95 protein-coding genes and 1 pseudogene (1 of these 96 only partly in view) are annotated in these 115343 nt (G+C 36.8%); 46 read left to right on the top strand and 50 right to left on the bottom strand.

All coding sequences use genetic code 11. From position 1 onward, the window contains the following. Positions 1-435: 435 nt before the first annotated feature. Entirely contained in the window at positions 436-1362 is a 927-nt protein-coding gene (locus KQI21_RS07460; RefSeq protein ID WP_216483587.1) for a DUF1002 domain-containing protein, read from the bottom strand. 938 nt (positions 1363-2300) lie between these two features. Between KQI21_RS07460 and KQI21_RS07455 the strand changes: the two genes are divergently transcribed. The 3 genes from KQI21_RS07455 (at position 2301) to KQI21_RS07445 (ending at position 5677) form a co-directional block, all read left to right on the top strand. Then, complete coding sequence (locus tag KQI21_RS07455) at positions 2301-3503, top strand: MFS transporter (protein ID WP_216483602.1); 1203 nt, start codon at positions 2301-2303, stop codon at positions 3501-3503. Between the two features lie 201 nt (positions 3504-3704). Continuing rightward, complete coding sequence (locus KQI21_RS07450; RefSeq protein WP_216483586.1) at positions 3705-5072, top strand: MATE family efflux transporter; 1368 nt, start codon at positions 3705-3707, stop codon at positions 5070-5072. A 359-nt stretch (positions 5073-5431) separates the two neighbouring features. Next, positions 5432-5677: a YuzB family protein gene (locus KQI21_RS07445; protein ID WP_216483585.1), complete on the top strand. Its 246-nt coding sequence runs from the start codon at positions 5432-5434 to the stop codon at positions 5675-5677. A gap of 410 nt (positions 5678-6087) precedes the next feature. On the opposite strand, the gene KQI21_RS07440 is transcribed toward KQI21_RS07445, so the two are convergent. From KQI21_RS07440 to KQI21_RS07405, 8 genes are all read right to left on the bottom strand, one after another. Next, a complete protein-coding gene (locus KQI21_RS07440) occupies positions 6088-6468 on the bottom strand; it encodes a RidA family protein (RefSeq protein ID WP_216483584.1) in 381 nt (126 codons plus the stop codon). 35 nt (positions 6469-6503) lie between these two features. After that, the gene (locus KQI21_RS07435; RefSeq protein ID WP_216483583.1) at positions 6504-7133 is read right to left on the bottom strand and encodes a lysozyme family protein; all 630 of its coding nucleotides are present in this window, start codon (positions 7131-7133) and stop codon (positions 6504-6506) included. A 459-nt stretch (positions 7134-7592) separates the two neighbouring features. Continuing rightward, positions 7593-8945 carry a D-arabinono-1,4-lactone oxidase gene (locus KQI21_RS07430; RefSeq protein WP_373687637.1) on the bottom strand — a complete coding sequence of 451 codons (1353 nt, stop codon included), beginning with the start codon at positions 8943-8945 and terminating at the stop codon, positions 7593-7595. After that, a complete protein-coding gene (locus KQI21_RS07425; protein WP_216483581.1) occupies positions 8933-10099 on the bottom strand; it encodes an alanine racemase in 1167 nt (388 codons plus the stop codon). Before KQI21_RS07425 ends, KQI21_RS07430 begins: the two co-directional genes overlap by 13 nt. Before the next feature lie 208 nt (positions 10100-10307). Continuing rightward, positions 10308-12314 carry a TRAP transporter permease gene (locus KQI21_RS07420; protein WP_216483580.1) on the bottom strand — a complete coding sequence of 669 codons (2007 nt, stop codon included), beginning with the start codon at positions 12312-12314 and terminating at the stop codon, positions 10308-10310. Further along, positions 12307-12843, bottom strand: a complete 537-nt coding sequence (locus KQI21_RS07415; protein ID WP_216483579.1) for a DUF1850 domain-containing protein — start codon at positions 12841-12843, stop codon at positions 12307-12309. The genes KQI21_RS07420 and KQI21_RS07415 overlap by 8 nt, the downstream gene beginning before the upstream one ends. 790 nt (positions 12844-13633) lie before the next feature. Then, a complete protein-coding gene (locus KQI21_RS07410) occupies positions 13634-14647 on the bottom strand; it encodes a TAXI family TRAP transporter solute-binding subunit (protein ID WP_216483578.1) in 1014 nt (337 codons plus the stop codon). Between the two features lie 746 nt (positions 14648-15393). Further along, positions 15394-16431 carry an NAD(P)H-dependent flavin oxidoreductase gene (locus KQI21_RS07405; protein WP_216483577.1) on the bottom strand — a complete coding sequence of 346 codons (1038 nt, stop codon included), beginning with the start codon at positions 16429-16431 and terminating at the stop codon, positions 15394-15396. Positions 16432-16754: 323 nt separating this feature from the next. Here KQI21_RS07405 and KQI21_RS07400 point away from each other — a divergent pair, with 323 nt between their 5' ends. After that, positions 16755-18029: a hypothetical protein gene (locus tag KQI21_RS07400; RefSeq protein ID WP_216483576.1), complete on the top strand. Its 1275-nt coding sequence runs from the start codon at positions 16755-16757 to the stop codon at positions 18027-18029. 745 nt (positions 18030-18774) lie between these two features. Here KQI21_RS07400 and KQI21_RS07395 read toward each other — a convergent pair. Further along, the gene (locus tag KQI21_RS07395) at positions 18775-21942 is read right to left on the bottom strand and encodes a DEAD/DEAH box helicase (RefSeq protein ID WP_216483601.1); all 3168 of its coding nucleotides are present in this window, start codon (positions 21940-21942) and stop codon (positions 18775-18777) included. Positions 21943-22129: 187 nt separating this feature from the next. Between KQI21_RS07395 and KQI21_RS07390 the strand changes: the two genes are divergently transcribed. The 3 genes from KQI21_RS07390 (at position 22130) to KQI21_RS07380 (ending at position 26554) form a co-directional block, all read left to right on the top strand. Then, positions 22130-22897 (top strand): ABC transporter ATP-binding protein, encoded by a 768-nt coding sequence (locus tag KQI21_RS07390; RefSeq protein WP_216483575.1) that lies wholly within the window; start codon positions 22130-22132, stop codon positions 22895-22897. 15 nt (positions 22898-22912) lie between these two features. Then, positions 22913-24778, top strand: coding sequence for an FtsX-like permease family protein (locus KQI21_RS07385; RefSeq protein ID WP_216483574.1), 1866 nt, complete (start codon positions 22913-22915; stop codon positions 24776-24778). Positions 24779-25420: 642 nt separating this feature from the next. Beyond that, positions 25421-26554 (top strand): C45 family autoproteolytic acyltransferase/hydrolase, encoded by a 1134-nt coding sequence (locus tag KQI21_RS07380; RefSeq protein ID WP_216483573.1) that lies wholly within the window; start codon positions 25421-25423, stop codon positions 26552-26554. A 1114-nt stretch (positions 26555-27668) separates the two neighbouring features. Here the strand turns inward: KQI21_RS07380 and KQI21_RS07375 are convergent. The 3 genes from KQI21_RS07375 to KQI21_RS07365 form a co-directional block, all read right to left on the bottom strand. Further along, positions 27669-28850: an MFS transporter gene (locus KQI21_RS07375; RefSeq protein ID WP_216483572.1), complete on the bottom strand. Its 1182-nt coding sequence runs from the start codon at positions 28848-28850 to the stop codon at positions 27669-27671. A gap of 846 nt (positions 28851-29696) precedes the next feature. After that, positions 29697-29987, bottom strand: coding sequence for an HAD family hydrolase (locus KQI21_RS16100; RefSeq protein ID WP_253291352.1), 291 nt, complete (start codon positions 29985-29987; stop codon positions 29697-29699). Between the two features lie 187 nt (positions 29988-30174). Further along, positions 30175-31029, bottom strand: a complete 855-nt coding sequence (locus KQI21_RS07365) for a MurR/RpiR family transcriptional regulator (protein WP_216483571.1) — start codon at positions 31027-31029, stop codon at positions 30175-30177. Between the two features lie 563 nt (positions 31030-31592). On the opposite strand from KQI21_RS07365, the gene gnd reads away from it, so the two are divergent. Beyond that, entirely contained in the window at positions 31593-32501 is a 909-nt protein-coding gene (gene gnd, locus KQI21_RS07360; RefSeq protein WP_216483570.1) for a phosphogluconate dehydrogenase (NAD(+)-dependent, decarboxylating), read from the top strand. 366 nt (positions 32502-32867) lie between these two features. On the opposite strand, the gene KQI21_RS07355 is transcribed toward gnd, so the two are convergent. Next, the gene (locus KQI21_RS07355; protein WP_216483569.1) at positions 32868-33482 is read right to left on the bottom strand and encodes a superoxide dismutase family protein; all 615 of its coding nucleotides are present in this window, start codon (positions 33480-33482) and stop codon (positions 32868-32870) included. Positions 33483-33984: 502 nt separating this feature from the next. Here KQI21_RS07355 and KQI21_RS07350 point away from each other — a divergent pair. From KQI21_RS07350 to KQI21_RS07325, 6 genes are all read left to right on the top strand, one after another. Then, positions 33985-34185 carry a PH domain-containing protein gene (locus KQI21_RS07350; protein ID WP_216483568.1) on the top strand — a complete coding sequence of 67 codons (201 nt, stop codon included), beginning with the start codon at positions 33985-33987 and terminating at the stop codon, positions 34183-34185. 1558 nt (positions 34186-35743) lie between these two features. Continuing rightward, the gene (locus KQI21_RS07345; RefSeq protein ID WP_216483567.1) at positions 35744-36469 is read left to right on the top strand and encodes a hypothetical protein; all 726 of its coding nucleotides are present in this window, start codon (positions 35744-35746) and stop codon (positions 36467-36469) included. 26 nt (positions 36470-36495) lie between these two features. Next, a complete protein-coding gene (locus KQI21_RS07340) occupies positions 36496-36885 on the top strand; it encodes a GntR family transcriptional regulator (RefSeq protein WP_216483566.1) in 390 nt (129 codons plus the stop codon). 2 nt (positions 36886-36887) lie between these two features. Next, positions 36888-37736, top strand: coding sequence for an ATP-binding cassette domain-containing protein (locus tag KQI21_RS07335; RefSeq protein WP_216483565.1), 849 nt, complete (start codon positions 36888-36890; stop codon positions 37734-37736). A gap of 20 nt (positions 37737-37756) precedes the next feature. After that, the gene (locus KQI21_RS07330) at positions 37757-38689 is read left to right on the top strand and encodes an ABC transporter ATP-binding protein (RefSeq protein ID WP_216483564.1); all 933 of its coding nucleotides are present in this window, start codon (positions 37757-37759) and stop codon (positions 38687-38689) included. Continuing rightward, complete coding sequence (locus tag KQI21_RS07325; RefSeq protein WP_216483563.1) at positions 38682-39920, top strand: ABC transporter permease; 1239 nt, start codon at positions 38682-38684, stop codon at positions 39918-39920. Before KQI21_RS07330 ends, KQI21_RS07325 begins: the two co-directional genes overlap by 8 nt. A 44-nt stretch (positions 39921-39964) precedes the next feature. Here KQI21_RS07325 and KQI21_RS07320 read toward each other — a convergent pair whose 3' ends face one another. Continuing rightward, positions 39965-40111, bottom strand: coding sequence for a hypothetical protein (locus KQI21_RS07320; protein ID WP_216483562.1), 147 nt, complete (start codon positions 40109-40111; stop codon positions 39965-39967). Between the two features lie 26 nt (positions 40112-40137). Next, positions 40138-40437, bottom strand: a complete 300-nt coding sequence (locus KQI21_RS07315; RefSeq protein ID WP_216483561.1) for a DUF4306 domain-containing protein — start codon at positions 40435-40437, stop codon at positions 40138-40140. A gap of 496 nt (positions 40438-40933) precedes the next feature. Here KQI21_RS07315 and KQI21_RS07310 point away from each other — a divergent pair, with 496 nt between their 5' ends. Together KQI21_RS07310 and KQI21_RS07305 are read left to right on the top strand one after the other, a co-directional pair. Beyond that, positions 40934-41473: a flavodoxin family protein gene (locus KQI21_RS07310; RefSeq protein ID WP_216483560.1), complete on the top strand. Its 540-nt coding sequence runs from the start codon at positions 40934-40936 to the stop codon at positions 41471-41473. Positions 41474-42146: 673 nt separating this feature from the next. Then, a complete protein-coding gene (locus KQI21_RS07305; RefSeq protein WP_216483559.1) occupies positions 42147-43052 on the top strand; it encodes an N-acetylmuramoyl-L-alanine amidase family protein in 906 nt (301 codons plus the stop codon). A 245-nt stretch (positions 43053-43297) separates the two neighbouring features. On the opposite strand, the gene KQI21_RS07300 is transcribed toward KQI21_RS07305, so the two are convergent. Beyond that, positions 43298-43564: a hypothetical protein gene (locus KQI21_RS07300; RefSeq protein ID WP_216483558.1), complete on the bottom strand. Its 267-nt coding sequence runs from the start codon at positions 43562-43564 to the stop codon at positions 43298-43300. Positions 43565-44053: 489 nt separating this feature from the next. On the opposite strand from KQI21_RS07300, the gene KQI21_RS07295 reads away from it, so the two are divergent. Beyond that, complete coding sequence (locus KQI21_RS07295; RefSeq protein WP_216483557.1) at positions 44054-44974, top strand: N-acetylmuramoyl-L-alanine amidase family protein; 921 nt, start codon at positions 44054-44056, stop codon at positions 44972-44974. A 54-nt stretch (positions 44975-45028) separates the two neighbouring features. On the opposite strand, the gene KQI21_RS07290 is transcribed toward KQI21_RS07295, so the two are convergent. Together KQI21_RS07290 and KQI21_RS07285 are read right to left on the bottom strand one after the other, a co-directional pair. Continuing rightward, positions 45029-45223: a hypothetical protein gene (locus tag KQI21_RS07290; protein WP_216483556.1), complete on the bottom strand. Its 195-nt coding sequence runs from the start codon at positions 45221-45223 to the stop codon at positions 45029-45031. 444 nt (positions 45224-45667) lie between these two features. After that, the gene (locus KQI21_RS07285) at positions 45668-46714 is read right to left on the bottom strand and encodes a MerR family transcriptional regulator (RefSeq protein WP_216483555.1); all 1047 of its coding nucleotides are present in this window, start codon (positions 46712-46714) and stop codon (positions 45668-45670) included. 329 nt (positions 46715-47043) lie between these two features. Between KQI21_RS07285 and KQI21_RS07280 the strand changes: the two genes are divergently transcribed. Next, a complete protein-coding gene (locus tag KQI21_RS07280) occupies positions 47044-48330 on the top strand; it encodes a hypothetical protein (protein ID WP_216483554.1) in 1287 nt (428 codons plus the stop codon). A gap of 195 nt (positions 48331-48525) precedes the next feature. On the opposite strand, the gene KQI21_RS07275 is transcribed toward KQI21_RS07280, so the two are convergent. The 3 genes from KQI21_RS07275 to KQI21_RS07265 are packed head-to-tail and all read right to left on the bottom strand — an operon-like array spanning position 48526 to position 52230. Beyond that, positions 48526-49569, bottom strand: a complete 1044-nt coding sequence (locus tag KQI21_RS07275; RefSeq protein WP_216483553.1) for a ribonucleotide-diphosphate reductase subunit beta — start codon at positions 49567-49569, stop codon at positions 48526-48528. Beyond that, entirely contained in the window at positions 49514-50002 is a 489-nt protein-coding gene (locus tag KQI21_RS07270) for a flavodoxin (protein ID WP_216483552.1), read from the bottom strand. The genes KQI21_RS07275 and KQI21_RS07270 overlap by 56 nt, the downstream gene beginning before the upstream one ends. Then, a complete protein-coding gene (locus KQI21_RS07265; RefSeq protein ID WP_373687639.1) occupies positions 49981-52230 on the bottom strand; it encodes a ribonucleoside-diphosphate reductase subunit alpha in 2250 nt (749 codons plus the stop codon). The genes KQI21_RS07270 and KQI21_RS07265 overlap by 22 nt, the downstream gene beginning before the upstream one ends. Before the next feature lie 1883 nt (positions 52231-54113). Here KQI21_RS07265 and KQI21_RS07260 point away from each other — a divergent pair. Both KQI21_RS07260 and fdhD read left to right on the top strand, forming a co-directional pair. Beyond that, positions 54114-54272 (top strand): hypothetical protein, encoded by a 159-nt coding sequence (locus KQI21_RS07260; protein WP_216483550.1) that lies wholly within the window; start codon positions 54114-54116, stop codon positions 54270-54272. Between the two features lie 70 nt (positions 54273-54342). Continuing rightward, positions 54343-55152: a formate dehydrogenase accessory sulfurtransferase FdhD gene (gene fdhD, locus KQI21_RS07255; RefSeq protein ID WP_216483549.1), complete on the top strand. Its 810-nt coding sequence runs from the start codon at positions 54343-54345 to the stop codon at positions 55150-55152. A gap of 572 nt (positions 55153-55724) precedes the next feature. Here the strand turns inward: fdhD and KQI21_RS07250 are convergent. Continuing rightward, a complete protein-coding gene (locus KQI21_RS07250; protein WP_216483548.1) occupies positions 55725-57767 on the bottom strand; it encodes a catalase in 2043 nt (680 codons plus the stop codon). A gap of 673 nt (positions 57768-58440) precedes the next feature. Between KQI21_RS07250 and KQI21_RS07245 the strand changes: the two genes are divergently transcribed. Further along, positions 58441-58833, top strand: a complete 393-nt coding sequence (locus tag KQI21_RS07245; RefSeq protein ID WP_216483547.1) for a thiol-disulfide oxidoreductase DCC family protein — start codon at positions 58441-58443, stop codon at positions 58831-58833. Positions 58834-59274: 441 nt separating this feature from the next. On the opposite strand, the gene rlmN is transcribed toward KQI21_RS07245, so the two are convergent. Further along, positions 59275-60363, bottom strand: a complete 1089-nt coding sequence (rlmN, locus tag KQI21_RS07240; protein WP_216483546.1) for a dual-specificity RNA methyltransferase RlmN — start codon at positions 60361-60363, stop codon at positions 59275-59277. A 369-nt stretch (positions 60364-60732) separates the two neighbouring features. On the opposite strand from rlmN, the gene KQI21_RS07235 reads away from it, so the two are divergent. The 4 genes and pseudogenes from KQI21_RS07235 to KQI21_RS07220 all read left to right on the top strand — a co-directional run. Then, positions 60733-60882: a hypothetical protein gene (locus KQI21_RS07235; RefSeq protein ID WP_216483545.1), complete on the top strand. Its 150-nt coding sequence runs from the start codon at positions 60733-60735 to the stop codon at positions 60880-60882. Between the two features lie 733 nt (positions 60883-61615). Beyond that, on the top strand, positions 61616-62050 hold the full coding sequence (locus KQI21_RS07230) for an NUDIX hydrolase (RefSeq protein ID WP_216483544.1): 435 nt from the start codon (positions 61616-61618) through the stop codon (positions 62048-62050). Between the two features lie 292 nt (positions 62051-62342). Further along, positions 62343-62492 (top strand): hypothetical protein, encoded by a 150-nt coding sequence (locus tag KQI21_RS07225; protein WP_216483543.1) that lies wholly within the window; start codon positions 62343-62345, stop codon positions 62490-62492. A gap of 61 nt (positions 62493-62553) precedes the next feature. Continuing rightward, positions 62554-62734 (top strand): annotated as a pseudogene (locus KQI21_RS07220) (transposase); the annotation flags it as partial. A gap of 165 nt (positions 62735-62899) precedes the next feature. Here the strand turns inward: KQI21_RS07220 and panC are convergent. The 3 genes from panC to wrbA all read right to left on the bottom strand — a co-directional run bounded on the left by panC (position 62900) and on the right by wrbA (position 65720). Then, positions 62900-63757, bottom strand: coding sequence for a pantoate--beta-alanine ligase (gene panC, locus KQI21_RS07215; protein ID WP_216483542.1), 858 nt, complete (start codon positions 63755-63757; stop codon positions 62900-62902). A gap of 1 nt (position 63758) precedes the next feature. Beyond that, entirely contained in the window at positions 63759-64595 is an 837-nt protein-coding gene (panB, locus tag KQI21_RS07210; RefSeq protein ID WP_216483541.1) for a 3-methyl-2-oxobutanoate hydroxymethyltransferase, read from the bottom strand. Positions 64596-65117: 522 nt separating this feature from the next. Next, positions 65118-65720 carry an NAD(P)H:quinone oxidoreductase gene (gene wrbA / locus KQI21_RS07205; protein ID WP_216483540.1) on the bottom strand — a complete coding sequence of 201 codons (603 nt, stop codon included), beginning with the start codon at positions 65718-65720 and terminating at the stop codon, positions 65118-65120. A 486-nt stretch (positions 65721-66206) separates the two neighbouring features. Between wrbA and htpX the strand changes: the two genes are divergently transcribed. Continuing rightward, entirely contained in the window at positions 66207-67082 is an 876-nt protein-coding gene (gene htpX, locus KQI21_RS07200; RefSeq protein ID WP_216483539.1) for a protease HtpX, read from the top strand. Between the two features lie 329 nt (positions 67083-67411). Here htpX and KQI21_RS07195 read toward each other — a convergent pair whose 3' ends face one another. The 4 genes from KQI21_RS07195 to KQI21_RS07180 all read right to left on the bottom strand — a co-directional run bounded on the left by KQI21_RS07195 (position 67412) and on the right by KQI21_RS07180 (position 71988). Then, a complete protein-coding gene (locus KQI21_RS07195) occupies positions 67412-67951 on the bottom strand; it encodes a D-glycero-alpha-D-manno-heptose-1,7-bisphosphate 7-phosphatase (protein ID WP_216483538.1) in 540 nt (179 codons plus the stop codon). A gap of 854 nt (positions 67952-68805) precedes the next feature. Next, the gene (gene scpC / locus KQI21_RS07190) at positions 68806-70329 is read right to left on the bottom strand and encodes a succinyl-CoA:acetate CoA-transferase ScpC (RefSeq protein ID WP_216483537.1); all 1524 of its coding nucleotides are present in this window, start codon (positions 70327-70329) and stop codon (positions 68806-68808) included. A gap of 471 nt (positions 70330-70800) precedes the next feature. Continuing rightward, entirely contained in the window at positions 70801-71445 is a 645-nt protein-coding gene (locus KQI21_RS07185; protein ID WP_216483536.1) for a LytTR family DNA-binding domain-containing protein, read from the bottom strand. A 69-nt stretch (positions 71446-71514) separates the two neighbouring features. Next, a complete protein-coding gene (locus tag KQI21_RS07180) occupies positions 71515-71988 on the bottom strand; it encodes a PaaI family thioesterase (RefSeq protein ID WP_216483535.1) in 474 nt (157 codons plus the stop codon). Between the two features lie 292 nt (positions 71989-72280). On the opposite strand from KQI21_RS07180, the gene KQI21_RS07175 reads away from it, so the two are divergent. Further along, positions 72281-73342: an NAD(P)/FAD-dependent oxidoreductase gene (locus KQI21_RS07175; protein WP_216483534.1), complete on the top strand. Its 1062-nt coding sequence runs from the start codon at positions 72281-72283 to the stop codon at positions 73340-73342. A gap of 60 nt (positions 73343-73402) precedes the next feature. On the opposite strand, the gene KQI21_RS07170 is transcribed toward KQI21_RS07175, so the two are convergent. From KQI21_RS07170 to KQI21_RS07155, 4 genes are all read right to left on the bottom strand, one after another. After that, positions 73403-74092 (bottom strand): LrgB family protein, encoded by a 690-nt coding sequence (locus KQI21_RS07170; protein WP_216483533.1) that lies wholly within the window; start codon positions 74090-74092, stop codon positions 73403-73405. After that, positions 74085-74456, bottom strand: a complete 372-nt coding sequence (locus KQI21_RS07165; RefSeq protein ID WP_309245519.1) for a CidA/LrgA family protein — start codon at positions 74454-74456, stop codon at positions 74085-74087. Before KQI21_RS07165 ends, KQI21_RS07170 begins: the two co-directional genes overlap by 8 nt. 567 nt (positions 74457-75023) lie before the next feature. Continuing rightward, entirely contained in the window at positions 75024-76289 is a 1266-nt protein-coding gene (locus KQI21_RS07160) for an argininosuccinate synthase (RefSeq protein ID WP_216483532.1), read from the bottom strand. A 307-nt stretch (positions 76290-76596) separates the two neighbouring features. Next, complete coding sequence (locus KQI21_RS07155; protein ID WP_216483531.1) at positions 76597-76815, bottom strand: hypothetical protein; 219 nt, start codon at positions 76813-76815, stop codon at positions 76597-76599. A gap of 1236 nt (positions 76816-78051) precedes the next feature. Between KQI21_RS07155 and KQI21_RS07150 the strand changes: the two genes are divergently transcribed. From KQI21_RS07150 to KQI21_RS07140, 3 genes are read left to right on the top strand one after another with little or no spacing between them, the layout of a single operon-like run. Beyond that, the gene (locus KQI21_RS07150; protein ID WP_216483530.1) at positions 78052-78744 is read left to right on the top strand and encodes a DUF1538 domain-containing protein; all 693 of its coding nucleotides are present in this window, start codon (positions 78052-78054) and stop codon (positions 78742-78744) included. Continuing rightward, positions 78741-79508, top strand: coding sequence for a DUF1538 domain-containing protein (locus KQI21_RS07145; protein WP_216483529.1), 768 nt, complete (start codon positions 78741-78743; stop codon positions 79506-79508). The genes KQI21_RS07150 and KQI21_RS07145 overlap by 4 nt, the downstream gene beginning before the upstream one ends. Beyond that, on the top strand, positions 79465-80190 hold the full coding sequence (locus KQI21_RS07140; RefSeq protein WP_216483528.1) for a P-II family nitrogen regulator: 726 nt from the start codon (positions 79465-79467) through the stop codon (positions 80188-80190). The genes KQI21_RS07145 and KQI21_RS07140 overlap by 44 nt, the downstream gene beginning before the upstream one ends. 116 nt (positions 80191-80306) lie before the next feature. Here the strand turns inward: KQI21_RS07140 and KQI21_RS07135 are convergent, their stop codons facing one another. The 3 genes from KQI21_RS07135 to KQI21_RS07125 all read right to left on the bottom strand — a co-directional run bounded on the left by KQI21_RS07135 (position 80307) and on the right by KQI21_RS07125 (position 82661). Further along, a complete protein-coding gene (locus KQI21_RS07135; RefSeq protein WP_216483527.1) occupies positions 80307-80630 on the bottom strand; it encodes a hypothetical protein in 324 nt (107 codons plus the stop codon). Positions 80631-81056: 426 nt separating this feature from the next. Beyond that, the gene (locus KQI21_RS07130) at positions 81057-81701 is read right to left on the bottom strand and encodes an SDR family oxidoreductase (RefSeq protein ID WP_216483526.1); all 645 of its coding nucleotides are present in this window, start codon (positions 81699-81701) and stop codon (positions 81057-81059) included. A gap of 321 nt (positions 81702-82022) precedes the next feature. Further along, positions 82023-82661: an endonuclease III domain-containing protein gene (locus KQI21_RS07125; RefSeq protein WP_216483525.1), complete on the bottom strand. Its 639-nt coding sequence runs from the start codon at positions 82659-82661 to the stop codon at positions 82023-82025. Between the two features lie 333 nt (positions 82662-82994). Between KQI21_RS07125 and KQI21_RS07120 the strand changes: the two genes are divergently transcribed. The 4 genes from KQI21_RS07120 (at position 82995) to pstB (ending at position 86943) form a co-directional block, all read left to right on the top strand. Beyond that, positions 82995-83984, top strand: coding sequence for a PstS family phosphate ABC transporter substrate-binding protein (locus KQI21_RS07120; RefSeq protein WP_216483524.1), 990 nt, complete (start codon positions 82995-82997; stop codon positions 83982-83984). Positions 83985-84293: 309 nt separating this feature from the next. Then, positions 84294-85199, top strand: a complete 906-nt coding sequence (gene pstC, locus KQI21_RS07115) for a phosphate ABC transporter permease subunit PstC (RefSeq protein WP_373687638.1) — start codon at positions 84294-84296, stop codon at positions 85197-85199. 2 nt (positions 85200-85201) lie between these two features. After that, complete coding sequence (gene pstA, locus KQI21_RS07110) at positions 85202-86086, top strand: phosphate ABC transporter permease PstA (RefSeq protein WP_216483522.1); 885 nt, start codon at positions 85202-85204, stop codon at positions 86084-86086. A 14-nt stretch (positions 86087-86100) separates the two neighbouring features. After that, positions 86101-86943, top strand: a complete 843-nt coding sequence (gene pstB, locus KQI21_RS07105; RefSeq protein ID WP_216483521.1) for a phosphate ABC transporter ATP-binding protein PstB — start codon at positions 86101-86103, stop codon at positions 86941-86943. Between the two features lie 845 nt (positions 86944-87788). Here pstB and KQI21_RS07100 read toward each other — a convergent pair. Beyond that, entirely contained in the window at positions 87789-88874 is a 1086-nt protein-coding gene (locus KQI21_RS07100) for a flagellin N-terminal helical domain-containing protein (protein WP_216483520.1), read from the bottom strand. A 721-nt stretch (positions 88875-89595) separates the two neighbouring features. Here KQI21_RS07100 and KQI21_RS07095 point away from each other — a divergent pair. Then, positions 89596-91068 (top strand): potassium/proton antiporter, encoded by a 1473-nt coding sequence (locus KQI21_RS07095; protein ID WP_216483519.1) that lies wholly within the window; start codon positions 89596-89598, stop codon positions 91066-91068. Between the two features lie 139 nt (positions 91069-91207). Here the strand turns inward: KQI21_RS07095 and KQI21_RS07090 are convergent, their stop codons facing one another. Beyond that, positions 91208-91579 carry a hypothetical protein gene (locus KQI21_RS07090; protein WP_216483518.1) on the bottom strand — a complete coding sequence of 124 codons (372 nt, stop codon included), beginning with the start codon at positions 91577-91579 and terminating at the stop codon, positions 91208-91210. Positions 91580-91764: 185 nt separating this feature from the next. Between KQI21_RS07090 and KQI21_RS07085 the strand changes: the two genes are divergently transcribed. Further along, positions 91765-92565: an N-acetylmuramoyl-L-alanine amidase gene (locus KQI21_RS07085; protein ID WP_216483599.1), complete on the top strand. Its 801-nt coding sequence runs from the start codon at positions 91765-91767 to the stop codon at positions 92563-92565. A 389-nt stretch (positions 92566-92954) separates the two neighbouring features. After that, a complete protein-coding gene (locus KQI21_RS07080) occupies positions 92955-93224 on the top strand; it encodes a YesK family protein (RefSeq protein ID WP_216483517.1) in 270 nt (89 codons plus the stop codon). A gap of 491 nt (positions 93225-93715) precedes the next feature. Here the strand turns inward: KQI21_RS07080 and KQI21_RS07075 are convergent, their stop codons facing one another. From KQI21_RS07075 to KQI21_RS07035, 9 genes are all read right to left on the bottom strand, one after another. Further along, positions 93716-94576: a Cof-type HAD-IIB family hydrolase gene (locus KQI21_RS07075; protein WP_216483516.1), complete on the bottom strand. Its 861-nt coding sequence runs from the start codon at positions 94574-94576 to the stop codon at positions 93716-93718. A 241-nt stretch (positions 94577-94817) separates the two neighbouring features. Next, entirely contained in the window at positions 94818-95690 is an 873-nt protein-coding gene (locus KQI21_RS07070; RefSeq protein WP_216483515.1) for a class II fructose-bisphosphate aldolase, read from the bottom strand. A gap of 1 nt (position 95691) precedes the next feature. After that, complete coding sequence (locus tag KQI21_RS07065; RefSeq protein WP_253291350.1) at positions 95692-96156, bottom strand: PTS sugar transporter subunit IIA; 465 nt, start codon at positions 96154-96156, stop codon at positions 95692-95694. A gap of 7 nt (positions 96157-96163) precedes the next feature. After that, positions 96164-97591, bottom strand: coding sequence for a PTS fructose transporter subunit IIC (locus KQI21_RS07060; protein WP_216483514.1), 1428 nt, complete (start codon positions 97589-97591; stop codon positions 96164-96166). A gap of 6 nt (positions 97592-97597) precedes the next feature. Next, on the bottom strand, positions 97598-98515 hold the full coding sequence (pfkB, locus tag KQI21_RS07055) for a 1-phosphofructokinase (protein ID WP_216483513.1): 918 nt from the start codon (positions 98513-98515) through the stop codon (positions 97598-97600). A gap of 385 nt (positions 98516-98900) precedes the next feature. Continuing rightward, positions 98901-99680: a MurR/RpiR family transcriptional regulator gene (locus tag KQI21_RS07050; protein WP_077318659.1), complete on the bottom strand. Its 780-nt coding sequence runs from the start codon at positions 99678-99680 to the stop codon at positions 98901-98903. 398 nt (positions 99681-100078) lie between these two features. Further along, positions 100079-101056 (bottom strand): ring-cleaving dioxygenase, encoded by a 978-nt coding sequence (locus tag KQI21_RS07045; RefSeq protein WP_216483512.1) that lies wholly within the window; start codon positions 101054-101056, stop codon positions 100079-100081. Positions 101057-101370: 314 nt separating this feature from the next. Beyond that, positions 101371-102036 (bottom strand): hypothetical protein, encoded by a 666-nt coding sequence (locus KQI21_RS07040; RefSeq protein WP_216483511.1) that lies wholly within the window; start codon positions 102034-102036, stop codon positions 101371-101373. Between the two features lie 369 nt (positions 102037-102405). Then, positions 102406-103119 (bottom strand): HAD family hydrolase, encoded by a 714-nt coding sequence (locus tag KQI21_RS07035; RefSeq protein WP_216483509.1) that lies wholly within the window; start codon positions 103117-103119, stop codon positions 102406-102408. Positions 103120-103489: 370 nt separating this feature from the next. Here KQI21_RS07035 and KQI21_RS16505 point away from each other — a divergent pair, with 370 nt between their 5' ends. The 8 genes from KQI21_RS16505 to KQI21_RS06995 all read left to right on the top strand — a co-directional run bounded on the left by KQI21_RS16505 (position 103490) and on the right by KQI21_RS06995 (position 113552). Beyond that, positions 103490-105433: a BglG family transcription antiterminator gene (locus KQI21_RS16505; protein WP_216483507.1), complete on the top strand. Its 1944-nt coding sequence runs from the start codon at positions 103490-103492 to the stop codon at positions 105431-105433. After that, positions 105430-105885: a PTS sugar transporter subunit IIA gene (locus tag KQI21_RS07025; RefSeq protein ID WP_216483506.1), complete on the top strand. Its 456-nt coding sequence runs from the start codon at positions 105430-105432 to the stop codon at positions 105883-105885. Before KQI21_RS16505 ends, KQI21_RS07025 begins: the two co-directional genes overlap by 4 nt. Positions 105886-105908: 23 nt before the next feature. Continuing rightward, complete coding sequence (locus KQI21_RS07020) at positions 105909-106223, top strand: PTS fructose transporter subunit IIB (RefSeq protein WP_216483504.1); 315 nt, start codon at positions 105909-105911, stop codon at positions 106221-106223. A 79-nt stretch (positions 106224-106302) separates the two neighbouring features. Next, on the top strand, positions 106303-107370 hold the full coding sequence (locus KQI21_RS07015) for a PTS fructose transporter subunit IIC (RefSeq protein WP_216483502.1): 1068 nt from the start codon (positions 106303-106305) through the stop codon (positions 107368-107370). Between the two features lie 213 nt (positions 107371-107583). Next, complete coding sequence (locus tag KQI21_RS07010; protein WP_216483501.1) at positions 107584-108849, top strand: class II D-tagatose-bisphosphate aldolase non-catalytic subunit; 1266 nt, start codon at positions 107584-107586, stop codon at positions 108847-108849. 197 nt (positions 108850-109046) lie between these two features. Beyond that, entirely contained in the window at positions 109047-111053 is a 2007-nt protein-coding gene (gene tkt, locus KQI21_RS07005; RefSeq protein ID WP_216483499.1) for a transketolase, read from the top strand. Between the two features lie 741 nt (positions 111054-111794). Beyond that, positions 111795-112862 carry an ABC transporter permease gene (locus KQI21_RS07000; RefSeq protein ID WP_216483498.1) on the top strand — a complete coding sequence of 356 codons (1068 nt, stop codon included), beginning with the start codon at positions 111795-111797 and terminating at the stop codon, positions 112860-112862. A 3-nt stretch (positions 112863-112865) separates the two neighbouring features. After that, on the top strand, positions 112866-113552 hold the full coding sequence (locus KQI21_RS06995; protein ID WP_216483496.1) for an ABC transporter ATP-binding protein: 687 nt from the start codon (positions 112866-112868) through the stop codon (positions 113550-113552). Between the two features lie 384 nt (positions 113553-113936). On the opposite strand, the gene KQI21_RS06990 is transcribed toward KQI21_RS06995, so the two are convergent. Beyond that, positions 113937-114365 (bottom strand): pyridoxamine 5'-phosphate oxidase family protein, encoded by a 429-nt coding sequence (locus KQI21_RS06990; RefSeq protein WP_216483494.1) that lies wholly within the window; start codon positions 114363-114365, stop codon positions 113937-113939. A 740-nt stretch (positions 114366-115105) separates the two neighbouring features. Between KQI21_RS06990 and KQI21_RS06985 the strand changes: the two genes are divergently transcribed. Further along, positions 115106-115343, top strand: the 5' end (the start) of a protein-coding gene (locus KQI21_RS06985) for an ABC transporter ATP-binding protein (protein WP_216483492.1). The gene runs 764 nt beyond the window's last position; the window shows 238 of its 1002 coding nt (coding positions 1-238); it begins with the start codon at positions 115106-115108; the stop codon falls past the right edge of the window.

Here is a 115343-nt window from a genome sequence, read left to right as displayed (position 1 = left end):
TGGTGGATGTTTTTATCCTTTTTTACACCTTTAAAACGTCTAAAGTGAAACTTCATTCAGTGGGGCTGTTCCTTTATACCCCATCAAGCATTCTAGGTCATATTCGGCAACTATCAAACTGGGAATCTTTCAGCACCTTAGACAGTATAAAGTTATTACAACGTCAGCACCATGATACATACTTTTATATCCTTTTTTTCAAATAATATTTGACCGCACTTACTTTTTTATTAGCTGTAAATTTAGCCATTAGAAAAACTTGGCTTGTCGCCAAGTCTTTATGGCGAAAGCTATCGTTTTTCTTATACTATAAAGCCTAAAGTTTTATATTTTCCTACAGTATAAAAAAACTGTACCACCACATGTTTTTTGAATGTTCAACATTTCGGGTACAGTTCCATTAAGGATATGTTTATTGTCTGTTCTATATAAATATTAGCTAAAAAGCCCTTTAAAAAAGTTAGCAATTGCTTGGAAAAGCTCACTGAAGAAGTTAGCTACTTTCTCCCAAAATCCTTCATCTAGACCAAGTTCTTCAGCTTTATCCTTGATCGCTGTCGAGATATCATCTAATTGACTTTTCACTTGGTCAAAATTTATATTTAAATCACGCATTTTATCAATTAAATTAATCAACATTTGTCGATCTGCTTCACTTAAAGATATTTCCAGCTTATCCAGTTGCTCTTGAACAATCCGTTCTACATCTTCTTTCGTAGCTGGATTCTGTTCGGCAATCGTCTTTTTGATCTCCGTAAGCAGTTGACTAGCCTTTTCTTCTCCAACACCTTCTTTTCCAGCTAGTTGTGTTGCTACTCCCAGTTCTTCATTAGCAAGCTCCATCCGCTCTTTATCAAGCTCTTGCCCGTCTACATCATACGCTTTATAAATCCCCGTTAATGCGGAATGACCACTAACTTTTACGGGAGAAGCTACATCAACCGTTGCATTTTCGACACCAGCTGTAAGCAACGCATTTGCGTACATTTCTTTCGTGACCTCTGTAATATTTTCTGGAGTTACAATATTAATAGTTAGTCCATTTCCTTCTTCTTGAAGCGCTATTTTAGCACTTGAATACATATTTGAATTTGGGTTTCCATTAATATACTTGGCTGCATCTTTTCCGGATACATCATATTCGTCAACAGCGTCTCCATCATTTACATTTAACAATTCACGAACTTTAGCACGTTGATCACTCGTTAATTGCGCCCCATATACAACAATTGGCTGTCCCAACTTTTCATTAATACTATCTGAATTACCAGCTCCACTATCAGCATGAACAGACAAGCTTGTCCCTAGTACTAGTAAAGCAATTAACATGATTAGTAGAAATTTACTTCCTTTTCTTATCATCCTTTATTTCTCCTTTATCAGTTCTTGCTTTATTTTATGCTTTCTTCAAGCTAAATATCATTATACCTGTTTTTTTTATTTATGAATACATTTTTGAAAAAAATTACAACCTGGGATGTATTTTGCTGCTAATGTATGCAACAGTTACTAGAGTGCGAATCTAAAAGAAGAACCAAGAAGTTCAAGGCCTCGCTGTTAGCGATAAGCAGAATAGATATTAGAAGCCAAAATAAGCCGTCTAATTTAGATTTTTAATCGACTTTTGAACAGCCCCTTATGTTCATAATATATTGGTTTAAACGAAACCATGCCCATTGAAACATAAAATTGTTTTTAGAAAGAGGCTGGGACATAAGCAAATACTAAATAGCAAAAACCGAACAATTCATTTATAATTGTTCGGTTTGTTTGTGTTAAAAAAATTCCTATCATCGCTACGTCAAAATATTTCGCTTTCCGCGGGCACGGCCTCAGCTTCCTCGGAAAGCAAAGATCGCTTTCCTGCGGGATCTTCAGCTCGAGCTATTCCCGAGAGGAGTCTACATATTTTGACTACGCTAAAAACTTGCGTATACACAAGGACGATTTATTGTTCGTTTTTTAATCAACTGTTTTAGTTTTGTCCCAGCCTCTTTATGGCGATAGCTATCGTTTTTCTTATACTATAAAGCCTAAAGTTTTATACTTTCCTATAGTGTAAAAAAACTCATAAATAACTATGAGACGAACCAATGAACATTTTCGTTGTATTCTTTAAAAGATTAACGTATCTTGATTGTTAAAATCGACAATAACTTTTTTGAATATTCCATGCTAAGCAGATAACTTTCCTTTCCTCCATAAATGCGATAATATTTAGGGTGACGAAATATCTTATCAGAAAGAAGGGTATTGCCATTATTGACGATTATCCGATCGTGAAGAGAAACTTAGCAATCATGTGGTTTGCTAACTTTTTTATTTCTGGAAGTATGACAATGGTACTTCCATTTATTTCTTTGTACATTGAGTCTATGGGTAATTTTTCCGACTCATATGTACAAAATTGGTCAGGTTGGATTTTTGCTATTACCTTTGTCACCGCATTTATTTTTTCACCTATTTGGGGAAGAATTGGTGACAAGTACGGACGGAAGAACATTCTTATATTTTCTGCAGTTGGAATTGGCTTGTCCATTTTCCTAATGGGCTTTGCCACTTCGGTTTGGCAATTATTTTTACTCCGCTTAATCATGGGGATTGCAACCGGATTTATCCCTATGTCCCAAGCTTTTATCTCAACACAAACACCAAAAAACATCGCCGGAAGAGTACTAGGTACACTACAGACAGGGAGTATTACTGGAGCGTTAATGGGGCCTCTATTAGGAGGAACGCTTGCTGATACATTTGGCTTTGCTAGTACATTCAAGTGGGTATCCGTTACGATTTTTCTTTCTGCTCTAATCGTTCTCTTTGGCGTTAAAGAAATAAGATTAAATGTTGACGATGAGAAGGAAAACAAACTATATACAAGCAAGCAAGTTATTCAGCATATTGTAGCTAATCCAATTTTATTAGCAGTTTTGCTAATGTCAACATTAGTTCAGATCGCTCACTTTAGCATTCAACCAATATTATCTCTATTTGTTGCTGATATTCACGGACCAGAAAATGTTGCCTTTTTCTCCGGTGTGGCTTTCTCCGCAGCGGGTCTTGGTAACTTACTCATGTCTAGAAGGCTCGGAAGACTTGGTGATAAAATTGGCTACATTAAAGTGATGACTGCACTACTATTCATGGCCGGGATTGTATACCTTCCGGGTGCTTTAGTTACAAATATTTGGCAGCTTGTCATCTTACGCTTCTTGTTGGGAATTTCAATTGGTGGTATTATTCCGGTTCGAATTGCCTATATCCGGCAAACAGCACCACTTTCTATGCAAGGTGAAGTGTTAGGATATAACACGAGCTTACGCTTCCTTGGAAATATTATTGGACCTGCCTTAGGTGGAGCGATAGCAGGTTTTTTCGGGTTTTCAGCAGTATTTGTTGTCACAGGTGTATTGCTTCTAACAGGTGGTATTACCATGCTCGTTTGTTGGTATAAGTACGAATACAATCATTCCCATTCCCGCTCATTATCTGCACGGAAAAGTTAAACCGAGGGCATTTTTGTTCTCGGTTTAACTTTTTCATATAGGTTTATATGTCAATTGTAGCAAGATCATTTATTTCACAAGGCAATTGGAAAAAAAAACGATTAAAAATGACAATAATTTTACCGTTTTCAAAATAAGCTTTCCATTTTCAGCAAATAAATATAAACTAGCTTTACTATTTGCTTGGAAAGTTGGGATGAAATGTCCTCTAACAAACTAAGAAAAATTACATTATTTGGCTTAACATGGCCAATATTCATTGAAATACTGCTTCATATGTTAATGGGTAATGCAGATACGTTAATGCTTAGCCAATATTCCGATAATGCAGTAGCTGCTGTTGGGGTATCTAACCAAGTTCTGTCTGTAGTCATTGTTATGTTTGGATTTGTAGCTCAAGGTGCAGCTATATTAATCGCTCAGCATCTTGGAGCAAATAATCGTAAGCAAGCTGGTGAAATAACAGTAACTGCTATTAGCTTAAATTTATTATTCGCCATCGTACTAAGTACTGTTTTGTTTCTAAGTACAAAGGAGATCCTTCAGTTAATGGATCTGCCATTAGAAATTATGGATGAAGCCTCTAGCTATATGCAAATTGTTGGCGGTCTAATCTTTATACAAGCATTAATCATGACAGTGGGAGCTATTTTGCGTAGCTACGGCTTCACCAAAGATACCATGTCTGTAACAATTGGAATGAATATTTTAAATGTGATTGGTAACTACATTGTTATCTTTGGTCCATTTGGATTACCTATTTTAGGAGTTGAAGGGGTAGCATACTCCACGGCTATAAGCCGCTTCATCGGATTTCTATTCATTTTCTATTTATTACTAAAGCGCAGTCAAGGAAAAATGGATTTCTCTAATTTTTTCCGATACCAAAAACAACATATTAAACAGCTGCTGCAAATTGGTATTCCCTCAGCAGGTGAACAATTATCGTATAACGCCAGTCAAATGATGATCACATACTTTGTTGCTCAATTGGGCGCAGTGGCAATAACGACAAAAGTATATACACAAAATTTAATCATGTTCATCTTTTTATTTTCGATTGCAATTGGACAAGGAACACAAATTTTAATTGGACATATGATCGGTGCTGGAAAAAAGGAAGAAGTTTATCAACGAGCAATAAAAAGCTTGAACATCTCCATCGTTATTTCCTTAAGCATTGCCACCATTGCTTATTTGCTTTCTGATTCATTATTGGGTATTTTCACCAATAATCCTTCGGTTATAGAAACAGGTGGTGCATTATTATTAATGACCATCATCCTTGAGCCCGGACGTGCGATAAATATTATTATGATTAGTTCCTTGCGCGCAGCTGGGGATGTGAAATTTCCGGTATATATTGGCGTTGCTGTAATGTGGGGAATTGGGGTTACCTTTGCTTGGTTTTTCAGTATCTATTTAAATCTCGGTCTTATAGGTATTTGGATTTCCTTTATTGCCGATGAATGGTTACGGGGTATATTCATGTTACGACGATGGAAGAAGCGGAATTGGGTTTCGATGAGCTTTGTAGATAGTGAGGAAAATAAACCTAGCACAGTTTAGATGATTGATTTCTTAGGGAATATATGCTACAACTAACAAAGCCCCTTATGATGTGTTCAAAACAGAAACCAGTAATTCTAGGCGAAGTTATTTTTTTACTAGATAAAGTCAAAATAACATAGAAATTCAACATGACATTTTATTAGATTTTTGAACATCCTATCCTATTAAAAGTTCAAAAAGAGGATAAAAAGGATCGAGAAGTTCAAGGCGGCGACGTTTCGAGCAGTGGAATGTATACAGTAATACATGAACAGCGCAGAAACAACACAACGCAGAAATTCGACGTGTCATTTTTATCGCGAGTTTTGAACATCCTATATAGGGTAACTTGAAATAGAAAGAAAGTGGTAGCACAAATGGGCATTGTTGTAGTTGAAGTCTGTGACGGAAATGCAATCACTTCTATTGATATAGAGGAAATTTTAGAACGGGAATTCCCCGAAGTAGCTGTGCTTATAAACGATTGTTTATCATTTTGCGGATTATGCCGGGTGAAACCATATGCAATCGTAAACAATAAACGCATTTTCGGAAACACACCGGAAGAATGCTTAGATAATATTAGAACAGCTATTAAAGAAGAACTGGCTAAATATGAATAAGAGCCCGTTCTTCTCTTTATATATTAGAAAAATTCGGCACATAAATTGATTAAGTGTGGTAAAATTTTTGAGTTTTATATGTGCAATTAACAGGTAACCTGCGTTAGCTGTTATAAGCCGCAGCTTATTTATTTTTGACAATTTCCCGGGAAATATGTCACAAATCGCATCAACATAAAGTAAATCTTATCAGTGGGGGATTTTCTTTTATCCCCCATTAAAATGAACAGATTTGGGCATTTGCTTGCAGCCGGATCCTCCACTTATTCTCCTAGGGTTCACCTCATAGCTAAAGCAGAAGTCTTTACAGCCAATTATTATACGGGATAATAAAATAGCTAATTTACCTTACCAAAGATTAATTTTGTTGGATTTTAATACGTAATGTAAAATTTTGTATCCTCGGTCTCCTAGGCGTCCATATTGATAATAACATCCATCTCTACTAAAGCATCTTTCGGTAGCTTACTCACCTCCATGGTAGATCTCGCAGGATACGGTTTTTGTAAAAAACCGCCATATATTTCATTAACAATTGCAAAATCATCCATCGAGCTTAAATAAATAGAAAACTTAACCGCTTTTGATAAATCCGCTCCTACCTGCTTTACAATTGCTTCAATGTTTTGTAAAACTTGCTTTGTTTGACTCTCAACCCCTTCTACCATCTGGCCAGTTTCTGGATTGATACCAATTTGACCAGATACAAACAACAAATTACCAGCCTGGATAGCCTGTGAATACGGGCCTAAAGCAGCTGGTGCTTGTTCTGTATGAATTGCTTTATTCATTCTATTTCCTCCTTTAAACGATTATGCTATTCCTATTACTTCTCTTGTTTCAACTCATCCCTATACGCCATTACGGATTTCACGTAGTATATATCTCCATAACAAGCATCAAGTTCTCTCGCACCATTACGCAAGCAACGATATTTCTCTTTATCGGGATCGTTAGCATACATTTCCTGCGAAAAACGGATCGCAGCTTCCTGTGAGAAGCCTTTTTTCTGCTCATTGAGATAGTTAATAAATCCTCTGCCAAAATTATAAGCCTGTACTGCTACTAATAAATCTTCGTCTGCATCATTTAACGTTTGAGAAAAATAATAAATACCTTGCTTAATGGATATCTCTGGATCTTTGATACAGTTTCTCTTTCCACAATAACTTTCAGATGCTTGCATCGGATCATCTCCTCGCCCGCCAGATTCTTGCATCATAATCGCAAGAATGGTGTCAACATGCTTTTCGATACCAAATTGTTTTGCATACTTTTCGACAAGCGGACGATAGGATTTTACTTTATCACTAATTAACGAATCCGTTTGCCCAGAAGATTGGTTGTGGTCTGTTTGATTAACCAATAGCGGAATCCCGGTAAACAAGACAATAAAAACGATAGCAATAAACATAGCTTTTTTAATTGATTTTGATAATCTCTTGTTGTGTTTCATCTTATCTAATCCTTTATCATGTAAGATACAAATGTGCCGACAATCCAGCCGAATAACCAAAAAAGAGAGGCTCGCCATCAGCAATATCTGGTGTCCGATCAGAAAAGCTTGTAGTAACATACAGAATCGCGCCAATTAAACCGTTAACCAATATGTATGCTAATACACTCTGCTCACGCCCTATTTGTCTCAAACTATAGTACAAAATAGGAACAAGTATGAGAAAAACCACCATATGCAGACCAAATTCGCCCAATTCGTAAGGACTATGCGTTTAAAACAGGGATATAGTCAACATTTAGTAATAAGGTGTATACATGTTTGGACGTAACTAGTTAAATAAGCTTTAAACAACCTCCTAATCCAAAACCCGCAAATAAGCCAATAGCTACTAGTTTACTAATTACCAACATTCCATACCCCTTTACTCTGTATCTATTATATTAAAGCAATTCTTCCTTATTTCAAAGTGGATGAATGAGAAACAGTTAACTTATCTTCTATATTCAGTTCGAATAGACTTGTAAAATATGAGTTTAAAAATACGCCTTCAGGGTCTACATGCTTACGAATATCTAAAAATTGATGAAGCTTTGGGAACGCTGAATGCAATTGTGATAATTTCATTTCATGCATTTTCCCCCAGTGTGGTCTAGCCTGATAAGCAGTTAGTACCTGATCCATATCATAAAAAAATTGTTTAAACGCCATTCCCTTATACATATGAATGGCGATGAATGCAGAGTTTCTCCCATATGCAGTACTAAGCCAAATATCATCTCCTTTTACTATTCTTACTTCTATTGGAAAATGCACATTGTATTTCATCTGCTCTATTTTTGCTTTCATAGCAGCCAGCGCTTCTATTAGATATTCCAGGGGGATACTATACTCCATTTCCCGAAACTTTACACGCCGCTGTGTTGCAAATAAATCATGACTTTTCGCATAAACGATAGATGAACCAATTGCTCGAGCAGATAACCGACTAATAGAACGACTGGTTTTTGGTATCATTCTAGCGGTCTCTGATAAAAACTTAAAAGCGTAGTTTTCCATCACTAAAGCAGAAAGACGGTGTTTTCTTAGCGAACGTGGCTTCTCTTCTGAAAGATTCATCGTCTTGACCTGAACCATATCGGAATAGGGGAACAGAAAGCATTCAAAATGCCTGTTTTCTTCTATTAAATCTGGCAAATCATTGAGTAAATCATCAAAACGATATTTATTACTTATATAGCAATACATTGGTGCAGGAACAATACGTATAGTAACTTTAACAACAACTCCCAATAACCCTAATGAAATAGCTGCAGCCTGTAAAGGCACTTCTTGATGATCTGGAGTTATCGTGAGTAGTTCTCCAGTTGCTTTAACAAGTGTTAAAGCAACCACTTGAGTGGCAATATTGCCAAACTTTACACCTGTACCATGTGTACCAGTTAAAATCGCTCCGGCGAGACTTTGTACGTTGATATCGCCTAAATTTTCTTGTGCAAATCCTTTTGCCGCGAGTTGTGTAGTAAGATCATACAGACGTGTTCCTGCCAATACTTCAGCTGTTTGGTTATGTTCATCTATAGAGAGTACACCAGCTAAGTAGTCCAAAGACATTAAGTAGCCTGTAGTAGCGGCAATGGGTGTAAACGAATGTCCTGCTCCAACCACACGTATTTTTTCTTGGTTATCACTAGCTCGTTTCACAATTTGACATACCTCATCAATAGATTTTGGATAAACGATTTTACTTGGCTGAGAATGTACCGTTTCTGACCAATTTGTCCATTGCTTCCCCTTTGTCAAAAGAAACACTCCCCTTCTCCTCGATATGTTGGGTAATAATCAACGATCTTTCCATTTGAAACACAAACTATTTCCGTAAATCGTTCACAAATCTCCCCTGCTTTTGCTGCTCGAAAAACAATAATATCTCCTATTTTTATATGTCGACTTCGAATATATACAGGGGTTTGAACTTCTCCTGCCCCTTCAACCGGAATCAGTTTACTCCCTTTGGGATAAACTGGCTGCGGAAGCTTACTGTTACCTGCACTGCCAGAGGCTATATATCCACCACCTAAACAGGTATAAATATTTTCTGCGGGCTTGCGGACAATTGGTAAGGTAAAGAAAAGGGAGGCATTGGTTTCAATTCGTTCTTGAAAGTAATCAAATAAGATTGGTGCATAAAATCCAGAACCTACCGTAATTTCCGTAATAACATCTTCTTTGGCAGTGGTCTGTAAACTCCCAGTCCCCCCGCCATTGACGAGTTCTAATGAATATCCAGCCGCTGTTAAAGCTTGGACGATATCATAACGTCGCTTCTTCACGATCGAAAGAGATCTTTTCTTTAACAATTGGACAACCTTATTTACACCTATTTTTTGTGGCAATTGATCAGGGACACCTGCTATTTGAGCTTCATAACCCATGACCCCTAACATCCGTAAATGAGATTGTTTTTTTACATATGCAGCAAGTGTTAATACCTCTTCTACATGCTTTAGAGGGGAACGACGAACACCAAAATGGAAACCAGCAATTTTTACACTCATGTCTATATCCAAACATGTATAAATAAGCCCGTCGTGTTCTTTAGCAATGGATTGCAGTGCCTCTAATTGCTGTATGTGATCAACCATATAAATTATTTTAGCGCCATTCTTATTCGCTCGAGCAATATTTATTATAGCTTCTTTATCTAGTGACGGATACCCTATCAAAATGTCATTAAATCCCTGCTTATGTAAAAATAATGCTTCTTGGGAGCAATAGCACATTAATCCTTGAAAAACAGGACTTGATGCCAAAATGCGCCTTAGTACAGGGATAGACCGAATGGATTTCGTCGCGAGTCGGATTGTTTTACCATTTGCATTTCCCGCTATTTTTTTACAGTTTTCATCTAAATTGTTTAAATGAAGGATTAATCTTGGCTTTACCTTTAAATCTACTTTTTTCATTCATAATGCCTCCATTCCCCTAAAAAACTAGATTATCTTCCTACTCTGGCTGAAACAAGCTGCAAATGCACTTAGAAATAAAATGGAAAAATTCTATAATTTACTTTATTTAAGTATAAAATAAGGGTGATCAGTTTATTTGATCACCTTCCAAGAGTACTATCTATTCATAATATTTGTTTTTTATAAACGTGATGTGGTTACTCCATTAACCACTGGCTGTTTTTTGTATTTCTTCTTCATCCGAACCTTTTGACCGCTTCAGATAGAATTGCCCAGCGATCATAATAATAAATGCCACAAGACCAAAAAGATCCGTATTACCTTCCGGATAGATTAATAATAAACCAACTGCTATTGCTAGCAAACGAGCTAACCAATGAAGCTTTATATACCAAAAACCAATTAACCCAGCACCAATAGCAATCATCCCAGTAATTGCCGTAATCAAAATCCAAGTAACCTCTAGAATCGTTGCATCAATCATCAATAGCTGCGGTTGTAATATAAACATGTATGGGATGATAAAGGCCGCAATTGCCAGTTTGGCAGCATTTGCCCCAGTACGAATTGGTTCCCCGCCGGAAATTCCTGTCGCTGCAAAAGCAGCCAACGCAACTGGAGGCGTAATATCTGCAACAATTCCAAAATAAAATACAAACATATGCCCCGCTAAAACCGGAATTGCGACCTCAAGTTGATTGTTTAGCGCTAAAATAGCTGGTAAAGCTATCGTCGAGGTAATAATATAATTTGCTGTTGTCGGTGAACCCATTCCTAAAACAATGGAAGTAATCATTGTAAAAAACAGAGTTAATAGTAATTGTATTTCTGCAGAGGTTGTAATAGCTTCTGCCATGCTTACTAAACTATTTCCTATTTTTAATCCAAGACCGGTTTTCGTTACTACACCTACAATAATTCCCGCACATGCTGTTGCTGCAGCGACGCCTAAAGCAGTTCTCGCTCCTGAGGTCAATGCCATAATAAACTTTTTCGGCGTAATCCTGGTATCTTTTCTAAACAGACTCACTAAAATCGTTATCCCAATACCATATAATGCTGTTCGTTCAATGCTAAATCCTTCAAATAACAACCAAACAATCGCTATAATAGGCAAAAGTAAATGAATCTTCTTTAAAACTTCCTTTTTTGGTGGAATTTGTTCCTTGGGTAAACCGTAAAGCCCGAGGCGTTTCGCTTCTAAATGTGTCATGATCCAAATCCCTGAAAAATATAAAATAGCTGGAATTAAAGCCGCTTTAGCAATCTCCCAATATCCTACACCCGCAAACTCAATCATCAAAAAAGCAGCAGCCCCCATTATCGGTGGCATAATTTGACCACCGGTTGACGAAGCTGCTTCAACTGCACCCGCAAAATTTGGTTTATACCCTAATCGCTTCATCATTGGTATCGTATACGAGCCAGTTGTAACCGTATTGGCAACAGAACTTCCAGAAATGGTTCCATTTAATGCACTGGAAAAAATCGCAACCTTTGCTGGTCCACCAGTTCGCCGTCCAGCAAGGGAAATAGCCAAATCATTAAAATAATTTCCGACGCCCGTTTGGACAAGAAATGCACCAAATAATAGAAAGAGGAAAATATAGGTAGAGGAAACTTGCAAAGGTGTGCCTAAGATACCTTCCGTTGTAAAAAACATGGAATTGATAAGCTGCTCTAAGCTTAATCCTCTATGCGCAAGCATGCCAGGCATTTGTCTACCAAAGAAAGCATAAATTAAAAATAGAGCTGCAATTACTGTTATTGGTAAACCGACAGCGCGCCTTGTTGCCTCTATGACCAATATTATCGCTAATCCCCCAATAACCATTTGTACTTGGGAGATACCGCCAACCTGCTGAACAATAGTATCATAATATAGTGGCCAGTATCCACATACGATGATCGATAAAATTACTAGAATATAGTCATACCACGCCACTTTATGCTTTATCCCTTGTTTTTTTCTAGCGGGAAATAACAGAAAAATTAATGATAGAGCAAACCCTAAGTGTATAGTTCTCTGAATATAAGCTGTCTTTTGTCCAAATGCACCCGTATATAATTGAAAAATAGAGAAGGATAGTAGACCTATAAACACGATGGCAGCAGCTGCACCGGCTAACTTTCGCGTGTTAGATTCTGCATCATACTTCTGCAGCAACTCTTCTTGCTCTTGTCTTGTAACCGCATCTTTTGCATCATTCATGTATCCTCATTCCTTTCAAGAATTGCCATAACGTTAGGTTCTCAATCTTCAACGTAAACCAATCACCAGGCTTAAAAAATTCATTTAAGTAAATCTGATTTTCCGCATGTTCTCCCCATACTAAACGATTTTCAGAAACAACTTTCCCATTTCGTAATTTAATTTGTTGAAATTGATTGTTCAAATTTTTAATATGGTACTTCCCATTCTCATAGGAGAACTCTTCTCCATCTTGTGCATTAGCAGGCATACCGATCCCAAATTCTTCAAAAATGATTTCCGTTTGCCGAATTGATTGTTGTTCATTAACAACATATTTTTCCGTCACATCTTTTAAATGAATAGAATGTTTGAAAATTAATTGAAATTCTTCGCCTTCTTTAATTGGCAAAAATGCAGCAACCTGCTCTGTATTCTCTTGATAGAATATTAATGCTGAACGAAAAGGTACAAATAGCACTATCCATCCGATTATGCAAAGGAGAAAAATAGTGATGAGAAGATATTTTTTTCTGTATATGCCCTTCATATTCATCTCACCTTAGATTTAACAGATTAAAGAGGATGGTCAAAAGATATGTCGAAATTCCTCGTCATTAGAATGTATAAAACATTACTGCTAACGTTAAAATGATGCGAGTATAAATTTTAAAATTAAAAATAAAAGCGCAACCAGAGGATCGCCAGCAGCTAGGTTTTCTATACTAACCTATTTCTTCGCTATCTCGTGTATTTAAATACATTCGAAACTGCTTCGCTTCAAACTTTGATGCATAGACGTGAGTTAACATTGATTCGAATCTAAAAGGAAGGCCGACGAAAAGCGGGCTTGCCGCCCACCGTCGGCATACCCCCTGTTTTAGAGGCATGTTTTCTTTCTCGTAAGAAGTTCTCCAGTTTGTACATCGCTAACCGTCCGCTTCTAGCTTTTGTTCTCCTTGAAAAAGAAGGACACTTTTTCTATATGGGATGTACTAATACGGAGCTTCCCTTATCCTGTTACAATGCTGACACTATCGTAGGAAGTAGGAAGTTTATTACAGCTTGAGCGCACACACTAGAAGAAGCTAGTTGCAAAAAACAATATCCATTATGCTAAAACGGATATTGTTTCTAGACAATAATGAAAACGTTGACAGAAATACATTGCTTTTTTTCAAGGACGTTTCTGATCCTAAGCTTTTTATCCCTTTTTGAACACGAACTTAAAGCATGGATAGGATGTAATTTCCCTAGACTTGAAATTCCGTTCGAGTTAAACACAAAAGAGCCGGCAGCAAATTGCTCATTATAGATTTACAGCCGGCCACGAAATAACATTACTCCGCTGAAGATATTCCTTCTTCATCAAAGTATTTTTTAGCACCTGGATGTAAGTCAACCCCGATACCCTCGAGGGCAGATTCCTTCGTTATATACTCACTTTTATCATGGGAAATTTTATCTGTATTATCATATATTGCTTTCGTAATATCATAAACAACATCTTCCGAAAGGTCTGTTGTAACAGCTAACATGGCTAAAACGGCCACTGTCGGTACGTCCTTCTTCATATCATACGTTCCTGCTTTTACTGTATCACTCGCATAATATGGATACTTTTCTATTAAGGCGTCCACTTTATCCTGTTCAATTGGCACAATGCTAACATCTACTTGTGCTGCTAATCCTTCGACTGCTCCAGTTGGTGTCCCTGCAGTAATAAATGCTGCATCAATGTTTCCGTCTTGGATACCACCAGTGGATTCACCAAAATCAAGGTTTTGTGCTTTAATGTCGGCCATAGACATATCGTGAATTTCTAGAATTTGTTCAGCATTGACATACGTTCCAGAACCAGGGGCTCCTACTGAAACGGATTTTCCAGCTAAATCTTTCACAGAATTAATGCCAGAATCCTTTGTTGTAACAATTTGAATGGTTTCTGGATAAAGCGAACCTAATGCTACAACATTATCAACAGGATCACCTTCAAATGTATTAATACCTTCAACAGCATTCGACATGACGTCTGTTTGTACAAATGCTATTTGTGCATCCCCATCCCTTAGGGCAACAACATTGTCCGCAGAAGCATTGGATGATTGTGCATCTGTTTGAATACCTGTTTCTTCACTAATAATGTTGGCCATCTCACCACCCAGTGGGTAATAGGTGCCACTTGTACCACCCGTCAACATGCTTAAGAATTCCGGTTTTTCAGCTGTTTCTTCACCGTCTTCTTTATTATTTGCATTAGCTTTTTCTCCCTCATCATTTCCACCACAGGCAGTTAAAAATAATGTAAATCCAAATAGAATTGATATCAACAATAGCCATTTCTTCTGTTTCATAAAAATTCTCCCCCTTTTAAAGCATAATATCGAATATATTTTACCCTGTTTAGTATTTTATTGTCAAACTATTAGAAACAGAACAAATAGGTTAAATATTAGCAACCGTAAGCGATAACAACATTATTTAGGAGGTTTCATTTAGAAATATGTACTAAACAATGGCGATCAACTAACCAAATTAAAAGAAACTCTCTTTAATTAAGTCGTTTCTGATAGCTAATGTTTTTTCCAAATGCAATTATTTCACCCGATGAAAACTCCGCTGTTTCGGACTTCTTTAATCCTTTTTCATCAAGTAACTTATACGTAAAAGCTAGATATGCTTTTTCCTCCCAATTAAACTTCTCAGGATCCTTATAGCTCTTGAAACGGCGGTCTTTACGGCATCTACACTTATCCAGGGAAGAAAATTGAGATTTGCTATCCCGGTCTAGCGTATACGCTAGACGAAGCTATTTTAGAAACAAGATATCCAACCATGTAGAAACGGATATAGGATCCTCATCAACAAGTGAAACTTCATCCAGTAGGAGTTTTCTTCCATCTCCTACTGAATGTTAGTACCACAAGGGTATGACCTAAAGGCCTCCCGAACGAATCGGGCATTTAGGTGCCGTTTTCTCCCACTTAGACCCTTTTGTACCAACTCAGGCTCTTAAAGTGGGAGTCTTACGGCACCTTACATGTGGGATAAATAGAAAAACAGATTAGCTCCCCATAACTAATCTGTTTTCTGTCATCTATTATTTACTTAATGATTGAATTATTTCGCTTACTGTTTCCTCTCTTGTTATACTACCGACCCGCTGCCCTGCCCATAATGATTGATATTGTGGATTAGCTTGTTGTTGAGCTACTTTTCGGATATCCTTTGTTAAATCATTCTGGATCGGAAATGGCATCGCTGGTACCTGTTTTTGTTCCAATTCTTTTATAAATGTATTTACGATTCCTCTTGCAGGACGACCGGAAAAATATTTAGTAATCACTGTATCCTCATCATTTGCTTTGATTAATGCAGCCTTATAAGAATCAGCTGTACCTGCTTCCTTTGCTGCAAGAAAACGTGTACCAAGCTGTACTGCTTCTGCTCCCATCGCTAATAAGCCTTCTAGCTGTTCTTTGCTACAGACTCCTCCGGTAGCAATAACAGGAGCCTCTACTGCTTCGATTACAGAAGCAAGTAAGGAAATTAATCCTATATCACAGCCGTTCGGATATTTATTTATATCAAAAGTTCCACGATGTCCGCCTGCTTCATAGCCCTGAGCAACGATCATATCATAACCTGCTGCTTCAAGCTGTTTTGCTTCCTCAACATTTGTTGCCATGCCAATCAGAATCACCTGATTTGCTTTCAGCTTTAGAATATGCTCCTTTGAAAGCAGTCCAAATGCAGTACTAACCATTGGCACTTTTTCTTCTAAAATAACCTCCATATTTTTATGCAAATAGTCAATTGTCTGTACGTGATCAATGCCACTGGTAATTCCTAACTCTTCACGGAATTTGTTTAATTCCGCTTGCATGGCCGAGACATCATCTGAAAAGGCCTGTAGATTAGTGGCAAAAACATTCACCGCAAATGGCTTTTTTGTTCGTTGCTTTACTTGCCGAATAGTTGTTCGCAGTGACTCCGGGGTCATATAACCTGCCCCAATTGTCCCCAATGCCCCTTCATTTGCCACTGCTGCTACTAATTCAGGCGTAGTAATCCCCCCAGCCATTCCTGCTTGAATAATTGGTAAGTTGACACTTGTAAGTTGTAAAAAACGGTTCATTCCATTTTCCCCTCCTTCTTTTTCCCAGATAATCTGATCATACCATGAAAACTTTAATAGATTAGCATTTTCCCCCAATTCTTAAAAATCTGCTTTTATATAGAAACTATTTTCTCATTAGGGTGATATTACAGAATAGACACAAAAGATATATTCAAATATAATCTTGACAATTATCAGAAGATTGGCTACCATATTGCTAATCTAATAGGACTACAACTTTCTTACTTGTATACATTACGCTAATACTTTAACACATTAGCGCGTTTTCTTGTTAATCAAGTTATCAATTACTAAAAAATATAATTTATAGGGGCGATAGGATGAGGATGAAAGTGGCCATATTCGGCAGAAAAACAATGGTCAATCACACGGATAAAGTTTTGCATAGTTACAAGGATATGGAATTTAATTTTTTTTCGTATTCTAAAATGGAAGAGATAAGACTATTAATCGATAAAGCGTACCTATGCGATATATACCTGTTTACGGAACAGCTTCCTTACTTATTTATCAAGAAGAAATTAATTCGAAAAAAACTTCCCTGTATTCATGTTTCGTTTGATGAATACATGTTATTAACTGCATTACATCAGCTGCAAACAGAAAAAACGCAAGCACACAAGCGATTTTCCATCGATGCTTGCGACGACAGACCGGTTAAAAATGTCCTGTCTGAATTAGGCATTCAAGAGAATGAAGTTCACATCTTAAAAATGGATGAAACGATGTTTATGAATTATCACCAAGTTACAAACTATCATCAGCGTTTATGGGAGCAAGGAAAAATTGACTTCGTATTGACCTCCTTAGAAGAGGTAAAACATACGCTAAAACAAAAAAACATTCCCGTTAGTTGTATGTCAGTCCCAAAAGTAAATCTGACAGCTGCAATTAATGAAGCAAGGAAAATCGGGCAATTATACAATTACCAAAAAAACACCGCTCAAGTTGTAATAGGGTACCTAGAATTGAAAGGAGTAAAACAACCAGGCAAAGAAGCTTGCTATACATTACATCAGCTTATTGCCGATTTTGTTCAGCAAACGAATGCAACGGTTGTTACCAATCATAATAAACAACTTGTACTTTTCGGCACAAACCCTGTCTTAGAGAAAATAAAACAGCATTATCGTGACTTTTCATTATTACACATTATTGAGCGACAACTAGAAACTCCTGTTGCCATGGGATTTGGTGTAGCTTTAAACGCCAATGAAGCAGAAAAAAATGCCCGACTAGCATTAAAATCCGCTCAAGCGACAAATGATAGTAAGTGCTACCTTGTTAATCAGTGCCAAGATATCATTGGTCCAATTGGTGTTCCGAAAACCTTTGACACTTCGAAACTATACCATGCACTAATTCATAAAGCACGTTTAAACAATGATTTATCTTATAACTTTATCCAGTTTATTACGAAACGAAATAACGAACCTTTCTCCTCCCATGATTTCGCCTTATATTATAAAGTGACTAAGCGTAGCGCCGAACGTACTATTAATAAGCTGTTATCAGGCAAGGTTATTAAAATAGCCGGCGAAGAGAAGCCTTACGTAAAAGGAAGACCGAGAAAGCTGTTTAATTTAAATTTATAATCAGCCGTTTGCAAACAGCTTCCTAGGTGTTCAGAAAGGAGAAAATGATTCATTACATTTATAGGAACAAAAGCTAGAAGCCTCGGTTAGCATCGTACAAACTGGAAAGCTTCTGACGAGATAAAGTGAAACTTCATTCAAGGAGTGCTTTTCTCCTTGAATGTTAGTTAAACGAATCGGGGATTTAGGAGCCGTTTTCCTTATCATGTTCGCAAAATAATAAGCAGATTTTCAAAGAAATTCGGCTCCCTACATGCAGGATAAAGAAAACATTCCTCTATAACAAGGGTGTGCCAACGCTTCACGGCAAACCCATTTTTAGTCAGCCTTCCTTTAGATTTGAGCCGATGTTAAATTATCATAGGAAAAAGATCGAAGTTTGCTAGATGCATGAGCCCTTAAACCAGACGATAAAGTTACTTTCAAAACATGATATCCACAATGTAAAAACAGATATCGTTTCCTGATAGTGAAAAAATAAGGCGTGTTAGAAAAACTTGGCTTGTCGCCAAGTCTTTAGCGAAAGCTGTAGTTTTTCTTATACTATAAACCCTAAAATTTTTACTTTCCTATAGTGTAAAAAATTCCTGTTTCCATTTTTTACATGCCTTTACAACAAAACTATGTCTTTTGATCAATTTACATCAGATATTCTTATAGGAGATTTAATCATTTCTACCATGATTCATTTCCCTTCATGATTTTAAAAAAAGATTTTCGTACAACTAATAACCTGTTAAATGTTCTAGATATTTAACAACTCGCGAATATCATCTTCACTTAAGGAAGAAAGCATTGCCTCTCCTGGTTGGATAACTTGATCAATCAATTCACGTTTTTTTTGTTGTAACTCATAAATTTTTTCTTCAATCGTTCCTTCCGTTATTAAACGAATCACTTGAACGACATTTTTTTGTCCGAATCGGTGAGCTCGCCCTGTCGCTTGGTCCTCAACAGCAGGATTCCACCATAAGTCATATAAAATAACGGTATCTGCACCTGTCAAATTTAGTCCCGTACCACCAGCCTTAAGAGAGATTAAAAATACATCATTTTCACCATTATTAAATCGTTCACTCATCTCTAAGCGTTCCTGTGATGATGTTTTACCATGTAAGTAGAAATAGCCAATTCCTTCATTTTCTAACCGATGTTTAATAATTTCATGCATGGATGTAAATTGTGAGAAGATTAACATACGCTTTCCATTTCTTCTAGCATTGCGAATAGTTTCCATGAGCTGGATAAGCTTTCCAGATTCTCCTTGATAATTTTTAATAAACAAGGAAGGGTGGCAGCAAATCTGTCTAAGTCGGGTTAACCCCGCTAAAATTTTCATTCGATTTTTCTGGAAGCTGCTTTCGCTTATCGTCTGTTGAGCTTCCTGCTGTAATTCTCGATGATATCCAATATACAACTCTTTCTGAGCTTTGGTTAGTTCAGATATATGGACAGTTTCGATTTTCTCCGGTAGTTCACTCAACACATCCTGCTTTAGCCGGCGCAAAATAAAGGGCCTTGTCATCATTGCAATTTTGTCATAAGATATTTGTTTAAACGTTCTTTGGTTCGGCATGAGACCGGGAAGGATGACTTGAAATATAGCCCATAGCTCATCAATCGAGTTCTCAATCGGTGTACCACTTAGGGCAAATCGACGTAATGCATTTATTTTCCGGACTGCTCTTGAGGTTTTAGTTGCATAATTTTTAATAAATTGAGCTTCATCAAGAATTAACGTTTGAAATGCTAGCTCCTTGTATATATCAATATCTTGTCGTACTGTTGCATAAGAAGTAATCCACACATCCATCGTCTGGGAACTGGCAATTTTCTCTTTTCGTTCCTGTGGTGTTCCTGTTAAAACAGCTACTTCTAAATGTGGGGTAAACTTTGCCAACTCATTTTTCCAATTATAAACAACGGAAGATGGTGCCACAATTAAATGTGGATAATCTCCATTTTCCGAAGCAAGATAACAAATACTTTGTAATGTTTTTCCAAGGCCCATATCATCTGCCAAAATCCCGCCTAAGTTATACTCACTTAACGACTTAAACCACTGAAACCCTGTTTCCTGATAACTGCGTAAGGTAGCATTTATCCCTTCCGGAAGCGGATATACCTGCTCCTCAGGTGACCTTAGATGATGCAAGAGTTTGCGAAATGATACATCATAATTCTTATCTGTTTTTAGTAATTCATCCACCTGCGTTCCTCGATAAACAGGCACTTTAATGTTATTTTCGGCAATATCCTTTGCATCGATATCCATATCAACAAAAAATTGCCTTACAGATGAAAACGAGTCGCTTTCGAGTGACATGAAAGCCCCACTATCTAACCGGTAATAACGTTTTTTCTCAATCACTGCTTCTAAAATTCTGCTAATATCAGCTTCACTAACTCCATCAATATTAAATCCAATCTCTAGTAAATTAGAGGAACGTTCTACCTGTACCTGTGTATGAGCAATTGGCTCCCTCTCTACTAAAAGATTGCGGATTTCTGCTGTTAAAAACAGTTCTACATAATCATCCAGCTTCGGCAATGTATAGTAAACAAATTCATACATATCCTCTTCGTTTTCCATATGAATATATAGTTCTTTTCCATTATAATGAAAATCAGCATATTCAATCAGGTGCATAATTTGCTGTTCTTTTTCAATATCCCGAATAATAATAACATCATTTTTTTCCCTACCATTAAATGGGTCTATTATCTCTTCTCCATAATGATATTTCAGTTGACCAACGATCCATGAATCCTTAAATTCTAAATACAACTCAGCTTTAAGCGGGAGCTGAACAATTTCTTGAGCTACTTTTTCTGTAATTTTTACATCGCCCACCTTTTTCAACGAAGGAATAACCGTTGAAACAAACTCATCAGCCTGATGTTTCGCTATAGGCAACTCTAAGTCATAACGTTGAAATTGACTTAACTCCTTTACAATAGGCACTTGTTGTTGTCCGGGAAAATAAAAAATGCCGTCAGCAAATAACAGCTCATAATTGGTTAAGTAGAGCAGATCGTTTACTTGGTTCATCTCGAGGATTAATCCTTCCTTATCGGTTGCCGATAAAGAAAAAGCAAACGGCATTTGCCCCTTTTGAATAGAGACAGCTGAATAGTTTTGTTCACGTGTGATCACCGTAAGTGACCGCTTAGCCATTTGTTCTAATAACGGCTTTGCTTCAAGGGGAGGTATAATAATAGAACGTTTGCTTTCTTGATTTTTTATAAAGGAATAATCAAAGTGGTAAACACGCTCACTTTGTAAAATGGCATATAACTTTTCAAGAATATGCATATCTTCACTGGAAAATGTATGGAACTCCGGGCTATAAGTAAACAACTTTGTCAGTGGATATTCCCTTCCCTCTATAATATGTGTAAGAAGTGCTTCGGCGTCTTTGACAACATAACACCGCTTCTCGCCAACTTTTATCTCTACTTGGATTTGCTTTTGAATCTCCAACTTACAAATGAACTCTACCTTTAGCTCTGTTTGCTTCATTATCTGCGAATGTTTTCTCTCTAATTGCGGTACATTATTTAATGCATTCATAAAGTTTTGCGTCAAATCATAGTCATAAGATGAAAAATCCGGTCGTGCTTGATTATCTTGATTCACTAGTTTAATAAGCACGGCAGCAATATGTTTACACGTTCCAAACGTATCAAATGCTGGACAGTCACAAAACGTATCGATCGAACCTTGTGTTAAATCTTTTACATTTATTTCAACATAATAATCCTCAGATCCATATACCGTCGCTGACCATTCCTGAAAATTAATATCGTATAAAAGATCACTAACTCTATCTTGCAAATAGTATTTTAATCCACGTTTATAAATCACCGAAGGAAATAGCTTTTCCACATTAATATGTTTCATACTTTTCAAAATAGAATTACCTTCCTTTACTAATTCATATGTTTCTATTGTAAACAAGTTTCTCCTGTTTTTAAACCAATCTTAACTTAACTGCTAAAGGCTTACAAAACTGTAAGCTTGTTGAAAGGAAAATCCATACCTTCATTTTCCAGTTAGCGATAAGCTATTAATAGCAATTAACGTTGGAGGTATGATCATGAGTCAATACGTATTAGAAGTAAATCACCTAAATAAATGTTATGGAAAAAATAAAGAGAATCAATTTCACGTTTTAAAAGACGTCGCTTTCCATATAGAAGCAGGCGAATTTGTTGGGATTATGGGACCTTCTGGTGCAGGGAAAACAACCTTACTAAATGTTATCTCAACCTTAGATCAGCCAACAAGCGGCACCATTGAAATTGCCGGTACCAATATAACCACAATGAAACAAAATCAATTGGCCGATTTTCGTTCCCAACAGCTTGGGTTTATTTTTCAAGACTTTAATCTATTAGAAAACCTTACTGTCTATGAAAACATCGCCTTGCCTTTATCTTTACAGGGAGTTGCAACAAAGCAGATTAAACCAAGTGTATTAAAAGTCGCAAATAATCTTGGTATCCAGGACATCCTTACAAAATATCCAGCGGAAATATCAGGTGGACAAAAGCAAAGAGTTGCTGCTGCACGTGCCCTTATCCACGAACCTGCCATGATACTGGCTGATGAGCCAACGGGTTCACTGGATTCCAAAAATGCGAAAAGCTTAATGGAAACATTGGTGCATATGAACGAAAACCTCGGTACATCCATTATGCTTGTGACACATGACCCGCTTAGTGCCAGTTATTGCAAGCGTATTTTATTTATTCAAGATGGACAACTGTATAAAGAAATCTATCGGAATCATACACGAAACGAGTTTCATCAAAACATACTGGATGTGCTTGCTGAATTTAACACACTAAGCGAATTGAATTAGAAGGTAGGTCATACAATGTTATTAAAGCTGTCTTTAACGAGTATGCGGAAAATGTTCAAAGATTATTTAGTTTTATTATTTGGGCTAACGATTTCGATCGCCATTTTCTATATGTTCCAAACACTGGCACAAAATGAAGCCTTTGTTAAAGCAAATTCTATGATTAGTGCAACGATGTTTGTTTTTCATGTAGGAACATTTATTCTCGGGTTTATTACCATTTTTTATATTTTTTATGCCACTTCGTTTATCCAAACATTACGGCAAAAGGAAATGGCTATGTATATGACACTGGGGGCTAAAAAAAGCAAAATTACCCAACTGATGTTTATGGAAACACTATTTATTGGACTGATCTCCCTTGTGATCGGCATTATAATCGGGATTGGATTAACGACAGTTATCGCTGATTTATTAATGGAAAAGCTTGACTTTTCAGCAGAAGCTACTGGATTTAAAGCTATTTATACCGGATCGATTTTGACAACAATCATTTTCTATGTTGCCCTGTTTCTATTAACCTCGATGGTTAATGCATGGCAAATTGGCAAGAAAAAAGTTCTTGATTTGTTACAAGCCAATAAAAAACAAGACTTTATTAAAACAAGTGGAGTAAAAACATTTTTCGGCGTGCTTTTTTCCATCATTCTAATCGTCATTGGGTATTATATAATGATTGACATGGCTAAGTTTAAACATTTCGGAGTTATCTTAGCATCCATTACCATCGTTCCAGGAACATATTTGATTTTTATTTCGTTTTTGCCGTTCTTTGTTAAAAAGCTGAAACAAAACCGTACTTTAAATGAAACTGGTATCAACTCATTTACACTAGGACAATTACGCTTCCGAATGCTTAACTTAACAAAAGTACTAGGAACAGTAGCTATGTTAATTGCACTTGGATTAGGTGCGATGACAGCAGGAATTTCGTTTTACCATAATGTTGAAATTCAAGCATCTAAACTCCAAGCGAATGATGCTGCTATTTATCAACCAACAACAGAAGATTTAAATACAATGGAAAAGATGAAACTAACTGAAAAACATACGTATGTATATAAAGTAAGCGATGATGGGGTATTTTTTCTTAAAGAGAGTCTATTAAAGCAGCCACCTTTAATTCCTAATATGGAAAAAGGAATAGAAAAGCTGGCAGATGTAAAAATAAAACGGATAGAAGACAAGCTCCCTGCTCCTGTATATTCGATGGATGGGACAAAAGGAGAGGGGCTTCCTGATAAATGGTTGACTGCCATGTCTCTTGAATTAAATGCTAGCTATAATATGTTTGGCGAAAGAATGATCCATGTTGTTGATAAGAGTCATTATCAACAAGTAAAAGCCGAAGAAAAACAAGTCATTTTAGTTAAGGCGGACGACTTTTCAAATTATTTGCCGGAATTTAAACAATTGGAAGAAAGGCAAAGAAAGGTTGCTGAAAGTTATGTTGGTAAACCTGTAGAAAACGCAGGAGGAAAATACAATAATTACGTTAGTTTAAAGAGTTTTTCCAGTGGTACGATCTTTATGGGTATTTTCTTAGGCATTGCCTTCTTAATGATGATGGCTAGTGTGCTGATGTTTAAATTATTATCAAATGCCGGAGCAGACATTCAACGCTATCAAATGTTACGAAAAATTGGCGTACGTAAATCGCTATTGAACCGTTCGATTTACCGAGAACTGTTCCTGTTATTCTTATTCCCTGCAATTGTCGGTTTAGTACATGTCTTGGTTGGCATGCAAATGTTCTCTTTCATCTTGATTGAGCCTTATACAAAAATATGGCTGCCAATTAGCCTTTTCTTATTGATCTACGGTTCATATTATATTATTACTGTCCAATTGTACAAGCGAATTGTACTGCCTAAACATTAACCCTTTCGAGAACCAAGCAGGTAAAATTGCTTGGTTCTTTATTATTATAAAATCTTTATGTAAGAGTTTTCATAAATAATATTCTAATTAACTATACATGAGAACGAACAGAGAACCTATTACAGGCTACTTAACTAGGCAAATATTCCTAACGATCGGAAAGCTTATGAACCTACTTCTTCCTATATGCTATTAAAATATAATATAGAGATAAAGGACGTAGAAGCAACACATAATGAAATAGAAAACCGATCTGCTCAAATATAAATTCTCCAGACCTATCATCTAAATCAGAAAACGAAAAAATATAACATTTTATCCCTTCAAGTTGACCGGGAAAAGAGTAAGCTTTTATCCCGCATGTAAGGTGCCGTAAGACTCCCACTTCAAGAGCCTGAGTTGGTACAAAAGGGTTTAAGTGGAAGGAAACTCCTACTGAATGAAGTTTCACTTTATCTTTTTCTACGTTCTTAACTAATTTATTTAGGAAAAAACAAAAATAAATTGTTTTTGGTTATTGTGTATTGTATGCTAGTTTATCATTTTCCTTATAGACCTAATTTTTTTATTATGTTAGGATGGCAGTAACTTTTAAAGACAACAAAGACAACGTAAAATTAATTTCAGAAAGGATTAATGAATATGGCAAATACAGAAAAGAAAGAACCAATGATATTTGACATCCATGTGGCTGAAGGAAGCAATTATGAGGTGGGGAAACAGCGAGCCGAGGCTTTAAAAGAACACTACCCGGATGACATTCCCTATTATACCAGTCCCATGGAAGGACAGGGTTATATATCTGCAGCGACTGCCCACAAGAGGATGATGTTAATTGATAAAATATGTCCCGGCTTTACAGATGAAATACAGGGATTTGCAGATGAAGTAGGAGTAGAATCGGAAAAAATAATTTGCTATGCAAATTCATATCACAATGCTCCTAATTGTTGTCAATTTGCAGTACTCCCTTCAAATACGAGCGATGGACATTTTTATGTTGGAAGAAGCTATGAATATTTTGTAAGGGACGAAAGAAGTTTATGTATTACCCGTGTAACAGGAAAACCAAAGCATATTGGTTTTTCTCTCCAAAACGCGGGAAGAATGGATGGCATGAATGAACACGGATTAGTTGTTTCCATGTCAAGTACAGCCTACTTGAAACCTCTCGATGGGAATGGATGTGAATTTTGGGTTGCCATTCGTGCTATTTTAGACCGCTGTAAAGATGTTTATGAAGCGAAATGTTTACTTGAAGAAATACCATTGTGCACAAATACGAATTTCTTAGTAGCAGACGCTTCTAATCATGCTGCTATATTTGAGGTGGCAAGCTTTTCAACCGACAAAAAAAGAATTTTCGAACGGAAACCATTTGGCGATTTATTAGTCGCTACCAATCACTATGTGAGCCATGAAATGAACGAATTTGATGAACATCATTTTTGGAATTCTGAATTGCGGTACACCTCTGTATGGAACTCGTTATTAAGAGATACACCTAATATCAATGATGAAAAAATAAGGAAACTACTTTCCACTCCGTATCCATATGGTCCATGCTGCCATTTCTATTCAAGTGGAATGGGCACGCTTAGAAGTATGGTATTTGATATATCAGAGAAGAATTTAAAGGTTAGTTTTGGTCCACCAGACATGAACCCATGGTATGAAATTGATATTGACACTCCGATGGGACTTGAAGAGATTATATGTAAATATGATAATATAAAAATAGAGAATCCAGAACATTTCTGGAGAGAAATGTATTGAGGGTTTGGTGGCACTCAACAATTAGATCAAGAGATAGAGATAGGCAATTATCTCCTTTCGTCTTCTGCTTACGACATAATAGCAACATACTTATAGCAGATGTTTAGCGTTTCTTGAAATACTGGATACATGAAACAATTGGTATATACCAAATCTGTAATCCTATAAAATTTTAGTTACTATTCGATTCCAATGAGTTCTTATTATGCTATTTTACAAGAACAAATAAAAAAATTAAGAGCTTTGTCATTGATCATTTAATCGAGGATCGATCGTAAACAAATTTACGAATGTAAGCTTTTTAAACATGAAGGCAGTGTTTGAGCACTACATTGAATAAAGTTTTTAAGCAAAAGTCAACCGAAATAATTATGTCAACATTCCAAAAAATGTAAATTTTTATTATAAAGCAAAAAAACCTTATAATTAGGGTATGGTAGTCTGTCCAAATCTCTAATTATAAGGAGAATACATTTATGGACAATAATACCATAAAAACTCTATTAAAAGAATATATAAAACTATTCAATTCAAAAGTTTTTCAAAAAATGAAATGATTGATCATGCCGAGGTTGATAAATATGTTAAAAAATTAGATGTACTAACGTTTACAAAGCTTTTCTGTCTGGGATGTTTGCTGTCGCAGCTGTTCTTGTCCTTGAAAAACGATGTTGTATTGCTGCTGAAGATTCCCCTGTCCTAAAAAATGGAAGATCATTTTCTCGTCGTGGGATGTATTGCTGCTTCTCTGTCCTGCCTGAGACCCGAACGAATCAAGAATTTAGAAACCGTTTTTCTCATAAAGATTACAAAATAATAAGCGGATTTTTCAAATGAGAGAAATAAGGCACCCTTACATTCCGGATAAAGAAAACATGCCCCTGTAACAGGGGTATGCCGACGCCTGAGCGGCAAGCCCGCCTTTAGTCAGCCTTCCGATAGATTCGAGCCGATGTTGGTTTAGCTTAGTAGGAAGAAGAGTGAGATTTACTAGGCGTTCGAACACATACTTAGACAACAAAGCTAGTTTCAAAAAGGTATCATGAAAAAAATCGCTTCCTAGACAGCTAAACACCTGCATTAGTAATGAAACCAGTAGAAAGTTTAATCAAATCTACTTACGCACAGCGAGAAACACTAAATAGAGGTAGAGTCCAATAGAAACAAGTACAGCACCTGCTGCAGTTACATAAATCACCGCATAATTAAATAGAAAAGCAATCTGCCCAAATATAATTGCCCCAAGTCCAACACCTAAATCAAAAAAGGAAAAAAAGGTAGCATTTGCCATCCCTTTTCTGTTTCCCGGTGCCTTCTCAACCGCCCAAGCTTGTAACGCCGGCTGAATGGTTCCAAAGCCAAGTCCATACATAGCAGCTGCCACTAACAAAATAACAGTACTTGGGAGCCAAGCCAGCAACAGCATCGCAATAAAAATAAGTATCGTTCCAGGTAAGAAAACATATAAATGACCTTTTTGATCATATATTTTTCCTGCAAAGGTTCGAGAAACCATCAGAAATAGAGCATACATAAAAAAATACCCTTCTATACCTGCAATACTTTTCTCTGCAGCATGAAGCGGCAAAAATGTAGCAATCCCTCCAAAAGTAAACGTAATAAAAAATAATAATAGCGATGGCTGTATAGCAGTCTTTTCGAAAATATCAAACTTTAAAGCTACTGTCTTATGCGGTGATTCTTCTACTTTCTTATATTTAATTTTACTAGATAAAATAAATGCTACTATTCCACCAGCAGCACAGATGAGAAAAAAGTGGGAAAAGCTCATTACATCTACTAACGTTAAACCTAGCGAAGGCCCAATTGCCAGTGCAATATTACCTGCGAGCCCAAAATAGCCCATTCCCTCTCCACGACGTGAAGGCGGGATTAAATCCGTTGCAATCGTACCTGTTGCTGTCGTTGAAAATCCCCAACCAATACCTTGAATAATTCGTAATACAAGTAAGAAGAAAATAGTAGAAACGACAGCAAATGAGCCAACAGATAAAACAAAGATTAGCAAACCGAGCATATAGACAAAGCGTCTTCCTTTCGTTTCTAAAGCATATCCAGCATATGGGCGCATGATCAGTGCAGAAAATGTGAATATTCCAACAATAACACCAATTAATTGATCGCTTCCTCCCAACTCCTTAACAAATAATGGCAAGGTCGGTAAAGTCATTTGGAAGCCTAAAAAAATAAAGAAATTAGCTAAACAAATAAAAACAAAGTCCCGTGTCCAAATTTTCTCAGCTTTTTTATCAATCATTGCAGATTGTGCATCCATTAATCGCCCTCCTTTATTAGAAAAATTTTTGCTTGTCGCCAAGTCTTTATGGCGAAAGCTATCGTTTTTCTTATACTATAAAGCATAAAGTTATACTTTCCTATAGTATAAAAAATGGTTCAGCACTTTGATTCGACACTCGAAATATATTATACAGTAATGGAGGGAGAAAGCAATTATTCCATCCACCCTACGAGTTAACTGCTCCTTTCATTTATTTCTTTAAATGAGCTAATTCTGATTAGAAAAACTTGGCTTATCGCCAAGTCTTTACGGCGAAAGCTATCGTTTTTCTTATACTATAAACCATAAAGTTTTATACTTTCCTATAGTTAGCCAGAGTCAGGTCTCTGAGTAGCCTATTTCTTGACCAATCCTACGGTAAAAGATGCCAAATCAACCCATATTTACCACAAGAATTTCACACCCTCTTACGATAAATTTTTACCAAATATAGTAAGTAGCTCTTCCATTAAAAATGTTTATTTTCCTTCCGACTAACAACCATTTTATAAACATAAAACACTGCTGTATTCCCAATACAGCAGCGTAATGAATCCTAATTACTTATCTATTTGCTTTTCACATAATTGACAAACTCAATAATACGATCAAAATACGCATCAGGCTGCTTCGAGAATGTTAAAGTTTGTACGGTAAAACCATTTTACCCCAATCGTATGAACATTCGCTTCTAGTCCTGCTTGAATATCAGCATCACTGTCCCCCGATAAACATTGCTTCATTATTACTTATTTTTATTTTTGTTAATCTTTATAAATGCCTTCAGGATGGGGCTAAGGTTGCTCCACACCGTCTCCTGTAATGATCTCATCAAAGTAAATTTTACATTCGCAACACCTGTAGAGATATATCTAGACTTCTTCTCGCTTTCTCCGTAACAATCCCTAGCGTCATCCCAGCGTTTTTTAAAAAGAAGAGCATGTCATCTATCTCCTGATAATGATCAACTAACTCCGCATGATGCTTCATATACTGTTCATAGAAATACTCAATAGCGTCATCCAAATCTTTACTGTTTAAATTTTCTTTAATGATATCTAATTCAGAAGGACCAAACATATTATCATTGAGCGTTTTCGTATCATAGTTCTTAAAAAACTTCTTGAAATGCATGCTAGCAGTTTGGCAACGTATCTGCTAATGTTCCATCAATCAAAATCAAACAAAATTGCTTTCACCCACCTCCCTTTGTATTTACGAATTACCCGGTATAATAACTATTTTCCCACTTACTATTTTACTAGTTGTCAAGTTTATTCTACTCAATTATTTTTAATGGAAATTTCACTATACTGCTTCTTTATAGCCGTTTTAGAGCTATCGCTTTTCGCATATATTGTAATGCTTCTTGAGCCGACTCTCCTTTTTCAAGCATTACATTCGTATACAATACATCAATTAGACTAAGCTCAGCTAGCCTTGAGGATAACGCTTCTGAACGAAATTCAGTTTCCTCTGCAACTGTATATAGTAAAATATCGGCATTCTTTGTCAAAGGAGATTTGGCAAAATTTGTGATCGCGATTGTCGTCACCTGTTTCTCCTTTAATATTTGAAGCAAATCAATCATATCCTTTGTAGAACCGGAGTGAGAGATAATTACAGCAACATCCTGTTTTCCTAATTGTGAAGCTGACATTAATTGCATATGAGCATCAAAATTGGAATACACATTTATCCCGCTACGAATAAATTTGTGATACGCATCAAGGGAAACAATTGCCGATCCACCGATCCCAAAAAACTCCACTTTTTCTGCTCGAACAAGTGCTTGAACTGCTGTTTTCAGAGCCTCTTCATCGATAATTTTCAATGTATCCTCTAATGTTTTGATATTTGAACGAAATACTTTTTCTCCAACTGTAACCACATCATCGCCAGCTTGTATATCTTCATGTATATCGGCGATTGGTGTAACAATCTCTGCAGCCAGCGCAATCTTTAAAGCTTGGTATCCTTTAAAGCCAATTCGCTGACAAAAGCGAAAAATCGTTGACTCCGCAACTTCTAAGTTATCAGCAAGCTGATTAATCGTATAATGAATAATTTCTTTCGGATGCTGTAAGATATAATCGGCTATCTTTTTTTCTTTCTCGCTAAGCCTGCTGTAATTACTGCGGATACGTGCTAAGCCGTGTTGAGTTTCTTGTTCCATATTAACTTACTCCTTTTTTAATAGAGTGAAACTTCATTCAAGGAGCGCTTTTCTCCTTGAAGTAGTACAAAGGCCATAATCTCGGAAGCCCTTCGATAGATTACTACCAAAGCTTTCCTTGAAAAATAAAACTGCTTTTCTTACATGCGGTATGTGCTTACTGAGCCTCTCCATCCTTAAAATAGAAAAGCACTTTTTCTGCTGTGCGATGTCTAATTCAAGGAGCTTTTCTTATCCTGTTGCCCGTACGAATTGGGTATTTGGATACCAATCTCCCCCGTTTAGGCTTCTGCGTATTCTCTATAACTCTTGAAGTGAAAGTCTTATAGCATCTTGGATAGGATTAAACAGAAAAATATTCCTATGTCATCTCTTACCTTTCAAATATAATGAATCGTATTTTTCCACTCTAAACACTTAAATCTAATTGTTTAAAGAATAGAATGAATCTATATCATCTTCATTCTATTATACACGAAAAAAATTTCTTTTATATAAATTGAAAATGGAAAAATATTTGATATAATGAATATGGATTGTAAATAAAACATGAGGTGAAAATAATGGAAATCGGTATTATCGGACTTGGAAAGATGGGCTATCATTTAGCGCTAAACTTACTAGATCATCATCATAATGTACGTGGCTTTGACAAAATCGGAAAACAGGCAGAAGGAATAACACATGACAACTTTCAGTTCCACACTTCGATTAAAACATTAGTGAAAAGTATGCCAGCTCCCCGTATTATTTGGTTAATGGTTCCCGCAGGTGATATCACAGAACGAGTCATTCAGGAAATTGCACCTCTCCTCGATAAAGAAGATATTATTATCGACGGAGGTAATTCAAATTATAAAGACACGATAAAACGAAATGAATTTTTAGCTAATAGAGGCATATACTTTTTTGATTGTGGTACAAGCGGTGGCATCGATGGTGCTCGCCATGGGGTTTGTACAATGATTGGTGGAGATGAAGCTAAATTTAAAGAGATCGAGCCGCTTTTTAAAGATATCGCTGTGAAAAGTGGCTATTTATATACTGGAAAATCAGGCAGTGGTCATTTTTTAAAGATGATTCATAATGGTATTGAATATGGAATGATGCAAGCAATCGCTGAAGGTTTTGATATTCTCCATAAAAGTGAATTCGATTATGATTATGAACAGGTAGCAACTGTATTTAATAATGGCTCTGTGATTCGTTCATGGCTTATGGAATTGATGGTACAGGCTTTTAGAAAAGATGCTAAGTTGGACAACATTCGCGGAATTATGCATTCTTCTGGCGAAGGAAAATGGACGGTCGAAACGGCTTTAGACTACCAAGTCGCTGCACCAGTCATTGCTTTATCACTCATGATGCGTTATCGTTCGCTAGAAGAAGATACATTTACTGGTAAGATTGTGGCAGCATTACGAAATGAGTTTGGTGGTCACGCAGTCGTAAATAATAATACGCAATCTTAATCAGGTATTTTTCTGTACAGCAATTTGGTTTTTATGGTTGACCTCACAATTGATCCATAACTTAATCACGGATAGCATGAGACCTTCCCAGCTTTTCAGGGTTAGAATACTTGAATTTTTCTCTTGACTAAAATGAAAAGAGGGTAGGATGTAAATAGTGTGTCATTTTTAACCGTGTTTTTGAAGAATTGTTACCAATTTTCATTCGTTTACCTGTCTTATAAAAGAGGAATACAAAAACATTAGCGATTTTCAGTACAAACATGTAAACCATATACCGTAAAAATTAATAAAGCGAGCCGTGCATTCGACTCGCTTTATGGTGTGAATTTTACATAGTGTAAAGCTGTACAGTAACCATGCTCTTTATTCAATCTCTCCACAAGCAATTCGCTCCCCCGCATTACCTGCAGGTTGGGACTTATAATCATCTTCTTTCGCATGGATAACTAACGCTGTCCCGCCCTTTTTAAACAGCGAATGGCTTTCTCCCTGTTCCAACGTCACCAAGTTTGCAATTACTTCGGTTTGTACTGTTCCATCTTGATTCACTTCAATATTGGGAAGGTCTCCAGCATGGGGCCCTCCTGATATTTTCTTTCCATGTTTCGCATGATTAGGGTTATAGTGTCCACCTGCCGAAGAAAAATCAGGTGCTTCGCAAGAACCTGTCTCATGAATATGAAATCCGTGTTTCCCTGGGGGTAATTTTTCTCCCTTCAGTTTAATTTGAACACCATCGTTATTTTCCGTTAATGTTGCAGTCGCTACTATCTGTTGACTCTGATTTTTTAGAGAAACAAACACCTCTTTTGCTGCTTCATCTATTGTAGCTGTTGTTTCCTCTGCTTTCCTTGTTTCTTCGTTCTTTTTATGTCCATCATCTCGATGTTGCTCGTCATTATCTACATTACAAGCTGCCAAGCTCAATAGGACAAGGAAAGTTACCGCAAGAAATAAACGTACCTGTTTTAGCCTCATCGTTTTTGCTCCTTTCAATCGTTTTTTAAAAGAAGGTAAGGTAAAACTTCCATTCACTAGGGCTTTCTTCGCTAGAAAAGAGTAGATCAAAGACTTAAATCGCGATACACCTGAAAACTCATGATGTATCTGTCGAAGCTTTCCTTGTCTTTGAAAAATCGCAGTATATTCCTACTGAAGCTATTTCATCCTGCCCCCGAACAAATCGGGCATTTAGGTGCCTTTATCTCCCATTTAGACTTATTTCTTGAGCAGAAGTCTTATGACACCTTATATCCGGGATAAAAAGGATTAGAAAGTTCAAGTATTCCTTCCCAGCATCTTAATAGTTGTTTATAATACTTGACCAATGTTACAAGTTTTGCCGGTCTTGTTACACCTTCTTTTTTCAAAAACATTTATTACCAGTCTCTACATTACTTCAGTGAATTAAACATCGGACGACTTCGCAGAAAGTTTCCAATAGCGTATAATAAGAATATAGTAGAAGGGAGAGATTTTAATGGGCTTATTTGATGGATTGATGGGAAATGCTTCCGAGATGAATGCCAAAAAAGCAGAGCAAGAAGTGTCTGATTTATTATCAAATGCAGAGTTAAAGTTGTGGGTTTCTGGAAGTTCCGAACCAATTGAAAAGACCTTCAACAAACAATTAAACATATATAAAGTTCAGGCAGTTTTAGCTAATTATATTTGCGGATAAGATTAGAAAAACTTGGCCTGTCGCCAAGTCTTTATGGCGAAAGCTATCGTTTTTCTTATACTATAAACCATAAAGTTTTATACTTTCCTATAGTAGAACAAAAGCTAGAAGCGCTCGGTTTGTGACGTACAAACTGGAGACCCTCTGACGTGATAAAAAAAACATGCCTCTAAAACAGGGGTATGCCGACGCTTTACAGCAAGCCCGGTCTTCCTTTAGATTAGAGCCAATGTTAACTTATCGTAGGAAGAAGGTCGAAGTTTGCTACAGAAGATTGACGAAGCTACGTTCAAAAAATATCGCCATATTAAAACAGATATCATTTCCTTCCTGTTATTTAACAAGAGTTTTCTGTTTAATATTCTGCATAGCTATTCAGTGGACTCATAAAAACTTGATTTACACAGCTGTTTATTTACCCTTCATTTATACATGTAAATTAAAATTTTACTATATTGTAATAATTTCAGAAAAAATTTCATACTAAGCTAACGGAATAAATAAGCAAAGTTCGCGCAAACATCTATTCCAAAAGCTTAGCATTTGGTGTTACTGCATTTTCTTACATCATCACAATGAGATCTCAGATTCGTACCTAAAAATAATTCGTATCAACCTGAAACATTCTTCTTAAAATGACCTCGATATTTTTAAATAGTTTGGCTAAAATTGTATGTAACAATAATCTATTTATTTGCCAAGCCCCCTTTTAAAGTTATCCGCAAAAGTACTTTAAAGGTGGGAAGTAGTATTAATTTTAAAAATTCTATGTAACTTTTATTTCTTTTGTTCACAAAAACTCTTTTAAAGCGGAATAACCCATCTATCTAATCCAATTTTTCCAGCATTAGTAAAACTACCGTTAATAAAACCAGTCGCTTATTCGTACTAACAGCTCCACTAAATAAGTATGCAAAGATCAGCATAATTCCTACAAGGCTGAAATTGGTGAAAATCCCCAAATTAATGCCATCCCAAACAAGTAATTTTACCCATATGATGATAAAAGTAAAAAGATCAGCATAATGCTATGTTTCTAAAAATGCTTCTACCAGCCTTAAATTGCCGAATGTTCGCCCTTGTACTAGTCATTCCCCCTTATCAATAGCCAGTTACATCGAATTCTCCACCAGCAACAAAGCCATCCATCCCCCCTATAAAATGCGAATCAATGCTAGTAACGTGCTGCCACCCTAGTTTTACGAATAAAATCCATTAACATATTAACACTCTCCCCTTATTCATGTTCATTCATAGCAAATATTCCTTTACTGTAAAAACATAGAAAGATGATCTATTTATCTTAAAATCTCGATATTTCACCATATAAAGCTAATACAATTTGTATTAAATACTGTTAATATATTTCTTTGAATTTAAGACCTTGTTTTATTTAGCCGTAAATATAACTTTCTCTAAAGTTATATTCTCTTTATTAACAGACTGTCTTATGCTGCACTATGAATTATTTCAATTAAAAAGCTATTGACATTTCATAAATAATACATTACTGTATATATACATATACACAGCATAACAGTTTTTGGAGGGATTTATTATGCAAAAATGGAAGCAGGCTTTTCAAGTTGCTAAGCTGGAGTTAAGCCATTCATGGCAAGGCTTTGTTCTTTGTCTAATCTTAACTGTTTTCTTAAGCTTTCTGTTTATTTATAATTTAGACGCTTATTTAAATACCCAAGTTATGGGCTACGATTTCTTCTTTATCACATTTTTCTTTCTAGGATTTGTTTGGGCCAAACCAAATTATTTCCAACTTCAAAATCAATCTAGCGGCTTTATTGCTGCTCCTGTTTTTCTTATGCAGCTACAATTGCCGATTGAACAAGATATTCTAATTAAAAGCAGATTTATCGTTTACTTTTTCTATTCCCTGCCTTGGCAAATTTGCTTTCTAATTTTATTCTATGCTTCATCAATCAATGAAGTCTTGTCCGTCACGGCATATCTCACTTTTTCAATTATGTGGCTTTCTGTCACTCTTTATGCTGGAACGCTTATCCCCATCAGTGATGCCGGTGAACAAGGTTTCTTTACTACTAAAATAGGAGGAATAGTGGGAGCATTATTATATTTTTCTATCGTTTTTATGTTTATGTTTCCTATTTATATCCTTACCAACCACGGAATTGTCTACTGGTCCATTATACTAGCTCAAAAATGGCCATGGTTAGCTGCCGCTATTTCATTAATCATCGGCTTTACAGCAGTGAACATACATCAAGTCTATATGAAAAAGAAAATAAATAAGCTGAATTATTTATAGATTAAAATTAGAAAGGGAGAGCAGCCATGGAACTGCCAATACGTCTTTCAAAAACGTCACGCGAACCAATCTATCATCAAATTGAAAATCAACTAAAGACGTTGATCGCAAGTGGACAGCTGGCGGAAGGCGATGCTTTGCCATCCATTCGAGCACTGGCAAAGGATTTAGAAACAAGCGTCATTACTATTCGCCGAACTTATCAAAATTTGGAGTATCAAGGCTTTATCCGAACAACTCAAGGAAAAGGAACCTTTGTGGCGGCAGTAGACGATACAATGAAGCAACAAATTAAGGTTTCTGAAGTATATCAAGCGATTGAACATGCCGTTGACATTGCCATTAGCTATGAATATACAACCGAACAAATTAAAGAAATCTTTACAGAAGTAATACAGGAAAAGGGAGAACGATAACGATGGAAACATTGCTTGAGATAACCAATTTAGAAAAGCAGTTGGAGAGCTTGCATATCGGACCGATTGAATTAACAGTTGAATGTGGAACTATCACAACTCTTGTCGGCAGAAATGGTTCCGGAAAAAGTACCTTACTCAAGCTGATAATGAATCTAGTAAAGCCGGATCAAGGGAACATTAAACTGCTGAATATATTTACACATGGGCCAGATGAGAGCTGGAAGCAGTTTATTGCCTACCAACCACAAACTGTTATTGGCTGGGACACCTTTACAGGACAAACATTAAAAGAATTTATTGCTCCATTATATCGTGACTGGGACGAAGAACTGTTTCAAAAAATGGTCTCCTTATTCGAAATCCCGCTAAATCGCCGGTTTCATAGGCTATCACAGGGAATGCAACAAAAACTTACTATCGCTCTTACGATACCAAAAAATACACCATTACTACTGCTTGATGAACCGACTTCATTTATGGATATACCAGCAAAGCAACTACTGATGGATCTGCTTGTAGACTGGATAGATCAAGGAGACCGAGCAATTATCATGACAAGCCACCAATCCTCAGATATTATGAAACTTTCTGATTATATTAACGTACTAAAGAATGGGAAATTAATTGCTAATTTTGAAAAAGAAACTTTATTTGCAACTTATCAGCGTTATTGGCTAACGGAAAATCCTCCAGCAATTACAATTCCTGGGGAAGTGAAGCGAACTGCCAATTATCTTATCTCTAGTTCTCCTGAACAAACAGAAAGATTTCTTAGTACACAGCAAATCAAATGGACGACACAGGAAGCTTTGAAGATTGAAGAAATTATTACACTGCTCACAGTGTGAAATGAAAGGTATGGGTTCCGTTGAATACAATTCTTACGGTTGAAAACTTAGGAAAGTCATTTAAGGACAAACAAATTATTTCAAATATTTCATTTGAAGTAAAACAGGGAGAGATTATGGCTATTCTTGGACCAAACGGTGCAGGAAAATCAACAACTATTCGTAACATCATGGGAATTATGTATCCAGACGAAGGAAAAGTTATGTTCCCAAACGCTTATAATCACAGTATTCCTAAAAATAAAATTGGTTATTTACCAGAAGAACGAGGACTATATAAAAATGTAAAGGTGATGGATATTCTCCTCTATTTAGCAGAGTTAAAAGATTATCCGCTCGACCGAGCAAAACAACGAGCACTTGATTATTTAAAGAAATTTGATTTGGAAGGAAAGGAAAAAGTGAGTGTTGAGGAACTTTCTAAAGGAATGGGGCAAAAAGTTCAGTTTATAGCTTCTATTATTCATGAACCGGAGCTATTAATTCTGGATGAGCCATTCTCAGGTCTTGACCCTGTTAGCCAAGAGTTGTTTAAACAGGAGATTCGACAGCTGGCTCAACATGGAACGGCTATTCTCCTTTCCTCCCATCAGATGAACCTGGTTGAAGAAATGGCAGATCGTTTATTTATGATCCACCATGGGAAAAAAGTGATTTACGGAGATATGGATACCGTAAAAACAGAATATGCTAATTTTAAATGTACCATCCATGGAAAAAATGACCGGTATGAATTAGAAGGATTGCCCTATGTACAGCGGGTAGAACAAGTGAATAACCAACATATTCTCTATCTAGACAAAGAAGTTGACCCAGTTAAATGGTTAAAACAATTACCCGACCATTTAGACGTTCAGGAACTTACATTAGATCGTATTTCCTTACATGAAATCTTTATTGATATTGCGACAGATAAACAGGTACTTCAGAGAGCAGGTGAGAAGCATGCGTAACTCCATAAAGGTTGCTAAATGGGAAGTAAAACGAAATATGAAAAATAAATCTTTTATTATTGGTATCTTTTTAACCCCATTATTAATCGTTGGCTTTATGCTACTTGGTGAATTATTCGGTGACAGCTCAGGGGAAGAAACAGGAGCTACTACCGTATATATTAATGATGAGGTAAATTTATTTTCTACGGTTGAAAAAGTGGTGAAAGCAAATGATTTATCCTGGGAAGTAAAGCAAACGGATATTAGTGAGGAAGAAGTAAGGAAAAAACTACAAGATACAGAAAATACCGCCTATCTTTTTATTAATAAGGAAGCCATAGATGACGGGAAAATCCCTGCATATACATCTGAAGAGATAGATCCTTATTTTATGGATCAAGCACATTTAATAACAGCACCCATTCAAGCACTGCAAATGAAAGAACTCGGATTATCAGATCAACAGCTAGCTGTAATTACTCGTGGCATTACTATACAAGAGACGGCTGTAGGAGAACCTGAATCTCCTGCCGAAGAAGCAAGCGGTTCTCGCAACAGTGATCGATTTAAACGAATTATACCGGGGGCATTTGCCGGATTTATTATGCTCTCCATCGTGTTTACCGGTATGGCTATCTTCCAAAGTGCATCACAAGAGAAAAAAGATAAAATTGCTGAAATTATTTTATCTTCCCTAACACCAGCAGAACTAATGCAAGGAAAAATTATCGGTTATTTTGCATTAGGTATTCTGCAATCCATCATCTCGCTTGTTATTTTATTACCAGTTATCTCATGGCGGTTTGACCTTGAGATTGTAAAGTATTTATTTGTACCAGAGCTCGCTTTATATATAGCGATTGCTATTTTAGGCTACTTACTATTTGCTGCTATTTTTGTAGGAATTGGAGCAACGATGTCCGATATGACTACTGCAGGAAATTTTCAAGGTATGGTGATGATGCTGCCATTTTTACCATTTCTCTTTATAAGTCCAGTTATTAGTGATCCGAGTGGGTTAATGGCTAAAATCGGTACTTATATTCCTTTCACATCACCAGGTGTCCTGTTATTACGGCTCACACTTTTAGAAGAGTGGCCGTGGTTGGAAATAGCAATATCGCTTACTGTTCTACTGATAAGTGTGTTAGTCTTTATCATGCTTGCTGGAAAGATATTCAAAGTGGGAATATTGATGTACGGGAAAAATGCATCACCTGCAGAAATTTGGAAATGGATTAGAGCTTAAAGCGGGTTCATACAAGCGGGGATTTCAACAGAATCTCCGCTTCATTAATTCCATGATCTAAAAATCGATGTGATCATCTTGCCAAGCATTCTACCGATAAAAAGAAGGATATCCAAGGCATCCGTTAGTATATCGAATAACATAAAACGGTTATGATTATCTTCTTTATCTCTTTTTTTCTTAAGCTTCATGAACGAACAACCTCCAGTTTAGCTATTTAAATTTCCTTTTTTTGGTTTTGTTTTTCTCTAAACTTTCGATAAAAATAAATACAAAAACTAATAACAGCGATTCCTGATAAAAGAAAGGTGATACTAGCTAATGGCTGTGCCTTAAATGCAAAAATCCACTTATCAAGCAGATAAATATCCCTGCGATCCGTTACCGTTTCCGGCGTAAATACGACGATATCCTTCCAATTCGGTTCCAACATTAAATAAGAACCGGTCCAGTAACTTAAGAAAAACGTATATATAAAGATGCCGATTAGTAAAATAAAGATAGCTATTTTTTTCATTGTGTGTCACCTTGACTTTTTTCTTTATATTAACATTAATTATAGCTTGACTTTAGGATTGCTTTTCACGTCTTATCTATTTATACGGAAACTACTACCAAAAAGTTTCCTGATTTCTTCTTTCTAAAATGGTAAAGAACCGGCATGGCTAGCGCAACGAAGACATGCTTTTTTTATCGGATAGCCCTACGTTAAAATTTTATCTGCTCCTAAAATATAAAGGGGATATTTACCACCCGGTTATTTCCTAAAGTTTTACCGAACTTTTTGAACAACCTCTTAAAGCAAATATCCATTCTTCCATTTACTTTACTTTATTTAGGATACACTTCTAATTTTTCTATGTATGCATACAATTTTAAAAGAGAAAGCTTACAGTCTAGCACTTTTATCTCGTGAAAAAATTGGCAATCGTGTATCATTAAAATAGAAAAACCTTTAAACTATTTAATTAAGTATTACAGTACTTTCTTAAAGAAAAAAAGGAGGATATACAATGAATACAGTAGTCTTTCACGGTTCTACAAGAATTAATGGAAATACGGAATACTTAGCACACCAAGCAGTACCTAAGGAATTAGCAACACATATTTATTTAAGAGATTATCATATCCAGCCGATTGTAGATGAACGACATTCTGAAAGAGGGTTTCCCAACATTGAGGATGATCATAATCACCTTATTGAACAGCTGCTAAATCACGACATCATCGTCTTTGCCACCCCAATCTACTGGTATGGAATGTCGGGACCGATGAAACGCTTTATTGATCGCTGGTCGCAAACATTAAGGGATCCAAAATACCCTGATTTTCGTCAAGCACTAAAAGGAAAACAAGTATATCTTGTACTTGTAGGAGGAGACAACCCGCATATAAAAGGACTTCCACTTGTCCAGCAATTCCGTTATATATGCCAGTTTTTTGATATGGAACTAATTGATTATGTGATTGGGCAAGCTCGAAAACCAGGTGACATTATCGCCAATGAAAAAGCAATTCGATCTGCCAAGCATCTCATTAGCGACAATTTGTAAATAATCTTCTAGTTGATACTATTAGCTTACTCTTCTTAATTTCTCTGTACCTTTAAAGCTATATGCAAGAGATGTCTATTTTTTTGACATCTCCTTTTCTATATCTTCTTAATGTTGTATCCCGCATCTAAAATCTCTGCTGAATGATGTTTCTTTACAAAAATGCCTTCTGTTTTTCAAAATACTACTAGCGGTAATTTATTCTCCTATCCCCCCTAAAACCAGTTTACCAATACGAGCAAATCAAGAAATAAGAATCCTTACTATAAATATGTAGTAGCTTTATAGAATTTTTACATGCTTAAAGAGAATTCTTTGTCTTTAGCTGTTCAAACATAGCCTTTCTGAATAGTTATACTAACAATGTATTCATAAACATAATTTACCGGCTGCTATGTTAAATATAAAAATTATTATAGTTCTCTTAAAATATGCACGTATTGTACCGATACTATAAAAGTACTAGATATTATTTTTAGTTGGGTTTAAAAACCTATTATAAGGAGTAGGTAATACCTACACTTATATATAAAAAAAAGAGAAAAGACCTATCAAATTCAAGGTTACATCGTTTGATCGAAATTTACTGCAACGAGAATATCCAGGAAAAACATAGGTATAAAGCACAACTAGAATAACTTACTAAATTAAACGTTAAGGAGGATTGCTTATTTTGAAAAAAATCTATCTTATCATCACAAGCTTAATCATTATGTTAACCTCCCTTTTTCTCATTCCTAAACAAAGCCATGCTGCCGAAGGTGAAGTATATCAAGTTGGACAAGCTATTCTAAATGTAAGAGATGAGCCCTCTATCCATGCTGAAATTATTGGAAAACTTCATACAGGTGACCAAGTGGTAGAATTCCAGGAAAAATATGGATGGATTCAAACCTATTATGGAGGAAAGGAAGCTTGGGTAGCTAAACATCATTTAATTCCTCTTCAACAAGATAAACAAACAAATATAAAGTCAATAGCTCACAAGCCAGTGACTGCACTACAGAAAAAACGTGAAGTGTCAACAAGAGGAAATGCTTCGCTTAAAGGATATAATATTATGTTAGACCCAGGCCACGGAGGCCATGATCCTGGATCTATCGGGATTGGTGGATTGCAAGAGAAAGCTATAACACTTGCAACAACCAGACAGATAGCTGAACAACTACGTGATGCTGGAGCAAGTGTTTTATTAACTAGATCAGGTGATGAATATGTTTCTTTACGTGATAGAGTAGAAATTAGTCGAGCTTATTACACGCATGCTTTTATTAGTATACATTATAATGCTTTTTTTAACTCTGGTGCACATGGTCTAAACATATTTTATTATTCCTCAGCAGATCAAAAGCTGGCAGCTAATGTTCATGCTAGCCTGGCTTCGTCTGTTTACCTGCAAGACAGAGGGATGAAGCAAGGAAATTATTACGTACTGCGAAATAACTATGCGCCCTCTATATTATTAGAACTTGGGTTTATTACGAATTACTCCGATTTAGCTATGATCCAAACGAACCAGTTCCAAATACAAGTAGCAGAAGCTATTACAAATGGTTTACGAAATTATTTTTCACATTAATTAACATATAACTTATAATCTTCCAGTTAACCTAAACTGTCCTCTCAAACGTTGAACACTTAAAAACATGTAGAGGTGCAATTTTTAATAGAAAACCAGTCGTTTATGTCATTGAGTAAACCAGACGATATAACAAAGAACAAAAGGTGTACGGTCAGTTCGAAACGTACAAACCAGAACTCTAACAAGATAAAGTGAGATTTCATTATAAAGAGCGCTTTTTTCCTTAAAACAATAGACAATAACTAAGTTCGCAACATACTTGAAAAAGAAATATACTCTTTATGTATGCGATGTGTCGCTGACGAAGCTTTTCTTGTCCTTGAAAAAGAAATACGCTTTTTCTGCGTGCGATGTGTCGCTGTCGTAGCTTTTCTTGTCCTGGAAAAAGAAATACGCTTTTTCTGCGTGCGATGTATCGCTGTCGTAGCTTTTCTTGTCCTTGAAAAAGAAATACGCTTTTTCTGCGTGCGATGTGTCGCTGTCGTAGCTTTTCTTGTCCTGTCAATCAATGAATCGAGATTTTAGATGCCGTCATCTCCCGCTTAGACTTCTTCCTATTCTCGTTCACTTTTGAAGTCGTAATTTTACATACCTTCGATAGCGTATAAGGAAACATGGGGACGAAAGAAGCCAATGTTGACATATCAGAGGTAAAAACAACTGCAAAACTTGCGGTTGTTTTTTTTTGCCTACTCCTGGTTGCCTATTAATCTACTAAACTTTTTAGTACTTTTACATAATTTTTTCACGTTATTTGTTTAAATCATAGATTTATTGGAGAAAATTTCTATTAACGGCTGCTTTCATTTTAATGCTTTTAACAATACACAATATTTTCTAGTTTTCTCTATACTATTGTCTCCTGCATAAAAAGGTTCTCAAGCGCCTAAGCTGGACGAAGCTACTTTTAAAAAGTTATCTACTTTATAGAAACAGATAATAGACAATAAAAAGAGCGCAAAACAATTAGTTATCTTACAAAGGAGGAATTTATTATTTTGAAAAAACTCTATATTTTGTTAACCTGCTGTACAATTATTCTAGCAATCTTGTTACTTTTTCCAAATCAAACATATGCCGCAAACGGTGATATCTATGACGTTGGACAAGCCAACTTAAATGTAAGAAGTGAGCCATCCATCGATGCAGAAATTATCGGAAAACTGCAAGTTGGTAACCAGGTAGTAGAATTTCAGGAAAAACACGGCTGGGTCCAAACATATTACGGAGGAAAAGAAGCTTGGGTCGCTAAACAATACTTATTAAAAACCACACAAATGAATCACGTTCAACCTAAAACACGAAAGAAGTCAACCACTGCAATTACCAAATCAGAGCAACCACAGGTAGCTAATTCGCACACTACAGAGAATTCAGCTCTAAACGGTTATAATATTATGCTAGATCCTGGTCACGGTGGAAATGATCCTGGATCGATCGGAGTAGATGGTTATGAAGAAAAAATTTTAACATTAGCTACGACACACGAGATAGCTAAGCAGCTAGAATCAATTGGCGCAAATGTATTACTAACTAGATCGAAGGACGAATATGTGTCGTTAGAAGATCGAGTAGCTATTAGTAAAGCTTATTTGACGCATGTGTTTATTAGTGTGCATTATAATGCATTTGCAGATGCTTCAGCACAAGGGATGAATACGTTTTATTATTCTAATGCCGACAAAGAACTTGCTGAAAATGTCCATCATAATTTAGTTCCAAAGGTAAACTTACAAGACCGCGGAGTGGTACAAAAAAACTATTATGTACTACGGAATAATACTGCACCTGCTATCTTATTAGAACTCGGGTTTATTACCAACCCTGATGATGTAAGCATCATTCAAACAAATCAATTTAAACGCCAAGTAGCAGAAGGAATTACCAATGGTTTACAAGATTATTTTCAATCAAATTAACTAGTATTTACAAAAGTTAGAAGCACGCTTAACGAAAGACAAATTGGTGAACTTCTAATGAGATAAAGCGAATGAAACCTCAATCAAGGAGTGTATTTCTGCTTGAAACAATAGATCAAAGGCTAAGTTCGCAGGCTTCTTTAAAGAACCGCGATGTGATCGCTGCTGAAGTTGTCCTTGTCCTGAAAAATTGCGATGTACCGCTGACGTATATTTCCTTATCCTTGTCGATCCAAATGAATTGGACATTTAGGTGTACACATACGTTAATCTGCACCTTACATGCGGGATAAAGAAAACTAAATGAAGGAGGAACCAATGTTGGCTTATCGCAGGAAGAAAATTCGAAGTTTGCTATAGTTTGAGCACTTAAGCTAGACGATGGAGCTACTTTTCAAAAAAGTTATCCATAATATAGAAACGGGTAAAATATCCATGGTAATAATTAAACAAGCTGCCTTTTTTATTAAGACAGCTTGTTTTAAGATAAAGAGGGTAACTTTTATATGCATAACTAATTGCACCCGATACTTTTTCTAATTTCCTATAAAGAGGATGTATGAAAAGTCCGATAACCATGACACATCTAGTTTCATCGTACATTCGAACGGATAATATTTTGCACTGAAAATTAAATAACGCAGTGAAACTTTTAATATTGTTCAAAGACTTCAAACGAGCATACACGAAAATTCATAGGATATCATTACCTTTTTTTGCATAAATCATACTTAAAAAAGGATGAAAAGAATACGTCGTCACTTCATAATGATGCGAATGAAACCAGTTCACCAACAGCGAACGATCTGCATAAAATTCATCTTCAATTGCCTCAACAGCTTCTATATTTCCTGCCTTTCTATAACGACAAATTACTTCTTGACGATGTGTCTCATTATGAAACATTAGATCAGCAATACAGATTTCCCCGTTCGAATAGAGCACTCGATCCATTTCTTCTAAGGCCAGTAACTTTTGTTCGTCATTGATGTGATGTAGAGCGTAACTGGATACAATAGCGTTCACCTGCTGATCCAAAATCGGCAAAGCCAGAAAATGGCCTTTACGTATATCAATTTCCGGATGCTTTCGTTTACATTCCTCAAGCATCTTTTCGGATTGGTCAACTCCAATTACCTTAATTCCTTTTGGAAGCAATCTTGAGCTTAAATTTCCCGTACCTATTCCTATATCTAAACATGTATCACCAGCCTTTAATTGTATAGTGCTGATAACTTTTTCTAAAGCGACCTCATAATCCTGATGTACATTAAAGCGATACCCAGTCAATTTAAGACTTTTATCATATTCAGCTGCTTGTTTATCAAAATTCCAGCGATCACTCCAAGATTTTCGCATTGTTTTTAAGTTTTTTAAATGCTTCGATAAAGCAACTACGTCTTCCACTGATATACCATCATCTGTATGCTGTTCCAGGATACGATCAATGGTGAGAATCATATCCTTCATTTCCAGCCATCTCTCAAACATACGCTCGCGCTGAATATTTAAATAATCATACATACTATACGCATCACCATCAATCAGCTGCTTAATTGCTTTAATTTCTAAACCTAATTCTCGTAAAGCTAATATGGTACTTAATCGCATTACCTCTTCATCGGTAAATGTCCGATAGTCATTTTCCCGCTTCGTTGGTTGTATTAATCCTTTTTCTTCGTAGAAACGAATCGTTCTTGTTGTTGTATTTAATCGTTTAGCAACTTCTTTAATAAGCATGACTTTCATACCTCCTTTATCCTCACTGTACACATTAACGTAACGTTAATGTAAAGTGTTTTTTAAACTTACTTAACTGGAATTAGTTAAACTTTGGATATTAAAAATTAACTCGTTGTCTTAGCTCCTGAACTAACATTTGATACTCCCCCCATCCAATAATCGTTAACGATAAATTTGTTTTCGGATAAAGCAAAGCTTTAATCATGCTGTTTCGGACGTTATAGTATTTATTTCTCCATCATCTTGATTTACGCTGGAAAAATCGTTCTGTAAGTTAAGGAAAAAATGGTATACTTTAAGAAAACTAAGATAAGCGAGGGTATTATATGCATGAAAGAATCCAACAAATTATAGACAATACAGCAAATTGGCTTGGACTAGATGCGTATTATTTGAAGCGACATAGCTTTTCTAAAAATATCGAGGGAAAAATATGCTACGTGGTAACAATGGAATGGTTTCCAAATGGAAAAGCAGAAACCGATGACGGGTTAAATCCCCCAGGAACAGCAGTTGTTGATGTTGAAGTAGAAAGTGAGCAAATAAAAAGCATCCTTTTTGTTGAGGATATTTCCTATGCTAAGAGAGAAGAGTTAAGCAATCTTTACCAAAACAGTGAGAAGATAATTGAATGGATTGAGGAATTGACCGGCTTAGAGTTTGGCAAACAATTTCAGCTTATTCATGAAACTGCTGATACGATGCGTTTTCGTGCAGCGATTGATAATATCCCGATTTACCCAGAAGGAACAATTGAGGTTTCCTTTAATCAAAACGGGCAATTAACAACGTTTTATATAGACGGAGTTTTTCCAAAACAGGAAGAGGTTGAATGGGAACCTTTTTCACTAACTCCTGCTAATTATAAACCAATAGCGAAGCAGCAATGCAAGCTATTAGAAATTCCTATGGAGGATTTACAAGCATGGAAGAAGATATTTGGGATAGCAACAGTTTTTATTATGAACAGGAATCAGGAGGTCCTACCATACGAAATCGTAGAGGATTATTATCCTTGTACTACTCTCAATAAGATTCTAACTTGGCAGGGAGAAACAGAACAGCCTATTTCTCTTACACCGATTGGCGTAACTATGGAGATTACCGAGACGGAAGCTTTAACAGCTGAAGCTATTAGCGAGTTAGAACCGATTTCTAAACCAATCATATCTAAAGCGAGTCAAGAGATTAAGTTACTTTTACAGCAGGAATTACCCGACGAAAGTGGTAAATGGAAAATAACATCGATAAAACGCGAGCCATACTTCCTAATTGCAACATTAAATTTGGTTGAGTCATCTAATCGTTTTATCCAGCCTCGATTAAAAGTTATCTTAGATGTCAATACCATTAAAGTACTTAATTACGTTGATAATCGCTTTTTACTTACGATTTTTGAAGATTTCTCTGCTGCAAAACCGCCAATTATTTCACGGGATATAGCTTTTGAAAAGCTCTCCAACCAGATAGAAGTCACTCCTGTTTACGTTTATCATCAAGAATTGGAACGATATTTACTTTGTGGTAAGGTAGCATGTCGATACGGAGTAGATGCAGTATCTGAGAAGATGATTGATTTGGGTGAGCCGTTATACAGTTTTGGCAACACTTAACAACAATCAAGTGCAACACCTCTTGCCATGCTTTCCTTCCATATCCAATGGCAGCAAAATGCCAAGTATACATAATTCCTGGAAAAAAAGCAGGCATTTATGAGAGCTAGTTATGCTCCTTATAAACTACCTGCTTCTTCTCGATTACCATTCGCTAATTGAATGGTACGTTTACAATAAGATTGTCATCGAAACTTACAGATCGTCAAAACCGTTCAAATCACTTGTTTTTGTATATTGACGTGATTTCTGTTCAAAGAAATCCGTTTTCGTTCCGTCAAAATTATCTACATAGGCACGAATCCATTTCATCGGGTTGTCCGTATAATCCGGATAAACATCATGCAATCCCATCATGCGCAACATCTTATTAGCGCGGTACTTAACATATCCTGCCATTTCATCCAAATCAATACCTTCCACATTTCCGAGAACATAATTGGACCATTCGATTTCTAATTCCACGGATTCTTTAAAATGATCGTAAACCCATTGGATAAATGTTTCGTTATTATATTCCGGATTTTCTGCTAATGTAGCCCGGAACAGCTCGGAAATAAACCGGCCATGTTCCAACTCATCACGATTAATATAGCTAATCATCGTTGAGGTTCCGACCATTTTATTATGCCGAGCTAAATTATAGAAAAACGCAAAACCAGAATAGAAAAACATTCCTTCCAGTAGGGCTGTGTACACTAATGTTTTCAAAGTATTTTCAATTGTTGGCTCTTCGACAAATGTATTATATTGCTTGGTTAAATTTTTATTACGCTTCAATAGAACAGGATCCGTTCTTCCTAACTGGAATGATTTATTCTGTTCATCCAAAGATACGACAGAGGACAGTACGTAAGAATAACTTTCATTATGCACTGCCTCCTGTTGAGCAATAACCGCCATAATAGATTGAACAGAAGGATCTGTTGCATATAATGAAATTAATAACGCTGTTCTTGTTTGTGGTGCATCCAATGTCGATAATAAGCCGATTATCTTCAGATACGCATCTTGTTCTTCTTCTGTAAGTGTTGGAAACTGCTTAATATCACTTTGCATATTGACTTCGTCTGCTTGCCAATAATTCCCTACCAGCCGTTTATACATTTTATACCAATGTGGATAAGCAATATCATTCCAATTCAATATTCCGCTTGATTTACCACCGAATACTCCTGTTGACTTATTTGGATTTAATGGTTCCAGTGTCTTCGCTTTTTCCAGCAATACTTTTGCCATGATATAATACCCCTTCCACCCATTCTTTCACTTTCTGTTCCTGTTTTCCTCTTGGTGATTGTTCAACCTTTAATCCAGACCATGGACTTTCATAAAATTTAACCAGCTTATCGACAGCTTTACAGAATAGCTCATCTCCACCAAATTGTGTATCTCCAGTACCAAATACGGCGACATTGTTTGGCTTATAACCTACTTCAAGAATAAAATCTTTTACTTCTTCAGGAGTACTTCCCCGATCCCAGGTGAAAGTACCAATGAAGATAACGTCATAACTAGAGGGATTGACCGGTGGATCAATCCCAATTCGGTGAACCACCGTGTCTATCCCTTTTGCTTGTAATTCATTATCGATTAGTCTCGCAACTTCCTGTGTATTACCGCTATAGGTTAAATAAGCAATGAGTGCCTTCAACTTTGACACCACTCGCATTCTTCCACATCATTAGAAGTAGAACGAACGTAGTACGTTGTTTTTAATCCTTCTTTCCATGCCTGTAAATGAAGATCCAATAAGATGGAAGCTCTAATGGTGTTTGGTACATATAGATTAAACGAAATACTCTGGTCAATATGTCTTTGTCTAGCCGCATTCTGTTTTACGGACCAGCGCTGATCCACGATATAGGCAGAACGACGGTAAACATCATAGGTGCGATGTGTTAAATCAGGCGCCGTTACAGGGATTTTAAAATCTTTCTTTTCTTCATAGTAAAACGGCTTAAAGATCGGATCGATACTAGCAGTTGAACCTGCGATCATTGCTGTTGTTGAGTTTGGTGCAACAGCCATTAAATATCCGTTTCTTATTCCATGTTGTTTCACATCGTCTTTTAAAGCAAGCCATTCATCTTTTGTATATCCCTTAAGCTCGAAATATTCTCCGGTACTCCACTTACTGCCTGAAAATGCAGGATAGCTTCCTTTCTCTTCACTTAGTTCCATGCTGGATTTAATCGTAAGGAAAGCAATCTTTTCGTATAATTCATCTGCATAAGCAACCGCTTCTTCTGTTTCCCACTTCATATTGTTACGAGCGAGCAAATGATGCCAACCAAATGTCCCTAGCCCGATTGCCCGATACTTTTTATTTGTCAATTGCGCCTGCATAATTGGTAAACGATTGATATCAATGACATTATCCAGCATGCGTACTTGAATCTTAATCAGACGCTCCAACACTTGATCTGGTACAGCTTTTCCAAGGTTAATGGAACTTAAGTTACAAACGACGTAGTCCCCGGATTTATATTTCTTTACAATGGTATTCTCACCTTCTAGAAATTCTTCGATAAACTCCGTAGGGGACTGATTTTGGGTAATTTCCGTACATAGATTGGAACAATAAATGATTCCTTCATGACTATTGCTATTCTGGCGATTCACTTCATCGCGATAGAACATAAATGGCGTGCCCGATTCTAATTGCGACTTCATAATTCGTTTCATAATATCAATTGCCGGGATTTTACGCTTCGTTATCTGCTCATTGTTCATACACTCTTGATACTTTTCCCTAAAACTTCCACTGCCTTTTTGCTCATCATAAAAATCCTCTAGCGAATAGCCCATCACTTGGCGAACTTCATGCGGATCAAACAAGTACCAATCACCACGTTTTTCCACTTGCTCCATAAACAAGTCCGGAAGCGTCACGCCGGTGAAGATATCATGTGCTCGCATTCGTTCATCACCATTGTTAAGCTTTAAATCAAGAAATGCCTCAATATCACGGTGCCAAACATCTAAATAAACAGCAATCGCACCTTTTCTTGTTCCTAATTGATCCACGCTTACCGCAGTATTATTCAACTGTTTAATCCACGGAACAACACCGCTTGACATTCCTTTAAAACCTTTAATGGAGCTTCCGCGACTACGGATTTTCCCCATGTAAACGCCAATTCCGCCGCCATTTTTAGAGAGCTTAGCAATGTCAGTATTGCTGTCGTAAATGGATTGCAAGCTATCATCAACCGTATCGATAAAACAGCTGGACAATTGCCCGTGCGTCTTTCCGGCATTGGCTAATGTCGGTGTTGCTACTGTCATATATAGATTGCTTAATGCCCAATAAGCTTCTAAAACATGTTCTGTTCGCTTTTCTTTATCCTCATCTTGCATTAATGTCATCGCAATAATCATCCAGCGCTCTTGCGGCAATTCATAGACGTTTTTATCATGGTCTGTTGCAAGATAACGTGTCGCCAGTGTGTACAATCCTAAATAAGTAAATAATAAATCTCTTGATGGGTCGATATGCTTAGCGAAGTAGTCAATCTCTTCTTTGGTATACTCTTCTAAAATCGTAGCTTGATAAATATTGTCTTCCGTAAGCATCGTAATTAATTGATAAAAGTCACCATATCTATCTGCTTCATACTTCCGATTCTGACGTGCCTCATGATAGAGCAGCTGTAAATAAACCCGGCTAGCTAAATATGACCAATCCGGCGCGGATTCATCAATATTTTCCAATGCGTTTTGCACAAGCGTGTCAAGTGCCTTATCAAATGGTGTATCTTCCTCAATAGTTTTAAATGATTTCTGTTTGTAGGCATCTGTTTCAATAGACAGCCCCTGTTGTGCTTGATCAATGATTTCTACAAGTTTATCCCTTGTAGATACGATATCGGTGATCATTCCTAATCCTCCCTTTATATGGTAAAAACATTTTGATTACATGAGTTTATTTCCCTCAAAATCGAAATTCTATAAATAGTTGATAATAGTCCAAAGTAGTAGCAAGTTTAATCGTATATTGTATGTATATTGTTTGGTGTGAATCTGAAAAACGTAGAGGCATATCGCCCATCATCTTCTAGGGGATGGTAGTACTTAATCTTAATTTTCTAATAAGTAAATACTGATTCATACATTCAAAACACAATATATAGTAGGTTAGTATGGTTCCACCAACAATATATTGTGTTAAAAGCTTAGCATATAAGTTCTATTATTGCAATCTATTAAAGCTGGAGAATGAAGAGAATGTTTCTATAAGATGATATGAGAACAACGTTATATGTTAGAAAAACTTGGCTTGTCGCTAAGTCTTTAGCGAAAGCTGTAGTTTTTCTTATACTATAAACCCTAAAATTTTATACTTTCCTATAGTGCTAGAAAAAATAATTTTCCTCTTCGTTCAGCCAAAAAACAAGCCTTCCAAAACAGCTTAGTGTATGATTTTATATCTAGCCGTAAATTTCACATCTTATCTGTAAATCGAACTCTTTCTGTAAACACACAAACTCTATTATATACTTTTTTCTCCACTTTTAAAATGGTAGTTGAGAACAATTTTTCAAAATGCTGATTTTCCTCATACCATCCATGATATGAATCGTTCTTATAGTATGTACGTTCCCTTTGCAGGCATTTTTTAATCCTTTCTTTATTTAATAGTTTATATGTTTCAAGTGGTGTTCAAAAAGAGGATATAGACCTGAGACTAAGATCACAACGTCCTTCGAAAAAATCGCGATGTATGATTGCCGAAATTCCTCTTGTCCTGTTGTAATGTTGATAGTCTTGTACATGGAAGTTTGTGAGCGGTATGATTTCGAGTAGTGTAAACAGTTAGAAAATAGAGTTGTCAGAAACAAGCCATGGGAAATTGAATCCTCTTTTAGTCTTCAGTGAAATAAATCTAATTGAGAAAGGTGGAGTTGGCCGATCATTATGCTGTTTACTTGTTACTTCCTGAAACAAATTTGCTTGACTTGGTAATGAAGAATTATTCGTAACGTTATTCAAGTATATTGAAAGTGTTCCTGTAATTACAATGGATATAGCTTTTAAAAACTCAAAGCTATATCCATTGAAGTTTTCACTCCTTCTTTTAACCTTCCTTCATTGAAACTAACCATTGCCGATTTATACGTAGAATAAGCTCAGGTAAAGCCTCCCTGATAGGTCTTTAATCTCTATAAATAGCTACATCCTCTTTAGCTCATTAGAAAAACTTGGCTTGTCGCCAAGTCTTTAGCGAAAGCCATAGTTTTTCTTATACTATAAACCATAAAAATTTTATACTTTCCTATAGTGTAAACAAATAAAAGCAAATTGAAATGTATCCGTCTTCATGGTAGGATAAGAACAATTAACGTACTTGTATCTTGTAGGGAGAGAATTACGGGAAAAACCAAACATACCGATCCCAAGAAAACCTGGAACTCTCACTTTGGGTGAGCAAAGTTCCATTCGGGATTGGTAAAGTTATCATGAACGAAAAGAAGCCCCTTGATCGTAACTTCGCAGGTTAACTGAGCAATATTCCTATCTAGTAAGAACCCAAATCAATGCTACATTACGAAAAAAGCCATTACTATGAATGAAAAATATGTAGGTTTAGACGTCTCAAAGGAAAAAATTGCTGTTGTGATTGCAGATGCTGAAGAGAACAACTAGGATTTTTAGGAATGATAGAAAATAAACCGGAAGAATTAGAAAGTTGGTAAAAAAACTAGGAAAACCAGGCTCTATTATTTATCAGGAGGTAATTTTTAGAAACGATACCAAATTGTGATTATGACAAACCATGTTTGAAAAGTATTGATGTTCGTGTTCACCAAGATATTATTTTAACTGCATTAACGTTAGTTGATGTGAAAGAAGCTGTTATCATATTGCCGACAATGGCGGAATACCAGAATATAATACAACCGTTTTATGAAAAAGGCTATCACTTACTATGCGCATAAGATAAAAAGTATGCTAAAAAAAAACGAATGGAGGAATTGGAGATGGATACTTACGATATGGAGGGATCGTATGGCGGATAATTTAACCGATTGGGAGGTTGCTCATTTTCTTAACGGAACAATGGTAAAACAAACAACTTCGATTGCTGTTGAACATCCGATTACGATTATTGTAAATGGTGAAGAATTTGCTACATTGGTTTGCTCACCGGAATATGCTAAAGAACTGGTCGTCGGCTTTCTTGCTTCAGAAGGAATCATTTACCGTTATCAAGCAATTCAATCTCTTAACATGGATGAAGAAACAGGATTTGCCTATGTTGAAATTGACAAGCTGCCTGACGAATATGCCCAAGACTACTCGAAGCGCTTTATTGGCTCCTGTTGTGGAAAAAGTCGCCAGTTTTATTTAAGGAATGACGCAAAAACAACACGGACGGTGATGTCAAAACTAACTATTTCTGCTAGCAATTGTTTATATTTAATGGAACAGCTGCAACAAGTATCGGATCAATATCGCCAAACAGGAGACGTACACAATGCCGCATTAGCTAAAACAAGAGGACTACAGCTGATTCGTACAGATATTGGTAGACATAATGCTTTAGATAAGCTGTTTGGCAGTGTCCTAATTAATCACATCCCGGTGCAAGATAAAATTATCGCTTTTAGCGGAAGAGTTTCCTCTGAAGTATTGTTAAAAATAGCTAAAATGCGGATCCCTATTCTCATTTCCAAATCTGCGCCAACCAATTTAGCATTACATCTAGCTGATGAACTTGGTATTACTGTCATCGGTTTTGCAAGAAAAGATCGACTTAATGTCTATACCCACCCCTCTAGAATACAGGAACTAGCTTACGCAGAAGATCCCGATTAGAACAAAGCGTCCTTGAAAAACCGCGATATTTATTCAAGAGGCTTTCTCTGTCCTTGAAAAACCGCGATGTATCGCTGATGTAGCTTTCTCTATCCTTGAAAGGAAAGCACTTTTTCTGCGTGCGAAGTATCGCTGTCGTGGTTGTTTCTTGTCCTTGAAAAAGAAAAGCGCTTTTTCTGCGTGCGATGTCTATTCAAGAAACCTTTCTTGTCCTGTCGACTCCAATGAATCGTAAATTTAAGAGTCGTTTTTCTTGTAAAGTTCACAAAATATTAAGCAGATTTTTTAAATGAGAGAAATACAGCACCTTCCATTCAAGATAAGGAAACATGTCTCTAAAACAGGGGTATGTCGACGCCTGAGCGACAAGCCCGCTTTTAGTCGGCTTTCCTTTAGATTTAAGCCGATGTTGACTTATCGTAGAAGAAGATCGAAATTGCAACAGCTTAATCACATATGCTAAACGATGCCACTTTTCAAAAAAGTTATCCGCCATGTAGAAATGGATGTAATTTCCTAGCTAAAATAACGAGTGCTGTCGTACAGCACTCGTTCGCACCAATCATAAATAATTAGTCTTTTTTTCGCTCCCAAAACCGATGAACAGAAATGGCCTCTGTAAATCGTTGAATCAATCGCTCCAAGGATGAATCCGTAATTACGCCTAAATCACTTCTGATACCTATTTCATCTAAGACTTTCTTTCCTTCATTCATCGCACCAATAGGCTTGTAATGTTGGAATGCTTCATTTACAAAATAGCGTGCTTTATTATGAAATTCTATGCTCTTTCGCTTTCCACCAGCAATATATACAGCGTCAAACAATACTGAATCAGCTGTTAAAAAGCTATTATTAACATTTAGTGTTTGCCCGTCTGAGCCAGTTACGTGTCCAAGTTTATTGCTGACTAATATCGGATGGACTCCATTTTTAGCTAAACGATTTAAAATAACAACGACTTTATCGGTAAGAAACTCGTCATCTATGAGTACAGCGACTTTCCTTGTTGCAGCTTTTTTAGTAGTATTTTCTTGGCTAAGCGCTGGTGACCGCTTTGTAATCGAAGAACCCCCTTTTTCTGGAGGTGTAACCCCAATATTTGTTGCAATTTCCTGCACCATTTTTAAATCTACATGACTAAACATATCCACTACTTGCTGTTTAACAGTTTGATTTTTTACTTTACCTAACTCAAAGCTAAAAGCATCAATAATATGCTGCTTCTCTATTTTACTCATACTGTTCCAAAATAAGGTTGCCTGTGAAAAATGATCTTTAAAACTATCACTGCGGGCACGAATCTTCCGTCCTTCTACTTTTTCCTGATAATGCTCATCCCCCCCTTCTACAACAGTTGCTGGCTTAGGAGTATTATTAGCTAGTGAATTTTTGTAATAACTGACCTGTCCAACGTTTATTGTGTGTCTGGCATAGCCATCACGTTGGTTATTATGAAACGGACAAACAGGTCGATTAATTGGTAGCTCATGAAAGTTAGGACCACCGAGTCTGATCAATTGTGTATCTGTATAAGAAAATAAACGGCCCTGTAATAATGGGTCATTTGTAAAATCAATGCCAGGAACCACATGACCCGGATGAAAAGCTACCTGTTCCGTTTCAGCGAACACATTATCGATATTTCGATTTAATGTCATTTTTCCAATTATTTTTACTGGTATATCTTCTTCTGGCCATAATTTTGTAGGGTCTAATAGATCAAAACTAAACAAATCTTCATCCTCTTCAGAGATTAACTGAACGCCTAGTTCAAATTCTGGATAATCCCCGTTTTCAATCGATTCGTACAAGTCTTGGCGATGAAAATCAGGATTCTTCCCGTTAATCTTTTGTGCTTCATCCCACACGGTTGAATGAACGCCTAATTTTGGCTTCCAATGAAATTTTACAAACGTACCTTTTCCTTGGTCATTGACTAGTCGAAACGTGTGCACACCAAAGCCTTCCATCATTCGATAGCTGCGTGGAATAGCCCGATCGGACATTTGCCACATAACCATATGAGCTGTTTCCTGATTATTTGCAACAAAATCCCAAAAAGTATCATGTGCAGAAGCAGCCTGAGGAATACCGTTATGAGGTTCAGGCTTTACTGCATGGATAAAATCCGGAAATTTAATGGCATCCTGAATAAAAAAGACGGGAATATTATTACCAACAAGATCATAATTTCCTTCTTCTGTATAAAATTTAGTAGCAAAACCCCTTACATCCCGTGCAAGATCACCAGACCCCTTTGAACCAGCAACGGTTGAAAACCGGACAAACACAGGTGTTTTTTTACCTGGGGTTTGTAAAAACTTTGCTTTTGTATAAGGTTTCATCGATTCATAAAGTTCAAATTCCCCGTGCGCTGCAGATCCACGAGCGTGAACTACTCTTTCCGGGATCCGCTCATGATCAAAATGCGTCATTTTTTCACGGAAATGAAAATCCTCCATTAATGTTGGTCCTCTTTCTCCAACTTTTAAGGAGAATTCATCTGCCGAAATCTTTAAACCTTGATTCGTTGTCATTTTTTTACCCTTATCATCGATACGGAAATTGTCTAACTGTCTTTGCTTTCTATTTCCTTTCTGTCCATCAGCCATGACCAGTTTCCTCCTTACAATTTTAAGAATAACGAATTCTACACTTTGCTGGATTACTATTTGCTTTCCTTAACCAAGTTCCCGAATGACTGAACAGTTAAACTAATCTGCCTGTTTAAACCGAAACTTTTATCACTGTATTCAAGTTGACGTTTTATCTCTCCGCTATTACTTCCGGTTCTTAAGGATAGGAGGAACTTTTTTGTTATTTATGAAACATTGAATAATTTGACTGCTAGTTAGAACTGTTTTAATGTCTACCATCATGAATGCTAATCAAAGGCTAAAAAAAGAGGCAAATCTTTTTGGAACTACATGCACAAGGAAATGGATAATTTGTTTTGATGTTTCATATCGTGCAGCAAGTGAAACAGAATATTAGTGGGTGTTATAATTTGAACTAGATTACCTTTCAAAAAAGCATTAAAGCTGGGTAAGATCGTACCATTCTTGAAAAAACGCGATGTATCGTTGCCTGAGTTTTTCTTGTCCGTGAAAAAACGTCGTGTATGTTGCCAAGCTTTCCTTGCATGTTGGACGCCGAGACAGCATGTCCTGTGCGTCAAAGTTCAAGGCGACGTAATTTCAGCGAGGGGAAAGCCTGTCAATTAGAAACATGAATCGTTAGAAATAAGCCTTCGGTGGATTTTTTAAGCATAAGGAGTGAGCAGTGATGGATAAAATAATACTCTTTGATGGGATATGTAACTTTTGTGATCGGAGTGTCCAATTTATTTTAAAACGTGATAAACAAGAACAGTTTTTGTTTGCCTCACTACAAGGAGATGTCGGGCAACAACAACTATTAAAAAAATACCAAATCCCTACGAACATGAATAGCTTTGTTCTGCTTGACGGAGAAAAATACTATGTTAAATCAACCGCTGCACTTCGCATTTGTAAAGAGCTTGTAGGGGCATGGAAGCTATTATACGGTCTAATCATCATTCCCAGACCAATTCGCGACTTTGTTTATCAATTTATTGCCAAACATCGTTATCAATGGTTTGGGCAAAAGAAAAGTTGCCGGTTACCATCTGCCATGACGAGAAAGCGATTTTTATAATTCCATAGTTAACGTTCCTGAACTAAACTTAGAACAAATGAAGGGCAATCCTGGCAAAACCATCGAACTTTCAAGAGTCGATCTTAAACCTAAAACAGACTCATCATTTGCCTCAGATAATAAGGGTAACTTTATATAATAATTCATATTCTGCAACTTTCAAAAGAAGAGCAAACTTATTTATATAAATATGCCTCGTAATTTTATATGGAATTAGAGGTAAAAACGCAATATTAATAATTAACAGAATATATTTTAAACATCTCTTCTTAATTAGTGGGGTACCCCCTTCTATCTAGGTTAAAATGTAATTCAGCGGGGGCTTTCTTTTCAAGCCTCCACTGAATCTTATTTTCCCTAATTAAATATTGTTATCTATACCAAGCTTCCCCTACAATACGTATAGATGGAGAAAGACTTTTTTATTTGTTTTATAAAAAACTATTTATTTAGGCTTTTTGATCTTTTTGGTTTCATTTTCTTGATTTGTTTACTACGCAACTGACCACAAGCTGCATCGATATCTGAGCCATTTTCCCAACGCACACCACAATTAATTTCTTGCTCTTTCAATGTTTCAAAAAAAGCTTGAATGGTGGCAGAATCACTGCGTTGATATTGACTGTGCTCATCAACGGTATTATATGGGATCAAATTGACATAAGCGAGCTTGCGATGGTTCTTTAATAGCTCAGCTAATTGAAGTGCTTCTTCTTGATGGTCATTTACATCTTTTAACATGATGTACTCATAAGTAATGCGCCGGTTTGTCTTTTGTAAATAGTAATGAATGGCATCCATTAATTTTTCAATTGGAAAGGCCTTATTTATTTTCATAATATTTCTGCGCAATTCATTATTTGGTGCATGAATAGAAACAGCTAAGTTCACTTGAACCCCGGTATCTGCAAACTTATAAATTTTATGAGCAAGACCACTTGTCGACACAGTAATATGTCTAGCACCAATATTTAACCCACGATCATCATTAACGATATAGATGAAATCCATTAGATTAACAAAGTTATCTAATGGTTCACCAATTCCCATAACAACAATATGACTCACTCGCTCGTCTTTTCCTTTTAAATCGAGATTTTTTTGTACCATCATTATTTGTTCAACAATTTCACCACTCGTTAAGTCACGACTTTTATTTAATAAGCCGCTGGCACAAAAACTGCAACCAATATTACACCCTACTTGGGTTGTAACACAAACAGATAGACCATAATTAAAACGCATTAATACGGTTTCAATTAAATTTCCATCTGCCAGGCGGAACAAATACTTAATCGTACCATCTTTTGATTCTTGCTTTACTTCTTCTGCAAGCGTGCCAAGGACAAAATGTTCTTCCAGTAAGACAATCGTTTCCTTATTGACATTCTTCATCTCAGAAAAATGATTAATTCTTTTCTTATATAACCAATTCCACACCTGATCCGCACGAAACCGCTTTTGTCCATGGTCGATAAGCCAATCCTTTAATTGTTCATATGTCATTCCATAAATGGATGGTTTACTCATGATTAACCCTCATTTCTAGAAAATCTAGTCTACAGAGTGATGTAAAAACATTAGATATCTATTGTTTAAATTATGATTCACCATATTATCTTACTTCATGAAGGAGCTTGTTGCAAATACCGATGTTTTCATATCTTATATTTTTAACGATGACAGCTAAAATATAACTACTAAACAAAAGCTAAAAGTTCTCTGGTTAGTAACATACAGCCTGAAGAGCTTCTAACGAGATAAAGGGAATCAATGGGGGTTTTCTTTTATCCCCCACTAATTGTTAGAATGAACAGAATCGGACATTTGACTTGTAGTTCGATTTCACGCTTTTCCTCCTCCAGGTTTCACCTGTAGTATGGAAGGGCAGGTCTTACTATGATTGGAATAAATGTTATTGCGACAGATACTGGTGAGAAAGCAAATTATGTAGCTAGTTCATTACAGCAGCAATTTTTAAACATGCGCCGCGGACAGCCTACAAAATTAATGGAGCCAATGGAAAATATAAAAGCTCATTATTGTTAGAATCTGTTGAGCAAACATTAGATCCACGTACAACCGTTATTGGCAGTAAACAAACCGTTAAGACTTAGTGGTTAACGGTTGGGGATTTATAGTTTTAGACAAATTTTAACCTCCTGTAAAGATTAATTATATATCAAAAATTTTCCCACTATTTATATTATATAAAATGTTGACATTTTTGGAACGATGCATTATTATTTCTAGTTGAATTTTAATTTTTCTATTATATATAAGGGGGATACAAAGTGGGTAAAAGTGTATTGAAAACAGAAAGTTTCAATCTTGAAAAACATTACTTGGATGCTTTAGAAAGTCATTGGTACAGCCAATTATGTATTCTTTAATGAAATTACACAATCAACTTTTAGATTTTTTAGGCAGAAAGGGATTAGGAGTGTATCTTTGCCAATTACTACGGGTTCTATAACAAGTCCTATGGGGTTGGGAAGTGACTTTTACCCGTTAAGGTTAATTTGGAGGGTATTGATACTTATTTGTCTGACTCAATGTTTTTCATTTGGAGTACAGCCTAAGGTTATTTAATCAGGGAACATATTATATTATGCCTTCCTTCCGAGGGGAAAGGCAGACAAGAGATATTTATGTCAGTTTTACCATAGTGAGGCGGAATTTATGGGGAGACTAGACGATGTTATAAATATGGATATGATATTAACTAGAATTTCTATAATAACAATATTAATTTAAATTATTTATAAAGGAGATGATCGGAATGTTTACAGTTAATGTAGAAGGCGCAGTAATTAAAGATGATAAATGGTTAATATGTAGGAGAAGTAATAAAGAAGAACATGCAGGAGGAAAATTATCTTTAGTGGGAGGGACAGTAGAACTTGAAGGATTTACAAGAGATATATTGGAGAGAACGGTGAAAAGAGAGATAATGGAAGAAACAGGAGTAGAAATAACCGAAGAAGTTTATTATGTACATAATACTTCCTTTGTTACGGATGATAACGTGCATGTTATAAATATTGTTTTCTTATGTATATGGGAAAAAGGGGTAGGAAAAGTAAAAGATCTAGATGAACTTAGTGAAATATATTGGATGACTACAGATGAAATATTAAAAAATGACAAGGCACCAGATTATTTAAAGGATGGTATAAATCGTGCTGCCAAAATAAAAGAAAGAGTTTATATTTAGTTAAATGAAGGATAGAAGCTCTTACTCGGGTAACAAACATCCAAATATATATAGAGGATACTTGTTTAATGAAAAGTAAAAGTATGAGAATTGCAAAGAAAATTCTAGAACCTAGCAATTCTAATAAGTGATTTTTACGAAGTACAAAATTTAAACAAAGGAATGAATTTCATAATTCTTATTCTTTGTGTCCCAAGGGGTTTTAAACACAAAAAAAGAAGTACCTCCCCCAAATCTTGTATAATGGTAGTTGACTAAAACTTCCGAAGAATGACACTTGAAGAAGGTTTTAATGAAATGGAAGCCATTTGAACAAAGGGGTGTAGGTATCAAAAGGGCGACGAAACTGGTAGAAACGGCAAAGAAGAGTATTAGTATTCAAATTGGTCTTCGGTTTGCCAAGTGTGAAATGGATTATTTACTCGGCCAATATGCTTTATAAAAAGAAATTAGCGCAGTTAGACCACAAACTTGAGGCATTTGTAGAAATGATACCAAGCGCAAGGAAAATGATGTATACCACTAACGCCGTTGAAAGCATCCACTCCAGCTTCAGGAAAGTGACCAAAAAAGGAGCATTCCCTCATGAGAATGCCCTTTAAAAATACTATATTTGCGTATTAAAGAACTGGAAACAAAGTGGGATGGCGGTCATATCAAAACTGGGTCATGGTCAGGAACTAGCTGCTCTTTCATGATGAGCTAAAAGATAGGGTTTTAAAATACCTTGAATAAAGTGGACTTACACACTTTTTTTTGACAAACCCATGCCGTGAACATTGCTTTTTCCTACGGCATATCATGCAACACTTGTAATAAGATTCTGATTACAATTAACTTCTTGTTTTGCTAAGAGCAAAGGCTAACTCTCAATATTATATTGTCAATAAGCCTTACCGCTGAAAATTGAATCGCTACTGCAAGAATCATTTTTCCACTGGCTACAGATATTGTTTCCAATTCAGGAAAGCTTAATAGCTCTACATAATCAATTTTGGCGGTCAGCTGTTGATGGAGATAGTCACTAACAGTATTAGTAATAACGGTGACGTCGGTCTCTCCCTCTTCGATCAGTTTTTTCCCTAGCAATAAGCTATGATACAAAGCAGCAGCTTTTTCTCTTTCCTCATCCGTCAAGTAGACATTTCTAGAGCTAATTGCTAGTCCAGAAGGTTCTCTTACAGTATTAACCGGAATAACTTCCACAGGAAAATCTAAATCATCGACAAGTGCTGATACAATTGCAAACTGCTGTGCATCTTTTAAGCCAAAATAAGCACGATCGGGTACGGTGAGATGAAATAGTTTAGTTAGAACCATGACCACACCGTCAAAATGCCTTGGTCGCTTAGCTCCGCATAGCCTATTTGTCCGTTCTGTTACCATCATCTTTACGGACTGTTTCTTCTTATACATCTCATCTACACTTGGCATAAATAATATATCAACACCCGCTTCCTTAGCCAGTTTTTTATCACGCTCTGCATCTCGGGGATACATATCATAATCCTCGCTTGGTCCAAACTGAAGCGGATTAACAAAAATGCTCATAATTACGCAATCATTTTCTTGTCTAGCTTCTTTTACAAGCGCTAGATGTCCCTCATGCAAAAATCCCATTGTCGGAACAAACCCAATTGATTTACCATTTACCTTTGATTGCCTTGCCCATTGGTTTATTTCGCGCTTTGATGAAATAATTTTCAATTTATTTCCCTCCATACAAGGAAGCCAATTCTTCCTGTTCCATTTTAAATGTATGCTTGTTTATTTCGGGAAATGTACCTGTTTTTACCTCTCGAACATAGTCACTTATCCCCTGAGAAATTTCATGATTTACATCAGCAAACTTTTTAACAAATTTAGGAATACGATCTACTCCAAATGTAACCACATCATGAAATACAAGCACCTGTCCATCGGTTTGAGGACCTGCACCAATCCCAATGACGGGAATGTTTAGCTGGGAAGAAACTTCTTTCGCAAGCTGATGGGGAATACACTCCAACACAAGTGCAAAAGCTCCTGCTGCTTCACATCTTTTGGCATCTTTAATCAGACTTGTCGCTTGTTTAGCAGTTTTCGCCTGTACTTTATACCCGCCAAGCACCCCAGCTGTTTGTGGTGTTAATCCAAGATGTCCCACCACCGGAACACCGGCATTGGTTAGAGCTTTGATTGTTTCTATTACTTCTCCTCCACCTTCCAACTTGACTGCATGTGCTCCACCCACCTGCATGATTTTACCCGCAGCTCGAAGCGCTTCTTCTTTACTTATATGAAAGGACATAAAAGGTAAGTCTGTTACAATGAATGTATCTAGTGCTCCCCGTTTAACCGCTTTAGTATGATGAATCATATCACTTATAGTAACAGGAACGGTTGAATCATAGCCAAGAACAACCATTCCTAATGAATCGCCGACTAAAATCACATCTATACCTGCTTGTTCTGCAAGCTTCGCCTGCGGATAATCATAGGCAGTCAGCATGGTAATTTTTTCTCCTGCTTGTTTCATTTGCCGAAAATCGGTTGTTGACTTCATTTATATCCTCCTGTCTTGTTAGAAAGTAGAGCAAATCTTCAAACGTTCTCTATAGCTACTTTTTTTATAGATAATCAGCCGCCGAATGGATCCCTTTTTTAAAAAATTGTATCTTAAAAATTATAGCAAATTTTCTGTTATTTTTCTATTTTCCTTTATTTATTATGAATAGGTACCGTCTACTTCGGAGATTAAAGAAACTGAAATTTGCTACAGCTTGGGCGCCATAGAAATACACGTTCGATTTGGACGTAAAAATTGGAGAGGTTCTAAGGAGATAAGTTAGATGAAGATCCTTTTAAAAAGATAGCTACCATGTAAAAACGGATATCGTTTCCTAGACAATAAGAAAAAGCTTCGGTACTGATACATAGACCTTAACCTTACTCTTTCGTAGACGAAAAAAGCCTCACTAAATAAAGTTTCATTTAATTATCACTACCAGTTTTTAAGCTATCACTTCACGATTGAAATAGGCTAAACAAGCTGATCGATTAGCCAATCAGCTTGTTTTTAAAAGAGTTATGCTTTTATTTTCTTCGCAACTTCAATCGTCCGTTTTGCTTGATGTTTTACTGCTGCTTCTACATCTTCTACCATCTTACCATTTTGGTCTTGTGTCACACTCACACCATAAGGATTTCCACCTGAAACAAACGCACTATCATCCGTGTATCCAGGAGGTACAATGATTGCTCCCCAATGCATCATGGAAGTATATAATGATAAAACAGTAGCTTCTTGTCCACCATGTGGATTGGATGCTGAGGACATCGCACTAACTACTTTGTTGGTTGTTTTCCCGGCACTCCAAAGCCCGCCTTGCATATCAATAAATTGCTTCATTTGAGAAGCAACATTCCCAAAACGTGTCGGCGTCGAAAAGATAATAGCATCTGCCCATTCAATATCATCAGATGTAGCTTCTTTTACATTTTTTGTTGCTTCATAGTGAGCTTTCCATGCTGGATTTTGTACAATTGCTGATTCTGGTGCAAGTTCTGGAACCTTTACTAGACGGACTTCCGCACCTGCTTCTGTAGCTGCTTCTTTTGCCCACGTACTTAATTGATAGTTAATTCCGGTTGAGCTGTAGTAAATAATAGATAATTTTACTTTTTCCATTATATCGTCTCCTTTATGCCTTGCAGTTGATGTTTATGAAATGCTGTTACATAAATTTCCCTTACTGCACTGAATTATTCATAAAAGCAACATTAATATCGTTTGATAAACTAGTTACTTTACGTAACTATAATAATCAACATAATATGTTCTGTCAACTAACTAACTCATACAAAAAATTAGTATGTTGCTCAAAATCAGCTAGTCGTTTTTATAGCATGTGCGAAAGATTCGCGGAAAAGCTACCGAGAATCAAGATAATTTTATTTTAGGAAGCTGAATTATTTCAGTTAGAACCAGAGTCGCCAAACATATTGGATGGTTCAATTTTGCCACCCGCACTTTGGATATTCGCTTTTAGTTTCATCATATATAAAGCTAATTTATAAATTTTCTGTAACTTTTTATATCTTATTGTTGTTAGTTGATTAATAACATCATATAATTAATACTAGTTTAGAGGGGAAAAAAGAAAGGATTGAAACAATGGGAAAACGAATTTTATATTTTTTGTTAACAAACATCCTTGTACTGTTAACCATTTCCATTATTTTTACACTGATTCCCGGAACCTGGAAGTATATTGGAGAAGATGGTCAATTACAGTTGGGAACACTATTAATCTTTAGCGCCATTATCGGTTTTACCGGTTCATTTATCTCATTAGCCATGTCTCGTTGGATGGCAAAAAGAATCATGGGTGTTCGAATTATCGAACCAAATGATCATTTAACAGAGCAAGAAAAAGAAGTAGTGGAAAAAGTTCACCGTCTGGCAAGAGCTGCTGGATTAATGCATATGCCTGAGGTAGGCATTTATCAGGGAAAAGAAGTGAATGCTTTTGCAACAGGTCCATCAAAGAAACACTCCTTGGTAGCTGTTTCAAGTGGGCTATTAAATGAAATGGACGACGATGCAATTGAAGGAGTCATTGCTCATGAGGTTGCTCATATTGCCAATGGTGACATGGTAACCATGACATTATTACAAGGTATCGTCAATACATTTGTTGTTTTCCTCGCTCGAATTGCCGCGTTTATTGTGTCACGTTTTGTAAAAGAAGAGCTTGCTCCTATTATTCATTTTATAGCGATTATCTTCTTCCAGCTCATCTTTTCCGTACTTGGCAGTCTCGTTGTTTTTGCTTACTCACGGCACCGCGAGTTTCATGCAGATCGTGGCGGAGTAGACTTGGCCGGAAAGGATAAAATGAGACATGCTTTAGAATCACTAAAGCTTTATTCAAATCGCGTCCGTGAAGAAGAAACTGCGATTGCCACCTTAAAAATAAATGGCACGAAAAAGTCCTCCTTCTTCTCAACACATCCAAGCTTGGATGAGAGAATTAGTCGCTTAAGATAAAGTTCTACTTCTATCAGTAGGACTTTTCTTTCATCCTCTACTACTAATAGAAGTGGAACAAGGGCTAAAATCTTGAGCGGTCTTATAAAGGAAAAGCACTTTTTTCTGCGAGCAATGTATGCTGCCTTTTTTCCTTATGGTTGAACACTAACTCTCTACATCCTGCCCTCAAGTTCTAGAGTGGAACGGTTTCCAGAAACGAAATGGTTTTATATAGAGACATAAGTGACTGCGTTTATTTTTATGTAACTTTTTGAACACGCCTACTACATATTAAAATGTTTCGCGATCACTAGACAAAAGACCTAAACGGAGGATTATTATTTTACTTACCTGTGTTCTTGATTGGTCAAATAATAGGCTACATCTGTTAAATTTAAAAAATTTAAATCTGCCTTCTTATTCGTTTTGTCACGTTTCCCAATCAAAATGGTAGTTAACCCAGCATTTTTCCCCGCTGTTATATCCACATCACGATCCCCTACCATATAACTAGCTGCTAAATCAACGTTATACTGCCTTGCTAAATCTTTAATCATTTTTGCATTAGGCTTTCGGCAACTGCATCCAGCATCAGGCTGATGCGGGCAATAAGCTATCGCATGAATTTCTGCACCGTATGCTGCAAGCTCTGTTATCATTTTTTCATGTACACTAGTCAATTCTGCTTCAGTCATATATCCTAGCCCGATACCGCCTTGATTAGTTACAACAAATACATAATAACCTAACTCGTTAAATCGCTTAATAGACGGTCCAACCCCATGTAATAGATAGAAATCATCAGGATGATTGACAAAAGTAACTCGTTTTGTCAGTACCTCGTTAATTACTCCATCTCGATCTAAAAATACAGCTCGCTTACTCATATTTATCACCTCTTTCTTAAAAAAAGCGCATTCTTTATACAGCAGCGCGCAGCGGGTATTACATCTGATATTTTTCCGTACCGATTTATCGGACAGAAAAGATAGTGAATCCGTACCACCACTCATTCGGAAGGTAGCTCCTTACAATCGAAGTCTTATTCACACTTTAAGTGCAGGGAATGAAAACGAACTAACTTAAGAAAACCCATATTTGATCTAGGTAACAGAGACTCACTTATTTTAGAAAGCTTGCTGTCGATTGTATTTACTCGACACCATCGAATCCCCACATCTTAAAACTTATTTAACATAGAACAAAAGCTAGACGATGCATTTTCAATAAGACAGCCCCATGGAAAAACGGATATCATTTCCTAGACATTAGAAAAACTTGGCTTGTCGCCAAGTCTTTATGACGAAAGCTATAGTTTTTCTTATACTATAAAGCCTAAAGTTTTATACTTTACCTATAGTATAAAAAAGCTTCATCTCTTTTTAAGAAATGAAGCTCCTATTATTAATATTATTTCATACCCCTTTGTTTCTATACCTCGATTTACGATAACCTAAGGCTTTACTCTATTTTTATTCTCCATTAAAATGTTAGTTCAAACGATTTTCACTATAAAAGATTATTTGTTACAGTTTGTTATGATACTGCCAAGTTAACAAATCCTAAGCAAAACTAAATATAAAGTGAATCTTCAATCAGTGGGGTTTTTTTTATCCCTCACTGGTTGTTAGAACAGGATTGGGCATTTGACTTGTAGTTGGTTCCTCTACTTATCCTCCTAGGTTTCACCTCGTAGCATAGACGGACAGGTCTTACTGCCCAGTTACGTGCAGGATAAAAGCTAAAACATCATCTTTGATGGGATAAGACTACGCATTGTTCCATTATTCGAAAAATTAATATGCCAGCTGAGCGCTTTTTCCAAGTTATGAGGTGTTTGTCCACCACCTTTTAATGCTTCTCGATAATACTCCCACAATTGCTCCCGATACATAGGATGAGCACAGCTTTCAATAATTAATGGTACTCTCTCTCTTGGTGCGAGTCCTCGTAAATCAGCATATCCCTGCTCGGTAACAAGTACGTCTACATCATGTTCTGTATGATCAACATGAGATACAAATGGAACAACACTCGAAATTTTGCCATGCTTAGCAATTGATTTCGTAACAAAAATAGACAATCTTGCGTTTCGCGCAAAATCACCTGAACCACCAATTCCATTCATCATCTTCGTTCCTAGCACATGAGTTGAATTCACATTACCATAAATATCAACTTCTAATGCGGTATTAATAGCGATAATTCCCAAACGGCGAATAATTTCCGGATGATTTGAAATTTCCTGTGGTCGCATTATAATTTTATCTCGATACTTTTCAAAGCTGTTAAAGACCTTATCCATCTTTTCCTGAGATAACGTGATCGAGCAAGCCGATGCAGTCTTAACTTTATTAGCATCAATTAAGTCAAAAACAGCGTCTTGTAATACTTCTGAATATACTTGCAGGTCCTCAAATTCCGAATTGATTATTCCATGCAAAACCGCATTGGCAACTGATCCTATACCTGACTGTAATGGCGCTAACTTCTTCGTCAAACGCCCTTGTGCAATCTCATCGCGCAAAAAGTCCAATAAATAGCCCGCCATTATTTCCGTTTCATTATCTGGCTGAACAATGGTAGAAGGCGAATCCGGTTGATTTGTGAAGACAATGCCCTTTATTTTATTTATATCTACCGAAATTCCAATTGAGCCAATACGATCATCTACTTTTGTTAACGGTATGGGATCACGATTACCTTGTTCATTTGGACTGTATAAATCATGCACCCCTTTTAGCAATGGCGAATGAGCTGTATTAATTTCAACAATAATTGCTTTCGCATTTTCTGCAAAAGCAAGCGAATTTCCAATAGATGTTGTCGGAATGATCTGCCCATCTTCCGTTATAGAAATCGCTTCCAAAATTGCATAGTCAACGCAATCGAGTACATTGCTTCTTAATAATTCTGCAGTATGTGAAAGATGTTGATCAACAAATAAATGATCCCCTTCATTTATTTTCTTTCGCATACTTGGATCAGCCTGAAACGGCAAGCGTTTATTCACTAATCCAATTTCTGCCAACATTTTATCAATATTGGCGCCTAAAGAAGCACCTGTAAATATATTTACCTTTAATTGCTCACCATTCTCTGCTCTTCGGACGAGCGCAGTTGGAACAGCTTTTGCATCCCCTGCCCGGGTAAAGCCACTAAGTCCCAACGTCATGCCATCCTGAATCCATGATGCTGCTTCGTCTGCGGTGACAATTCGATCATGTAATCGACTATCCTCGATTCTTTCCTGCATTATACCCATCCCCAGACCCCTTTCTTGTTTATTAAGAATTTACAATCTATTTTATCTGAAGCGCTTTCTTTTTTGTGGATAGGTGTCAAAAAGAGCTAAAATCGGTATGAAACAGCAAAATTAATGGCTAAAGCAGACACGAAACTTGGCTGGTGACAAGCCTTTAAGTACACACAACGCCTAGTTGAAAAACGAATTACTTGTTTTTTATTTAATTATTTTTGCATTAACAATCAATCCTATAATTACAACTGCATAAAGAACATTATGAATCAATATATAGTAGCAGTCAAAACAATCATATAAGAATAAACCTAAATAACTCTTCTATTTTTTTCATAAACTCTGATCTTACCTCCTTTCAATTTTCGTTACAAAAGCTCGCAAATTAAACAAACTAAGAACTTATACGTAATACATCAAAATCTTCAATGTCAAATCTATGGCTTGCTAAGATCTGACAATTTCCTAACTATAACATTAAAAACCTAGCAATTTGCGAAAATAACTTGAATAGGATTGGCTAACAGGCAACTGGTCTCCATTATCCATTTCCAATATAAATGTAGAATGAGTATCCGGGTATATATGCACAATATGATTTACATTAGCAATGTAAGAACGATGGCAACGAATAAAATATGCTTTGGGCAGCATGTATTCAAACTCCTGCAAAGCCTTACGGTGGACACCTGTAAAGGTGTTTGTAACAACCCGGGTTTTTCTTTCTTTCACTTCCAAATACACTACGTCGTTAAAAGGAAGCGGCTTCCAGCCATCTGATGTTTTCACAGTAATAACAGATTTCCCCTCTGTTAATGCAGGATAAATCGCCATGACACATCCTTCTAACTTACCTTGATAATGAAATGGTACAGCCATTCCATGATAAGGAACACCATAGACATCACGAGGAATAAATTCTGATACCTTTTGTTCCGTAACAATTGCTTTGTTGGCTAGCGTCCCTTCCTTAATGGAATCTCCCGGCCTAATCTTCAAATCAACACGCACGCTGGGCCGGTAATAAATATATTCAGTCGTCGATGTGACCGCAATCGATATTTCATCGGAAAAGAGCTCCCCAATAACATCTAGTAAAGAACTTGTTGTAAGTCGTTGCATAATCTTTCGTTACCCCTTTATGTTTCGTTACTATCTCCCTAACCTACCATGATTCTTTTATCTCCGATTTTATTTAAATGTTGAAGGCATAATAACTGCAATGACTTCCCCTTTGGCACAGCATATTTTATCAGCAAACACTGCTGTCTTTACTTTAAATTTCTTTGGGTGAATTTCTTCTACGGTTCCTTCTGCCCTCAGCTCCACACCATGAGGTGTTGGCTTTATGAAGTCAACATGTAATGAAGCGGTTACAAAACGTGGGGGCTCTGTTCCATCACCGATGCGATGTCCATTTTTATGATGAAGCATCATCGACGCCGATCCTGTACCATGACAATCAATTAGTGAAGCAATTAAGCCCCCATAAACAAAACCGGGAATAGCAGTATGCTCTTCTCTAGGTGTATAAACAGTAACGGTTTTATTTTCTTCCCAAACTGTTTTAAAATGGAGTCCATCTTGATTTAACCTTCCGCAACCATAACACCAGGCATAATCATCTAGATAAATATCCTGAATTGCTTTTGTCACCACCTGCATTTCCTCCTCTTTTTGACTAGTATATCATAGTAGCTTAATATGAAGGTATGATAGCGATTATTTCATCATTTAGTTAGCTGTTATAGTTGCTAAAAAGTTCTGCTATCTGTGATATCAGGAATCAAATGATGACATTGTATTAGATGTTCGCTAGAATAAAAGTATATGAATGGTTCTATATATCTTCTCCATTCCACAATAATTTTTAGAGCTCTACCATTTTAAGTTCTAACACTTACAGGAGATGAGAGAACATCAAACAATAAGAAATAGAGAGATGGGGTTTTGTGGTATGAAAAAATTAGTCATCCTAGGTGGGGGATATGGCGGGCTGAAAGCGCTATTAAGACTGCTTGATTATCAGCTGCCAGATGATGTGGAGATTACACTTGTAGATAGGAACCCGTATCATTCTATAAAAACAGAATTTTATACGATTGCTGCTGGCACCTCTGCGGACAAGGATGTTAGGCTGAATTTTCCAGACGACCAACGTGTTCGTTATTTTTATGGAGAAATTAAAAAAATTGATACAGCCAATGAAGAAATTTTATTTTCCAACACGAGTGAAGTCATCCCCTACGATTATTTAGTTATTGGACTGGGTTGTGAGGATAATTATCATGGAATTAAGGGTGCCGAAAAATACACAAACAGTGTACAGACTTTCTCCAAAGCTAGAAAAACAGGACTTGCTGTTTGCGATTTAAAAGCTTATGGAAAGGTTTCTATCGTTGGTGCCGGGTTAAGTGGAATTGAGGTAGCCTCTGAAATAAGAGAAAGCAGACCAGACTTAAACATTCGCTTACTCGATCGTGGAGCAACTGTATTAAAAGCATTTGACCCAAAGATTCAACAGTACGTAGCTGAATGGTTTGTTGCTAATGATGTTGATGTGTTACACCATGCTAATGTAGAGTATGTGGAAAAAGATGGTGTTTGTAATAATGGCGTCTGTTATGTAAATGATGTGACTATTTGGACAGCCGGGGTACGACCGAACTACTTAGTAAGAGAGTTGCCTTTTGCTAAAGACGAACAAGAAAAAATCATTGTCAATAATTTTTTCCAAGTACCGGAAAGCACTAATATCTATATTGTTGGCGATTGCGCTTCCTCTGAGTTTTCCCCGAGCGGGCAGCTGGCAGGACAACAAGGAGAGCGTGTTGCAGAAGTTCTATTGGCCGTTCTTCACGGCAAAGAACCGAAAAAACCAAAGGAAATTAAACTGAAGGGAACACTTGGCTCTCTCGGAAAATCAGACGGGTTTGGAAATATGATGCAAAAGCCAATAATTGGCTGGCTGCCACGAGTAGCTAAATCTGGTGTGCTTTGGCTAAATAAACGACACTAAAAATATAGGAAAACCCAAAATCAATTAACGATGATTTCGGGTTTTCCTAAGGTTATCTATCTACATCATGATGTGTATAAGACCAGGTGTAATCATCGAAACTAGCACTGCACTTACTACCATAGAGATTGTACTAACGGCGCCTTCTAATTGGCTCGTCTCCATGGACGTAGCTGTCCCAATGGCGTGCGATGCACTTCCCATTCCTACACCTCGGCCAATATAATGGTCAATCTGGAACAAGCGAAATACATAGTGATGCATGATTACACCGCCAATTCCTGCTATCATAACAAAGATTGCAGCTAATGGGATTACTCCCCCAATCGTCTCCGTTACAGCCATCGCCACTGGAGTAGTTACTGATTTTGGTGTTAAGGAATAAATAATGGTTGATTCAAAGCCGGCCCATTGTGCGAGTAATAACCCGGTAGAAATACCAACGATTCCGCCGACAAATGTACCTGCTAAAATGGGAATAGTTACCTTCTTTAACGTTTCACGATATTTATATAATGGGTATGCCAGTGCCACAACAGCTGGTCCAAGTAACTCATTGATCCATCTCCCACCCACCATATACGTCTCATATGGAATATTAAATATAAATAATAGAATAATAATAATTACTGTAGCTACTAAAACGGGCGCAGTTAATGAATAATTCCACGTTCGATGAATCAATAACGCAAAATGATAGATAACAAACGTTCCGATAATTGCTAAGACGGCAATCACAAATTCACTCATGCTTCCATTCCTTTCTACGAATAAGCCACTGACTAACATAGCCGGAACCTCCCATAACAAAAATCGTGCTTACTAACACGACTACAATTAATAAGAAGCCCTTACCCATAAACAGATGATAATACTCAATAATACCAACGGTTACCGGTATAAAAAAGAAAGCTAAGTTCGTAATGATGTAATTGGCTCCCTCCTCAATCCAGGAGATACGAACAAGCTTTGTGCTTAGTAATAAAAATAATATCAACATTCCGATAACACTCCCGGGTATAAACAGATGAAATATGCGCTGCACCCAGTTTCCAATTTGAAAAATGATATACAGTAAAATGATGTTTCCTATCATTTTTCCTAGCTTAACCACCCTTTTTCCTCCTTGCCTTTTTAAAAAGATAGTCTATATTATAGCAGTGTTATTAATGATATGTTAAGAATTTACTTCATTTTTAGCAAAATTAAAAAACTCGTTAAAACTGACGGCTTGAATTTCATTGTACGGCTAACATGGTTAAAGTTTAGTTTGCTAGGCGCTTGGGATAAGCTAGACAAAGTTTACTTCCAGAGAAGATACCCACCATGTAAAAATGAATATAATTTTCTAGATTAGAAAAACTTGGCTTGTCGCCAGTCTTTAGCGAAAGCTGTAGTTTTTCTTATACTATAAACCCTAAAATTTTATACTTTCCTATAGTATAAAGAAAAACCGAACAATTCTCAGCGTGTTCGGTTTAGACAAACTATTTATCTACTGCCTTCACCACTGGCCATATCAGAGTAAATATAGAATAGTTCTCTGTGCAAAACAACGCTTTGATCCATATGAGAATGCGTTTACGATTAGCGGAAGGATCTGGGCTATTACTTGAAATCGCCTAAACTAACTATCCATATACTTCTCAGTCCTACTTCTAGTTAAGCAGTAATACAATGACTATTGTTCAATTGTTTTCGCTTCTTTTACATCTAAAATTGCTTCCTTAATAGCTTCGTCTACAGAAGCATGGGTTTGATTTACTGTTGCATGTACTTTAGTTGGTAGTCCCCACAGTTTGATAAAGCCTATTGCCGCTTCATGATCAAATGAATCGTCTGCATTATATGTGGCCAAATCATAATCATATAATGACTGCTCCGAAGCACGCCCTACCACCTGTAGATGACCTTTATATAATTTTATTCTAACCATTCCGGAAACAACCTTTTGTGTCTGCGTAACAAATGCCAACAATGCTTCCGTTAGTGGAGAATACCATAAACCATTGTAAACAGTTTGAGCTAATTTTTGTTCGATTATCGGCTTAAATTGTGCTACCTCTCTTGGTAATGTCAATGCTTCTAACTCTTGGTGAGCAGTAATTAATGTTATCGCTGCAGGTGCCTCATATATCTCCCGTGATTTAATCCCTATGAGTCGATTTTCCACATGGTCAATTCTACCAATCCCATGCTTTCCAGCAATTTTATTTAGTTCTTGAATCAATTCTTCCAGCGCAAGCTTCTCACCATCTAAAGATATTGGCTTCCCTTGTGCAAACGTGATTTCGATAATTTGCGGTTCATCGGGTGCTTTAGTTGGATTTGTTGTTAACTCATATGCCTCTTCTGGCGCTTCCACCGAAGGATCTTCCAGCACGCCACATTCATTACTGCGCCCCCAGAGGTTTTGATCAATACTAAATGGATTATCGAGATCAATCGGTATAGGTATGTCATGTTCCTTTGCATATGCAATCTCTTCTTCCCGTGACATGGACCATTCACGGACAGGTGCTACAATTTTCAATTCTGGATCCAACGCTGTAAAGGCTACATCAAAACGAACTTGATCATTTCCTTTTCCAGTACAGCCGTGTGCCACGGCAACTGCATCTTCTTCTTTAGCGATATTGACCAGTACCTTGGCAATTAAAGGCCGAGAAAGAGCAGATATTAATGGGTACTTTCCTTCATATAATAAATTAGCCTGTAATGCCGGTAATACAAATTCGTCGGCAAATAACGACTTAGCATCAATCACATATGATTTAACTGCACCTACCTGCAGTGCCTTATTTTTTATAAAATCAAGATCTTTTCCTTCCCCAACATCAAGCGCTACAGCAATTACATCATAATTATATTTATCCTGTAGCCACTTAATTGCTACGGATGTATCTAATCCGCCCGAATAAGCTAACACAATTTTTTCCTTTCCCACATTGACCACTCCTTTATTCGTTCTGTTATTGAAGTATTATGCACTATTATGAATAAATATTCAACCGTTAATTTCATTTATTGCAAAATTTCTTTGTATTGTACCTTATCGTTTTTTGATTTAGATCGAAAATGTTATAATCTATGTATCAAGCTTTTTGTATAGGAGCCTTCAATCGCCTGCAATAGTTTATCCAATAAAATATTGCAGCGTTGATAGATACATTTCTTTTCCCACCTTGATACAAGACCATTTCAGAGCAAAAGCTCGGCAGCAGATCTTTTGACGAAAAAAACTGAAACTTTCATCAAAGAGTGCTTTTCTCCTTGAAAAAGAAGAACGCTTTTTCTCGTGCGATGCGTCGCTGACGTAGCTTTTCTTGTCCTTGAAAAATCGCGATGTATTGCTGCCGAAGCAACCCTATCCTTGAAAAGAAAAACATTTTTCTACGTGCGAAGTATTGCTGTCGTGTTTTTCTTGTCCTTGAAAAAGGAAAGCACTTTTTCTGCGTGCGATACTTATTCAAGGAGCTTTCCTTATCCTGTCGCCCTAACAAATTAGGGGTTTAGGAACCGTTTCTCTCATAAAGTTTGCAAAATAATAAGCGGATTTTTCAAATGAGAGACTTTGACTCCTTATATCCGAGATAAAATGAAACTTCATTCAAGGAATGCTTTTCCCAAGAAATGTTAGTACCACAAGGGTATGACCTAAAGGCCTTTAAACGAATCGGGGATTTAGGACCGTCTTTCTCATCATGTTCGTAACATCATAAGCACATTTTTGAAATAAAAAAATACGGATCCTTACATCCGGATAAAGGAAACATGTCTCTAAAACAGGAGTATGCCGACATTGGGCGAGAAGCCCACTTTTAGTCGCCCTTCCTTTAGATTCAAGCAGATGTTGACTTATCGTAGGAAGGAGATCGAAGTTTGCTAGTCACTTGAGCGCTTAAGCTAGACATCAAAAGTACAAGCGCTCGGATCAGCGACGTACAAACTGGAGAACTTCTGACGAGATAAAGTGAAACTTCATTCAAGGAATGCTTTTCCCAAGAAATGTTAGTACCATAAGGGTATGACCTAAAGGCCTTTAAACGAATCAGGGATTTAGGAGCCGTTTTTCTCATAAAGTTACAAAATAATAAGTAGTTTTTTTTAAAATGAGAAAAATACGGATCCTTACATCCGGGGTAAAGGAAACATGCCTCTAAAACAGGGGTATGCCGACGCCTGAGCGGCAAGCCCACTTTTAGTCGGCCTTCCTTTAGATTCGAGCAGATGTTGACTTATCGTAGGAAGAAGATCGAAGTTTGTTAGTCGCTTTAAGCTAGACGATGCTACTCTCAAAAACAATCTTCCGTCATGTCAAGATGGATATCGTCTCCTAGACAATAAGCAAGCCATATCAGGTAATCTTGCCATTTACAGATGAAGAAAGTATGCCCACTTGAATAATTCAAGCATTGACAATTCACTATGCTTTTCACTCTATTGGAAAGACTACTTGGATGGCACTATTATGAACTTTAGATACAGCCTAACTGTACAGCTTCCGCTTTTCTAGCTTTGTATTCTTACCTATAAGAAAACGGGCTAAGACTATTATAGCAAGGAAACGCTCTTAACATGGTCAGGCATCTAAGCACTGCAGCCAAACGTTAGCTCTGTTAAAGCTGTTTTCTGCTCTATTTAATTAACAAACTGAAAATTATGTTAATATCCCATTTTAGATCTCAATCCAATAAAGGAGGAAGTTAATGGACAATATTAAAGACACAACTATTGAAGTTATCCAATCGGTTTTACCAATAACGATCGTTATTACTATTTTACAGTTCACATTGATCTGGTTGCCAACAGAAACATTTTTACAATTTTTAATTGGTGTTGTCCTGGTTGGTTTTGGCTTAATTCTATTTCTATTGGGAGTTAATATTGGTTTACTCCCTGTAGGTGAAATGATAGGTTCTGCCCTATCCAAGACAAAAAGTATTTGGCTCATTGTGATCTTTGGCTTTTTACTGGGAGTTGTTGTTACAATTGCTGAACCTGATGTGCGTGTACTTTCGACACAGGTGGATCAAGTATCAAACGGGGGAATTCCCAAAAGTGTACTTATTCTAGCTGTTGCCCTTGGTGTAGGTTTATTCGTAGCGCTATCTATGATAAGAATTGTCTTTTCTATCCCTATTACCTATATTCTTGCAGGAGGGTACGGGATTATTTTTCTCTTAGCTGCATTTACACCGACAACATTTGTACCTCTTTCATTTGATTCAGGTGGAGTAACCACTGGTCCGTTAACCGTGCCCTTTATTATGGCACTTGGAGTAGGAACTGCTTCCGTATTAAAAGGAAAGTCAGCATCCCAGGATGGTTTTGGGTTAGTAGCCTTAGCTTCCATCGGTCCAATTATATCTGTATTGATCTTAGGAGTGATTTATGGATGAACTTGCATATTTTTATAGGCTTTCAACAAATGATGGGAGAGGTTGCTATTGCCTTGCTTCCACTAGTTGGTTTGTTTTTGTTTTTCCAATTTTTCTTTCTAAAACTTTCCTATCGAAAATTAATAGATATAGCTGTTGGATTTATCTTAACATTTCTTGGACTGTCTTTCTTTCTGCAAGGGGTTCACATCGGATTTTTACCAATTGGGCAAATGATTGGAGTTGACCTTGGTTCCATTGAATTCGTTTGGCTGCTCATCCCAATCGGTTTTATCTTAGGCTTCTTTGCAGCATATGCCGAACCCGCTGTTCAAGTGCTGATCCATCAGGTAGAAAAAGCCTCCGGTGGGTACATTCCACAAAAAGTTTTACTTTACACCGTTTCAATTGGTGTCGGCATTTCGGTCGCTCTTTCCATGATCCGAATTCTTTTAGGAATTTCTCTATGGTATTTTATCTTGCCAGGTTATATAATTGCATTAATTATGGTAAAATACTCATCGAAAGCGTTCGCATCAATTGCGTTTGACTCTGGAGGGGTTGCTACAGGCCCAATGACAGCTACATTCATACTAGCTATGTTTGTTGGTATAGCTTCTGTAACGGAAGGCCGTGATCCATTACTTGATGGATTTGGTATGGTAGCACTTGTAGCTTTAGCTCCTATTTTATCTGTACTTACGTTAGGTATTTTATACAGTAGAAAGGAGAAGGAGCAGTATGCCCAAGAAACCAAAGCAAAAGCTCATCGTCACGATCGTTAGAAAAGAAAAAGCAAAAAAGGTCATATTTGCTTCAAAAAAAGCCGGTGCTAGCGGAGGAACGACCTTATTTGGAAAAGGCTTCAGACTACATGATAAAGATAGATTTCTCGGTATTCCGATTGAGCGTGAGCGGGAAATCATCTTAACATTAGTAGATGAAGAAATTTATCCAGCCGTTATGCAAGCGATTATCGACTCCGTCAACTTAAATAAACCCAAGCAAGGAGTCGGTTTCGTCATTAGCGCAAAACACATTACCGGCGTCCAACACTTACTGGGCTTAAACGATACAGATAACGAACCAGATGAAGAGGATGTGGAACTCAAAATGGAAGAGAAAATCATGTACGATCTGATTGTTACCATTATAAATAAAGGTGATTGTGAAAAGGTCGTTGATGCTTCTAAACGCGCAGGAGCAGAAGGTGGTACCATTTTAAGCGGGCGTGGTACCGGCATCCATGAACAAGCTAAACTATTTAACATATTAATTGAACCAGAAAAAGAAGTCGTTCTAACATTAATTAACAAGGAAAAAACAAATGATGTACTAAAGACAATTGAAGAAGAAGCTGAATTAAACACAGCAGGAAAAGGGATTGCTTTTGTGATTGATGTGGAACAAACTATTGGAATTAATCATGTGTTAAATCAGATGGTAAATGAAAAATTTAATCGATAAAGTCTTTGTTCATTGCTTAGATGAATTTATCGAAAGTAAAGGTTGACAATTTAGTGAGAGAAGTTATCAAGTAGATAAGGAAGTCGAAGAAACAAATAATTAGTTTATTTTTTTCTCTACCTATTCATCCTTTTATGAACAAAAACTAGAAGCGCCCGTACAAACGGCAGAGCTCTGACGAGATAGAGGGAAACTTTATTCAGGATTGCTATTCTCCTTGAAAAAGAAGAACGCTTTTTCTGCGTGCGATGCGTCGCTGACGTAGCTTTTCTTGTCCTTGAAAAAGAAGAACGCTTTTTCTGCGTGCGATGCGTCGCTGACGTAGCTTTTCTTGTCCTTGAAAAAGAAGAACGCTTTTTCTGCGTGCGATGCGTCGCTGACGTAGCTTTTCTTGTCCTGTCGCCCAAACGAATCGGGAACTTAGGAACCGCTTCTCTCATAAAGCTTGCAAAATAATAAGCAGCTATTTTAAATAAGAGAAATACGCTCCTAATATTCGGGATAAAGAAAAGATGCCTCTAAAACAGGGATATGCCGACGCCTGAGCGGCAAGCCCGCTTTTAGTCGGCCTTCCTTTAGATTCGAACCGATGCTGACTTATCCCGGAAAGAAGAAGATCGAAGTTTTTACTACATCTTGAGCGCTTAAGCTCGACGATATTCTAAAATAGTTATTCACAATGTAGAAAAACGGATATAGTTGCTTTTAAGAATATATGCTAATGTAAAGCCTCTAATAAATGGATCGTTAATAACCGGATAAAGAACAATATCATAGTATTCGATATAAAACTAAATTTATACTTTTCAACACATAAAAGAACCTGCCAATTGACATACATATCAATTCCGACAGATTTATTCAGGCTATACCTGCTGTAGTACTTCTTTAATATCTGTCTCTCCAGAAATAAGATCAAAAGATTTACGGATTGTGTTAGGTTCATCTAATACCGCAACAATGGTTTTGGCAACATCGACTCTTGGAATCTTTCCAATCTCTAAATCATCTGTAGCAACAACTTTTCCAGTACCGGGTTCATTTAATAACCAGCCTGGACGGATAATCGTATAATTTAACTTACTTGCCTCGAGCATTCGATCTGCATAATGCTTGGCAACATAATATGGCTTTAGCTCATCAATCCAGTTTTCCCTACGATGTGCCTGTATCGTACTTACCAAGACAAACCGTTTGGCTCCTACTTTTTCAGCCGCCTCCATCGTTTTTACTGCTCCATCTAAATCAATTAATAAGGTTTTATCATAGCCTGTACTTCCACCAGAGCCGGCAGAGAATACAACCGCATCCGCACCTTGCATCGCTTTTTCAAGTTCAGATACAGATCCCTCTAAATTAGCTAATACTGCGTCGAACCCTTGTTCTTTTAGATCATCCAGTTGCTCCTGCTTCCTTACCATTGCTTTAACCGAATGCTTATCACTTGCTGATAACTGCTGTAACACCTGCTTACCGATTTGTCCATTTGCGCCAACTAAAAATACCTTCATGACAGCTAACTCCTTTCTTTCGCTTTATTCGTACATGATGGATAAAAAGCCTATTTCCTTTGTACGATCTAAAAAAGGGTTGCATCTATTTATTGTGGCATCTGTAAAAAAATCCCTGTTTTTTAATTATGACAAACAAATAAAGGGGAAGCAAATAAACTGCTTTACATCCGTTTTTAACCACCGATTTTACAACAGTTCTACAGTTGACTAGCAATACATAAGCTGCTATGCACATTCGCAGCTTAGTTTTTCGGTAGTAGGCTCTACTGCTTCTGTATTTTTTTTACATAAAGTCCTCAACAAAATCCGTTCAACTTGTTAAACACCTACTCGCTTGCAATTATTAAATAAAGGGCAGCTCCTGCACAGTGGCTTTACTTTGCAATATACCTTTGCATGCTCCACAATGAGGGCATGGAATTCTTGATATGCTTGGAGATTAGTGGGGAAGTTTGATTCAACCTCGACTCGAAAAGATTGGTCACTCGTTGGCATATCCAAACCAAATCGTTTAAAAATTCGCCTCGCATACGCATCTGCAACAAAGACGGGACGATTAAACGCATAAAGCAGCATGACATTGGCTGTCTCCTCCCCAATTCCGTAAATTCCCAACAACTCTGCTCGCAGTTGTTCCGTTTCCTTATATTGTAATTTTTTATGATGATAATCATAGTTTTTATACCAATGAAGAAGGGCTTTCAGACGCTTAGCCTTCTGATTATAAAATCCACTTGACCGAATTGCGATTGCCACTTTCTCTGTCGGCATTGAAGCTAGCTTCTCCGGATTCAAAACAGGAGAGAGATTTTGAATTGCTTTAACGACATTATTCCAGTTTGTACGTTGGACAAGAATAGCTCCAACCATTATCTCAAATATACTTTCTGCTGGCCACCAACCTTGTGGGCCATAATAATGCAGCAACTTCTTATATATAATTTCATAAGTTTGCATATTCTATCAAGCCCCTTTTGCACACACACTTTTAGCATTTTTACATTCGCTTAACATTTTACAATCATATCTATCTCCTCATCTATTGTAGCAACTTATTTTGTTACATGGCAAACGTATTCTCCCCGTCCCATCACGTTTCCCCAAATAAAAAAATCCCAAGTTTTCTTCAAGACAACCATTAATTCACTAGCAAAATGTGAGGGAATTCCTTAATAATTTACAAAACCTTTACATTCACATCATACTTATTTAATATTTGCCTACTATACTAGCTAGTGAGAGGCATAAACCTCAATTTTATATCTACTCAAAATAGGGGAGGCAATTTTAATGAAGTTCAAGAAGTATCTTATGTTTCTTCTTATCGCTGCACTTGCAGTAGTAGTTGCAGCTTGTGGCTCAGATTCAAAAGAAGGAGACAACAAAGAGAAAGAAAACGAAACATCTGAAAATACTGGCGCAGAAAGCGATTCAAAAGTAGAAGGTAGCGTCGTTATCGACGGATCTGGTACGGTTTATCCTCTAATGGCTAAATTAGCTGAAGAGTATATGGTGGAAAAACCTGATGTCTCTGTAGAAGTTAGCCGAGCTGGAACTAGTGCAGGATTTGAAAAATTCTTAGTAAAAGATGGAACTGATTTTAATGATGCTTCTCGTGTAATTAAAGATGAAGAGAAAGCAAAAGCTGAAGAGCTTGGAATGGAAATAAAAGAATTAAAAGTTGCTTTAGATGGACTAACAATTGTAACTCACCCGGACAATGATTGGGCTACTGAATTAACTCAAGATCAAGTAAAAGATATTTTCCTTGGTAAATCCACAAAATGGTCTGATATAAATCCAAAATGGCCAGATGAAAAAATTCAAACTTATGGACCAAACGAAAACCATGGAACATACGAATTTTTCTATGAAAATATATTAGAAGAACAAGATCTAGTAAGTGATATTAACCTACAACAAGATTATTCAACGCTTGTAACTCTTGTTGCTGAAGATAAAAACGCAATTGGCTTCTTTGGTTTTGGTTACTATGACAATAACAAAGATAAAGTGAAAGCTGTAAAAATTGACTTTGGTGAAGGTCCAGTTGAACCATCTCTTGACACCATTGCTGAAGACGGCGACTACGCTGGCTACACTCGTCCAGTATTCACTTACTTAAATGTAGATCATGCAAAAGAAAAGCCTCAAGTACTTGATTATGCACTATTTATTATGAATAATGTGAATAAATTCGCTGGCGAAACTGGCTTTGCACCAATTCCAGAAGAAGAAGCAAAAACCCTAATTAGCGATTTGGAAGCTCTAAAAAAATAATATAGTGACCTCAACCATTAGTAGGAAAAGCTACTAATGGTTTCACTCTTATTTTTAGAAAAAGTGCTTCTTTCAAATAGAGGACGACATCTGGATTCATACAAGATCTAACTCTTCTTAGTAAGTACAAGTTCAATAAATTACCATTTTGTACATCCTCTATTTATTGCATAACATTTACCATATAACTAAGAAGATGAGGGCTGGTACGCTCTCATCTTCTTGTGAGTTGTTTCGTTCAAGAAAGGAGGCCCCTTGATGGCACTGAACAGCAAGATAGACAATCACGATAAAGTTAGTATTAAAGGTATGATTACAGAGAAAAAAAACGGTCCAAATATAAATAGAGCAATGGAAAAGATAATGCCAGTGCTCCTTTTCTTGATTGCCGCTGTTTCTATTTTAACAACAATCGCTATTGTATATACGTTATTAACGGAAACAATAGAATTCTTTAAGCGCGTTCCCATTTTAGAATTCTTTACTGGAACCGTGCTAAAACCATTAAGTCAAAATCCTGAATTCGGTGTACTTCCACTAATTAACGGTACTATTATTTCTTCAGTTATCGCTATGCTCGTTGCCGGTCCAATTGGAATTATGACAGCAATTTTCTTAAGTGAATATGCATCTGATCGGGTAAGAAGAATGCTAAAGCCGATGCTCGAATTACTTGCAGGAATTCCTACGATTGTTTATGGTTTCTTTGCATTTACATTTGTAACACCACTTATTCGTGAATTTTTCCCAAGTGTGGAAGCAACTAATATTTTAAGTCCCGGATTAGTAATGGGAGTTATGATTATTCCAATGATTGCTTCCCTTTCTGAAGATGCAATGACTTCCGTTCCCAATGCGATGCGTGAAGGTGCACTTGCATTAGGAGCTACGAAACTAGAGGTTACTTTTCGAGTTGTAATTCCAGCAGCGCTATCTGGAATTATTGCATCCTTTGTTCTTGGTATATCTCGTGCGATTGGCGAAACAATGATTGTAACGATCGCAAGTGGAAGCTCTAAGAACTTCACATTTGATATTACACAATCCATGCAAACAATGACGGCTTATATTGTTGAAGTATCCGGCGGGGAAGCACCTGCAGGCTCAACCATTTACTATAGTTTATATGCGGTGGCCATGACATTGTTTGTGTTCACGTTAATTATGAATCTATTTGCAAGATATGTCTCTCGTAAGTTTAGGGAGGAATATTAATCATGAAACATGTAAATAGAGAGCAAGTTCAACAAAAAATGAACGGTCGAATTTTAAAAAATAATATCTTAAAAACGATCTTCTTTCTATCTACCCTTTTTGGCTTAGTCGTACTTGCCATTTTAATTATCCGTGTCATCATGCAAGGTGTCAGCTGGATCAATATGGATTTCTTAACCAATCGTTTATCTACTTCTCCTGAACAAGCAGGAATTATGGGGGCTATCTTAGGAACATTCTGGCTCATGGTCGTTGTTATTCCCGTAACCCTAATATTAGGAGTTGGTACAGCTATTTATTTAGAGCTGTACGCAAAAAAAGGAAGATTCCATTCATTTGTACAAACGAACATCGCCAATTTAGCCGGTGTCCCTTCCATTGTTTATGGGATTCTTGGGATGACATTATTTGTTCGCGCGCTTGAATTTGGCAATATTGTATTGGCTGGTGGTCTAACCATGTCTTTACTTGTACTGCCAATTATCATCGTAGCGTCACAAGAAGCTATTCGTGCAGTACCACAACATCTTAGTGAAGCTTCCTATGGAATGGGAGCAACAAAATGGCAAACCGTAAAAAATATCGTTTTGCCGGCAGCACTTCCTGGTATTTTAACAGGGTCGATCCTTTCTTTGTCCAGAGCGATTGGGGAAACAGCACCACTGGTTGTGCTCGGTATTCCAGCATTGCTTATTCCTTTTCCAACTGGACTATTTGACAAATTCACCGTGCTTCCAATGCAAGTCTACTATTGGACAATTGACTCTTCCTTAGTTGCAGAATATGCCAACTTAGCTGCCGCAACAATTATTGTCCTGCTTGTATTACTATTCATTTTGAACGCAACGGCAATTTTTATTCGCAATAAGTTCCAAAAACGATATTAAGAGGAGTGAAGCAAATGGCCACATTAACAAAACCCAAGGTTACAACGAATGCACAGGTTACTATTACAGAAACTGCTGCAACAATAAAAGCAAAATCAGATAAACGAATCGTTTTTGATTCAAAAGACTTAAATTTATGGTATGGCGATACGCATGCGTTGAAAGATATTAACCTATCGATTTATGAAAAAGAAGTTACTGCTATTATCGGGCCATCCGGTTGTGGTAAATCAACTTATTTAAAAACACTAAATCGTATGGTTGAGCTCGTACCCGGTGTTAAAACTACTGGAGAAATCATGTATAATGACAAAAGTATTTTAGATAAATCATTTAAAGTAGAAGATTTGCGCACGCGCGTTGGTATGGTGTTCCAAAAACCAAATCCATTTCCAAAATCCATCTATGAAAATATCGCCTATGGCCCAAAAATCCATGGCATTCGCAACAAAAAGATTCTTGATGAAATCGTAGAAAAAAGTTTACGTGGTGCTTCGATTTGGGATGAAGTAAAAGACCGATTGAAAGAAAATGCTTACGGCCTTTCCGGCGGACAACAACAACGAATTTGTATTGCCCGCTGCTTAGCGATCGAGCCAGATGTTATTTTAATGGATGAGCCTACATCAGCCCTCGATCCGAAGTCTACCTTACGTATTGAAGAGCTCATACAAGAATTGAAAAAGGATTATTCAATTATTATCGTTACGCATAATATGCAACAAGCGGCACGTATTTCCGATCGCACTGCGTTTTTCCTAAATGGGGAAATCATAGAATTTGACAAAACAGATACTATCTTTACCAACCCGGCAGATAGCCGTACAGAAGATTATATTTCCGGCCGCTTTGGATAAAATGATCCATTGTATACAATGTGAATGAAGTTTAAAGATATTTTGTAAAATCGCTCCCCTTTATATTATATATTAGAAAGACTTGGCTTGTCGCCAAGTCTTTATGGCGAAAGCTATAGTTTTTCTTATACTATAAACCATAAGTTTTATACTTTCCTATAGTATAAAAAAACTAGGCAATCACCATAGCATAAGAGCTTGGTGATTGCCTAATTGCGTTTATCCATCATTTTCGGTTATTTCTGGGTCCACATTTAAATGACATCGGACTTAATTTATGCCTGAATGATATACATTCTAGACGAACTAAAAATCCTGACGTTAACAAACAGGATTTTTATATGTCATAAAGTTTAAAACTACACTCGCACAAGAAGAAAGCCGGAACAAACTGTTAATTGAATAGAAATGTATATATATTGCTTTGGTTAGACTACTCAAGCTTTCAGCTAGTTGTTCTTCCTTTTGACTTTATCGTGCTCTAAGTCCGTGACGATATCCTATTCCGACTTTACAGCTTTCTGCTTCGCAATGATCCAGACCGTTCTTCTAGCTCCAATCGTAGTATCGGTATTCTTATGTATCCATGAATGAATGCTTTTCTGTTTATTCTTCCTAAGAAATTTGAAATTGCTCCGTATGTTGAGCTAAAGCGGCGGATATATCCGTAAGTTGTTTTCCAATCTGCTGATTCGCCCTTAATTGTACTACCTGTTCATCACTGTTCGTAAGACAAAAATACTTTTTTAAAAAAAGTTATCCACCATGGCAAACGGATATAGTCTTCTTAGACAATTAAAAAGGAGCTCTAGACATAGCTAGAACTCCCAATAAATTCTTTAAAATTAACGAAGTAATTGAAGTACACCTTGTGGCGTTTGATTAGCTTGTGCAAGCATTGATTGAGCTGCTTGAGTAAGAATGTTGTTCTTCGTAAATGCCATCATTTCTTTAGCCATATCTACGTCACGAATACGAGATTCAGCAGCAGTTAAGTTCTCTGCAGAAGCTCCTAGGTTGTTAATTGTGTGCTCTAAGCGGTTTTGGATTGCACCAAGCTTAGCACGCTGTGTAGATACAACATTTGTTGCATCTTGAATCGTTTTAATAGCTGCGTCTGCCTCTTCTTGAGTTGCAATTGAAATAGTTCCGCCTGTTTGCTCAGTAGGGTCGATTGTTTCAGTAACTCCTGTTTTAGCAGTAACTGTTCCATCTGCAGCAAGTTCTACATCTGATACTGCGTAATAGTCAGCACCAACTTTTACTGCTACTAGGTCTCCAGTATTAGCATCCGTCAATACATCCAGTGATAGGGTATCAGGATTAGTTAGGGCGTCAAAGCCAGTTATTTGATCTACACCTTCAGTGTCTTTATCTGCAGTGTCTTGAGTATATTTATTAGTTGGAGTGCCGGCTTTTAAACCAATAGCTTCCGTATCCATTTTTTCAATCGATACAGTGATGCTTTGACCTTTATTTGCACCAATATGGAATACTTTATCTTTAAATGATCCATCAAGTAATTTTTGCGTGTTAAATTCAGTTCTGCTATTCGCAATTTCATCGATTTCTTCCATTAATGCATTGATTTCTTCTTGCATTGCTTCACGGTCAACGGCATCCATGTTTGTATCGTTTGCTGATTGTACTGCTAACTCATTCATACGTTGTAAAATAGCATGTGTTTCTGTTAGAGCTCCTTCAGCAGTTTGCACTAAAGAAATACCGTCTTGTGCATTTTTTTGAGCCATTTCAAGACCACGAATTTGGCCACGCATTTTTTCAGAAATAGCTAGACCAGCTGCATCGTCTCCAGCTTTATTGATGCGAAGACCTGAAGAAAGTTTTTCTAGAGAGCTTTGTACAGCAGTGTTGTTTGCTGATAGTTGGCGGTGCGTATTTAACGCCGCAATGTTGTGATTAATAATCATGTTTTTCTACCTCCGTGTTTTGTTTTTATACTAGCGGTCCTTATCCTTTTGAGTTGCTAGTATTTATATATAATAATCTCCTAACATTAGGAGTTATTATCTTATTTACGCAGCCAATTATGGGAATAGTATTCACAGTCAGGTTAACTTTTTAAACTGTTTAAGTAGTTAACTATTCTCCTTTTAGTGACTCAATCTTTATATCGGTAGATTCATAGAATGTTTAAGGTTTTTTATAAAAAATTTTTAACTTGTACTTTTTAGTTCCTTTACATATAAAAGAAAACTTGAACTGGTGTTATGTTTTGAAGCAGATAATGACCTATCCCCTTATCCTTAAAGCCTTATAAAGTCGAATCTACTTCTTAACATATAAAAAGTGGGGGGTCTAACATACATTTATTTAGTAAAAACTCTTCCAGTAAAGGTTTTTTTCCTCTTACGGTGGATAAAATAAAAATAAGCTGACAAAGAAACTTGCTTTTTTGTTGCTGCTTTGTAGTAGGTGCATTATTCCTTTTCATCATGTAATTTTTGATTCAAGCAATGTTTAATTCTGCATACTAAAATAAATGGAACATTTAAGATTATATTGGTCTGCTTTTATCGCTTATACAATTTTTACACACTTACAGATAAGACAAAGTTTCATTTTTTTTCAAAACATAAAATTTATCGGTATAATAAAAAAGAAGATTATTTTCTGGAAGGGTTGTTCAACATGGACTTATCGTTGCAAATGCTTACTTTTCTTGTATCTGCTATGCTTATTGTCGGAGTGGTGGCTGCAAAATTTTCCTCAAGACTCGGATTACCTGCCCTTGTTCTATTCCTCTTAATCGGTATGGGCTTAAATAAATTCATCTACTTTGGAAATGTTCACTTGATGCAGCTGATTGGAATTATGGCATTAATTATTATCCTATTTGACGGCGGTGTCCATACAAAATGGGAGCTTGTTCGTCCAATTATTGGCGCTGCCGGATTACTTGCGACAATCGGTGTTTTACTTACGACCATCTTAACGGGAATTGCTGCAATGTACATATTAGATCTTACCTTATTAGAAGGTATGCTATTTGGAGCAATTGTAGGCTCAACCGATGCCGCTGCTGTATTTTCGGTTCTCAGCGGTAAAAATATAAAAGCAAAGCTCAAATCAACATTGGAAGCAGAATCAGGCTCGAATGATCCGATGGCTGTCTTCCTCACTGTAGCTTTTATCGAGTTAATTCAAATTCCGGATGCTTCCATCTGGACAACAGTCGGCAGCTTTTTTCTCCAAATGAGCTTAGGCCTAATTCTTGGAATAGTGCTTGGAAAAGTTACCGTTCTTTTCATTAATAATATTGATCTGGATACATCTGGACTATATCCTGCTCTTGCAGTCGGTATGGCAACAGCTACGTATTTTATTTCTGACTTTCTCGGTGGCAGTGGCTTACTTGCCGTTTATGTGATGGCAATGTTTGTCGGCAATAGCGATTTAATGTATCGCTTCTCGATTATGCGCTTTAACGAAGGATTTGCTTGGATGATGCAAATTCTTATGTTTATATTACTTGGACTTTTTGTCTTTCCGAACCAATTGCCATCTGTTTTCTGGCAAGGCATATTATTAACACTTATCTTAATGTTTATTGCAAGACCTGTCGCTGTATTTATTACAATGTTGTTTATGAAATACAGCCTAAAGGAAAAGCTGTTTATCTCTTGGGCAGGGCTAAAGGGCGCTGTACCAATCGTCCTAGCAACTTACCCGATTGCCGCAAACGTTGAAAATAGTGATCTTATTTTTAACGCTGTCTTCTTTGTTGTGCTTATATCCGCACTTGTACAAGGAGGTTCATTATCTTGGCTGGCCTCTAAACTCCATTTAACCGGAGAAAAAAGGGAGCCTGGTCAACCATCAGTGGAGTTAATTCACTTAGGCAACACAGAAGCAGAAATTATGGAAGTACGTATCTCTTCTCAGTCGAATGCTATTAACCAAACATTAAATGATATTGAATTTCCCGATGATACATTAGTTATTGGGATCATTCGTGACAAACAAATCATCACACCAACCGGTGATACAGCTATTTTAGAGGACGATACTGTTTATGTGTTGAGTAATAAGAAAAATAGAGTAAAAGCAAAGAAAGTATTAGTCGGGCAAAAAGAAAAAAAAGTTCCTGCAAAAAAAAGTTGAAAAAGAAGCATAGAATTAGCTATAATTCAACCTTTTTATTTCCTGGCAGGTAAAGGCAGGAGCTGTCCAATCAGGCGATGTATTGGGCCGCTCCTTTTGTATCACTTCGATTTTCATGCTTTCAGCTTTAGACCGTGGTTTATTCCGACTTTGTAGTATTCCATTTCAACATCGAGGCGGTCGTCTCTCTCAACTTTTCGATGTTCTGTTTCAACTTCGGGGCGGTCTCTCTCAACTTTTCGATGTTCTGTTTCAACTTCGAGGCGGTCGTCTCTCTCAACTTTTCGATGTTCTGTTTCAACTTCGGGGCGGTCTCTCTCAACTTTTCGATGTTCTGTTTCAACTTCGGGGCGGTCCCTCTCGACTTTTCGATGTTCTGTTTCAACTTCGGGGCGGTCCCTCTCGACTTTTCGATGTTCTGTTTCAACTTCGGGGTGGTCCCTCTCGACTTTTCGATGTTCTGTTTCAATTTCATGGCGTTTTCTTTCGATTTTTGAAGGTCCCCTCCCAAGGTTTATATCTCTCCTTTATATTATTTTTTACTAAGCCTATGCTACTTTTTTTCATTTATTATTGAATATAAATATGAAACCTGGACAGGTATGGATTTGCTGCTAAAATATGAGGACTATCCAATTCGATTAAATTCGACAGCATATTTTAGTAGGGAAAGAAAAATAAAAGAATGGAGGAGTGATCATGAAGCTATATTTAGACCCTGGTCATGGTGGATCTGACAACGGTGCATCTGGTAATGGATTATATGAAAAGAATATAACATTAGATATCGCAACAAGAATAAGAAATATCTTGACAAATGAGTATAGCAATATTCAAGTAAGGATGAGCAGGACGACAGACGCTACCGTTAGCCTCGCTCAGCGTACTAATGATGCAAATAGCTGGGGTGCAGATTATTTTCTTTCGATTCATTGTAATGCTTTTAATGGTTCTGCTAGGGGGTATGAGGACTATATTCATTCTTCGCTCTCTGATAATTCTGAAACGGGGCGTTATCAGGATCTGCTTCACACTGAGATTACGAAAGTAAATAATTTGCAGAATCGGGGGCAGAAGAAAGCGAATTTTCACGTATTGCGAGAGTCGGCCATGCCAGCTCTGTTAACAGAAAATGGCTTTATTGATAATCCTAATGATGCTGCGTTAATGCGTACTGCTTCATGGAGAGAGGCAGTTGCTCGTGGTCACGTTAACGGGTTGGAAAAAGCGTTCAACCTGCAAAAAAAGGCAAGCTCCAAATCCGTTTTCCGAATTATCGCTGGTTCATTTAAAGCAAAAGATCATGCGGAACAACGTGTTCAGATGCTAAAAACAAAAGGGATTGATTCCTTTGTTGCACTAATTACGATTTCTGGAGAAAAGTGGTATCGAGTTCAGGCAGGTGCATTTACAAATAAAACGAATGCTGAAGCTCACTTGGCTAAAGTGAAACGTGCAGGTGTGCAAGATGCCTATATAGTTAGAGAAAATCGGTAAACAGGTAACGTTGTTGAATTAAAGCGATACAAGCAAGTGTCCTTTTTATGAAAAAGGCACTTGTTTTTACTTGTGCATGAAGAAATATCCCAGCTTAGAAATAATTCTGCGTCATAAAAATGGTAAACTTAAGTACAACTAAGCAATTACTTCAGTTATAGCAATAGCATCAACTCATTTTTAGTTGGCGACAGATTAGATTGAAATAGTACTATTTTTTAAAGACATAAGAATATACTTACAATGGACTCAATTCGTGATCATTATTAGATACTTATATAATATTCGTACTCTTTAGTCCAACACCATTCCTATTTTGAAAATGTACATGTAACAGTCTTTCTTGAAACACTTCGTAGGAATTTTTATTTACTATTGGAGGATTTATGATGTATAGAGATCTTATTACCGTGTGGAGCCCCTTTATTCTTGCTGGTTTTTTCGCCACAATTGCAATCATTGTTCTAGCACGTTATCTTAACCGAACCATTGTTTATCTGATTACTACAGTTGTTAGCCTGCTTAACTTCACCCTATTTATTCTTAGTATCTTTGCTGATGGAAATTGGGCGGAGATAGGGATTGGTTTATTTGCCATCACCATCCTAATCGGGGTAAATATAGGTGTTCTATTTAGTATATTTATTATACATAAGTAAAGGGCAGTTTCATTTATAGCGCTTTTCCTCATCTCCTACTACTATATAAGTAAAACAAACATTTTTTTGCGTGCGCTCTATCGTTTTACTTGTTACTCTGGAAAAAGAAAAACACTTTTTCTGTATAGCCGGAGCAGAATGCCGGAAGTTAAATCAACACCGTATAGTTAATACAGAACAATCAAGAAGTCTTTCTTGTTCAAACGAATCAGTTAGGTACAGTTATCTCCGATTAGCCTTTACGTATTAGCTTTAACTCTTAAAATGGAAGTCTTGATACGAGATAAAACTAAATATGGTTATTTCACTAACATTTATACGTTCACCAATAAAAAATAAGGTGACGAGGGAAGCCGATTTATCATAGGAGTTTGGCTAGACGAAGCTACTTTTAAACCAGTAAAAACGAATATCGACAACAAAAAGCACTACGTTATTTTACATAGTGCTTTATATTGCATAGGTCCACTGAATATGGACACATGTCTTCATCATTTCTTCGCCATTACATCATCAAGGACATATGTTCTCAATGCATGAGCGACTCCATGTTGGTCATAATTTTTAGTTGTGTATGTCGTTTCTTGCTTTACTTCATCCTCGGCATTTCCCATACTAATGCTTATTCCAGCCACTTTGAACATGGACAGATCATTAAAATTATCCCCAATCGCAACAGTATTTTTCATTGGGATGTTAAAATGTTTTGCCAGTAGTTCGAGTGCATATCCTTTACTTGCTCGATGATGAGCAATTTCAAGTTTTTCTCTCCCTGAAGAAGTGATGGATATATCCTTCCTTGAGTCAATCCAATTCTTTAATTGGTCCCGCTTTTTGCTAAGCAGAGATAGTACAAATACTTTATACACTCCCTCATACGATGAACAGACCGTTTCATAGTCATCAACTATTTGTAAGCCATGCTGTCCACGCTGAATGGCAATCATTTGATCAAGACTCACGAGGATATCTTTACCGACATTAGATAGCTCTTTTCGTAAAATTGTTTCCATGTTCTTTTCTAGTAATATACCATCATTTGTATACATCTCAAAGTATACTTCTAAGTCTTGTAAAAATGACATTAACTCTTTCACTACATCAGTTTCTAAATATAGTTGATGTAAATCTATTCCATGATGAAATGATCTTGCACCATTACCAACAATTATGGGACAATCAAGTTTAGCGCGACGAATAATTTCCTTCGTATCATGCAAAGATCTACCAGTAGCAATAGATACAATATGTCCTTTATCCTGTACCTCGCGAATGGAACGTACATTCTCCATACTTATCGTCCCATCATCTGCTAGTAGTGTTCCATCTAAGTCAATCGCAATTAGCTTCAATGCGGCCCCTCCTCATTTGCAAGTATATAAATGTTATCTGTATCACATTCTCTACTATTGTATCAGAAGGCCTCCCTCAATGCTTGAGAAAAGCCTTTTAAATAATACTTCGTATAATGGTGTAGTAGCATAAAGGTGTTTATTTATTCACAAACTGATCGTTGATAGATAATGCTATCCCAATTATAGTGAGGTTCCCAAAATAAAATTGGTTAAAAACTTAGGTGGCGCCATATACCAATTATTTAATAACCGCATCCGCCACTTTACCTTCACTGCCAACCATTTTAATTTTGGATATGACCATTGATTTTGCTGCTTCCTTCGCTTTTTGTAAATAAGATCGTGGATCCAGGTTATCAGGATTATCTACAAAATGCTCCCGAATGGCAATGGAGTAGGCATTTTTTAGTTCTGTCGAAACATTGACCTTTGCCATACCTAGTGCTACACATTTGCGTACATCATCTTCTGGTACAGCCGAACCTCCATGTAATACGAGCGGAATGTCTATGATTTTACTAATTTGTTTAATTCGCGCAAAGTCAATATCAGGTTCACCTTTATATATCCCGTGTGCTGTACCTATTGCTGGGGCAAGCGTTGGTACACCAGTTAAGGAAACAAATTCCTTACACTCCTCTGGTACCGCTTTTTGGGCATCTTTTTCGGAAACGACAATATCTTCTTCTACCCCGCCAACTTTGCCTAGTTCTGCTTCTACATTTACACCTAAAGATCCTGCCAGTTCCATCACTTGCTTCGTTTGCTGCACATTTTCCGCAAATGGGTGCCTTGAAGCATCGATCATGACAGATGTGTAGCCTGCACGAACAGCTTGCTTAATGACTTCATAATCAGTACAGTGATCCAAATGGAGACCTGTTGGGATGTTATAAAAATCTGCTGCTGCCGTGGCAACTTTTACGATATTTTCTGCCCCAAGCGCTTTCACAGTACCTACAGTTGTTTGTAATATAACTGGTGATCTCATTTCCGCTGCTGCTTCCAATACCCAATAAATGCTGTCAAACGAATGAATATTAAAAGCAACAATTCCATAATTTTCGTTTTTTGCCAGTTCCAGCATGGGTGTCGTTGATATAAGTGGCATATTAATCGTCCTCTCTTGAGATAGCTTGACTTACAATATGAGCAAGTTCAATTTCTGTTGTTGCTGTTAGCATCGCTTGTCTGATTTCTTCATTGATTAATGCTCGAGATAATGCGGATAGTGCTTGTAAATGTGTTGTTCCTGCCTCCGATTTCGGAATGAGCAAGGATAGAAAGAAAAATGCCGGCTTCCCGTCAAATGACTCCCACTCTATTCCTGTTTCCGTACGTACAATAATAATTGCTGGCTTCTTGACTTCATCCACTTGGGTATGTGGAATAGCAAATCCTTCCTGAAAGCCGGTTGTGCTCTCTTCTTCTCGAGCCTTTAGCCCTTCTACAACAGCTTCAGCAGAATTGGCAATTCCATTTGCAACAGCGATATCAGCTATCGTTTGAAAGACTCCTTGCTGTGAAGATGCTGTTGCTTGAAGTTTAATAAATTCTGGCTGAATCATCTGTTTCATAACCTAATCACCCTTCGATTTTTTTCTTTTGAGCTGCTTTTTTTCGATACATTCCATAGAGAAGTGCTCCTACTAATGATCCTACAAGGATAGATAGCACCCATTGAAATGCTCCTGTTACGACAGGTAGAACTAAAAATCCTCCATGTGGTGCTGGTACCTGTACTTTAAACAAATACGTCATTATTGCCGCAATACTAGAACCAAGCATAATAATTGGTAAAACGACTATTGGGTTTTTAGCGGCAAATGGAATAGCACCTTCCGTAATGTGGGTAGAACCTAAAATAAAGTTAACAGCTCCAGCATTTCGCTCCTCTTTAGAAAAATATTTTGGAAACATGACGGTTGCAAAAGCAATAATGAATGGCGGCGCAATACAAGCAGCTGATACACCGGCCATAAAATATAAGTTGCCTTCAGCTAGTAATAAAGTTCCTGTTACATATGCCGCCTTGTTAAATGGACCACCCATATCAAATCCACACATAGCACCGACAATCAGACCGAGTAATAATGGATTCGTTGATTGAACAGACGCTAAGAAATCCATCAAACCTTCGTTTAACCCCGTAACCGGAATAATAATTGGTTTCATAATTATACCAATTAGAAAAATACCAAGTACTGGGTACAAAAATATCGATTTTAATCCATCCAACGAGCGTGGTAAATTTTTCAATAGTTTTTGCAATAAGATAATAATATAACCTGCAATAAATCCTGCTAATATACCTCCCAAAAAACCTGCTCCGCCTTGGCTAGCTAATAAACCGCCAATAAAGCCAACTACCATACCCGGTCGTTTCGCAATCGATTCGGCAATAAACGCTGCCAAAATTGGCACCATCAAACTAAATCCTAAACCCCCAACCTCTTTTAGTAAGGCTGCGAATTCGTTATATTGCTCATGTTTCGGATCAGCGGAGTAGATACCAAACAAAAATGATACAGCGATGAGTACCCCGCCACCGACAACAAATGGCAGCATATGAGATACACCATTCATTAAATGTTTGTAAATCGTATGGATCCACTTGCCATTCGTATGGTGAGTTGCACCTTCAACATTATTTGCGTCCTGTTCACCGGATCCCTTATAATCTGAAGCATAGTACACTGGAGCTTGTCCATTTAATATTTGCTGAATAAGTGTTTCTGGTTCCCGAATCCCTTTAGCTACCGGAACATCTACGACTGACTTCCCATGAAAACGGTCTGCTTGCACATCTTTATCGGCCGCAATGATGACGCCATCTGCTTCTTTGATATCCTGTGGTGTCAATGCGTTTTCAATACCGACTTGCCCGTGTGTTTCTACTTTAATTTCCACATTTAATTTTTCAGCTGCTTTTTGTAAAGCTTCCGCAGCCATAAATGTGTGCGCAATACCTGTTGGACAACCTGTAGCAGCAACAATTTTTTTCTTTGCCATGCTTTTTTACCTCCCTAGACTTGTTATATGAACTTGATTCATTAACTCTGGTATATCCGTTAAATCACTTAATCCTTTAGAAAATGCTGTCGATGCACCTGTAGCTACAGCATAAGCAAGTGCCTCAGCCGGGCTTTTATTACCGATTGTTTTGGCGATAAAAGCAGCTAATAAAGCATCTCCCGCACAAGCAGTGTTGACTACTTTCCCTTTAGGAGAACTCGCTTTGATGACGGTTTGCTTATCTATATATAGTGCCCCGTCTTCTCCTCTGGAAATAATGACATGTCTTGCTCCCCGTTGAATCAATTCTTCGCCATATGCCATCATCTGTTCTTCCGATAGGGAGCTTTCGCCAAATAGCTGTGCCAGTTCATCTTCATTCGGCTTTAATAAATATGGACCATAAGGAAGTGTCTCTAAAACAACAGATGAACTAGAATCAAGGATCAGTTTCACAGCATTCTTATTACAGATGTTTGCGATGGTAACTAAAACACGTTCATCTACCCCACGCGGAAGACTTCCGGATACGATTAAGATACTTTCTGCAGGAATTTCGTTTATTTTTTTCAACAGTTTATCTAAAGCCTGTTGATCAATAAATGGTCCTCGATTGACAATTTTGTATTCCTCATCAGCATTTATAAATACGTTAATACGCGTATTGCCATCGACTTTAATAAAATCCGTAGTTATATCTAATTTCTCTAGTTCTTCTTGAATGAAATCACCTGAGAATCCACCGATAAATCCGAACGCCGTATTAGCTATTCCCATTTTCTTCAGCATCAAAGAGACATTGACACCTTTTCCGTTTGGCTGGTAATCTTCATCGTACGTTCGATTCACAGTACTCGGCTTTAACACTTCCATCGCCACATACAAATCGATGGCGGTGTTCATTGTGCATGTATAGATCACAGCCTCACCTACTTTCTCTCTTGTTACTTTTAGTATGGCACAGATTTTTATGTAAATGTTTTCAGTTTATGTAAACCCATATACAAGAGCAAAAACTAGAAGCGCTCAAGTTAGACGTACAAACTGGAGAGCTTCTGACTGATAACGAAAACATGCCCCTGAGACAGGGATATGCCGACGCCTGAGCGGCAAGCCCGCTTTTAGTCGGTCTATTCAAGTCTTATCGTAGGAGAATTGCTCGTTTGCTAGCAAACGACAATTAAGCTAGACGGCGAAGTTACTTTTCAAAAAAAGTTATTCACCATAGGGAAACAGATATCATTTCCTAAACAAAAAAGCCACTTACTGAGAAACCCATTCGTGCCTCAGTAAGTGGCAAAACGCCTTATTTTCTTGTTCGAATCACATAAGAGTCAAGCAGTATCCTCGCAATGACATTAAGCGATAGACGAGATCGTACCTCATATTCTGGAAACAGGGAATGCTCTGTTTTATAACCTAATAAAGTCATGTCAGATAAACGGCTTAGGGACGAATCCACTTTCGTGGTTAAGGTGATTGTCGTCACTTGTCTAATATTTAAGTTTTGACACGCTTCTACAAGCTCTTCCGTTTCACCATTTAATGATATAAAAATCGCGATATCATGTCTCGTAACTTTGCGGGATTTCACGCGAATAATATTTGGATCCTCATGCGTTTCACAGATTTTATCTAATGCTTGCAGCTTAATCATCATTTCTTTTGCAATCATCTCTGAAAAGCCGCGACTAAAAATGTAAATCCGCTCTGCTTTATACATTTTCTGAACAACATCTTCAATTTGTCCAATGCTCTGCAGCTGAATCGTTCGGGATACTTCTTCTTCATTTTTCTTAATGACTTGTTTAATATCATCATCAATATCTGCCAACAAATCATTGGTATCCACCATTTGCTTATCTTGTTTCAACCGATATTTAAATGAAGTATAACCATTATAACCAATTTTCTTCATTAATCGAACAATCGTTGCTGTCGATACATTTGCCTGTTCACTAAGTGTAACAATTGACATATCAGCTATTTCATCCATATGCTCATGAATGAACTCAAGTAAGTACCTTTCACTTTGACTGAGCATGGAATACGTTTGATGAGGAATATTGAATAAAGGCTTGTCCATGTTAACCTCCCATTCATGGGGTACGTCAGAAATATGCCACACCATTTGTAATCAGGGGGCTTTTAACCCAATAGATAGTTAGAAAATGACGTTGTCCCCCACCTGCTAATGGGGGATATTTCTGCCCATTTCTACAATTAATCGTTGTAAACTACTTTTACAAACTTAAAACGGAATGAGTATAGAGAATGGTTAATCTTATATCTTATCGTATTCGTTAAAGCTTCCACCGTCAAGATCTAATGGCTTCTGTCATGATAGCTTTTTAAGAACTGCTTTTGCTTTTCCATTATACAGATTCATAAATACCACTGAATGGAAGGTATTGATATTTATTTCGATGACGCTTCTATAAATAAAGCTTATATCATTAATTTTACTTTCACAATATACCAGAGCTATTCCTTCGTAAATTTAATCGTACTTCTTACTGTATCAATCGGCCGTACCATGTGCTCAATTTCTTTTCGTTTCGGTTCAAGAAATGGCGGTAAAGACAGCTTTTCCCCTAGTGTTTCATATGGTTCATCACTCATAAATCCAGGTCCCTCTGTTGCGAATTCAAACAAAATTTGCGGTGCCACGCGCATGTAAAGCGATTCAAAATAATATCGATTAACGAACCCAGAAGTTTGGAAGCCAAAGTTTTCCATTCGCGTTTTCCACTTTTCTAACATAGAATGATCTTCCACCCGAAAAGCTGCATGATGTACTGTTCCATAACCTTGAAGTGCATTAGTCATCGTATCGTTTGGTTCCACAATTACTTGAGCACCATTTCCTCCTGCTCCCATTTCAAACAGATGCAACCCGTTCTCCTCGGCGACTTCTGTAAACTCGAACACTTTTTCCAAGATTTCTTTAAAATGATCGAATTTAGCAATTCGGATAAAAATAGGTCCTAAAGCCGTAATAGCATACTCTAAGGGAATAGGTCCCTTTTGCCAAGGAATCCCTGCTTCTACACCGCGATTATATTCATCTGAGATAAGTTGATATTGCTGATCGTCAAAGTCAACAAAAGCTAATGTTTTTTTACCAAATTGCTCTTGGATTCCTGTATGTTTCACTTCCAATCGGTCAAATCGCTCTACCCAATAGGCAAGAGCTGCATCAGAAGGCACACGAAACGAAGTCTTATAAATCTCATTCGTTCCATGTGATCCTTTAGAAATTCCCGGAAAATCGAAAAAGGTCATATCAGTACCGGGATTGCCTTTATCGTCTGCAAAGAACAAATGATACGTTTGAATATCGTCTTGGTTTACTGTCTTTTTAACTAAGCGCATACCGAGTACATATGTGAAAAACTCATAAATTTTCTCTGCACTGCTTGTAATAGCTGTTACGTGATGAATCCCCTTTAACTGATTCATTCCACAACCTCCCACCGAATTTATTATGAATTAATAATGTCTTAATTCATAATAAAAATAACATAAATTACTGCTCATGTCTACTTATACTAGATTGTATTCCCAAATTTACTTATTTATGTTACAGACAACTTACAGATAATCATTTTCCCATTAGAAAAACTTAGCTTATCGCCAAGTCTTTATGGCGAAAGCTATCGTTTTTCTTATACTATAAACCATAAAGTTTTATACTTTCCTATAGTGGAACAAAAGCTAGAAGTGCTTGGCTTACGGCGTACAAACGGCAGACCTACTCGAGATAAAGTGAAACTTTATTCAAAGAATGCTCTTGTCCTTGAAAAAGAAGAACACTTTTTCTGCGTGCGATGTATTGCTGGTAGCAACTCTGTCCTTGAAAAAGAAGAACGCTTTTTCTGCGTGCGGTGTATTGCTGTCGTAGCTTTCCTTGTCCTTGAAAAAGAAGAACGCTTTTTCTGCGTGCGGTGTGTCGCTGTCGTAGCCTTTCCTTGTCCTTGAAAAAGAAGAACGCTTTTTCTGCGTGCGGTGTGTCGCTGTCGTAGCTTTCCTTGTCCTTGAAAAAGAAGAACGCTTTTTCTGCGTGCGGTGTATTGCTGTCGTAGCTTTCCTTGTCCTTGAAAAAGAAGAACGCTTTTTTTGCGTGCGGTGTGTCGCTGTCGTAGCCTTTCCTTGTCCTTGAAAAAGAAGAACGCTTTTTCTGCGTGCGATGTATTGCTGGTAGCAACTCTGTCCTTGAAAAAGAAGAACGCTTTTTCTGCGTGCGGTGTATTGCTGTCGTAGCTTTCCTTGTCCTTGAAAAAGAAGAACGCTTTTTCTGCGTGCGGTGTATTGCTGTCGTAGCTTTCCTTGTCCTTGAAAAAGAAGAACGCTTTTTCTGCGTGCGGTGTGTCGCTGTCGTAGCCTTTCCTTGTCCTGTCGACCCGAATGAATTGGGGATTTAGTAGCCATTTTTCCACCATGTTCGGTGATAAGCAGATCTGGAAATGAGAAAAATACGGCTTCTTACATTCGGGATAAAGGAAACATGCCTCTAAAACAGGGGTATGGCGACTGGGCGACCAAGCCCGCTTTTAGTCGGCCTTTCTTTAGATTCGAGACGATGTTGACTCATCCCAGAAAGAAGTTTGAAGTTTGCTAGCAGCACAAGCGCTTAAGCTAGACGAAGCTACTTTTATAAATCAAATTTATAATTTCCTATCAATAAAAAAACCATTATCCTAACATTACTTTTAGAATAATGGACTGTAAAAAGGGGCTAACTATTACAATCTACTGGAAATGTATCTACCATAAAACATGCAACTAGTTACAGCTAACGTATAGCAAAATCACTTGCTCATTGCTTTTAATACGTGAAATAAATAATACTTTAATTCTTCCGTAGTGTGTACTGTTTTATCCGCTACACTAGGTTGATTTGCAGGTAACTGTTTTGCTGGATTAAGCCAAACGCCTGTCCAGCCGGCTTGATGGGCACCAATCATATCGATTTGATAGTTATCGCCAATATACCAGGCAGCCTGTTTAGTAAAGTGGAATCTATCTTCGGCTAATTCAAATATTCTCCGATCTGGCTTTGCAAGATGTTCTTCCTCTGAAACGATAATTTCTTTGTCAGAAAAATAGTTATTTAACCCTAGATTTTTCACTTTTTTCCGCTGGTTACATGATGGCCCATTCGTGATGATAAGCGTTTGTATCCCTTTATCTTGCAAGAAATCCAATATTTCTTTTATATAAGGTCTTAATTCGATATGCTCCTGATTATTTTTATACATTGCTTGAAATGCCAGAGCTTCCTGCTTGGTAATCGTAATATTCACTTCCTGTAACGTCTCTTGAATACGAAATACATAAGATTCTTCTAATGTCCAACGTTTTCTAGTCACCTGTTCAAATCCGATATCACTATTTTTTTGATAGATAGGATAAATCTGGCTAAAGTTAAGTTGCTTCGTTGCTGAAAACTCTTTAAATGTCTTCTTTAGCGGCAAAGTTCGATCGTATAAGGTGTCATCTAAATCAAAGGCTATTATAGTCATAGTTTCTCTCCTCAATTTAAACTGAGTACTCTTATTAGAAAAACTTGGCTTATCGCCAAGTCTTTAGCGAAAGCTGTAGTTTTTCTTATATTATAAACCCTAAAATTTTATACTTTCTTATAGTACAAGATAGTATCAAATAATGCTAGGTTGTCAAATACCATCATTCACTCCTCTCCATTAATTGGGAAAAGGTTCCAATATCTCAGCAACGTTTAATATGAAAGCGTTTATCATTTTGCATTTAATTATTGAAACAAACTGTCATTTACATTAATCGACTGTAGGAATAAACTTAAATTGTAATGAGGTTCACATTTTATCGTCATAAAAATCTCTTTAAGTTTTGCTCTAAAGGAGGTTTACAACAGTGGAGTTAACGGATCGACAAATACTTTTAATCAAATTGCTTATGAAAGAATCTGAAATGAAAACTGCAGAGTACCTTGCAAATAAATTGCATGTATCTACGCGAACGATTCACTCAGATATTAAAAAAATGGGGCCTTTCGTTCATAAATTAGGTTTTAAACTTGTAAGAAAAAGGGGGGTAGGAATTAAATTAATTGGTAATAAAAAGACCGTTGAACTCGACAATTCAGATACGTTAACTCCTAAATTGCTATTTGGTGTGAAAGAAAGAAGACTTCAAATTATTAAACGCTTACTGTTTAATCAGGAAACGGTCACACTAAGTAATCTAGCCGATCACTATTTCGTCAGCAAAAGTTCTATTAATAATGATTTAAATTTTATTAAAGAACAATTCTTAAATCAATCAACTGTACAATTAGTGAGCGATACACAAGGAACACGAGTAGAAGGAACCGAGCAAGAGCTGCAAAACACACTTGTCCTGTTCAATGCACTAATCAGCAAATATGAAGCAAAAAAGATGACTTTTTCAGAAAACAAACAACAAAAATATGATTTTCTCAATGAACTTTATGGAAAAGAATTAGTAGAAATATGTCATAACTCGCTTTATAAGTTTGCCATTAATAAATTGGAATTGATTGCCGACTATTATGTATACAATATTTTAAGTATCATCATTGTTTTAACTTACAGAGCATCATTAGGACGCCATATTCAAGCCAAGTCATTAAAGCAATCAATAGATTTGAATCAACCTAACATCATCTTAGAAGAAATATCAAGTATGACTGGAATTAAATTTACTAAAGGGGACGCGACATATCTTAATCGGCATATGGCTGCCAATAAAATGAGCTTAGGCGAAATAGACATGGATTTTAAGCCAATTATAAAAAAGATATTAGTAAAAGTCAGCAAAATGCTAAAGGTAGATTTAACAAAAGATAATAAATTGTCTAATCAATTAGAAAAGCATTTTCCATCAATGATCTATCGACTAAAACATAATTATTGTGTTCAAAATCCATTCATAACGCAAATCAAACATGAATTCGGATTAATGTACAATATTACATGGTTTGTGATGAGCGGATTTGAAGACCAACTAGGTATAAAATTTACCGAAAACGAAATTGGTTTTCTAATGATTTATTTTCAATCTGCACTTGATCGTATGCAGCTAAGAAAACGAGTACTGATTATTTGTCCAACCGGGATCACTATGTCTGGACTATTATTAAATAGAGTTCGGAAAATACTTCCACCTCTTGATCTAATAGAAATAGCGTCTTTTGATGAAATGACTAAAGTCAATCTAAAAAAAGTAGATTTTATTATTTCAACTGCACATATTAAAGTGCAGAATACACCGTTAATTGTGGTGTCCCCGCTTATAAACAATGATGATCTGGAAAATATTTCAAAATTTTATAATGCTAATTTTGTGTTAACAGACAATAAACGCAAAGCAAAAAAAGAAGTCCGTTATTGTTTGACTAAAATTAAACCATATATCGACAAAAGATTGATTGAATTTGACTGTGAATATAAATGTATGACTGAATCTATTCACGATGTAATAGATACTTTAGTTGCAAAAGGTTATGTAAATACAACATACAAAGAAAGCGTATTCGAGAGAATGCGTGTAGGGGATATTGTGTTACCAACTGGAGTTGCTATTCCTCACGGAAATCCCCAATTCGTGAAAAAATCCGTACTTGCCATTTATGTTAATAAGAAACCGCTGAAATGGAATGAGCAATTAATCCATGTTGTTTTCTTCATCTGTATTTCCAAACGAGATTTACAGCATGTTAAAGAAATACTTAGCTGTGTTTACAATTTAATTGAAGATAAAGAAACAGTAGAACAATTATGGATAAAATCCAGTAAAGATAAATTTATCAGCTTGTTAGGAAGTGGTATATCTTGATCAACAAAGAAATGATTTTTATAAATGTCGACCTTCATAATAGACTTGATGTATTGGAGTTTTTAGTTAACCAAGCGTTCACAAACCATTTAATTACTGATAAACAAACGTTTATGACAGCTGTTTTAAATCGAGAAAAGCAAGTGCCAACTTCTGTTGATTTTAATGTTGCTATTCCCCATGGAAAATCCCATGTTATAAATGAACCATTTATAACTTACTTAAGTACAAAAATCAGCTTTCAATGGGATGAGAGAGGAGAGGATCTCGTAAAGCATATATTTTTAATCGGTGTTCCTGAAAATGGCGGTAATAAAATTCATCTTAAATATATCTCTCAAGTGAGCAAGAAGCTAATGGATGAAGCGTTTAGACAGAAACTATTCGCTTGTAAGGATGCGGAAGCTGCATTTAAACAATTAAATGAAATTAATGAAGGAATTAAGAACTAACCATTCGAAAGGAGAAATGAACCATGAAAATCGTAGGAGTTACAGCTTGTACAACAGGAATTGCACACACGTACATGGCACAGGAAGCAATAGAAAAGGAATGCCAAAAAAGAGGTTATGAAGTTATTATAGAAACCCAAGGTGGAATGGGGATTGAAAATGAATTAAATGAAGAAGAAATTGCCAGTGCAGACGCAGTTATTCTTGCTATATCTATTGGCATTGAAGGTGATGAGCGTTTTGATGAAAAAAGAGAAGAAGGAAAAGTTCTTACATTAGATCCATCTGTCGTTATTAAAAATGTAAGCAATGTCATTGATCAGCTAGAAAACTTATAAATTTTAAAAAGCGTTATATTTATCCTAATATTCGTGCCAAGTTATTTATTTGAATATTTTGAATCAGGAGGGGATAATTATGTCATTTAATGGTAAAAAAGTAGGGGAGGATTTAAAAAAAGCGTTTAGCACTGGGGTATCGTACATGATGCCTTCTGTAATTGTCGGGGGGATATTTTTAGCAATCGCATTATCTTCAGGAACCCCAACAGATGAAGGAATGGTTGTAACAAACCCGTTTCTACAAAATTTAAACACAATCGGAGTAGCAGGTTTTGCTATGATGATCCCCATTTTAGCAGGCTATATTGCCTATTCTATTGCAGGGAAGCCTGGACTTATTCCCGGTATGATACTAGGTCATATTGCTAACACCCCATTGGGTGATGAAGGTGTATCTACTGGGTTTTTGGGAGCTATGATTGTCGGAATTATGGCTGGCTATCTTGCAAGATATGTAAAAACATGGAAAGTTGGTCCTACGATAAGGACTATTATGCCTATCTTAATCATTCCTATTATTACTACATTTATCGTTGGGATGGTTTATATTTATATCCTAGCTCAACCACTATCTGGGTTTGTAACATCACTCGTTCATTTCCTATCTTCATTACAGGGAGGAAACGCCTTACTTTTAGGATTGGTCATTGGTGCATTTACCGCTATTGACATGGGAGGACCAATTAATAAAACTGTGACTGCCTTTACGCTAGCTTTAATGGCAGAAGGTATTTTTGAGCCAAATGGTGCCCACCGTATCGCTGTTGCTATTCCTCCATTAGGACTTGCTATTTCTACATTTATTTCACGAAGAAAATATACGAAGGCAGAGCGTGGAATGGGTGTAAGTGCTGGTTTTATGGGATTGATTGGTATTACCGAAGGAGCAATTCCGTTTGCCGTAAATGACTTAAAACGAGTAATTCCTGCCATTATGATTGGTAGCGCTGTTGGCGGTGGAATCGGCATGCTGCAAAATGTAGGTACGTATATTCCGCATGGAGGATTAATCGTCATTGGCGCAGTTGATGGAAAACTATGGTTCTTCTTAGCCATGCTAATTGGATCACTTGTAACAGCTTTAATACTACATTTTACAAAACCTGATCTTCAAGAAGCTGACCCACCTTCTAAAACTAAATAAATATTGATCTTTATGTGAATCTCTTAACTTAATAAAGCATCTTCAAGAAGCGGGACCATTAACCATACGAATGTCTGTATTCGTTTCCAACAGATCTAAAATTTAACTGACAACTATTACATCTAGCCAAGACGTTGGCACTCTAATATTTCTTGACCTTCACTACCCGCTTTTTGGACAGCACCATTATTTACAACAGGAGGAGTCATAATCATGAAAACACCTATCAAATCGACTGTTAAAGCATTGTTAGAATTACAAGAAGAAAATAAAAGCGCAACATTATTAGGTATTGGTCCAATGTCAAAGAATTTATTACAAGCAAGCTTTGAATTAGCTAGAGATTATGATTTTCCATTAATGTTTATTGCTAGCAGAAACCAAGTAGATATGGATGAACTTGGCGGTGGTTATGTAAATGGATGGAATCAGTTTACCTTTATGGAAGCTATTAAAGAAATAGCAGTAAAAACAAACTTTAACGGCTTGTACTATGTATGTCGAGATCACGGTGGTCCGTGGCAACGAGATAAAGAAAGAAATGACCATTTACCAGTAAATGAAGCAATGGCTCTAGGAAAGAAATCCTATTTAGCGGATATTGAAGCGGGCTTTGACTTATTAATGATTGACCCGACAAAAGATCCCTTCGAAGTGGGAAAAGTAATACCACTTGAGACGGTAATTGAACGCACCGTCGAATTAATTGAGTATTGCGAACAGGAGAGAAAAGCTCGAAATCTGCCGGAAATTGGCTATGAAGTAGGTACAGAAGAAACAAATGGAGGACTAACATCTACAAATATTTATGAAACATTTATTCTTCGCTTACAGGAAGAATTAGATGAAAAAGGATTACCAATGCCTACTTTTATTGTCGGACAAACCGGAACATTAGTGAGAAAAACGGAACAAGCGGGACAATTTAATTTTGAAAATGCCTATGAGCTCGCCCAAATGGCGAAAAAATATGGTGTTGGTTTAAAAGAACATAATGGTGATTATTTAGATGATGTCTCCTTACTAGAGCATATTCCATCACAGATTACAGCAACAAATGTAGCACCTCAGTATGGAACAGAGGAAACAAGAGGCTATTTAAAATTAGCAAGTGTCGAACAGAAGTTAAAAGATTACGGTTTGATTGAAAACCCATCTAAATTACGAGATGTATTGCTCTATCATGCTATTCAAAGTGAACGCTGGAGAAAATGGATGGTTGGAGACCAAACAGAACTCACGGTTGATGAAATTATGAATGACGCTGAATTATCTACTGCTATTTTAGATATTGCCGGACATTACACATTTAACCTTGCAGAAGTGAAGAAAGAAATTGATAAATTATACGCTAATTTAAATCAGGTGAATATTAACGGACAGCGATTTATTGTGGAACATATTAAACGACCGATACGCGATTATGTAGAATGCTATAACCTGCAAGGTGCTACGACGAGAATTAAAGAAAAACTATAAAAAAACAGAATGGAAGGGGTAGATAGATCTAATTAACAGGGATGGGGAAGGTACTCCTCATCCCACTGTTTTTAATCTTTTGCCACTCGGGTTATTACTATTACTAGTGTTTACTTCTAATAACTTGCTTGATTAAAAAGACTCTAACCGATTCTAAAGAAGGTTCCCCTGATCTGTTTTTCCTAGGAGTGTTTACTATGTTTGATAATATTGATCATTTAGCAGTTAATACAATCCGGGCATTAAGCATTGATGCAATCAATGCTGCAAATTCAGGTCATCCCGGATTACCAATGGGAGCTGCACCAATGGCCTACGTACTGTGGGTAAAGCATTTAAAAGTGAATCCTAAAAACCCGAAATGGATGGATAGGGATCGTTTTGTACTATCAGCCGGGCATGGCTCTGCCATGCTTTACAGCTTATTACATTTAGCAGGATATGATGTTACAATAGATGATCTAAAAAATTTCCGCCAGTTGGGAAGCCGTACCCCTGGACACCCTGAATTTGGTGTAACGGATGGCGTTGAAGCTACAACGGGGCCTTTAGGTCAAGGCATCGCCAATGCAGTAGGCATGGCGATGACTGAAGCACACTTAGCTGCTTCCTATAATCAAGACGGTTTTTCGATTATCGATCATTATACGTATGCTTTATGTGGCGATGGTGATTTAATGGAAGGAGTAGCAGCGGAAGCCGCTTCATTAGCGGGGCACTTAAAATTAGGAAAGTTAATTGTGTTATATGACTCCAACGATATATCACTTGATGGCCCAACTAATAAAGCATTTACGGAAGATGTCGGAGCCCGTTTTATTGCTTATGGTTGGCAACATATTGTAGTAGCAGATGGAAATGATTTAGAATCTATTTCTAAAGCAATCGAAGCAGCAAAAGCAGAAATGGAAAAGCCTACACTTATTGAAGTTAAAACAATTATTGGCTACGGTGCCCCTCATCAAGGTACGAATAAAGTACATGGAGCACCTTTAGGAAAAGAAAATACCATGATAGCTAAAGAAAAGTATAATTGGAATTTCCCTCCATTTACTGTACCAGAAGAAGTTGCTCTCTACTTTCATGAACAATTAGTCAAACCAGGTGAAAAGATAGAGCAACAATGGAATAGTTTACTTGCTACCTTTGAACAACAATTTCCCAAAAAGGGCAAACAGTTAATAAATGCTCTTAACGGCAAACTACCAACAAATTGGGCTGATCTGTTACCAAGATACTCTACTGCAGATACACCTATAGCTACACGAAAAGCAAGTGAAGCCGCTATTCAGACAATTAGCAAAAAGTTAAATTCATTTTGGGGAGGTTCAGCGGATTTAAGTTCTTCTAATAATACTATGATCCACCACTCCAAAGACTTTTCGCCTCTGGATTACTCAGGACGTAATATCTGGTTTGGCGTTAGAGAATTTGCTATGGGAGCAATTATGAATGGAATGCTTTTGCATGGTGGAACGATACCGTATGTGGGGACTTTTTTTGTGTTCTCTGATTATTTACGGGCAGCGATCCGAGTTGCAGCGATTTCTAATCTGCCTGGAATTTATGTTCTTACACATGATTCTATTAGCGTCGGTGAAGACGGTCCGACTCATGAACCGATTGAACAATTAGCATCTTTTCGCTCTATGCCTAATATTAGTGTTATCCGTCCTGCTGATGGAAATGAAGCATCTCAAGCGTGGAGAATGGCTATTCTCTCAACATCTAAACCAACATTACTTATTTTAAGTCGCCAAAACTTACCTATCTTACCTGGTACTAGAGAAAAAGCCAGGTTTGGAGTTGAAAAAGGGGCTTATATATTATCCCCCGCAAGAAGTAACACCCAACATGGCATTATTATAGCAAGCGGATCTGAAGTTAACTTAGCGATACAAGTTCAAAAGAAATTATCAGAAAACGATATTGATGTTTCTGTTGTCTCTATGCCAAGTTTTGATTTATTTGATCAACAAGATAAAACGTATCAAGCCCATGTTCTGCCAAATCATATACGAAATCGACTTTCGATTGAATTAGGTTCTAATTTTGGCTGGAGTAAATATACTGGCTTAGACGGGATAAATATAAGTGTTGATAAGTTTGGCGCTTCTGGTAAAGGAGAAGAAGTAGTAAAAGTATATAATTTTACCCCAAATCATATTGTACGAAAATATCTAGAAGTATTTTGCAAAAAATGACTGCTTTATATGACCCTGAGGTAAATGAAAAGTTGACAAGAGCGTAACGTAGTATATTTTAATATAATTTTTTAGTCATTTAGCAAAAGAAACGTTATTTTCTTCCTGCAAAAATAGGCCTGGAAAGCTATTGAATAGTTAAGATGAGAAATTTTTTCATTCATCTTAACTATGCATGGATTCATCATTATATTCGAATAAAGTGAAACTTCATTCAGTAGGAGTTTTCTTCCATCTCCTACTGAATGTTAGTACCTAGAAGGGTATGACCTTAAGGCCCTTCTCACGAATCGGGTATTTAGGTGCCGTTTTCTCCCACTTAGACCCTTTTGTATCAACTCGAGGCTCTTGAAGTGGGAGTCTTACGGCACCTTACATGCGGGATAAATCCACGATACTGTCTCGGTTTCGTAGGAAAGTTTACCACACAAAAAACAATCACATAGTTGTGCATATCCATTTTTCAAGTTTATCCAGTCCATCCTCCCCTAACATATTCTCATATCTTTTGACAAGACTAGCTAGCAATTTCTGTTTCTCCACTTATATAATAGCGAAAACCCATACAACTACTTTGACTATCGCCTTTTCACCTCTTGAGATTACTATGACGTGCTTTACTTTCAACAATCACCTTTCTGCTACCCTTAAGCTTATATGCTAGAAATCGCTAAAATAATCCTATACAATTTATTAAGGGTGTATATACCATAAAAAGAAACTATTATTGGGAGGGAGAACATGTTTCTAGCTTGGAATGAAATAAAAAATAATAAATTGCGTTTTATCTTGATTATTGGTGTATTAACACTCGTTTCCTACCTTGTTTTCTTTTTATCAGGACTGGCAAATGGTTTAGAAAATATGAATAAAGCAGCTGTTGATAAATGGGCTAGTCAAGGAGTTATTTTGACAAAGGAATCTGACATTAATCTACCTCAATCCAGTTTAAAGCTGGGTGATTACAACGGTGAAGGTACAGATGAATATGCGAGCCTAGCTCAGATTAGTTCCATAGCTACTTCAGGAAACAATAAATCAAATGTAGCGATTTTTGGTATGAATAAAAATGAATTTATTATGCCAAATGTAACCGAGGGAAAGGAATTTGACAAAACAGGCGAAGTCATCGCAAATGATTCACTAAAAAATGAGGGTTTTGAGCTTGGTGATGAATTAAGTCTTTCGTCAACAGAGGAAAAGCTAACTATTGTAGGCTTTACGAATAATGCGAAATTCAGTGCCGCTCCCGTCCTTTATACTGGTTTAGATACCGTGCAAAAAATTCGCTACGGGAAAGCTGCTGATAACTATCATGATCAGATAAATGCCTTTATTATTCGGACTGCTGATCTGTCAAATGTGGAAGTAAACGAAAATCTGCAAGTCGTGGATACTTCTACATTTATAGAAAATCTTCCAGGCTACTCTGAGCAAAATTTAACGTTAACAATGATGATTTATTTCTTATTTGTTATCTCTGCTCTAGTATTGGCCATTTTCTTATACGTCCTTACCATTCAAAAAGTAAGTATTTTTGGTGTGATGAAGGCTCAAGGGATCTCCGGTAAATACCTAGCAAGGTCTGTTATTGCCCAAACATTCTTGCTTTCCATTGCAGGTGTTATCATTGGCTTTATTTTAACGATAATTACTGGATTATTTTTACCTGATGCCGTACCTGTTGACTATAACTATCTCTACCTGATTATCTATGGAGTTGTGCTTATTTTTGTCTCCATATTAGGAGCACTCTTCTCTGTTCAAACAATTGTAAAAGTAGATCCACTAAAAGCGATTGGAGGTTAAACCATGGCAACTCTTGAAATGAAGCAAGTAAATAAAGTTTTTGGTTCAGGTCATACGGAAATTGAAGCGCTAAAGCCAACTGATTTCTCCGCGGATAAGAACAAATTAATTGCCGTAATTGGTCCCTCCGGCTCAGGAAAAAGTACCTTTTTAACGATTGCAGGAGGTTTGCAAACTCCGACGAATGGAAATGTGTTAATCAACGGTACAGATATTACCAAGTTAAAAGAAAAACAACGTTCAGCAATACGATTAAGGGAAATTGGCTTTGTTTTGCAAGCCTCAAATTTAGTTCCTTTTCTTAATGTCAAACAACAATTGCAATTATTAGATAAGGTGAAAAAAGATAATTTACCTTCAGAAAAACTTCAAGAGCTTTATCAGACTTTAGGAATGGAGAAGCTTTTAAATAGTTTTCCAGCCGATTTATCAGGTGGTGAAAGACAGCGTGTAGCTATCGCAAAAGCATTATATACAAATCCGAGTATTATACTTGCTGATGAACCAACTGCTTCGCTTGATTCTGATCGTGCGTTTGAAGTTATGGAAATGCTTAAAGAGCTAACAGTAAACAATAACAAAACAACTATTGTCGTTACGCATGATACGCGACTTATTGACTACTGTAACAAAGTCTACAAGATTACCGATGGAAGACTTAGCTTACAAACAGAAAGAACCAAAAGCTAACCGCACCATTATTCTTCCGAAAAAAGTAGATATACTAAACGCGATAAAGTAAGTAGCCAGTTGCTTCAATATCGCAACTGGCTGCTTTTTTTCTGTGCCCTGAATTTGCATTTTTAGTTATACTTTCTCATGCATTCTGGTTCGACTTCGTGGTGTGCTCGCCCGACTGTGGAGATGCTCTGGTTCGTCTTAGGAGTGTTCTGTTACGACTTCTGGGCATTTTGTTCCGATTTGATGAAGCTTTGTTTCGACTTTCGGGCATGTTGGTTCGACTTTACAGTGTTCTGTTTTAGATTTTGCGACGTCTTTTTCGTTTTCTGGCTTTGCCTGCGGGCTGTTGCTCTCTATCTTACGAATGCTAACCGTCGACTATAATGCTTATAATTAGGTTATTTCTAATTCTTGTGGACTTTCTTCACCTTTTTTATTCATTAAGCGGATATGCAAGGGTTTAATTTCTAAAACGGTTAAGTTCGGATCATCCGGGCTAGAGAAGTATTGCTTTAGTTGATTACTCCATAATTGTTTTTTTAGTTCTGCAGATTCGTTAAAGCTCACCTTTCCTTCATATTCAACATACGCATCGCCCATTCCCTCCCCTTCATATCCGAGAATTATATGCGTATAAGGATTCTTTTCAAGATCCTCCGTTTTTTCCGTACCTTTATCCGTTAACGTATATAGGGTTAAGTTATTATGATAAAATGTCATATACCTAGAGTGAGGCATATTCCTTTTTACTGTTGCCATCGGACCTATATAGCTATTTTCTAAGATATGCTCAATCTCTTTTCTTAACGCTTCCTGCTTCAATATTTACACTCCTTTTAATAGATATATCCAACTAATTTCCTTATCTGTATTATTCCTTCATCCGGAAATCTTAAACACAAAATCTTTATTGTTCATATTATTTTAAATATTCGAAATATAATCGCACTCCTGCTTATTTCCCGTTATTTCGACAAGGTTGCATAAATTCCTTAGCAATAGTTTCTGATCCGACTCAATTATAAAGTGAAACTTCATTCAGTAGGAGTTTTCTTCCATCTCCTACTGAATGTTAGTACCTAGAAGGGTATGACCTAAATGCCCTTCTCACGAATCGGGCATTTAGGTGCCGTTTTCTCACACGTAGACCCTTTTTGTATCAACTCTGGTCTTGTAGTGGGAGGCTTACGACACCTTACATGCGGGATAAATTCAGTAAAATATGATCCATTGTATTTTTAACGAAATTCCAGATTTCCAGATGGTGTTGTTTATCACCAGCTTCAGCAATCCTTGTTAAAGCGTCGATAATCGGAAAATTATTTGTGCATAATGTCTGATTAAACCTAAAAATTTACCTACCCTTGCTAGTTTTAGATTCAAAATATTTTTTCTCTCCATTTACACTTTAAAAATTAGCAATTCTTCTATTGGACAAACAGATAAAAAATAACTACTAATTTTCCTTTTCGCTTCATATACTACGATAACAGCTAAAACCTAACTCGATTATTTTCTGAAAAGATTGAATAATTGGATCACTTTTTAAAAGGAGGAGTTCGATGCAAAATCAATCACCCATCCTTGAAGTCAAAAGCTTACATACCCATTTTTTTACGAGAGATGGTCTGATAAAAGCCGTTGATGACGTGAATTTTGAGTTATATCCAGGAGAAACCCTAGGAATTGTTGGCGAGTCCGGATCCGGTAAAAGCATGACAGCAATGTCAATTATGGGATTAGTTCCCCACCCGGGAAAAATTGTCCAAGGCACTATTTTATATAAAGGAGAAGACTTGC

Origin of the sequence: Virgibacillus proomii (assembly GCF_018916875.1) — a bacterium.
Taxonomy (GTDB): domain Bacteria; phylum Bacillota; class Bacilli; order Bacillales; family Amphibacillaceae; genus Virgibacillus; species Virgibacillus proomii_B.
The sequence above is the reverse complement of the archived record's forward strand: the minus strand, read 5'-3'. Positions and strand labels throughout refer to the sequence as shown.

Excerpts from the sequence above, each read along its gene's own strand:
- KQI21_RS07125 (WP_216483525.1), bottom strand. The coding sequence starts at position 82,661 with ATGCAAACTTATGAAATTATATATAAGAAGTTGCTGCATTATTATGGC.
- KQI21_RS07355 (WP_216483569.1), bottom strand. The coding sequence starts at position 33,482 with ATGAGGCTAAAACAGGTACGTTTATTTCTTGCGGTAACTTTCCTTGTC.
- KQI21_RS07060 (WP_216483514.1), bottom strand. The coding sequence starts at position 97,591 with ATGGCAAAGAAAAAAATTGTTGCTGCTACAGGTTGTCCAACAGGTATT.
- tkt (WP_216483499.1), top strand. The coding sequence starts at position 109,047 with ATGTTTGATAATATTGATCATTTAGCAGTTAATACAATCCGGGCATTA.
- KQI21_RS07010 (WP_216483501.1), top strand. The coding sequence starts at position 107,584 with ATGAAAACACCTATCAAATCGACTGTTAAAGCATTGTTAGAATTACAA.
- KQI21_RS07345 (WP_216483567.1), top strand. The coding sequence starts at position 35,744 with ATGCAAAAATGGAAGCAGGCTTTTCAAGTTGCTAAGCTGGAGTTAAGC.
- KQI21_RS07185 (WP_216483536.1), bottom strand. The coding sequence starts at position 71,445 with ATGCAACGACTTACAACAAGTTCTTTACTAGATGTTATTGGGGAGCTC.
- KQI21_RS07040 (WP_216483511.1), bottom strand. The coding sequence starts at position 102,036 with ATGGTGGAAAAATGGCTACTAAATCCCCAATTCATTCGGGTCGACAGG.
- KQI21_RS07080 (WP_216483517.1), top strand. The coding sequence starts at position 92,955 with ATGTATAGAGATCTTATTACCGTGTGGAGCCCCTTTATTCTTGCTGGT.
- KQI21_RS07440 (WP_216483584.1), bottom strand. The coding sequence starts at position 6,468 with ATGAATAAAGCAATTCATACAGAACAAGCACCAGCTGCTTTAGGCCCG.
- KQI21_RS07035 (WP_216483509.1), bottom strand. The coding sequence starts at position 103,119 with ATGACTATAATAGCCTTTGATTTAGATGACACCTTATACGATCGAACT.
- KQI21_RS07280 (WP_216483554.1), top strand. The coding sequence starts at position 47,044 with ATGCATGAAAGAATCCAACAAATTATAGACAATACAGCAAATTGGCTT.
- KQI21_RS07335 (WP_216483565.1), top strand. The coding sequence starts at position 36,888 with ATGGAAACATTGCTTGAGATAACCAATTTAGAAAAGCAGTTGGAGAGC.
- KQI21_RS07120 (WP_216483524.1), top strand. The coding sequence starts at position 82,995 with ATGAAGTTCAAGAAGTATCTTATGTTTCTTCTTATCGCTGCACTTGCA.
- KQI21_RS07385 (WP_216483574.1), top strand. The coding sequence starts at position 22,913 with ATGTTATTAAAGCTGTCTTTAACGAGTATGCGGAAAATGTTCAAAGAT.
- KQI21_RS07310 (WP_216483560.1), top strand. The coding sequence starts at position 40,934 with ATGAATACAGTAGTCTTTCACGGTTCTACAAGAATTAATGGAAATACG.
- htpX (WP_216483539.1), top strand. The coding sequence starts at position 66,207 with ATGGGAAAACGAATTTTATATTTTTTGTTAACAAACATCCTTGTACTG.
- KQI21_RS07410 (WP_216483578.1), bottom strand. The coding sequence starts at position 14,647 with ATGAAACAGAAGAAATGGCTATTGTTGATATCAATTCTATTTGGATTT.
- KQI21_RS07100 (WP_216483520.1), bottom strand. The coding sequence starts at position 88,874 with ATGATTATTAATCACAACATTGCGGCGTTAAATACGCACCGCCAACTA.
- gnd (WP_216483570.1), top strand. The coding sequence starts at position 31,593 with ATGGAAATCGGTATTATCGGACTTGGAAAGATGGGCTATCATTTAGCG.
- panB (WP_216483541.1), bottom strand. The coding sequence starts at position 64,595 with ATGAAGTCAACAACCGATTTTCGGCAAATGAAACAAGCAGGAGAAAAA.
- KQI21_RS07250 (WP_216483548.1), bottom strand. The coding sequence starts at position 57,767 with ATGGCTGATGGACAGAAAGGAAATAGAAAGCAAAGACAGTTAGACAAT.
- KQI21_RS06995 (WP_216483496.1), top strand. The coding sequence starts at position 112,866 with ATGGCAACTCTTGAAATGAAGCAAGTAAATAAAGTTTTTGGTTCAGGT.
- KQI21_RS07130 (WP_216483526.1), bottom strand. The coding sequence starts at position 81,701 with ATGAAGGTATTTTTAGTTGGCGCAAATGGACAAATCGGTAAGCAGGTG.
- KQI21_RS07390 (WP_216483575.1), top strand. The coding sequence starts at position 22,130 with ATGAGTCAATACGTATTAGAAGTAAATCACCTAAATAAATGTTATGGA.
- KQI21_RS07420 (WP_216483580.1), bottom strand. The coding sequence starts at position 12,314 with ATGAATGATGCAAAAGATGCGGTTACAAGACAAGAGCAAGAAGAGTTG.
- KQI21_RS07070 (WP_216483515.1), bottom strand. The coding sequence starts at position 95,690 with ATGCCACTTATATCAACGACACCCATGCTGGAACTGGCAAAAAACGAA.
- KQI21_RS07375 (WP_216483572.1), bottom strand. The coding sequence starts at position 28,850 with ATGGATGCACAATCTGCAATGATTGATAAAAAAGCTGAGAAAATTTGG.
- KQI21_RS07380 (WP_216483573.1), top strand. The coding sequence starts at position 25,421 with ATGGCAAATACAGAAAAGAAAGAACCAATGATATTTGACATCCATGTG.
- KQI21_RS07045 (WP_216483512.1), bottom strand. The coding sequence starts at position 101,056 with ATGAATCAGTTAAAGGGGATTCATCACGTAACAGCTATTACAAGCAGT.
- KQI21_RS07225 (WP_216483543.1), top strand. The coding sequence starts at position 62,343 with ATGAAATGGAAGCCATTTGAACAAAGGGGTGTAGGTATCAAAAGGGCG.
- KQI21_RS07400 (WP_216483576.1), top strand. The coding sequence starts at position 16,755 with ATGAGGATGAAAGTGGCCATATTCGGCAGAAAAACAATGGTCAATCAC.
- scpC (WP_216483537.1), bottom strand. The coding sequence starts at position 70,329 with ATGGGTATAATGCAGGAAAGAATCGAGGATAGTCGATTACATGATCGA.
- KQI21_RS07405 (WP_216483577.1), bottom strand. The coding sequence starts at position 16,431 with ATGAACCGTTTTTTACAACTTACAAGTGTCAACTTACCAATTATTCAA.
- KQI21_RS07195 (WP_216483538.1), bottom strand. The coding sequence starts at position 67,951 with ATGAGTAAGCGAGCTGTATTTTTAGATCGAGATGGAGTAATTAACGAG.
- KQI21_RS07150 (WP_216483530.1), top strand. The coding sequence starts at position 78,052 with ATGGACAATATTAAAGACACAACTATTGAAGTTATCCAATCGGTTTTA.
- KQI21_RS07050 (WP_077318659.1), bottom strand. The coding sequence starts at position 99,680 with ATGGACAAGCCTTTATTCAATATTCCTCATCAAACGTATTCCATGCTC.
- KQI21_RS07140 (WP_216483528.1), top strand. The coding sequence starts at position 79,465 with ATGCCCAAGAAACCAAAGCAAAAGCTCATCGTCACGATCGTTAGAAAA.
- wrbA (WP_216483540.1), bottom strand. The coding sequence starts at position 65,720 with ATGGAAAAAGTAAAATTATCTATTATTTACTACAGCTCAACCGGAATT.
- KQI21_RS07135 (WP_216483527.1), bottom strand. The coding sequence starts at position 80,630 with ATGAGAGAAGCGGTTCCTAAGTTCCCGATTCGTTTGGGCGACAGGACA.
- pstC (WP_373687638.1), top strand. The coding sequence starts at position 84,294 with ATGATTACAGAGAAAAAAAACGGTCCAAATATAAATAGAGCAATGGAA.
- pstA (WP_216483522.1), top strand. The coding sequence starts at position 85,202 with ATGAAACATGTAAATAGAGAGCAAGTTCAACAAAAAATGAACGGTCGA.
- KQI21_RS07435 (WP_216483583.1), bottom strand. The coding sequence starts at position 7,133 with ATGAAACACAACAAGAGATTATCAAAATCAATTAAAAAAGCTATGTTT.
- KQI21_RS07065 (WP_253291350.1), bottom strand. The coding sequence starts at position 96,156 with ATGAAACAGATGATTCAGCCAGAATTTATTAAACTTCAAGCAACAGCA.
- KQI21_RS07425 (WP_216483581.1), bottom strand. The coding sequence starts at position 10,099 with ATGAAAAAAGTAGATTTAAAGGTAAAGCCAAGATTAATCCTTCATTTA.
- rlmN (WP_216483546.1), bottom strand. The coding sequence starts at position 60,363 with ATGAGTAAACCATCCATTTATGGAATGACATATGAACAATTAAAGGAT.
- KQI21_RS07325 (WP_216483563.1), top strand. The coding sequence starts at position 38,682 with ATGCGTAACTCCATAAAGGTTGCTAAATGGGAAGTAAAACGAAATATG.
- KQI21_RS07285 (WP_216483555.1), bottom strand. The coding sequence starts at position 46,714 with ATGCTTATTAAAGAAGTTGCTAAACGATTAAATACAACAACAAGAACG.
- KQI21_RS07315 (WP_216483561.1), bottom strand. The coding sequence starts at position 40,437 with ATGAAAAAAATAGCTATCTTTATTTTACTAATCGGCATCTTTATATAT.
- KQI21_RS07290 (WP_216483556.1), bottom strand. The coding sequence starts at position 45,223 with ATGTCCAATTCATTTGGATCGACAAGGATAAGGAAATATACGTCAGCG.
- KQI21_RS07245 (WP_216483547.1), top strand. The coding sequence starts at position 58,441 with ATGGATAAAATAATACTCTTTGATGGGATATGTAACTTTTGTGATCGG.
- KQI21_RS07230 (WP_216483544.1), top strand. The coding sequence starts at position 61,616 with ATGTTTACAGTTAATGTAGAAGGCGCAGTAATTAAAGATGATAAATGG.
- KQI21_RS07145 (WP_216483529.1), top strand. The coding sequence starts at position 78,741 with ATGAACTTGCATATTTTTATAGGCTTTCAACAAATGATGGGAGAGGTT.
- KQI21_RS07460 (WP_216483587.1), bottom strand. The coding sequence starts at position 1,362 with ATGATAAGAAAAGGAAGTAAATTTCTACTAATCATGTTAATTGCTTTA.
- KQI21_RS07445 (WP_216483585.1), top strand. The coding sequence starts at position 5,432 with ATGGGCATTGTTGTAGTTGAAGTCTGTGACGGAAATGCAATCACTTCT.
- KQI21_RS07320 (WP_216483562.1), bottom strand. The coding sequence starts at position 40,111 with ATGAAGCTTAAGAAAAAAAGAGATAAAGAAGATAATCATAACCGTTTT.
- fdhD (WP_216483549.1), top strand. The coding sequence starts at position 54,343 with ATGGCGGATAATTTAACCGATTGGGAGGTTGCTCATTTTCTTAACGGA.
- KQI21_RS07180 (WP_216483535.1), bottom strand. The coding sequence starts at position 71,988 with ATGCAGGTGGTGACAAAAGCAATTCAGGATATTTATCTAGATGATTAT.
- KQI21_RS07175 (WP_216483534.1), top strand. The coding sequence starts at position 72,281 with ATGAAAAAATTAGTCATCCTAGGTGGGGGATATGGCGGGCTGAAAGCG.
- KQI21_RS07095 (WP_216483519.1), top strand. The coding sequence starts at position 89,596 with ATGGACTTATCGTTGCAAATGCTTACTTTTCTTGTATCTGCTATGCTT.
- KQI21_RS07275 (WP_216483553.1), bottom strand. The coding sequence starts at position 49,569 with ATGGCAAAAGTATTGCTGGAAAAAGCGAAGACACTGGAACCATTAAAT.
- KQI21_RS07015 (WP_216483502.1), top strand. The coding sequence starts at position 106,303 with ATGTCATTTAATGGTAAAAAAGTAGGGGAGGATTTAAAAAAAGCGTTT.
- KQI21_RS07455 (WP_216483602.1), top strand. The coding sequence starts at position 2,301 with ATGTGGTTTGCTAACTTTTTTATTTCTGGAAGTATGACAATGGTACTT.
- KQI21_RS07340 (WP_216483566.1), top strand. The coding sequence starts at position 36,496 with ATGGAACTGCCAATACGTCTTTCAAAAACGTCACGCGAACCAATCTAT.
- KQI21_RS07415 (WP_216483579.1), bottom strand. The coding sequence starts at position 12,843 with ATGAAGGGCATATACAGAAAAAAATATCTTCTCATCACTATTTTTCTC.
- KQI21_RS07270 (WP_216483552.1), bottom strand. The coding sequence starts at position 50,002 with ATGCGAGTGGTGTCAAAGTTGAAGGCACTCATTGCTTATTTAACCTAT.
- KQI21_RS07235 (WP_216483545.1), top strand. The coding sequence starts at position 60,733 with ATGATTGGAATAAATGTTATTGCGACAGATACTGGTGAGAAAGCAAAT.
- KQI21_RS07350 (WP_216483568.1), top strand. The coding sequence starts at position 33,985 with ATGGGCTTATTTGATGGATTGATGGGAAATGCTTCCGAGATGAATGCC.
- pstB (WP_216483521.1), top strand. The coding sequence starts at position 86,101 with ATGGCCACATTAACAAAACCCAAGGTTACAACGAATGCACAGGTTACT.
- KQI21_RS07365 (WP_216483571.1), bottom strand. The coding sequence starts at position 31,029 with ATGGAACAAGAAACTCAACACGGCTTAGCACGTATCCGCAGTAATTAC.
- KQI21_RS07170 (WP_216483533.1), bottom strand. The coding sequence starts at position 74,092 with ATGAGTGAATTTGTGATTGCCGTCTTAGCAATTATCGGAACGTTTGTT.
- KQI21_RS07450 (WP_216483586.1), top strand. The coding sequence starts at position 3,705 with ATGTCCTCTAACAAACTAAGAAAAATTACATTATTTGGCTTAACATGG.
- KQI21_RS07020 (WP_216483504.1), top strand. The coding sequence starts at position 105,909 with ATGAAAATCGTAGGAGTTACAGCTTGTACAACAGGAATTGCACACACG.
- KQI21_RS16100 (WP_253291352.1), bottom strand. The coding sequence starts at position 29,987 with ATGCATTTCAAGAAGTTTTTTAAGAACTATGATACGAAAACGCTCAAT.
- KQI21_RS07000 (WP_216483498.1), top strand. The coding sequence starts at position 111,795 with ATGTTTCTAGCTTGGAATGAAATAAAAAATAATAAATTGCGTTTTATC.